This window comes from Bacillus jepli, from assembly GCF_047238305.1.
In the GTDB taxonomy this organism is placed as follows: Bacteria; Bacillota; Bacilli; order Bacillales; family Bacillaceae_L; genus Ferdinandcohnia.
In genome coordinates this window covers 1,614,801-1,730,143 of the sequence record NZ_JBDFMO010000001.1, presented here as the reverse complement: position 1 = coordinate 1,730,143, position 115,343 = coordinate 1,614,801, and the positions used below count along the sequence as shown (strand labels likewise).

Genomic DNA, 115,343 nt, shown 5'->3' with positions numbered 1-115,343 from the left:
AAGTTTTTAGTTGGATTTCCAATCAAATAATCATCGATATCTTTTTTCCAATCTTTATCTTGTTCTGGGGTAACAAAATATCTGTGATGGTCATTAATATCCGTTTTCACATGGGTCCATCCAGAATTATCACATATCAAACGTGTTGGGTCTAATAGCTTTATGTCATCAAACATGTTCACAACATATTCTTGTTTCTCCGTATCATTTGCTAAATCCCACTCAAGACCCCATTCTTCATTATATAGTGACCATATGATGATAGAAGGGTGATTAAAGTCTCTCTTAATCATTGCAACTAATTCATTGTAAAAACGATTTCTACTCTGTTCAGACCATTTTACATAGTTAGGCGGTTCTGCCCAGATAAGCATTCCCATTCGATCTGCCCAATATAAATATTGTGGAATTTCCACTTTAATATGTTTACGCAATAGATTGAATCCCATTTCCATGGCAAGCCTGATTTCATTTTGAATCCATTCATCAGAAGGAGCAGTATAAATTGTTTGTGGATAATACGCTTGATCTAAAGCTCCCCTTACAAATAAAGGTTGATTATTTAATAATAGCTGGCCATTGCTATATTCAATTTTTCTCATACCAAAGTATGTTTGATACTCATCTAGTAATCTTCCATCTGTAGAATCGAAAACTTTTACAATCAAATCATACAAATGTGGATTCTCCGGTGACCATAAAACGATATTTGTAAGGCTTATTTTTTCTGAAGCTTTGCCATGAAGAATGCTACCACTTACTTCAGTAACTACATTTTCTCTATCTAAGTGGTTCGTAATGGTATAACTCACCGTTACACTATCTTGATAATCCCCTGCTAAACTTATATTCGCCACAACAGAGCTGTCTTCAATATTAGGAATCATATGGACATTTTTTATATGGCAGTCTGTTCTAGATTCCAAGAATACCCCCTGCCAAATTCCACTCACCCTTGTATACCAACTACCCTGCTTGCCAATCGGAATTTCTGCGTTATCTTGCGGATCATACACTCGTAGAGTTAGAGTGTTTTTTTTATTCGCTTTAATTGATTCTGTTATATCAAACTCAAAAGGTGTAAATCCTCCCTCATGCTCGCCTACATATATATCATTAATCCAAACCCTTGCTTGGAAATCTACTGCTTCAAAGCAAAGGAAGATTTTTTTTTCGTTTTCAATATTGTCTAAATTAAATTCCGTTTCATACCAAGCAGGCCCACAGTAATTCACATATTCTTTTTCTCTTTGCCAAATATGCGGAACTTCAACTTTAATAGCATCTGGTAATCCAGATGTATGCCAACTTTCTATCTCTCCATGATCTTTTGGGTCAATTTGAAAACCCCAAACACCATTTAAGTTTAACTTCTCTCTCATTTTACTTCCCCCATTATTTTATTCCCGTCATTGATATTCCCTTGATGATATGTCGTTGGAACAATAAGAATACTAACAATGCAGGGATACTCGCTAAGACGTTTGAAGCCATTGGTACAGCTAAGTCAGTAGCAAATATACTTTGGAAGGTAGGTATACCTACTGGCAAAGTCATCATTTTTGTCTCCTGTGCTACCAATAATGGCCATAGTAAATTGTTCCATGATTGAACAAAAATAAAAATACTCACTGCTGCCATTGAACTTTTTGAAAGTGGTATAACAATTTTCCACCAAATTGTGAAAATGCCAGCGCCATCAATTTTTGCTGCTTCAAATAATTCAGTAGGAATACCATCAATAAATTGTTTTAGAATTAAAAATGCTAGAGGAAGCATCATACCAGGCCATATAAGCGCCTTATAACTGTTCACCCACCCAAGGTCAACAATCATATTAAATAATGGAACAACAATCGATTCCATCGGTACCATTAGTCCAGCTAGAATTAATACAAAAACAAATTTTTTCCCTTTAAAAGGGATTCTAGATACGGCAAATGCCGCCCATGAACTTAGCAATACAGTTACAGTTGTTTGAACAATTCCTATAAAAACACTATTAAGCGTCCATCTCACCATCATCGCTGATTCTCCGGGTTCAAGAACTTTTTTGAAACTATCTAATGTGTATGGCGGTGCAAAAAGCTCTTTCAACACAGTTACTGTTGACCCAGGGGCTTTAAATGAAGATATTACCATCCACAAAAGAGGAATGGTCATAATGATCGCTAATGAATAACCTAAAAAGTACGCCCAAAACTTTCCCTTAGTTCTTTTTTCTTTCTTTTTCATTACATAAACCTCCTTGCCTCAGGTTCTAATTTTTACCAGACATCAACTTGTACTGTAATAATGAAACCATTGAAATGATTACAAACAATACGAACGATACCGCTGATGCATATCCCATATCCCATTGGCGAAATGCAATATCATAAATGTAATGTACAAGTGGTGTCGTCGATGTACCAGGTCCACCTTTTGTAATGAGGTATGTTTGACCAAAAAGTTTGAAGGAAGCAATCGTTTGAAGGAGAACAACTAAAGTCATGACTCCCCTTAAAGAAGGTAATGTAATATAGCGAAATTTCGCCCAACCACTGGCACCATCAATTTCTGCAGCCTCGTATATGTCATCTGGTATCTCTTGAAGGCCAGCTAAGAATAATACCATATTAAATCCTACCGTCCACCATAGTGTAGCTATGAGGATGGAAAGCCACCCCATCCCCCAACTACCAAACCAAGAAATTTCGTTCGTAAACCCGATTAAACGTAAAGTTTCTGATAATAATCCAGTCCGAGACTGTAAAATAAATACCCAAACACTACCTACAACAGAGACCGAGAGCATATACGGCATGAAATAAGCACTTCTTATTAACGTCGTACCCTTAAGCTTACTATTGACTAACAACGCCATCCCAAGGCCCAAGATGACAATGGTTGGTGTTGAAATTAAAATAAAAAATAGTGTATTGCCTAAAGCGGTCCAGAAGTTCTCATCTGTTAGCATATAGCGATAGTTTGCAAGCCCCGCAAAACTACCCTCTACTCCATAGGAACCTGTCGTCAAACTTAGGAGAAATCCCTTCACAATTGGATAAATCCAGAACCAGAGATACAAAATCATAAAAGGTGCAAGGAATAGTAATGCAGCTATATGATTTTTATAACTGTTCTTTCGATAATCTCCCTTATTCGTTGTAATTGGACTCCTACCACTGGACGCCGTTGCCGCTTGTTTCAATGCTTTCACTCCCTAAAAAATACAAATCTATTAATATATCAATCTATTTATTTACTAATTTCTCTGCGTTTTCTTGCGCCTTTTTCAATCCTTCTTCTATTGTTAAATTACCATAGTTAATTTCTACGAGGGATTGTTGAACAGCTTCATTTACAGCAGTAAGTACTTTAGAATCAGGCATATATTTTACAATTTCCATTATATTCGCATAGTCAGCACGGAATTTAAGTGCTTTATATTCTTCTGTATCTTGTACAGATGGCTTTGAAGGTACGTGACCTGCCTTCGCCCACATCGCACCGTTTTCAGCTAACCAATCTGCAAATTTAACTCCAGCAATTTGCTTTTCTTTATTGTCTTGCTTAGGAATTATTAATGTATGTGAATCGCCCCATGCAGCTGGCTGATCAAAAAGTTGTGGGAATGATACAGCAGCGAAATCAAGTGATTCATTCAATTCAAAGTTACCTGTTGCCCATACTCCAGTGAAAGTAACAGCAGCTTTTTCGGTTTTGAAAATATCGTAGCTATTAACACCGATATCAGCTGGCATTAGATCTTCATTTAACCAAGTTTGCATTAACTCCATCGCTTTTTTACTTTCAGGTGTATCAATAGTAGGTTTCCCATCCTTAAAGTACGTACCACCTTGTTGTTGAACTAAAGCGTACCAAATCCAAAAAGTAAATACATTATTACTTCCAATTACCATTGGTGATACATCGCTTGGAAGTTCAACCTTCAGTGTTTGGAGCATTTTAGTAAAGCCATCTACACCTGGCTCCATTTTAATTGTTCCATCTTCGTTTAATAGACCAGCATCACCGAGGTATTTTTTGTTGTAGTACATAATAACCGCATGTGAATCAAGTGGCACTGCATAATGTTTTCCATCCCGAATTACAGCTTCTACTTGATTTTCCCCATATGTGGACCAATCAAGTCCAGCTTCGGATGCTAGCTCATCAAGCGCTTCTACTTTTCCTGTCGGTAATAGCTCTGAAAAACGAGAAACATGAGCAATTGCAACATCTGGGGCTGAGTTCGAAACAAGAGCAGTTTTTAGTTTTGTATAATAATTTTCCGATTTATTATTCATAAACTGAACTTTAACTTCGTCTTGTGATTCGTTAAATTTTTTAACCATCGCCTCCATAAATTCTCCATCGGACCCACTGAATGGTACCCAATATGTTAATTCAGTAACACCATTACTTTCTTTTTGCTTATCCCCATTCGTACTTCCACTTGAACATCCCGCAAGTATTACCATTAAAGCAATGCTAAGAACCATAAGCCTTTTTAACATTTTCATCCTTTGTTCCCCCTTTAATTTAAACTTCTACAAATGAGCCTAACACAAAAACGCTTACAAAATTTTAGTAAAATATAACTTATTTTTTACTACATAAACATAGTATAGAATACAAAATGCACAGATTATATTGGCATTACAAACAAAATTCTTAAACGTTTTTCCTTTTATTTTTGTGCAATTTGATTAAATCTTTGGAAATATAATGCAATCCTCAGTATTACAGCATCACTAAATTTTCTAGGGTCATAACCAGTGATTTCTAAAACCTTGTCCAGTCTGTAAGTTAGTGTATTCCGATGTATAAATAGTTGCTTTGCTGTTTCACTAATGTTTAAATCATTTTCAAAAAATAAAGTAATTGTATATAACCATTCTTCCGACAATGAATTAATAATACTATCTAAAAATTTCTTTCTTTTCTCGGGTGCAATACTACTTAAAACAATTTCTGTCTCTAGCTGTTGAACCCAAACAATATTTTTATCTGACACTTTTATAGCAGTTTCAATTTCTTTATATGCGTCATAGACTTGGGATAATTTATTTACTGGATGACCTGTACCCACTTGTACAATTTTAAAATAATTATTAAAAAATGAAAAACAACGCTCTAGTATAGTCTCTTTTCTATGAATCTGACTATTTAATACTATGGCAAATGTTTTCGAATCAATAAATCCGGAAACACTATTCATAGTAGGAATAAAGTCAGATAACCCTTCATAAACGTTTTTTGATATGAGGTTTTTGAAATTTCCATAGATTTTAATAACAATTACTTCAAGAGTATCTTCAAGTTCGATACCTAAAAGCTTCAATTTTTGATTGATTTTTGGAAACTGAGGGGACTCGCTTAAAATTTCTTCAAGTAAAAACTCCCTAGTTCTATATTTCCATTCTACTTCATCCAATATGACAATTTGTTGAATCATCAGCTCTGTCATCATTACCACGAGTTCTCCGAATTCTCCTACCTCCTCGGGCGCCCCCGAGATACCGACTACACCAATAACTTCATTTTGGAACTTGATAGGAAGATTTATTCCTGGGAGTGCTCCCTGATAATTTTCAATATCTTGTTTCGCTAAATAAAGCTTTTCCCCAGTCTCTATTACCTTATGCCCACCTTTATGAAAAGTACCTATTCTTGCTCGCTCACCAGAGCTTAAGATAATACCATTCGTATCTATAATATTGATATTTCGTCCTAACCTTTTTATAGTTTGTTGGACGATTTTATCAGCTATTTCCCGAGTCAGCATTTTTCTTCTTCCTCTCAAAAATTAGCACAATTAGAAGTAAAGTGGCGATTTCGACTAACCAATAATAATGCCAGGAAACCAAGGATAACTATATAATTTCTCTTTAACTTTTTCTGGTTTTATCATTTTCACTGAATGTATGGGATAGTCAATGGTCCAAAAGGTAAAACAGCAATTCGTGCATCATTACCATATTTGTTTAATAGTTCACCAATAGTTTCCTCTATATTTACAACAGGTTTAAACATTGCTTCTTTTATTTCTTTATCACTTAAACTAGAGTAAACATACACGTCTGCCCATATTTGTACCATTGCTTGTTTTTGTGCTTGCCATTGATCGAATAGTGAGAATTCTGGTTTATTTACCTTTTCTAGAAGTTCGTGGGGTGTTTTAAACATTTTTAGTATTTTAGCGTAATTTCCATGATCTGGAATACCATCAATACATTCAGAAGCACAGATAATTGCCCCACCTTTTTTTACGATTTTATGAGCAGCACTTATTCCTTTGACAGCTTGATATAGATTTTGATCTAGTGGATAGCCACTATTTGTTGTAACCACTATGTCAAAAGGCTCCATACAAGGAACCATGGCATGTTCCTCCACATATTCGCAACCCTTCCGATGTGCTTCAATTACGTCTCCGGCGAAATAATTTGTAATTTCCTTATCTCCGTTTAATGTAACATTTAACATAAAATCAGGTTTGCACATGGAAACAACCTCAGTGGCTTCCCCTTGAACTGGATTTCCTTCAATGATGCCCCAAGTGCTTTTGGGATGAGCAATCATTTTTGCACTATGAAAATGCATAATCGTATCGATCCCTGCAATTCCTGGCATGATTCCTTTTGGACCACCACTAAATCCTGCAAAAAAATGAGGTTCAATGAATCCTGTAACAATTTTAAAATCACTTTCACAGTACTCTTTATTCAAGTAGACCTCTGCCCCGTATGAACTTCTTCCTAAATAGGTTTGAGTATCTTTATCAAAGGCATTGTTATTGATCACTTTAACAGAATTAACAATATCTTCCCCAAGCATTTGTATTAATTCCTCTTTCGTATTGTCTCTATGGCTCCCAGTTCCATTAATTATAATAAAATTCTCTCTCGGTACATGGGATAATTCCTCTAATAACCAAGGAACGAGTTTGTGATTAGGTGTAGGTCTTGTACTATCACTAATCACGATGGATACTTTTTCAGAAGCCTTAACCATATCTTTAAGCGGAAGTGTACCAATAGGATTTCGCATTGCGAAAAATGCCTTCTCCTTTTCTTTATCGATTTGAGGAATATATCGTGGTTCTATTATTTTAGAATTATCGGGCACATTAATTTCAAGTCCACTTTTACCATAAGCAATTTTTACTTTCATTTGAAATCACCTCATTTAAATAGTTGGTAAACCTTATTTTCAAATAATGAAAATCGGTATTCCCTATTCCCTTTTTCTCTACCTACACCGCTCATAAAACCTAGTTAGAACTATTGGTAAGTAAATTTTTTCTAACCTTCAATAAACGGTATATTTGTTCTGACTGTTTTTTTATTAGGAAAAAGGAATTCTCAATTGCTTGCTCTAAAGATTTTGGACCATCTAAAATTGAAAAGGCAGCAGTTAATCCTCTTTCATGTAACACTTCTAGACCATCCTCAACAGCTCCAGCAATCGCTATTGTTTCAACATTGTATATTTTTGCAAGTGAAGCGAGACTTGAAATAACTTTACCTGATGCTGTTTGATGATCAATTCTCCCTTCTCCCGTTAAAACTAAATCAAATCTTTCTTTCTCAAATAACATATTAAGTTTTAACGACTTTTTGACAATCTCGAAACCCGGCGCCAACTCTGCATTTAATAATGCATACAATCCGGCGGATGTTCCTCCAGCAGCCCCTCCACCCGGGAGGTTATGAACTCTCCTACCATTGTGTAAGTAAACACGTTCTGCAAAATTAGATAAAGAAACATCTAATTTTTGAGCCATTTCAGGCAAAGCTCCCTTTTGTGGACCAAAGATGAAAGATGCACCTTTTGGACCAATTAAAGGGCTGTCAACATCACAAGCAACTTGAAAGCGTGAATTTCTCACCCGTTCATCAACATTTGATTCATCAATGGTGTGAAGTCGATTTAACGCTAGTCCACCCGGCTCAAGTTCCTTACCCAAACTATCGAGAAAGCGAAAACCCAATGCGCGTAATATTCCAGTTCCACCATCATTTGTTGCACTTCCCCCTAGGCAAATAATAAAAGAGCGAATTCCAATTTCTAAAGCATCTAAAATAAGTTGCCCGCTGCCAAAGGTAGAAGCCTTAGCTGGATCTAGTTCATTTTTAGGTAATGTTTGTAAACCAGAAGCTGATGCCAATTCAATAACTGCTGTTTTCGAATCTCCAGTAATACCATATTGTGCATTTACTTTGTTACCAATTGGATTGTAAACCTCTAAATTACGGAAATAACCGTTTGTTGATTCCATCAGGCTATTCACTGTACCTTCACCACCATCTGCAAGTGGAACTATTACTACTTCTGTTTCCGGAGATACTGAATGAATTCCCTCTCTCATCGCCTCAGCAACTTGATTTGCGGTAAGACTTCCTTTAAAAGAATCAGGTGCAATAAGTATTTTCATGTAAACCTCCATGTAATGCATTTTTATTCTATAAAAAAAGTATAGTATACGTTTTTTACAAAAAATATTGGCATAGCTTACAAAGTTTCTCTTTAATCTATCTCTTTTTTTGTGCGATTATTTTAAAAAAATGATAGACTGCATCCTGGATTGGAAGTTTGAATCAAGAAGTGAAAACCAATTCGTTTTTAACAAAAAGGAGCAGATTTCTGCTCCTTTACATTGCTTTTTTACTTATTTTTTCAAATATTGCCCTTCATTATTTTTCAATCGTTTTTTTCACAAGATTGTTTACTATCTGAGTAGCAATCGGGTGTGACCCGTAGTTGTCGATGAGTTTCCAAGTTGTTGTTGTCAAACTACCTTTTGCGTTTCTTTTTACTAGTAAAGATCCACCCGCTTGACCAATCCATCCTTGAAAGTACCCAGACACAATTTTGCTTGTTTCTGTAATATTTTCATTTCCGAACATATAGACAACACGTCCCATTGTCCCACCTAATTTATTGTAATTGCTGAATGGAATGATATATTCTGGGTATAAATCTTCGAATTCCCATCCCATTTCGTAATTGAGTGGTATGTTCTCAAAAAAGGTTTTATCTACATAATTAAAGGATGATGTCCGATTCCAACTTTCCCCTTGGTCTAACTGACGGAAGGTAAACTGACCCTTTTCTAATAAAGAATCTCCTTCCTCTGCCAGGAATAAAACGTTACCACCTGTTCGGTGATAGTCTAAGACATCCTTATCAAGCAATGAAGTAATAACGACCTCAGCATTTTCAAAGCTGTCCGTTACATGCATTCCATTTGTCTGTAACTTTGATTTAAACTTATCGTTCATTTTATAAGGGAGTACAGAAACAGCTGGCCCTTTCTCGACAGGTGAAATCGTAAATTCCTCATTATTTTTCGCTACAGTTTTACCATCCATTTGAAGGCTGACCTTGATGGTAACAAACTCTGACTTTTCCAGTATTGGGGTTGTAAATTGAATCGCATTCGACAACTTAACAAATGACTTTTTACCTTCATCAATTTCAACTGAACCTGAAAGTTCAGTGTCTGATATCTCCCATTTAAGAACGCCTTTTAATTCTGCTAAATCGTGATTAGAAATAATGATGTCCCATGATTGTTCGCTTCCACACCATTGATTTCGTTCGACTCCATCGACCATGACAACAAGGCTTCCATTGAAATCTGCCGCATGTTCAAAGCCGTCCTTCATTTTTCTCGTGTAGTCTAGCCAACCATTAGTTTCCCATTCTACATCGGTGAATTCTGTTATCACATAGCCGTTAATTTGCGGACGTTTTCGCATTTCCTCAATTATGTTTTTTACCGAACGAAACATTCTACGTTGTGAATAGCGTGCTAAATTTTCAAATTCACCAAATATCTGATTTAGTTGATATTTATCGAACTTTTCAAATGCATTTAGTGGCTTTTTAAAATCTTCTCGATGGGTGTCATCACCTAGATTCTCAAACCAAGATGGTTCACCTTGATAATAATCTAGTAATCTTTGAACACTTGGTAATCCCCATACACCAAACTCCGATACAATAATAGGTTCACCATTTGTTTCAAACCCTTTTACAAAGTTCTCTTCTGGTTGTCCGACCATATAATCATCTATATCAGATTTCCATTCCTTATCTTGTTCAGGTGTTACAAAATATCGATGGTAATCGTTAATATCTGTTTTTACATGAATCCATCCAGAATTATCACAAATCAAACGAGTAGGATCTAGTAACTTTATGTCATGATACATATTGACTACATAATCCTGTTTTTTAGGATCGTTGGCTAAATCCCATTCTAAACCCCATTCTTCATTATAAAGGGACCATATGATAATTGATGGATGATTAAAGTCTCTTTCAATCATTGCGACTAATTCATTGTAAAATCGCTTTCTACTCTGTTCAGACCATTTTACATAGTTAGGCGGTTCTGCCCAGATAAGCATTCCCATTCGATCTGCCCAATATAAATATTGTGGAATTTCCACTTTAATATGTTTACGCAATAGATTGAATCCCATTTCCATGGCAAGCCTGATTTCATTTTGAATCCATTCATCAGAAGGAGCAGTATAAAGTGTATGTGGATAATACGCTTGATCTAAAGCTCCCCTTACAAATAAAGGTTGATTATTTAATAGTAGCTGGCCATTCCTATATTCAATTTTTCTCATACCAAAGTATGTTTGATACTCATCTAGTAAACTTCCATCTGTAGAATCGAAAACTTTTACAATCAAATCATACAAATATGGATTTTCTGGTGACCATAAGATAGGGTTTGGTATCCCAATTTTTTCTGATCCTTTAGTCTCAGAAAGTGTTCCACGAAATTCTACAATTTTTGTTTCATGATTTAAATGATTCGTAATTGCATATTCTACTTCTACCGACTCAAAATTTCCCTCAAGCTGAAGAGTTGCTAAAATCGTACTGTCCTTGATATTAGGGATAACATGGACATTTTTCACATGACAATTTGACCGCGAATCTAAAAATACACCTTGCCAAATGCCACTCACCCTTGTATACCAGCTACCCTGCTTACCTATTGGAATTTCAGCATTATCTTCTGGGTCATATACTCTTACAGTTAATCGGTTTACCTGATTTATTTGGAGTGTTTCTGTTATATCAAACTCAAAAGGTGTAAAACCACCTTCATGTTCACCTATATATCTATCATTAATCCAAACCCTTGCTTGGAAATCTACTGCTTCAAAACAAAGGAAGATTTTTTTACTGTTTTCAATATTGTCTAAAGTAAATTCCTTTTCATACCAGGCAGTTCCACAGTAATTCACATATTCTTCTTCTCTTTGCCATATATGAGGTACAACCACATTTATAGCTTCTGATAATCCAGTTGAATACCATAATTCTGTTTCACCCTGGTCCTTCGGGTCGATACGGAATCTCCAATCCCCACTTAAATTAAGTTTCTCTCGCATGATAAAGCCTCCATTATTTTATTCCCGTCATGGATATCCCTTTAATGATATGTCGTTGGAACAATAAGAACACTAACAATGCTGGGATACTCGCTAAGACGTTTGAAGCCATCGGTACAGCTAAGTCGGTCGCAAAAATACTTTGGAAGGTAGGTATACCTACTGGTAAAGTCATCATTTTTGTTTCCTGTGCTACTAATAATGGCCATAATAAATTGTTCCATGATTGAACAAAAATAAAGATACTCACTGCCGCCATCGAACTTTTTGAAAGAGGTACAACAATTTTCCACCAAATTGTGAAAATGCCAGCCCCATCAATTTTAGCTGCTTCAAATAATTCAGTCGGAATACCATCAATAAATTGTTTTAGAATTAAAAATGCTAACGGAAGCATCATACCAGGCCATATAAGCGCCTTATAGCTGTTCACCCACCCAAGGTCAACAATCATATTAAATAATGGAACAACAATTGATTCCATCGGTACCATTAGTCCAGCTAGAATTAATACAAAAACAATTTTTTTCCCTTTAAAAGGGATTCTAGATACGGCATATGCCGCCCATGAACTTAGTAATACAGTTACAGATGTTTGAACAATCCCTATATAAACACTATTAAACGTCCATCTCACCATCATCGCTGATTCTCCGGGTTCTAGGACCTTTTTGAAGCTTTCTAATGTGTATGGTGGAGCAAAAAGCTCTTTCAACACAGTTACTGTTGAACCAGGAGCTTTAAATGATGATATTATCATCCACAAAAGGGGAATGGTCATAATGATCGCTAATGAATAACCTAAAAAGTACGCCCAAAACTTTCCCTTAGTTCTTTTTTCTTTCTTTTTCATCACATATACCTCCTTACCTTAATTTTTGCTTGACATCAGCTTGTACTGTATGACCGAAACCAATGAGATGATTACAAATAATACGAACGATACCGCTGATGCATACCCCATATCCCATTGCCTAAATGCAATATCATAAATGTAATGTACAAGTGGTGTCGTCGATGTACCAGGTCCACCTTTTGTAATGAGGTATGTTTGACCAAAAAGTTTGAAGGAAGCAATCGTTTGAAGGAGAACAACTAAAGTCATGACTCCCCTTAAAGAAGGTAATGTAATATAGCGGAACTTCGCCCAACCACTAGCACCATCAATTTCTGCCGCTTCATATATGTCATCTGGTATCTCTTGAAGGCCGGCTAAGAATAATACCATATTAAACCCTACAGTCCACCATAGTGTAGCTATGAGGATGGATAGCCATCCCATCCCCCAGCTTCCAAACCATGAAATTTCATTTGTAAAACCAATTAAACGTAAAGTTTCTGATAATAATCCAGTTCGAGACTGTAAAATAAATACCCAAACACTACCTACAACAGAGACCGAGAGCATATACGGCATGAAATAAGCACTTCTTAATAACGTCGTACCCTTAAGCTTACTATTTACTAACAACGCCATTCCAAGTCCTAATATGACGATAGTTGGTGTTGAAATTAGTATGAAAAATAGTGTATTACCTAAGGAAGTCCAAAAGTTCTCATCTGTTAACATATAACGGTAATTTTCTAAACCTGCAAAGTTACCCTCTACTCCATAAGAACCCGTTGTCAAACTTAATAGAAATCCCTTTATGATTGGATAAATCCAGAACCATAGATACAAAACCATAAAAGGAGCAAGGAATAGTAATGCAGCGATATAATTCTTTAAACTATTTTTTCTATTTTCCCTTTTATTTGTATCAAACTGACTCCTTCCACTTGTTACTGTGACCGCTTGTTTCAATGCTCTCACTCCTTAAAAATTGCACATCTAAATATAGTTAGTTGCTTACTTATTTACTAGTTTCTCAGCACTCTCTTGAGCTTTTTTTAATCCTTCTTCAACGGTTAAGTTACCATAGTTAATTTGAACAAGAGATTCTTGAACTGCTTCATTAACTGCTGAAATCACATTAGAATCTGGCATATACTTTACAATATCCATAACACCTGCATAGTCAGCTCGGAAATCAAGTGCTTTGTACTCCTCTGTTTCTTGTACTGCTGGCTTTGAAGGTACGTGACCAGCCTTCGCCCACATTGCACCGTTTTCCGCTAACCAATCTGCAAATTTAACAGCCGCAATTTGCTTTTCTTTATTATCTTGCTTAGGAACGATTAATGTATGTGAATCACCCCATGCAGCTGGTTGATCAAATAGTTGTGGGAATGATACAGCAGCGAAGTCAAGTGATTCATTCGATTCAAAGTTACCTGTTGACCATACCCCAGTGAAAGTAACAGCAGCCTTTTCAGTTTTGAAAATATCGTAGCTGTTATCACCGATATCAGCCGGCATTAAACCTTCATCTAACCAAGTTTTCATTAACTCCATTGCCTTTTTACTTTCTGGTGTATCAATCGTTGGTTGACCATCAGCAAAGTAAGTACCCCCTTGTTGATGCACTAAAGCGTACCAAATCCAAAAAGTAAATACGTTATTGCTTCCGATAATCATTGGTGAAACATCACTAGGAAGCTCAGCTTTTAATGTTTTAAGCATTTCTGTGAAACCTTCAACACCTGTTTCCATTTTAATTGTGCCATCTTCATTTAATAGACCAGCGTCACCAAGATATTTTTTGTTGTAATACATAATAACAGCATGTGTATCAAGTGGTACTGCATAATGCTTTCCATCCCGAATTACAGCCTCTACTTGATTTTCCCCATATGTAGACCAATCAAGTCCAGCCTCAGATGCTAGCTCATCAAGCGCTTCAACCTTTCCTGTCGGTAATAGCTCTGAAAAACGAGAAACGTGAGCAACTGCAATATCAGGAGCTGAATTTGAAACAAGAGCAGTTTTTAATTTTGGATAATAATTATCCCAATTGCTATTCATAAATTGAACTTTCACTTCGTCTTGTGATTCGTTATATTTTTTGACCATAGCTTCCATAAATTCACCATCTGAACCGCTGAATGGAACCCAATAAGATAATTCAGTAACACCATTACTTTCTGATTTCTTATCTCCATTTGAGTTTCCACTTGAACACCCAGCCAAAATTACCATTAAAGCGATACTAACAACTAATAGCTTTCTAAACATTTTCATTTCTAGTTCCCCCTTCAATTTGATCTATCTTTTACAAATCGACTCGTCACAAAAACGCTTACAAAATTTCGATTTTGTTTTAAGTTTCCACTCCCTTTCCTGTCCTCAGCTAAAACATAAATTACATCTATACCAAAAAACATTGAATTACAAAAATAATATAACATATTTTATTGTTTTATTTCAATATTTATTGTAATAATATTTTTTGTAATAAAACAATAATTATGACACTAATAAAAAAGCCTGAATCACTTATAAATAATTCAGGCTTTTAACTTGGCTTATTCACTTTTTGTCTTCTCATTTCTATCTAGATACCGTGCATTCATAATAATGCCCTGTCTGTAGTTTCCAAAGTTAGGTCCAAACAAATTTAGACCTCCCATATTAACAGCGTCTTTTTTTACACCAATACGAAATGAGATAAAAGGCTTTTCACTAAGTCTAAGGTCTTCAATTGTGACATCAGACATCTTCATGCCGTCTATGAAACTACCTTCACCGTTAACTTTCCAATGTTTTAACAATCCATATTGTGTAAAGTGTACCAACCACCACATCGGTGTATTAAACCCTCTCTCGCCCCCAAAATCTCCAGGAGATGTCCATGTTCCAATCTCAACTTCATTAATCCACACCGTTATGTCAGATGGCCAATCTAACTTATGATAGGGTGCTTCTGAACACACCTCTGCGCTAAATTCAAGTTCTGAAGCAATCGCACCATACGGAATTCTGTTAGGATATCGATACTCTACATATCCTGATCGAAAATAAAGTAATTGCGCTTCTCTTCTACCTGGTTCATAAAATGACCTCGGATCGTCTTGGATTCCAATATAGTCCTCATTTCCAACTAACCCACAACTAGGTTCAGCCAAACAATCGATGTATTCCCCAACAGGCATATCTATCGTAATTTTATTTTTTTCAACTTCAATATTATCTTGGAAGAGGTCTATTATAATCCTGTCATAATTTTTAGTGCTTATTTTTTGCGTTCCTCTACCAGGTACTAGCTCAGTTATGATCAAATTTGCATCTTCCAGTTTTTTCACATTAACTGCAGTTGTCGAAAAAGGTAGACCCAATTTCTCGGCTATTTCGTTTACATTATATGGACCAGTACTTAATATTTTTAATATATTCATACGCACTTCACTACTTATCACTTTACAGATTTCTACAGCCTGTTCCATGTTTAGTTGCAAATTTTTTATAATAAACACCCCTTTATAACAAGAATTATTGTTATAATAAAATATACCACGAATACATGTTACTTAAAAGTAAATATTAGATTTACCAAATAAAAGAGGAGTAACCTGTTTTTTTCACAGGCTACTCCTCTTCTATTATGCGCTTTTTTAGTATATCTGCCTTTAGATGGATTTTTACTTTAATTTTTCTTTAAAAATCTCCATCAGTTCTACAGTAGCGTCGTCAGTGTTTTGGAGACGAGGTGCTGCATTTGGCCGTTATGATTTTCCATGGATGCCGTGATTTCCTCAATGATGACCGCAAATTCACTGACAGAGTTTCGGTGAAAAATAAGTGAAACAGACCGACCATTCTGTTTTTTCGGATGAGATCCTCTCGTTTTAGCTTTTCAATTGATAAAACTCTTCATTCATATGGTTGTCCCCTAATTTCTGTATCTGCCACTGTATTACAGTTTTTTCATAGTTTTGAATATAGAATACTGGGAAAACGTGGAGAAACTCAATGAAAAACGCAAACTATTTAAACGCCATTGTTGCTTTTACTGCCTTTTTCCACCCATTATACAACTTATTTCTTTCTTCATCTTCCAATTTTGGTTGGAATGCAGTTTCTTTACTCCATTGTTTAGTAATTTCTTCTTTACTTTCCCAGAATCCTACAGCTAATCCTGCCAAATAGGCAGCTCCTAAAGCTGTAGTTTCTTTTATATTTGGACGTTCAACAGGAACATTAATAATATCGCTTTGAAATTGCATTAAGAAATTATTGCCCACGCTTCCACCGTCAACCCTCAAGGACTTTAGGTTGATACCTGAATCCTTAACCATTGAGTCTAAAACATCTTTTGTTTGATAAGCTAAAGCTTCTAAAGTTGCCCTAATAAGATGTTCCTTTGTCGTACCACGCGTTAATCCAAACACTGCACCTCGGGCATCGCTATCCCAATAAGGTGTTCCCAAACCTACAAATGCAGGGACTACATATACTCCTTCTGATGATTCTACACGGGTCGCATATTCCTCACTATTTGCAGCATTTGGAATCATGCGTAATCCATCACGCAACCATTGGATAGCTGATCCCGCCACAAATATACTTCCTTCAAGTGCATATTCTACTTTCCCATCAATGCCCCAAGCAATTGTTGTTAATAGTCCATGGTCCGATAGAACCACTCGCTTACCGGTATTCATGAGCATAAAGCATCCGGTTCCATACGTGTTTTTCACCATTCCTTCCTCGTAACATGCTTGCCCAAATAAGGCTGCTTGTTGATCTCCAGCAACACCTGCAATTGGTATTTGATGTCCAAAGAAATGGCCTCCATCTGTGGTTCCGTATATTTCCGATGATGATCTGACCTCCGGTAGCATGGACCCAGGAATTTCTAGAATATCTAGTAGTTCTTGGTCCCACTTTAATTCATGGATATTAAACATCAATGTTCGAGATGCGTTTGAATAGTCGGTTACATGAGCCTTCCCACCCGTAAATCTCCAAATTAGCCAAGTATCGATTGTTCCAAATAGAAGGTCACCTTGTTCCGCCTTTTCTCTAGCACCCTCAACATTATCTAAAATCCATCTTATTTTGGTTCCGGAAAAGTATGGGTCAACTAATAGTCCTGTTTTCTCTCTAAAAAGTTGTTCATATCCGTTGTTCCTTAGCTCTTCGCATATACCTTCAGTTTGTCGAGATTGCCAAACGATAGCATGATAGACAGGTTTGCCTGTTACTTTATCCCATACAACAGTTGTTTCACGCTGATTGGTAATACCAATCCCCTCTATTTGCTCTGGTTTTATATTAGTTTCCGCTAATGACGTGGCTATTACTGATAAAATGGAGCCCCAAATCTCATTAGCATCATGTTCTACCCAGCCTTGTTTGGGAAAATATTGGGTAAATTCTCTTTGTGATTGATGAACTATTTCACCCTTTTCATTAAAAATTATGGCACGTGAGCTTGTTGTACCCTGGTCAATCGCTAAAATATAAGTTTCCATGCTTAAACCCTCTCTATTTATTATGCGCTTTCAAACTTTAAGCGTTTTTTATATTACTTTGATTCATAATAATCCCATAATTCCTTACAAGATGTTGTGACCGTAGTTGCCCCAGCCTTAATCGCCTGTTCAACTTCTTCAACTGTTTCTATAAAACCACTAGCAATAATTTTTTTATCGATTTGTTGAGAAAACTGGCTTATAATTTTCGGAACAACTCCAGGTAATAGTTCGATATAATCAGGATCCGTCCGTTCAATAATTTTACTACTTTGAGAAATAGATTTAGAATCTAATAGGAAAATTCGCTGGAAGGTCAGTACACCTTTTTGCTTAGCTTTGATAATCACGCTTGGTTTCGTAGAAATGATCCCAGCTGGTTTAAATTCCTGACAAATGTATTCCGTTGCATACTCATCTGCCTTTAACCCCTTAATTAAATCAATGTCCAGTAATAATTTCTTTTGATGTTGTTCAGCTATTTTAAAAACTGGCTTTAATCTTGAAATATGTGTATTTAATATTGCAAAATATCCGTAATTAAAGTTGGGTAATATATCTACATCTTTTATTTCGCTTATTACTGGTAAAATTGCTTGTCCTAGAAAATTCATTTTTTCACCCGTACCTTTGTTCTCATTTTATGAAGATGTTCTATTTTGTCAATAATGAACAAGCATAACACAAAAGCAGATAACTTTTTACCATTTCAGTTTACAGTAAGAAAACGGAGGAGTGACCAAAACACTCCCATTAGCTTTCGTATTTTGGTCACCTTTTTTCCGTATTATAAAACCCTATAAACAACTCAATTCTCAAAAGACGCTTCGTTTAATGCTGTTTCTAAATCATGCCTAAATGCTTTTCTTGTCTTGGTTTCCCATTGGAAATAATCTTGCATATAGGTAATCACGTTTTCTTTATATTGTCGGACCATTGAAATATCAAATAGGATTGCTCCTGTTCTGCGGTTGAAAAAGTCTACTGGTGTTGCAGCCATTTCATGTTCTAAAGCATATTGAAGTTTTGCAAATAAAGTGATTGGAAGACTATAACTCTTTGCAGTCTCAAATTCGTATTGGATAATCTCAAAGAGTTTTGGAGTATTTGATCCATATTGTAAAGCTAAATATTCAGCTTCTTTTTCCGATAACCCAATTCCTTTACCCAGCTTAATTTGATCCTTTATATAATGTTTAAATTGTTCCGAACCACCTACGTCTCCTCCAGATATTTTAAGATGCTTCGTTGAACAAGGTGAAAATTGTTTTTGGTATTCTGCAGTTAACTTACTTGCTAATAAGTCCACTATATTTTCAGCCATTTTACGATAACCGGTTAATTTACCACCAGCTATTGTAATCAAACCAGATTCAGACTCCCATATTTCATCCTTACGTGAAATCTCAGATGGATCTTTTCCTTCTTCCCAAATTAATGGACGAACACCTGCCCAACTTGATTCTACATCATCTTTTGTTACGTTCACTTCTGGGAACATATAATGAATAGCTTTAAGTATATAATCGCGGTCTTCTTGGGTCATTTTTGGATTAATAGGATCACTATTATAGAACGTATCAGTCGTTCCCACATATGCTTTGCCTTCACGAGGAATAGCAAAAACCATGCGACCATCAGGTGTATCAAAATATACAGCCTGTTTCAACGGGAACTTCGATTGGTCAATAACAATATGTGCCCCCTTTGTAAGCTTGAGCACTTTTCCTTTTTTGGAATTGTCCTTCTCACGAATTGTATCTACCCATGGGCCTGAGGCATTAACAACCTTTTTTGCATAAATCTCGTATTCTTCACCAGTCAATTGGTCTTGTACGACGGCACCATTTACTTTGCCATCCTTATATATTAGTTTTTCAACTTTGGAATAGTTTAGAGCTTTAGCTCCTTTTTCTACAGCTGCCTTCATGACCTCCATTGTAAGACGTGCATCATCGGTTCTGTATTCAACATAGATACCTCCACCTTTGAGGTCTTGTTTTTTAACGAGTGGCGCTTTTTTTATCGTTTGTTCTGCGGTCAACATTGATCTTCTTTCGCTTTTTTTAACCCCAGCTAAAAAATCGTACATTCTTAGTCCTACTGATGTCATAAATCTTCCATAGGTACCACCCTTATGAAAGGGTAAAAGCATCCATTCTGGAGTTGTGACATGAGGGCCGTTTTCATAAACAATTGCTCTTTCTTTTCCGATTTCGGCAACCTGTTTTACATGAAACTGCTTTAAATAACGAAGTCCACCATGTACAAGCTTAGTTGAACGGCTTGATGTCCCGGCTGCAAAATCCTGCATTTCTACAAGTGCAATCTTCATACCACGGGCTGAAGCATCAAACGCAATCCCTGCTCCAGTAATTCCTCCACCAATAACTAGTACATCAAATTGTTCTGTTGTTAATGTTTTTATATATTCTTGACGTTTTTTATTTGAGAAGTTCATCCATAATTCTCCTTATTATTGTTTGATTAGTTAAATCAGGGTAATCAGGAAAATCAACAAATAAAAAAGACCACAGAAAACATTGCCGAACCTATTATTTCGGCTGTTCTGTGGTCTCTCTTAATCTCTACCGTGATTATTAACTTGTTAATAGTATAGCACAGAATTTTTGAAAATGAATTTTTTTACTTTTTCTCATTTTCAAGGGCTAAAGATTCTTGTCTGTTGGCTCTATCATTAATCAGTCTAACCAAATTAACCAACAGGATTATGAGTAAGGAGCTAGTTTCGTTCATGATAACAGTGCCAAGATTGATGTCTGTCCCTATACCCCTCAATAAAAGAACCTTTCGCCTAGTAACGATGTCCTTTGATGACAGGCATTATAATTGTACAATTACTGCATTTTACTTACCTCAATCGGTGAGTGCTCTCTTTTTGAAAAGGCACGGAAGTTTACTGTGAAGTGGAAGTCCTCATTTTTTAATTGATATTGTTCTAGAACTCCCGGCCCACAGCTTGCTGACCCTAAGCCCTGATGCTTGTAATCTACGTTAAAGGTGATAAAATCATCCTTCATTAAATCATAGGTATGGTTCGCATTTTCAAGCGTTTCATATGAATAATAGCTTGCGCTAAAATCAAAGTTAGGTTGACCAACGACTAGTAAACCCACACCTGAAAGGTCTGTTAGTGAAGCCCATCTTACTTCATGTCGATTTCCATTTTCCTGAGGAACGACATATGGAGTATGGAGCTCTTCTACTGTCTGTGACCAAATTCCAAAGCGATTGGCAAGCTTGCTATCAGAATAGGATTCTCCTGGTCCCCTGCCGTACCAATCGACTTGATTCAATTGAGGATTCAATTTCATTTGCAGGCCAATTTTCGGTAATGTAGACGATGATTCGCCTCGTTTCTTTCCATCCACCTCAATCGTCATTGCTCCATTTTTCGTAATGGTGTAGGTCATGGTTGTATCAAAGCCCCAAGCAAGCACTGGAGGAGCCATTCGAGATTTCACGTAAATTTTTACTTGATCCTTCGTTTGCGACTCTTCATACTCAACAGCTATTACACGAGTTTGCATGTGGTCTAGACCGAAATGTTTCCACTCGACTTCTTCTTTTTTAACGCTGAATTCCTCTAAGCCTAACTTGTCATTATCTGTTGGCGCTCTCCAGATGTTGATTTTTGGACCTTGGTCTAACAATTCAATCCCTTGGTGCTTCCAAGACTCGAGTACACCGTATATTTTATTGAAGGTATACGCGCTGGACTCTCCAAGCACCTCAAGCTTATGTTCAGTCTCTTTTATACTTAATGGACGGTACACTCGGCTATCTTTTACTTCAACAACTTCTTTTACTGGTAACTCAAATTGTGCCCATGCCACTTCATGACCCGCTTTTGCCCATTTCGTATCACTTAACTGATTAAATTGGATGTTTAACCAGTAATCGGTATTGGCCTTTATTATGACCGGCAATGTAAATGGAATGGAAACTTCAGCAGACTCACCAGGATAAATAGTTGATATCTCTAAGCTCCCGCCATCTAACACTTTTCCATCTGAAACGAGAGACCATGAAAGCGCAAGGTGATTTAGCGTACTAAAATTGTACAGATTATGAATGCGAACGGTACCATTTGCGAGATCAACTGCATTAACTCTTACAGGTTCAATCACCTTTTTATATTCTAAAAGCGCTGGAGAAGGTGTACGATCTGGCATGACAAGTCCATCAATGACAAATGTGCCATCATGAGGGGTTTCCCCAAAATCTCCGCCATATGCAAAATATTCTTCGCCATCCTCTGTATATTGACGAATACCGTGGTCTAACCATTCCCAGACAAATCCACCTTGAAGGCGCTCATACTTATAAAATAAATCAAAATACTCTTTAAACCCACCTGGTCCATTCCCCATTGCATGGGCAAATTCACATAAAATATGAGGCTGAGCCAAATCTGTTCGACTACCTAATTGCTCCATAATTGCATGTGGGGTATACATGGTTGAGAACATGTCGGCTGCTTCATGCAAACGCGTTGGGTTATTGTTTTCTTGAGTCATAATGAAACGAGTTTCCCCTTCATAATGAACAAGTCGTGTCGGATCCTTTTGCTTAGTCCACTCCGCCATTTCGATATGATTTTGCCCAAATCCAGATTCATTTCCTAACGACCAAATAATAATCGATGGATGGTTTTTATCACGTTCTACCATTCTCTTCATTCGGTCTACATAAGCATCCTTCCAATCCGGATCCTGGCTTAACTGATGTGGTTTTCCAATTCTATCAAATCCGTGACATTCTAGATCTGCCTCATCGATGACAAATAACCCATATTCATCACATAAATCATAAAAACGCGGGTCATTTGGATAATGCGCTGTACGTACTGCATTAATGTTATGCTGCTTCATTAGTTGAATATCTTTTACCATCCAGTCGAGTGGAACAGCACGACCTAAGTCTGGATGATGATCGTGACGGTTGACACCCTTAAAAAGAACCGGCACTCCATTCACCTGAATTAAGCCATTCTTTAATTCTACTTGTCTAAACCCAACCTTTGATGGGATGACCTCTATAATATTCCCTTGATCATCCTTTAACGTCATAACTAAGTAATATAAATATGGAGTTTCTGCCGTCCATTTATAAGGACTGGTTACTAGTATACTAGTGTCTAGTTTTGTTTCGACTGTCCCGCCTAATTGAAATTTTACTTCACGCTGTGCCTCTTTCATTTCTCTAAAGTCTGCATCAAATAACTGGATATCTAACTGGTACTCTTTAGAACTAGGAATATGTGAATGTATAACAGTTTCAAGCTGCAATTCTGCATCCTTATATTCTGGATCCAAGTTCGTTTTTACAAAGAAGTCATGAGTATATACTTTCGGCTTTGCTAGTAAATACACATCCCTAAAAATCCCACTTAACCACCACATGTCCTGATCCTCAATATAACTGCCATCAGACCATTGATAGACCCGTACAGCAATGGTATTATTTCCTTCCTGAACAAAGGATGTCACATCAAACTCAGAGGGTAAGCGACTACCTTGACTATAGCCAACAAACTGACCGTTGATCCACACATGAAATGCACTATCTACTCCTTCAAAGCGTAGAAAAATAAGTTCTTCTAGCATTTCATCAGATATATAAAATTCTCGTCGATAGGAACCGGTTGGATTTTCAGTTGGAACATAGGGAGGATCAACCGGGAATGGATATTGAACATTTGTATAATGTGGCTTTCCATACCCATGCAACTGCCAGCTTGAGGGAACTTGTAAATCATCCCATTCACTAGTATCATAGTTATTTTCATAAAACGAGGCTGGGGCATGTTCGGGAGTTTCCGCATAATGGAATTTCCACATACCATTTAAAAGTGTAAACCCTTGCGCACGACCTCTATCAAAGCTAAGCGCATCCTCCAAGGTCTGATAAGACATAAAATAAGAACGATCCTTTATTCGATTCTTTTGAAGAACATTCTGGTTCTCATAATCTTGTAGCTGCTTCATTTTGACCTCCAAAAGTTGGGACGGAGGGACAGTCCCTCGTCCCAGTTATTTATTTAAATGGGACAGTAAACCTGTCCCCGTGTCCCACATTATTTAATTGCACTTCCCAGCATACCTTGGATAAAATGCTTCTGTAGAGCAAGGAAGAAAATAATAATTGGAATCGTTGCAATCAAAATTCCAACATTGATTTGACCATAATCAATAATCGAAACACCCTTTAGACTTGATAACGCAACCGGAAACGTATACATATCGGTTGATGTCGTTACAACCAACGGCCACAGAAAGTTATTCCACTGTGATAGGAATAAGAAAATCGATGTGGCTGCAAGCGCCGGCTTCATAGATGGAATGACAATCTGAAAGAAAATCTTCATTTCTCCTGCTCCATCCATGCGTGCCGCTTCAATCAATTCAGTTGGAAACGCCATAAAGTTTTGTCTCATCAAAAAGATCGCAAATGGTGTACAAACGGTTGGTAAAATAAGCGCAATATACGTATTTAATAGTCCGTAATCGGCCATCATCCTAAACTGAGGAATAAGAAGGGCTTGATACGGAATCATCATGGATAAGAGAAACGTTGTGAAAATAAGCTTATTGCCTTTAAAATGAAATTTCGCCAAGGCATAGGCAGCCATCGTTGAAACCATCAATGCCAAAATGACATACACACCTGAAACAAATACAGAGTTAAATAATACTCGCCAAATATTGATACTCTCATTTAGATTTGTAAAGTTGGTTAAAAATTGATCTCCAAATGACAAGGTTGGAGGGTTTGAGAACATTTTACTCGTATGATTCGTTGCACCAACTAACATCCAATAAAATGGGAAGATTGAAATCACGATACCGATTAGCAAAAGAAGATAAATACTTGCTTTTCTCGAGAATCTTGATGCTTTATTTTCCTGCATTATTTACCATCTCCCGTTACTTTTGATTGAATTAGTGATAGAATCGCAACGATCACCACAACGACATACGCTATGGCAGATGCATAGCTAAAGTCATAGTACTGGAATCCATTTTTATAAATCATTAATCCTAATGTTGTCGTAGAATCTCCAGGTCCACCTTTTGTAAGGTTGAACGGTTCATCAAATAACTGTAAGGTCGAAATCGTTGAGATAATCGAAGTGAATAAAATTATTGGCTTCAATTGTGGAATGGTAATGGAGAAGAATTGTCGAATCTTCCCTGCACCATCAATGGAAGCTGCTTCATACGTTTCCTCCGAAATGTTCTGCATTGCAGCTAGATAAATCACCATGTTATAGCCAGTCCATCTCCAAGTCATCGCAATAATAATCGAAACTTTCGCCCAGAATGGATCATTTAACCAGGGAATAGCCTCAATTCCAAATAGGGATAAAAATTGATTGAAGATACCTTTATCCATCAAAATGATAGAAAATAAAATAGAGTAGGCAACTAATGAGGTTACAGCTGGTAGAAAGAACCCTGTACGAAACATCCCTTTAAACTTTAATAGTTTGCTATTTAATAGTGCTGCAAGCATAAGTGCTAAAAGAATCATAATTGGCACTTGAACAATGAAGATGATAAATGTATTAAAAAGGGCTTGATGGAATGTTGTGTCATTCAATAATCGGATATAGTTATCAAGTCCAGTAAAAACATAAACGCCACCTTCAGACGTTTGGAAACTCAAAATAAAAGATGAAATGATCGGATACACCGTGAATATTAGAAATAAAATGAGCGCTGGGGCTAAAAATAAATATGGCGTCCATTTTGTTTTATTGATTTGGTTCTTCATGTTGTCTAACCCCCTTATTCATGGGAGAGGTAACGAAAGTTTCTTTCATTACCTCTTTTTTTTGAATAGATTATTTCATTCGATTTTCAATGTTTTTCTTAGCCAATTGCATTGCTTCATCGGCACTTTTTCCATTCAGCGCTTCACCTTGTGCCTTGACAATTTCATCACGTGCGATTGGATCATTTTTTGTATAGATGATCGTCGGAATCTTGTCCATTTCATCTGCTAAGAAACGCCAGATTTTTTGATTTCCGAAGAATGGCTCTTCTGCATCAAACATTTCAGATTCAAACACTGGTGCATAAGTCGGGAATAATCCGCCTTCCATTGCAATTTCCTGTGCTTCAACACTTGTTGTAAACCATGACAAGAAATCATATGTTTCTTGAATTTGATTACCGGTTGACGGAATTACAAATGAACTACCACCTTGGACAGATGAACGTGATCCACCTTCCTCGTGTGCTGGTAATGGCATTAAGCCCCAGTTACCTTCTGTGTCAAGTGCTTGTTGTTTAATTGTTCCAACTAACCATCCACCTGCAATAACTGATGCTGTCTCTGAATTCGCGATTGACGTTACCCATGCATCCCAACCTGTAACACCTAGAAGAGCGTCTTTATCACGTAAACCTTTCAATACTTCAAGAGCATTAACAGAAGCTTCACTACCAACTGTTAAGTTATTCTTCTCGTCAAAATACCCTTCGCCTTGCTGGTTTAGCATGATTGTGTATTGGTTCGCATCTGCTTGGTCGAAACTAAGCATGGCTTTACCAGTAGCTTCTTTTACTTTCCCACCTGCTTCAACAAAGTCATCCCATGTTTTAATGTCATCCGGATTTACTCCAGCTTCTTCAAAGATATCTGTGCGATAAAATACTGCAGCCGGACCTGTATCAAATGGCATTGCATAGATGTTTCCATCTTTAGAACCCGCCTCTAGCTTAAAATCCGGAAAATCCTTTTTAAATTCGTCATAGCCAAGTTCACTTAAATTTGCAAATGCACCCGGGAATGCTTCTAATTTACCTTGAAGCTCATCGTCTGTTTGGAGCATTCCGTCTGGTAAACCTTTTCCACCCGCTTGTAAACCCGTTGTTGTTTTACTCTTAATGTCCTGACCACCTGTTTCAATAATATCTACTTTAAAATCAGGGTGATCCTTTTTATAGATTTCTGCTGCTTTTTCTAATACTGGGACATTAATGTTATTTGCCCAGATTGTGACGACATCATCATCTGCACCACCTTGACTACCTGAACTACCGCAAGCAGTCAATAAGACAGCCAATCCAATTCCAACAATAAAAAAGCTGAACTTATTTTTCATAAAACTCATTCCCCTTTTTAGTAATTTGTTTACTAATCAAATAATAACATCTTGTACTAAAAATGTAAACGTTTAATATTTAACTTTTTAGTAAAATTATTATTTTTGTTTACTATTGATTTACTAGTTTTACCATACTTTAGTAATACCGTTCCCACAACTGTGGGGTTGCGCTATGCACATAACTAGATAAACACGCTAATTTACTCCTTTTAAGGCAAAAAAAATGAGCCTGTGGCTCACTTTTTCCCCTCAAAAGGTGGTGTGCTTTTTCGAAAAATGGGTTTCCCTTGTATATAGACCGTTTTCGCGGTTGTTCTATTTTTTGTTAACCTTTCCTCTACCAGATCCAACCCCGTTTCACAAAGGGTTGGAATATCGATATGGAAGGTTGTTAATGGAGGGGAAACATATTTCGTTACACTAATATTATTGATACTAAAGAACGCAACTCTTTGTGGTATCGGAATTTGCATTTCATTAAATGCTTGGAGCGCCCCAATTGCAAGTGGGTCTGTCGCAACAACAAATGCTCCTGGAAGGTCATCCCCCATTTTCTCTATAACCCTCATTGCCGCTTTGTAACCATTCTTTACTGTACTTGAAGGTACAATGAGGATATCCTCTTCTCTTAATTTATTCCGTTCACGTTGATAGTTTCTGAACGTAATCTCCCGCAATTGGGGGATAGGTTCATTAGTCTCAACATCATAATCATCCGCACCAATAAACCCTATACGCTCGTAGCCCATGTCTTCAAAAAACTGAATCATGTATTCGGTCATAAGCTTCAAATCAGGTAGAACAGAATCTAGATTTTGAGGATCTCTACTTGTATTTAAAAACACGCCATGTGGTGTGATTTCCTCTAAGTATTTGATCTCTTTGTCGGTTAATTTTCCAATTGCAATAAATGCGGTTGTATTCTTCTCAACCTTTTCAATACCTTCATCCTTGTGATAACGAATCAATTCAATTTTCCGGTCCTTCGCTTGCTTTTCAATCTCGGTCCGAATGCCTTTGAAAAAGACATCCTCCAATTCCTCTTCATTGGATATCCAATATAGGAATGCAATATTGTTAAGCTGTGTAATCCCCTGTTTCTTTTTATATCCCAATTCATCAGCAACCGCTTTAATTTTATCTCTCGTTTCTTCACTAACAGATAAATTTATATCATTATTAAGCACCCTTGATACAGTCGCAATTGAAAAGCCAGATTTTTGGGCTATATCACGAATCGTGGCCATATTATACTCATCCCTTCTGTCTTCCCTCTACTTATATAGTATACAGAAATTCCCTCAAAGTAAACATTTTTAGTAAACGTTTTATTTTTTTAGGTGGTACAGGGGTGCCAGGGTGCCACAGGGACGGTTCTCGTGGCCCCGCGCAAAAAAAGAACCAAAGGGACCAATAGAACCGTCCCTGTGGTTCAATGAAAATACATTCGAAATCCTATCACAATCAACAAAAAGGATAGCATTTGCATGATGACTCGGCTTGGTATTTTTTGCGAGAGGATAACGCCTATTTGTGAGCCCATGATAATCCCGGTTCCTCCGAATGCAACGATCATCCAGTCGATGTTCCCGTGCCAGACCTGAAGAATAACACCAACAGATGAATACAGGCATAGGGAAAAGATGGAGGTTGCGGTTGCGATATGGGTTGGAAAACGAAAGATGTACACCAATATCGGGACAAGCATCCAGCCCCCGCCAATTCCAAGATAGCTTGAGAGAATTCCCATAAAAAAGCCGAGCGGAATGAGCCATTTAGCTTGTAATCTTGTGGCTGACTGAGGGTTAAAGGTGATGTTTTCGATTGATTCCCCCGTTGCTGCAGCTTCATTTTTCGCTTCCTTAATCACATTCTTCTTTTTAAGTAGATTCGTATTTTTTATCACTAAAAACAAGCCTAAAAAAACAAGTACACTCGCAAAGAAAAAATAAAAATAGGTAGAAGAGTAGGATTGTAGAAGCTTTACACCGATAAATGTTCCCGGGAACGCTCCTATACCTAATAGGATTCCTGTTCGATAATCAATCCGTTTTTGTTTGGCATATCCAAATACACCGGATAATGAGTTAATTAGTACAATGACTAGTCCTGTTCCTGCGGCAATAATGGGATCGACATGAAAGAGAAGCAAAAGTGCCGGTACAAATAGAAAGCCTCCTCCAGCCCCAACAATTGCGCCATAGCCGCCGGCAAATATCCCGATCGCCACAAGTAAAACGCCTGTTACAATATCCATAATTACGTTCCCCCTATGTATTCTCCCTATTAACCTATCAAACTTTCTAATTTTAGTAAAATAACAATGTATAATAGGTCATAACAAAACGTAATATCGCTGACAATATAGAATAATACGTACTCGTTCTTATATAATGAAATTAAAAACTACTTTTGAAAGGGGTGATACCATGAACATTGAGAATCTTAAACTCTTTTGCCTCGTGGTTGAAGAGGGGAGTATCACAACTGCTGCTAGGATGAGTTATATCTCTCAACCAGCTGTCACAAAAAAAATAAGCCAGCTTGAAAATGAATATGGTACCCTACTTTTTGAGAGAAACGGCGGCAGACTTGAACTAACAAATGCCGGGGAAGTCCTTTATCCATATGCGAAAGAAGTTATTGAAAATGTCAAAAGGTCATTTGATGCGGTTCAAAAAATGACAGGCAATGAGGAAGTAAATTTACATATAGGCGCAAGCTTAACAATCGGTGAATACCTATTACCTCAAATTCTTGGAATGATAAAAAAAGGATATCCACATATAACGTTCAGTCTTACGATTGGAAATACCCCAAATATGATTGCGATGCTAGAAAACAATGAAATTGATATCGCTCTTGTCGAAAGTCATGTAGAAAATCCGATTTTAACCATTGAAAAATTTGCCGAAGATGAACTTATTTTAGTGACTTCGAATGAACACCGTTGGAAGCAGCGCAAAACGATAGAAATAAGTGAATTGGTTGAGGAAAAAATGATTTGGCGAGAGCCTGAATCCGGTTCTCGTTTGATTGTCGAGAATTACCTTCGTGAGTTTGGAATCCTTGACGACATAAAGAGTGAAATGGAACTTGGGAGTATTCAATCTATCAAAAGTGCCGTTGAAGCTGGCCTTGGAATCAGCATTCTCCCAAAAATTACCGTTTTAAAGGAGCTCGAACTAGGAACATTATGTCAGATCAATGTGACCGATTTTTCACTCACGCGTGCACTATGGATGGTGCAAAAACCACATTGCTTCCCAAAAATAGGCTTGCAGCATTTTGTTGATTTTATCCGAAATCAGTAAACCGTCCCTGCGGCCCCAAAATAAAAGAGGAGTAACCTGATCGTTCACAGGTTACTCCCCTTTTATTATGCGCTTTACTAGTATGACTTGTTTTATTTTAAAATATCCTCAATTTTGGTTAATTCTGCTTCGGTGAAATTGAGGTTTTTTAAAGCTGCTACACTGTCCTCTACTTGGCTCACTTTGCTTGCGCCAACCAACGCCGATGTGACACGTCCTTCGCGGAGTACCCATGCTAGCGCCATTTGCGCAAGGCTTTGACCTCTTTCTGTTGCAAGTTCGTTTAGCTGTTGGATTTTTTGTAAGACTTCCTCTGTAATTTGGTCTTTTTGAAGGAATGTGTTTTCCTTCGCGGCCCTTGAATCGTTCGGAATGCCACCAAGATATTTATTTGTTAACAATCCTTGTGCCATCGGTGAAAAAACGATAGAGCCTACGCCATTTTCAGTCAACACATCCTGCAATCCATCCTCAATCCATCGGTCAAACATCGAATATCTTGGTTGATGAATGAGCAGTGGAGTTCCTAATTCTTTTAAAATACGAATCGCTTCTAACGTTTGTGTAGGACTGTAGTTGGAAATTCCTACGTACAACGCTTTACCTTGTCTTACGATATGGTCAAGAGCACCCATTGTTTCCTCAAGTGGTGTGTTGGGATCTGGACGGTGCGAATAAAAAATATCGACATACTCAAGGCCCATTCGTTTTAAACTTTGATCAAGGCTTGAAATCAAGTACTTTCTTGAACCCCAATCCCCATATGGACCTTCCCACATATGGTAGCCCGCCTTCGTGGAAATCACCATCTCATCACGATATGGAGAAAAATCCACCTTCAGCATCTTGCCAAACATTTCTTCCGCACTACCAGGAGGTGGACCATAGTTGTTTGCTAAATCAAAATGAGTAATTCCAAGGTCAAAAGCTCTTCGTAAAATGTTCCGCCCATTTTCAAATGAGTCGACTCCCCCGAAATTATGCCACAATCCTAAGGAAATCGCAGGCAGCAACAAACCAGATTTTCCAACGCGATTATACTTCATTTCACTATACCGATTTTCACTAGCTTGATAGACCATATGTATCTCTCCTTCATTGGAACAATGGGACAGGTCCCTTGAACCAGTATTATTTTGGGACAGTGTACCTGTCCCCGTGTCCCACCAGGACAGGTGGACCGCCTTTATTTTTCTTTGAAAATCTCCATCAATTCTGCAGTGGCCTCGTCTGTGTTTTGGACGTAAGAGACGAGATGCTGCATTTGGCCGTTTTGGTTTTCGATGGATGCAGTGATTTCCTCGAGTGATGCGGTTGTTTCCTCAATGATAGCTGCAAATTCACTGACAGAGGTTTCCATTGAAACCGTTGAATTCCCGATTTCATTCGTAATTTTTTCGAAATGCTTTACAGCTTCGTTCAGCTCGGAAACGGTGTCGTCGATGACTGTGAAGACACCTTTTGTATCCTTTGTTAGCTTCACACTCTCGTCCATTTTTTCAGCATTCTCTGTCATTTGTTTTTGCGTTAAAGTCGTGCTTTCGTTTACTTCTTTTAGATTTTCAGCGATGAGGTTGGCTGTGTTTGAAGTCACCTCAGATAGCTTCCGTATTTCAGACGCCACGACGGCAAAGCCTTTGCCACTTTCACCGGCACGCGCCGCTTCAATTGAGGCATTCAAAGCAAGTAAATTCGTTTGTGATGCGATTTCTTGAATACGGTCTGTAAATCCGTTTGTCTCATTAATTTTTTCAACGAGTAGATTCATTGTTTCAGACATAGAAGTCACCGACACCTGGAAATCTGTGATTTTTGTGAGTAAAAGGTCAATGGTTTCATTTCCATTGTCTGATGCTTGATTGGCATTATCCGTCTGTGTACTCAAGTGGTTTGACCCTTTTACAAGCTCCTGAACCACCCTATTGAGATTCTCAATAGATTCAGTAATTGTTGACGCGGATTCATTTTGAGTATTCATACCAGCAGAAATCTCTGAAACAGCGATGGTCATTTCATTGAAGGTATGCATTTGCTCTTCACCTTGGCGACGAATGTTTGTAATGTTGTCGCTGATTGTTTGTGAGTTTGCCTCAAGTTGTGCCGCATGCTGCTTTCTCATTTCTAGCAGCTGCTCGGTATGCTTATGTGTTGTTTGAATATCCTTAATTAACTCCCCTGTTACAAGACTCTGAAAAAATAATGTCGCAATGATAACCGTAAAGATTAAATAATAGATGATAAGCTCCTTCGGGGTATAGCCAAATTCCTGCCCCTTTGTCACGAAAAATAAAACCGTGATCACAATCGCACAACCCACACCAAAGTATAAGGTTTTACGCTTGTTGTAGATTGCAACCGTTGTCAAAAGGTAGAACGGTAAAAGGACGATTGGTGCTGATTGCGAGCTAAACATAATAACAAACAAAACCACCGATATCCCTATCACCGAAAAATAAGGAGTTTGTGTTAAAAATAGATTCTTATAAATCAGTATGTGTAAGATGGATAGAAAGATCGCCCCGCCAATTCCGATCGTGAGAATCATTTGTAGGGGTTGTCCAATTGCAGCTTCAACAATAATTGCGAGAATGACAGAAATAAGCGAAACAAGACCGACCAATTTGTTTTTTCGAATGAGATCCTCTCGTTTTAGCTCTTCGATTGATAAAATCATTTCATTCATAAGGTTCTCCCCCAATTTAGATATCTCCCTCTATTTTACATTTTTTTCATAGTTTTGAATATAGATTTGTTTTGGGATTTCTTTTCAAACAAACGTTTGATTAAGGATTTGAGTCAAGGAGGTCAAGGGATGGAGGATTCAAACAAGTGTTTGTTTGAATTCATGGTGTAGTTCAAACAAACACTTATTTGAGGCATATGTTCGGTTTTTTTGTAAAAAGAAAAGCAAGCCAAAGAAAACAGATTCTAGCTTGTTGAAAAAGAAGAAGTCCTTTCAAAGATAATTACAAGTTTTTCTTTTATTAAGATAGGTTAACAATTCATTTAAGAGTTGGTAATTCCAGATAAATCAACAATTTTTAAAAGATGGCTTGTCTATAATGACAGGTGTTAAAGGAAAGAAGCAAAGATTAGAGCGGATAAACAAACAAAAATTACACGATTTAGCTTATCCGAAATTGAGGTGATAAAAATGGGTAACCTTTTACGATATGCTGTTCAGTCAAAAAAGAAAGATCTCATTAACAAGCTAATTAAACGAGGCATTTATAAAAAAAATGACAAACATTTGTATGAGTTGACGTTGAGTGAACTGGAAAAAGAGTATGAATTATATAACCTGATGTCTACTTCAAAAGGAAGATACTACCTTTAAAATCAAAGGGACTCGACCGGCTAATAGCACTTCATCTTACAAAAAAAGCACACAAAAGGGGCAGCACCACGGCTGCCCCTCCAAAATATTAATTCAACTTTGATCTCAAATACGCATCAATAAACATATCAATTTCGCCATCCATGACGCTTCCGGTGTTACCAACTTCCACATTCGTGCGGTGGTCTTTGACCATGGAATATGGGTGGAAAACGTAGGAGCGAATTTGGCTGCCCCAACCGATTTCTTTTTGTTCGCCGCGAATTTCGTCTAGTTCTGCTTGTTGTCTTTCAATTTCTAATTGATACAACTTAGATTTCAACATTTTCATCGCTTGTTCACGGTTTTTGATTTGCGAACGCTCGGTTTGACAGGTTACAACGGTGTTCGTTGGAATGTGTGTGATACGAACGGCGGAGTCAGTGGTGTTGATGTGCTGTCCACCTGCTCCACTGGCACGGTACGTATCAATTTTTAAATCTTCACTACGAATGTCAATTTCGATTTCATCGTTAAACTCTGGCATAACCTCACAAGACACGAATGAAGTGTGACGACGGCCAGATGAATCGAACGGCGAAATCCTTACCAAACGGTGTACTCCTTTTTCAGCTTTCAAATAGCCGTAGGCATTATGACCTTTGATTAGAAGGGTCACACTCTTAATCCCCGCTTCATCTCCAGGGAGATAGTCCAATGTTTCAACCTTGAAGCCTTTTTTCTCTCCCCAACGCGTGTACATACGAAGAAGCATGGAGCCCCAGTCCTGTGATTCCGTTCCTCCTGCACCTGGGTGAAGCTCTAAGATTGCGTTATTTTTATCATAAGGCTCGCTCAAAAGAAGCTGTAGCTCAAATTCACTTAAGTTCTTAGACAATTCCTGAATTTCCTCATCAAGCTCTGCCTGTAAATCTTCGTCTGGCTCTTCCTTCACAAGCTGATAGGTAAGCTCTAAATTTTCATAGGCATCATGTAGATTTGTAAATTCAACGACTTGGTCTTTTAATGCATTTGATTCGTTGATGATTGTTTGCGCCGCATTCTGGTCATTCCAAAAGTCCGGCATTGACATGATTTCGTCAAGCTCGGTGATGCGCGCTTGTTTGGCCTCTAAGTCAAAGAGACCCCCTGAAGCCCGCTAATTTCTTAGCCATTTTGTCAAGTTCGTGCTTAATATCTACTAATTCCATAAACATATCCTCCAAGATGTAGTCTTCATCTAATATCTTAATCCTTCTTCATTATCTTACTCATTTTTCAGCAAGAAGTCCCGGTTTATTTCGAATGAAAAGGTGAGAGCCGCCTCTCACCCTTTCCAAATTTATTTATAGATGGGAAGTCCCATTATTTACCGTGACAGTTTTTGTATTTTAAGCCACTTCCGCAGTAGCATGGGTCGTTACGGCCGATGTTAACGGCTTTTTGAACGGGGCGTTTCTTTGGCTTTTCTGCTTCGCCGCCTTCTTTTGGTTGAACGGCATGGCCCTTCGCCACCTCTTCACGTTGAAGATTGCTGCGGATTTGCGCCTTCATCACAAATTTCGCTACGTCGTCTTCAATTGAAGCGACCATGTTTTCAAACATCGCGAAGCCCTCAAAATTGTATTCGCGAAGTGGATCATTCTGACCGTATGCACGTAAATGAATACCCTGACGAAGCTGATCCATTTGGTCGATGTGGTCCATCCACTTGCTGTCAACGGCACGAAGCACAACAACACGCTCGAACTCACGCATTTGTTCTGGCTCGATTTGTGCTTCTTTTTCATCATAGCGCACTTTCACCTTATCAAAAATGAGCTCGGACATTTCTTCTGGCTCTTTACCACGAAGGTCATTCTCCGTCACGTCGCCTTCATTTAGAAGGTTCGCATTGACATAATCAATGATTCCTTTGTAGTTCCAGTCTTCCTCTACCTCATCCTTTGGAGTATGAGCTTGAACTACGCGGTCAAGAGAAGACTTAATCATATTCTCTACAACTTCACGAAGATTCTCAGAATCCAGAACCTCGAAACGTTGTTTGTAAATAACCTCACGTTGTTGACGAAGCACATCGTCATATTGTAAAAGCTGTTTACGAGCATCAAAGTTATTGCCCTCAACACGTTTTTGCGCAGATTCAACCGCTCTTGAAACCATTTTACTTTGGATTGGCTGGGAATCATCCATGCCAAGACGCTCCATCATATTTTTCATATTGTCAGAACCGAAACGGCGCATGAGCTCATCTTCCATTGATAGATAGAACTGAGTCACACCAGGATCCCCTTGACGACCTGAACGTCCACGAAGCTGGTTGTCGATACGACGGCTCTCATGTCGCTCTGTACCAATAACGGCAAGACCGCCAAGCTCCTTGACACCTTCACCAAGCTTGATGTCGGTACCACGACCAGCCATGTTAGTCGCGATCGTAACCGCACCCTTTTGACCAGCCTGCTCAATGATTTCCGCCTCGCGCGCATGGTTTTTCGCGTTCAAGACATTATGTTTTACGCCTTTTTTTAATAAAAACTTCGAAATAATTTCAGACGTTTCAATCGCAACCGTACCAACTAGAACAGGTTGTCCCTTTGCATGGCGCTCCGCAATATCCTCAGCAACCGCGCGGAACTTTCCTTCAATCGACTTATAAATTAAATCAGGACGGTCATCACGGGCAATCGGACGATTCGTTGGAATTACGACAACATTCATATTATAAATATTACGGAATTCCTCTTCCTCAGTCTTCGCCGTACCGGTCATACCTGAAAGCTTTTCATACATACGGAAATAGTTCTGGAACGTAATCGTCGCAAGCGTCATACTTTCATTTTGAATTTCAACGCCTTCCTTCGCCTCAATTGCTTGGTGAAGGCCTTCACTATAACGACGTCCCTTCATTAAACGACCTGTGAATTGGTCAACAATCACAATTTGTCCATCATCAACGACATAGTCAATATCGCGGTGCATACTTGCATTCGCTTTTAAAGCTTGGTTGATATGGTGAATCAAAGCCACATTTTGAATATCAAACAAGTTCTCAACGCCAAACACTCGTTCAGCTTTTGAAATCCCTTCTTCAGTTAGCTGAACACCTTTTGTTTTTTCATCGTAAGTGTAGTCATCTTCTTTTTTAAGCGTCGTCACAAATCCATTCGCCTGCACATAGAGGGAAGTCGATTTTTGAGCTGAACCGGAAATGATCAGCGGTGTACGCGCCTCATCAATTAAAATCGAGTCAACCTCGTCAATCACGGCAAAATAAAGCGGACGCTGTACCATTTGTTCCTTATAAAGGACCATGTTATCACGAAGATAGTCGAAACCGAACTCATTGTTCGTTCCGTACGTAATATCAGCGCGGTACGCTTCAATTTTTTCCTCACGTGACATGGAATTTAGGTTTAACCCAACTGACAATCCTAAAAACTCATAAAGCCGGCCCATCTCGTGCGCATCACGGCTCGCAAGGTATTCGTTGACGGTAACAACGTGAACCCCTTTACCAGTGATCGCATTCAAATAAACAGGCATCGTGGAAGTTAACGTTTTACCTTCCCCTGTCTTCATCTCAGAAATATTTCCTTCATGCAGGGAAATACCCCCCATGAGCTGTACGCGGTATGGGTGCAGACCCAATACACGCTTTGCTCCCTCACGAACAACAGCGAAAGCTTCAACTAGTAAATCATCGAGTTTTTCACCTTTTTGATATCGTTCCTTGAACTCTTCGGTTTTGCTGCGAAGGGCCTCATCTGAAAGCTTCTCCATCTCAGGATGAAGGGCCTCAATTTTATCGGCAAGTGATTCCAAGCGCTTGATTGTGCGTTTGTTTGGATCAAAAACTTTGTTTAAAATTCCAAGCATCATGTACGCTCCTCTATCGTAAAAATTCACACCAGCTGTGAGCTGAATGATTTTGTAGAAAACTTTAATGAAATAAATATCTTCTATTTTACCACTAAAAAGGACAAGGGTAAAATATTATCGGGTTTCGTGATTTGAGGGGATTCGACAAAAACATAAGAAAAAGGCATCCCGTCACCAACAACAAGATACCTCATCAACTCAAACCAACTGACTTCTATCCGTCTTTTCACGTTGCATGTCTAAAAACTCGTCCCACATCGAAAGAAATAAATCCGTTAATTCAGGGTCAAAATGCGATCCCTTACCTTCCACGATGATTTCCTTCACTTTTTCCGGAGAGAATGGTTCTTTATAAGCACGTTTTGATAACAACGCATCAAATACATCCACAATCGAAACAATTCGACCTTCTAACGGAATCTCTTTTTCCTTTAATTGATTCGGGTATCCCGTACCATCCCAGCGCTCATGATGCGTTTTTGCGATACTGGCAGCCATTTGAATCACAGGCAATTCAAGCTTTGATAAAATTTGATGACCAATCTGGACATGCTTTTTCATCGATTCCCATTCTTCACTCGATAATTTTCCAGGCTTATTCAAAATCGAATCAGGAATCCCCACTTTCCCGATATCATGAAATTTCGCTGCTACTCCAATATCCTGAATAAACTTCTCATCGCATCCTACCAATTCCGCAAGCTTTGCCGCTAGCACACCAATTCGGTCGACATGCTGGCTAGTGTCGTCATCACGGTATTCAGCAAGATCAAGTAAACTTTCAACCGTATCAAATATCACCTTTGCATCCTCCGTTATATCTTGACTAACAAGCAAGAAATGATCGAGTTCGGCAAGCCGAGACTGTTTAAAACGCCATGTTTTATAATAAGAGGATTCTCCCCCTTTTTCACGGGTCGTTAACACAGATTCATTAATATTGGTGACCTTTGCCGGGCATCCAATACATGGTAGAACACGATCATAAAACACTTCATAACAACGCTTCCCTATACTATCTGAAGCATTAACTCCTCTATTCTCAAGCAACTTACTACCTTTTTCATCAATCCACGTCAACTTACCAAAATCGAACGTACTAATTTCATAGGAATATATATTAAGAAAGCTATATGTATGTAAAAAGCGATACGGTTTAAGGAACTCTTTTATAATCGAAAGAATAAACCGTGAATACCTTTCAAAGGAAGTTAAAAATAAGGATACTCCTTTTTCATTCCGTTGCATTTTTTCCAGAAAAACGTCCCTTAACACCTCATTCATGGTGTCCACAAGCGAGGTTAATAGATGGTCATTGACATGATGTTCATTTATGCTTCGCGTCCAATCCCGAATGATCCGATAACATGCCGCTTCATCCCGATACATTTTTTCATAGAAAAATTGTTTCAGAAAGTTTTTGATGTATGGAATAAACGATTCCATAAATTTTATACTATCCTGCGGAACCCTTTTTAGTAGTACTTTTTTATAACCTTCAATCATTTCATTTAGTCGAAATGTCAGTAACCCACTATAGGAATCCAAAATGTCGAAATCCTCGTCGGTCAATCCCGACTTTTTTTCGAGATTACGAAATTCATAGCGTAACGGATATAAGGCTTTATCTAACTCCACTTCATTGTATGCATCCACTGTTATTTGCATATCAAAATTAAGAGTCGCCTCAATGGCATTTAACAACCGAAGCGCTTCGTCCCCTGAAAGCAAATTGCCCAGCAACTTCGAGATGATTTGACAATAACGCCGATTTGTTGAAATATACCACGGCAAGTCCAATCCAATTTTTGAGTGAGCTTTTCCAATTAAAAAACGATTATGTGTGTAGGTATCATCAATAACTGGAGAAAAAACCTGTTTTAAGTAGTGTCGCTGTGCATCCTTTAGCCGTTCAAGACTCGAGTTGTCATCGATAATTTTCTTCAAATGATCAACTCGGTAAATTTCGTCATACAATTCCTCTACAATTTCATCAACCAAAGAAAGTAGTAATTCCTTATGTCGGTGGATTAATGCTAGCGACTCTTCCGTCAATCCCGTTAGAGAGATTTGCGCTAGCTGCTTAGGGTCCTTAATACGTAAATATGCCATCCATTACACTCCTTGGTGGAACACGAAATTAGAATATTATTATAATTGTATTTTCCTATAAAAATGGTAACAAAAACAGCTGGAAAAAGGAATCTAATTATTGTTAAATCGCATAACTAATTTGATTCCGGCCATTTCGCTTCGACGCATACAAAGAGTTGTCTGCTTTTTCAATAGCTTGATAGAGTTCTTCGGGACCCTTGAGCTCAGAAACGCCAATCGAAACCGTGACTTCAAGCTTCTGGTCCTCCACATAAAACGGCGTATGTTCAATCCCGCTATGAATCCCAGAAACGATGTTCATCAAACTTTCCTTGGAATCAGCCTCTAAAAATAAAATAAACTCCTCACCACCATAGCGCCCGAGTAAAGAATGTTGTGGCGGAATAAGTCTCGATAAGGTGCCCGCTACATTTTTTAACACCGCATCACCATGAAGATGACCAAACGTATCATTAATTTTCTTAAAATGATCCACATCAATCATCACAATATACGTTTGACGAGAGCTTGTCCTATTTTTAATATAATTTTCAACATAACGCATATTATAAAGACCGGTCAGAGGATCACGTTCCGCATAAAACCGTAGTCTTCTCTTTAACATCACTTCTCGATCCAGCTGATAAATGAAAAAATAAAGTATAAACGCGGACACTTGGAGTCCCAATATCCGAATTAGGTAGATTTCCCCAAACACTTCCGAACCATTTGGAACAAAAAACAGAATCGGCAAGTCCGATACAAGCCAGCATGCCGTCATTAACAAAAACAACGAAATTAGGCTAGGCATCGCTCGATCCTTTTTATGAAAAAGAAGAGCCAGTGTAACAGGCAGAATCATGCCAAATACCACGCCGGGCAAAGTTCCCACTCCACCCATGCCAAGCCTCCAGCTAACCGCAATAATAAGGGCAGGAATCGCATGCTTCCATCCGAATAAGATAGAGAAGATCACCAAAGGAACAAGACGAAGATCAAACCCGTAGTCCTCATAGCGGACTGGCAAATAAAAAAGAGAAATCACGCATGCTGAGATAAGAATCAGAACGCCCGCAGAAAACAAATACTTGTTTATCGATTTCCGATTCGTCACCAGGATGCTGATGCATAAATACATGAACAAAATGACTGCAATATTGGAAAGGGTTGGTTGTAAAATAGTGATCATAGATATCCCTGCTTTATTTATAAAGTGTTACTTCAATTTATGGGTTTTTGAGCACAGGAAATAGTAACATCGCCCATCCCCTTTATGTGGGACAACAACGCCAACTGACGTTTCAGTTCCTGCCGCCTAGGAAATCGGGAGGCTTACGAGTTACCTGTGCATTTGTATTATCTACGATGTGAATCATTTTGGCTATGGGGGATTCCCCCTATTTTTCAAGAAAAAACAAGATGCCCGTCTACCGGCGACAAGCATAGGACGAGCAGAAATCGGCTTGTCCAAGGAGTGAATGGCCGGTGTGTATATTCTCAAAAAAGAGGCAGCCTGGATTCAGACTGCACTCTTGGACATTCGTTATTTAGTTAGGTTCAATGATGCCGTATTTGCCATCCTTACGGCGATACACGACATTGGTTGTATTCGTCTCAGCGTTTGTAAAGACGAAGAAGTTGTGACCTAGCATATTCATTTGCAGAATCGCTTCCTCACTATCCATCGGTTTCAAATTAAAACGCTTCGTACGAACTAATTCGTAATCCTCATCCTCAGTTTCTTGAACGGCTGTCGCAGTTCCAGCCCCACCATTAAACATGGTCTTGGTAGAACCTTTTTCACGAAGCTTGCGGTTGACTTTTGTTTTATACTTGCGAATTTGACGCTCAAGCTTGTCAGTCACAAGGTCAATCGCTGCGTACATATCCTCATGAGATTCCTCTCCGCGAAGCACAAGCTGCGGCATCGGAACCGTTACCTCTATTCTATGATCCTTTGCATTATTCACTTTTAAGTTAACATGTACATTGGCATCCGGAGTGTTTTCAAAATACCGTTCAAGCTTTCCAAGTTTCTTCTCAACATACTCTCGCAATGCTGGAGTTACCTCAATGTTTTCACCACGAACGTTGTAATTCATACAAGAACTCCTCCTTTTAACTCGGGCTAACTTACGCTAGTCCTTATAATGCATTGGACACAGCCAAGACCCTTTTTAGGGTATCCAACCTGTGTAACAATATAACCCTAGTTGATTTAAGGTTATAATAACTAATTCAACACACACCTCCCCAATTCCTGCTTTTTTGTAAAGGAAATATGAAGAAATTGTGAAAATATTAACTTGATCGAATGTGGAAATGGGCACGTTGTTCCACGGGACATGGGGACAGGTCCCTCGCCCCACTTTACTTATTATGTTGTGAATGTAAATTTGTAAACAATATGTGTAGGTGTAAAAATATATGCATGTCTATGGTGAATTATGAATGGTAACTGTGTGGATTCTAGGGTGAAAATTGCTTGAAGAATTCTTCAGTAGTAGTATACCCAAAATGTGGGAGGAATATCGGGGGTTTATAAAGAAAATGGAACTGCCTACCTTACAGTTCATATTCTTTTCCTCTTTTTCTTTTTAACCTGTTTCACCGGCTGCTTTTCTGCTTGTTTCCATTTTGGGATTTCTTCCTTTCGTTTACCTAAATAAAACTCGGCAACTGAATAAAACGATGAAAAATCACCAGATAAAACGTCAAAGTCCATGTCTTCTCAGTCCAAATGGAGACAGGTCTTTTCCAGCTTGGACCATTTCCTCTAAGGTTGGGATAAATGGAATTTCCCCTTCTGAATCAAGGTGAATCAAAAAGGATAACCTGAGGCCGGCTGCGCTTATATGGGCAAACAAACGTAAATCCCTCAAAGTGATAGTAGCAAATTTTGAGGGACTTTTCTTTATTTTTATGAATTTAATTAAAGTAAGGGGTGAATTGTCGAAAAAAGATTCTTACTAGTTAACTAAAAGCAAATAATATACGATTATTGTCTCGTTAACCGCTCAATTTCAGTCTCAACTTTGAAGATTCGTTTATTTAAAGCCGAGGTCTGGTTATCAACATATTCTGCAATTTTCTCAGTGAAATTGCCGAGACTTTCAATACTATTTTTTTGTAGTTTTTCTTGACCCACTTTAAGCTCATTTTGGTTTGTCTCTAGTCGATCCAAACGATGATCTATACCGTTTAAACGCACGTCTATACCATCTAACCGTTTGTCTATGCCATCAAATCGCTTGTCCATTCCTTCTAAACGAGTATGAATCGGCTTTAATTCTTCTTTTAAGACTGTGCGTAATAGTTCTTCCATCTCATTCATAACAATTCCTCCTACTTTCAGTATAGCATGAATTTTTACCCTTAATAGATTCGATAGGATCATAATTTGGTGCAAATTCAAACAATTTCTTACTGATGAGAGTGACTCCATCTCTTTTTAAATGAGAGCAAACTTCCATTGGTGTTATTCATCTTGTGGGAATATTGATGACATAAAAAAGTGCGCTTATCTTTAGGTGAAATTGGGAGATTATTCTTAGGAAGCTAAAAGATCTTTATACTTTTATTTTAACACAAACGAAACGTATGTTCTACAAAAAATCTTATCTTTTAAAGTTTTTGATAGGTTTGCAGTAGAAGATGGATTAATTTTATTTAGAAAGAATGCCACCATTTTCAGATGGCATTTTCTACTTTTTCTTATCAAAAAAACATCCCGGCAGCAGGGAGTGATGTATTTAGTGGTGGATGTTACAGAAAGATTTGTATCATAATAGATTTTGGAACATGATATAAAAAGGAATTTATTACGATTTTTTATTTGCTGTGGTGAAAATCTTTTAGCCGACTCAGGCAGGGTCACTAAAGACCCCAATTTTTCGTATAGGTATAATTACCTATTTTAGTCTGATTATACAATATTTTGTCAACTTTTGTTGAAAAAGTACTACTTTCGTTTTATCATTAAAGTAGTGAATTTAAACTATTGACAAAATTGAAAAAGGCAAACTTATTGAAAGGTAAGGACGCAAAGCTTCGGGTCTAAGGTTCTATGAACTAAGATAGCCGAGTTGCCAAAAAAGTCGTGAATAAATATATCGGTTATAGAAATAACCAATTGTTTAATTTATCCACCATTTTTTTGGTGGATTTTTTTTATATTTAATTCAAAGAGACTTTTATAAATGGTTATTACATCAATTTTGATTAATCCGAAAGAAGGTTGAAATAAGGTGAAGACCATTAGTAAAGAACAAGTTTGTTTTAAGTGTAAAGAAGTAAAATCCGTTAATGACTTTTATGAAAAAGGAAATCGCTTTATGAATTGTTCAGAATGTCGTAAGGCTAGATACAATAGAAAAAAATCAATTGAATTTTTATTAAATAAACAGAAGCAAACAAGACAATATGTTTAAGAGTCATCTAAAAATCATATGCAACGTCTGTAAATATAAACTAGTAAGATAGTTAGCTTAGATGTAGGCTATTCTAGCCATAACTTCTATAAAAAAGGGGATGTTTATCTTGACCGTATTATTTGGAACTGTTGAATATTTTGAAAAAGAAATAGAGATTCAAATGTCTAATGGACAATTGCAAAATTTGACTACTAGTAAAAGTTTAGAATTTGCCTATTCATCGGTAAAAAGTGAAATTACGGATGTTTTTATATGTAGTGATAAATTACGGAAGGATTTATTGGTGAATCTTGAAAAAGCATTAGAAATGGTAAGTGGATCTATGGTGGGTGTTGATTAAAGATTAAATATATTCTGTTGAAGCGGAATTAAACGTTCTTATGATATGTCTCCAGGTGAAAAAATTACCCCTACCCGTAAATATTACTATTCCTCTTCTCAAATAGAAACACCTGAGCTTAGCCCGGGTGTTTCCCTTATTGTATGACATATATTGATAATTGATCTTGAATGCTTTCTTTCACGCTAGGAAAGCGGGATAAATATTGGATTTGATTAACTGTTGTTTTTGGGGTTCATTTTCATATAAGTCTTCTAGTTTTGATATTTCCGTAATAACGCCATTAAAGGAAAGGATAGAAGTAACAACCTCTTTTTGATCTTTAAACAAAGAAAGTAACTGGTCACTTGTTTGATAAATACTAGATAAAGCTGCAAAAATATCAACTAATACCTGGTCCGCATTACTACGAGATATATCTTCAAAACTACTTACTACATATTCAAATCCCTCTTCTACCGTACCAAGCAACTCATAATATCTTTGAAGGACATCGTATTGTTCTAAACTAAGTTGTAACATATTTCACCTATTTTCTTTTATCAAAAAACATCCCGTCAGCTGGAGCTGATTGATAGGGATTGATGTATTTAGTGGTGGATGTCTTCCGTGTTTTTTGATTCGCGATGTCCTGTTGGATTTCTTTTTTTAGTGTATCTAACTTGCCATCAATGAAGACATTCATTTGGACAATTTCAGCACCGAGTTTACGCTGTTCCTCTGTATAAGGAGGTTTGACGTCCGACATAAGTTGCTCCCGCTCGTCAAGAAACTTCGTAATAGATTCAATGAGTTCATCACGTTTTTCCTGCTCGACAGGCTGAGTCAACAAACTGTGTAGTTCCTTCGTGATGCGATAGAGCTCTACTACCGGATTCACTAAATCTGTCCACCTTGTGCATGCTGGCGCTGACGGTTCACCTGAATAACTTCTTTCCAAGTGTCTCGGAATTCAGTCACAAGTCCTTCAACCTCTGCTATAATGTCAAGGTCATTATTAAGATTGGCTTCCATCAAACGACGGTTCATGTAATCATACATCGCCAACATGTTTTTAGACACTTCCACATCCATGTTTAACGTAACCATGAACTCACGGATAATGTTTTGCGCCTTTTGAAGATTTGTATTTTTTTCTTGTATATTGTTTTCCTCAATTGCTTTACGACTAAGCTTTATAAATTTCAAGCAACCATTGTAGAGCATTAACGTAAGCTCACCTGGTGTTGCAGTCGTAACTGAATTTGATTGATATGCTTGATATGGATTTCCGATTGCCATTTACGTTACACTCCTTTTATTAACCACTAAAGAAATTCTGCATGAGGTATGCAGATTGTTGATTCGCACGTTGGATTGCTTTTTCCATTGCTGTGAATTGGCGCCAGTAGCGATCTTCGATTTGAACCAGTCGGTCTTCGAAACGGTCGATACTGTCTTTCAAACTATCAAGGTTTTTACCAATCGTGTACTTCTGTGTGGTCCAAGTGGATTTACCTGCACGTTCACTCACCTTGTCCATCGTTGCAGTTAAACTATCATATAAGCGATTAATGAGACCTTTTTCAGCATAAGTACTCCCATCTGCTGTGAACAGCTTTTCTACTGCTTCTGGATCTTTTTCAATCGCTTCTTTTAGCTTCGCTTTATCAATCTCCAGCTTTCCACGATCTAAATAATTTGCAGTGGTTTTTATCCCAATACTAGCTAATTGATTGAAAGCAGTATCCATTGACAGATTCGTAACTGGCGTATACAAATCCATTCGAAATTGATTTAATCCACTAGATAAAATTGAATCACGTCGAATCAACCCACTTTTAGCCTTTTCCTCCCAAAGCTCAGCTTCTTTATCTGATAAAGCTTCACGTTCTTCACTTGAAAGAGGTTGATAGCTACGGTACCGCTCCTCATTCAACTTTTCATTAATTTTTTGAATGGTTTCATTATATTTTTCGACAAAATTAACAATATTGTCCAAAACGGTCTCTGAATTAGTTGTGACCCCAATCGTGACTGGAGAATCATTAGCCGGATCAATTGAATCAAAGGTATCCTTTAATGTAAAGTTAACCCCATTTATCGTAAAATTGTTAGAATATCGTTGAGTTTCTAATCCATTAATGGTAAACACCGCATTGTTTCCACCCGTTTCGGTAGAAGTACTAAACTGCAGAACATTATTCAGAAAATCTCCTGTGAATTTGATTTCCTCGCCATTTTTATTAAAATCACCGGTTTGTGAGCGTGTTAACGTAACTTGTCCAGTAAAATCATCATAAAAAGCATATACACCAGCAGCGGAACTGCTAATTCGGTTGATAATACTTGAAAAAGAGCTTGAGCCCTCCACTGAAAATTTTTCTTTAACCGATTCTCCTTTTTCATTGAAGGTTTCAAGCCCAAAGGAAAAATAGTTTTGTTTATAATCTGCTTTGATTACATCGCCTTCTTCTAATTTCTTAGAAAAGGTCAACTTCCCTGTTTCAAGATCCACAAGTACACTACTTGCTCTGTCAGCTTCACTTAGAGCATCCCAATCACTAATGAAATAAACAGGAGTATACACTGTTTCTCCACCAGCTTTAGCCGCAACCTTAATCGACATTCCCTCTGTTGAAAGGGAACTCTTTGAAAGCTGAAAAGTAACATTTGTATCCGGTTTTGCATTCTTTTCAGGTGATTTTGGTACTGTTATTTCTTGTGAATAGTTTTCGATAAAATAGTCAACTGCCACTTTACTGCCTTTTTCTAACGGTGCTGAAAAAGTCAGAGTACCATCCGAGGCTAAATGAACCCTGTTTTTTACAGACGGATCACTAATTGGTACATCATCCGTAAACACTGTATATGATGTTCCGTTTACCTTTACTTGCATATTTTCAATCGATTCAGAATCTGTTTTAAAATTATTTTTACTAAGTTTTACTGATTCAGTAGGATCTGTAATCGTCATCGTATCCTTAGCAAGTCCGCCCTTTTCCCATTTAAAACCAGTATTATTGAAATTAGCCTCTTGGCTCCAAATGCTTGCACTTGCATCAAAATCTTTATTTTTTCGAATATCCCCAGCATTGACCTTTGTTGCTGCCGTCGCAAGCTTGTCTACCTTTGATAGTGTGTAGGACACATTTCCCGCAGCTGCGCTAGCTGTTGCCGTAACTTTACTTTCATTTGAGGAAGTTGTATTCTTCGCACGAAAAGTAGAAGAAAGCTTCATATTAAACGATAGGTCACGTAACGAAAGAAGGAGAGAATTCATGCTACGATAATCATCACGTTGCCATTCAAGAACCTGCTTTTGTTGATTCATCTTATTAAGTGGGATCCGTTCAGCCTTCATTAAATCCTTCACAAGCTGATCAATATCCATTCCACTTGCCAATCCACCAATTCGCATATTCATTGGTGATCACCGCCTTTAAATCTTTTTATCTACGACAAAACCTAGAAACTCCGTCATAGCTGCATAGATATCTAATATTTTCTTAGAAGGAATTTCCCGTACAACCTCATGTGTATCATTGTTTACGATTGTTACGTAATATTCGTTGAGCTCCTCGTGGAGTTCAAATTTTAATGATGTATTATTTGGTTCTAAAAATTTATTCAGGCTATCAATCACCTGTTTGACGTTTTCTTTTGAGTCTTTTTTATCACTTTGGTTCAAATTTTCTAGAGGAATAGAAACACTTTCCCCTTTGTTTTCAGTTTCATATGATTTTTTGTGTTGAAGGAAATCTGTGTTGAAGTTCATCGTTGTACTAGAAGAGATTTTATCAATAGACATATCAATTCCTCCTAAATGAACGAACCTTTATTAGTTATATCGGAAGTTACGGAAAAATATTAAGCTTTCATTCTTATCAATTGAATTAATTTCATAATAGAATTTCCCTAACGGGACATATTTACTTTTTAAAAATTATGCTGCTTGTTTTTGCTGATTTTCTAACACTTTTCTAATGCGGTCTGCTGCTAATTTTGAAGCGTTATAGACAAGTGTGATTAAATCAAAATGTAGTTTTGCTTTTTTCCCTTTTCTATGACGAACATTGTTTAATTGGAAGAACTCTTTTAAATAGGCATTAACACGTTCAACAGCTGTTCTTTCAGCGAATAGACTTTTCCATTTTTCTGATCCTCTTGCCGGAGCCGTATATTTTCTTAAATCTGTTTCAATCTTTACTTTATAGATTTTTTGACATAAGGAATCAGAGGCCAGTGGTCAGTCTTTACACTCTTTTGGCCGACAATATTTTATTGTTTTATATTTCTTGTCATAGCTTTCGTATCGATATGAATGTTCTCTAACGCATGTAGGAGCGAAATATTTATCAAATCCTTCAATTTCTCCTTCCCTGCGTTTGTTATAGGCAATAATTGAGTGTGCATCCATACGAAAAAGTTGTTGATAAATAGGCGTATAGTCATAACCCGCATCCATCGTCCCATACTTAATGGATAAAGGAAGTTGTTCAATTCCTTTTAATAATGGAATTGCAGCTTTACCATCATTAAGATTGCCAGAACTCATAATGGATTGAAGGATGTATTGACTTTTTGTACCAACTGCTAAATGAGCTTTGAATCCATACCAGAAAACATTTTTTCCTTCACTATTTTTCTTGATACCCCATGCTGGCTCCAAAGGGATTTCAGAACGTAGTTCTTCTAATGAAACATCAAGTTGTTCGGTGATGGTTTTTTCGTAAAGAGTTTTATTTAGCTCTTCTTCTAGCTTTTGTTGGTCGTATTGCTCTTTTTCTTCTTTCTTTTTACGACCACGCTTTTTGGGTTCAGGTTTAGTCTTTTTTTCTTGAGTAGGTGCTTGATCTCTTGCTTCAAAATGACTGGCATCAAATGCCACATTTTCATCTTGAACAAATCCTTCTTGAATGGCTAGAAGAAGGGTGGAGTTATTAACGCTTTCCATGACTTCTGCATCTGCTAATTTTGTAATTAGTCGGGAATATGAGGCTTCAGATGGAACGTTATCTGAAGCAAGAAACCCACAATCAAGACGGAAAATGAAATCATTTTCTAAGCGTTTAATAAGGTCTTTTATTGTCGGAATACGTTCAGCGATTCTAGCGACCAAAGAATAGATCATTGCAGCGTAATTCAACTCACTTGGTGCACCACGCCAAGATTTTTTCGAAACTACCAAAACGGCAGATTCTATGTCAATAGTAGAAAAAATGGCATCAAAACGTTGGGTAGGTTCTAAATCATATAAATCTTGGATGTCAAATAGGCTTCCTTGTCTTATAATAGGCATAGGAGTCTTCCTCCAGTCTTAGAGTTAGTGTAGTTACTTACTCATTTCGACATTTTGGGGAGGTACTCCTTTTTTTATTCATTATAAGCCTTGAGCCCGTAGGGCTCAGAATTATGAAATTCATTCAATTATTAATTATATTATATTAAAAGTATTTCTTTTAAACAGAACAAACGTTCATTAAAATGCAAATAAGGAGGAGGAGAGCTTATTGGAGAATAATAACCTTACACATATTCAACTTAACTTTCTGTTTGGAAGCATTATTAGTGATGGGTAAGTAACAAAATTACCTAAGGGAACAAGAAGCAAAAATAATAGTTATCGTAAACATTTTGGGTAGTTGCATTCATGGCTCTCACATTTTCACTATATCGGTAATATTCTTAATCGCACATATTGGACATTAACAATAGCAATCACAAGGAAATACCTTCACTAGATTTCACTCCCTTCTATTTTTTGGTATTATTATTTGTCATTAGTTAATTCTCTTAGTACTTCGGTAGCTACTGTGACCAACACTGGAACAATGATTTTCTCCAACATCTTTTTCACCTCCTACAAATCAACTCCCGACAGTTATATAATAATGGCGTGAGATTTTCATACTCTAAACAGGAAGCTTTACATGATATTACTGAACTTTACATTACTTTACTTTTTCTTATTTAGTTTTGTTGTAAGATTACGGGAATTTTTCCCGATCTGAATCTACTAGAAAATCCTTTAAAAGCTTGTAAGCACCATCTGGAGAGGTAATCCTCCTTTATTTGTACAAAATGCTGGATTCCTTTACTAGCTTTAAGCTTACAATTTTCACTCGTTTAGCGGGCTGTTTCTTCATGATTTCAATTTCTCCTTCTAACAGTTCCAATTGCTTTGATTCTGATGCTTTGTAATAGTTCATACTAAATTCCTAAAATAGAAATAGCCCCTACTCCGATGATCGAAGTAGAGGCTTGGATTACTTTTTCCATAAACATCTCACGTTCATGGAACAAATGTAAATTCTATGATTATAATATATATATCTGAACATTCAGTTATTACTAGTTACACATTTTTGCGATTTTTCTCATTACCTTATCATTTCTAAGTACATTAGCTCCTAACAGGGGGACTTTAGGGGCACAATCAGTTTTCCCCATTTGCCCCAAAGATCGTACCCTAACTCAACCGTTTCACGTATTACAAATTTTTCAGTTCCAATCTATCTAATTATCTTGCTTTAGCTTTATTTCGAGCAATTCAATTACTACTGTTACTTCTTTACCCTCTAATTCATTAATTGTTCCATTTTCCAACTTAACTTTTACTTGATCACGCAATATGGCTATCAAGCCTTTAGGAGCATAACTGCGAGGAAGGTTGTTATAATTATCGTAAGAATAATTTAATGCTTTTGAGATTGATTCTAATAACTCCTTCTGTTCATGGCTTAATTCTGTAAGCCCTTCTGTATAATCACTTTGACCAATGTAACTTTTTTAGCCTTTTTCACATCTAAAATTAACGAAGAAGTGGAACTACGCACTCCGGAGAGACTTGCATCTACAGATTTGATAGCATACCACCGTCCCCACTGAATCAGTGAGAGTTTGCTTCAGCAAGTCACATTAGCAAGTAATATTTTCTACAATTTATATCAACGGTACGTTTAAAAAACTTTACGCATTATACAATCGCATGTTGTTAAATCTTTCAATGTAGTCCACCTTTCAAAAGCCTACATTTTCACTAAGCCTTCGGCCTCATATTCAGCGATCTGTTGCTCACACAGCTCCTTTATATCTCTGCCTTCTAAGTAATGAGTAACCCATTGTATAGTAGCACCCAAGGCCTTTTCCAAAGACCACCTCGGTGTCCAACTTAGCTTTTTCATCGCTTTCGAACAATCCAATTTAAGCACATTCGCTTCATGCATATCATTCTGTTTTATTACTCGATAACCAGGATGCTTATAAGGCCATTTGATAAGCATCTGGTTGACAATCCATTCAACCGACTTTACATCACTATCTCGCGGCCCAAAATTCCAAGCTTGTGCATATTCCTCGCCTTTCAAATATAGAAGTTGACAAAGCAAAAGATATCCTGATAAAGGCTCCAGTACATGTTGCCAAGGACGAACAGCTTCGGGATTCCGAATTTGAATATGCTCTTCTTTCGTCAATGCTCTGATTAAATCAGGAATTAGCCGATCTTCTGCCCAGTCACCACCTCCAATCACATTTCCTGCTCGGGCCGTTGCTACTTTAATCTTAGTCGATTTTAAAAAAGAACGACGATAAGCTGATGTAATCAGTTCTGAGCACGCTTTACTACTCGAATAGGGATCATATCCACCCAAATGATCACTCTCACGGTATCCCCAATGCCACTCTTGATTTTCATAACATTTATCAGTTGTTACATTCAAGATTACACGTACTGAACTACATGTACGCGCAGCTTCCATTATATTTACCGTTCCCATCACATTCGTTTTATAAGTGTAAACTGGATCCTCATACGATTTCCGAACCAAAGGCTGCGCTGCCATGTGAATGATGATCTCCGGATTTGCCTTTTGCAAAGAGTATCTCAGCATCTCCAAATCGGTCACATCACCATTAATCGACTCCACTAAAACATCCTCAACATTTCCTAACTCAAAAAGAGATGGGGTAGTGGGAGCATGTAACGAATAGCCTGTCACTTTTGCTCCCATACTATGAAGCCATATGCTAAGCCAACTTCCTTTAAATCCTGTATGTCCTGTGAGGAATACCTTCTTACCTTCCCAAAACGAGCAATCCACCATGCCTGATTTCCACATAAAGAGCTCCCGACTTTCATAAAAATTTAATTATATTTATCTTGCACTTACTTGATATAGTTCATTTGATACATTGCAAAATTAGAAAGAAATAATGACTCCAAATATTTCATTTGTAATTCTTCCCCATTGGATAATAGCTTGGCCAATTCCCCCACAATTTGATTACTCGCAGGGCTACGTTCTTGGATAAAATTCGTAATTGAAATTTGTTCAAACCCATACTTTCTTGCCTGCAAGCAAACCATGTCTCGTATGTAGATTTTTTGATTATGTATAGAGTGTGAAGAATTAAGTTGTTCATATAATGCTTCTATACTTATGCTATTGTTAACCATGAAAATTAATTTTCCATTTGTATTCATAACCTTAGATAGACTATTGAAAATGATATTCAAATCATCAGAGTAACAATCTAGAGGCTTTTCAATATAGACCAAATCTATCTTACCGATAAGTTCTTTGGGGAACTGATAAAAGTTATTAAACAAGAATGTATTTTCTGAAATAGAATTCACATCTATTTCATATTTCTGTTCTGTTGTACAAACAGACAAATCTGGTTTTATTTCATAATTTGACCATATTCGATTTTTTATTTGCAATAAGGTTGCTCCACATTTGACATCTACCCCCAAAATAGACCTTACATTAGACAAATGACTATAATCTATATTTAGATAAGCTGAAGTCATTCGTGCATCCAACCAAGCATCCAAACAATATTTATCTACAAAGGTTTTTCTTCCCTCTTCCAGGGAATTAGTTTGGTGGTCATTAGCGGTAGTTAAGCTGCCATAATGATACGTTACTGTATCTGCACAATAAATGAGTTTGTACCCAGCACGTCTAATCCTAAAGCTGATGTCATCGTCTGCAAATTCTCCACGGAAAAAACGAGTATCATAATAACCAATTCTATCTAAAAGAGCTGTGGGGCAACACAAAACATTTGGCAACAACACGACTCGTTCTTCCCATTTTGCAGGGTCACTTACATTGTATTCTCTTGCCTTTTCTTGAAATTCTTCTTTAGAACTGAAAGGAATAGATATTTGTTGCATATTGGAGATAGAGGTCGCCCCTGGAGACACATAACCAATATCTCGATCCGATTCTATACAGATAATTAAATTTTTTAACCAGTTTGGGGTAAAAATAAAATCGTTACATACAGCTGCACAATATTTACCCTCTGCTGCCATCAAGCCAATGTTGAAGCCTTTTACAACATGCATGTTATACTTCAAATGGATAACCTTTGCACCTAAAATAGAGTCAAAATACTCTTTTGTTCCATCCGTTGATCCATTATCGACTAGAATCAGTTCATATTCCACATCATCCGTATTCTTTAAAATGCTTTCCACACAATCACGTGTATAACTTAGATTATTATATGCAAGTAAAACAACACTTACTTTACAGTGAGCTTTTTCTCCCCGTAAAGCAATATCCGCATGGTCAACTGTTCCTACATCTGGATAAAAATGCGGATAATCTGCCTTGTTAACGAAGTTCTCCACGATATAGGCAATTTCGAATTCCAAAATCCGAAACAACGAGCGAAAATGAAAGCGAAAATCGTATACAAATTTCTCCACATTTTCGTTAATTGCACTCTGTTTAAGCTGCTCAATATAGAATCTTATATTAGCATTAATCTCATTTACACGGTTAGGTATAAGCACTTGCGCTGTAACATTTTCAATAGCTTCTAACAATTCAACCATGGTATCTAATACCGTTAAGTCGGACAGACTTAGCTCACCACGCTGGATGCAATCTTCTAAATAATGAATACCCTCATGACCAACTTGTAAAATGCCTAGTATCTGTGCTGCTGTTTGATTATCCATGTTCGTCTCCCTTAGATAAAAGTATTCCATCAGTATTTATATTGAAATTTCTCCACTTTTTGTCCTTTTCTGAAATAATAAGATCATCTAGAATAGGCCATTCAATTCCAAATGCTTTATCATCCCAACGTATCCCATACTCACTTGAAGGTGTATAATACTCACTAACCATATAATAGATACTTGTGTTATTTGTCAGGGTCTGATACCCATGAGCAAAACCTTTTGGGACGTATAAAGACAAATGGTTTTCCTCAGATAGTGTTACTCCAAACCATTTGCCAAAAGTAGGGCTTTCACGGTTAATATCAATAATAACATCGTAGATAGCCCCTTGAATGCACGAAACAATCTTGTCCTCACAATAAGGTGGCAATTGAAAATGCATCCCTCTGAGCGTACCGTGAATATGGTTAAATGCGATATTAGATTGAACCATATCAAAGGATATTCCATGATTCGCTAACGTTTCTTTGCAAAAACTTCTGGCAAAATAACCACGGCTATCCTTGATGGGCTCCATTTCAATCAATGCTGCCTGATGCAAAGGCACCGGATGAATTAACATATATAATCTCCTTTGACTAAAAAAACATTTTAATATATAGCTGTATAACCTTTAGAAATTAACTTGAATAGACTACCCCTAACTTGCATCAAATATCATAGTCTATCAGTATATAAAAGCTTCATAAGTTTATGTTGATTTTGTTCCTTTTGTGTAAATTTACAATAAAGAACAATAGAATCGAACTGTAAAACATCTCCTGATAGACTAACTATAATTAACTTCTAATGAATGAATTAATCATATATAACCGCAAATCCTTCCTCACTCTTTTTCATCGTGCCGGTAACAAATAGATCTATTCTAAAATTTCATTAAAAATATCTGAGTCAATTTAATAAAGTTCCAGACACTGCAACCATATAACTGATTTGAAGTTTCGACCTTGAACATTTTAAATCATTAGCTTATTAATTCAGGCCAATACAAAAGAAATTCATTTTGGCATCTGTTGTTAAGGTTGAAACTCTTAGTCATTTCCATATAGCAACAAAAACAAAAAACTCTTTTATATTGAAACCACCCAGCATTCTCTAACGTTTAAGCTGTTGTTCTAGAACACATTTGAAACTGTTCTATTTAATAGAATCTACAGAAATGCCTTGTTAAACTCTTCACTAATAAGGTTGGGAATCTGAGTATTGCCGCATGAAGGGCATAATCATACATCTTCACAGAAGAACTGTTTAACCGCAAATATACAACTGCTTGTTAGTTCTTTCTATTATTTAACGAGAAGTGCTTTCAACATTTCCGCTACAAAAGGCTCGAGAGTATCACTCGGTATAAGATTAGAATTATCATAAAGACTAGTAAATTTAAAATTCACTACATGATCATTCCCTTTAGGACGAATGATTTTTACTGGTAAATGGAAAACTTCTAGTGCGACCTTTTGCACTAAAAGAGCATATTCTAAAACACTCATCGTCTCATTTCCATATGCATGAAAAATACGCTCAGTCGGGCTTTGTTCCAAAATCCAGAGCACCTTCTTGCATACATCAGATACACCGACAAAATTGCGGAGTTGATTTCCCGGAGTTAAAAGAGTTATCGTATTTCGCTCTACTGCTTCTCTACAAAAAGAAAATGGGATTAAATTCCAACGCTTGAACTTTTCAAGGTTTATAGGAACGCCATAAAGATTAGAAGGTCTAACTATCCATGCATTCACCCGATTAGTACTATCAAACATCTGAATAGTTTGTTCTGCAACACAATGCGCTAATCCATAGTCGTTGCTAGGAGAAACAGGGGTATGTTCTATCAGCCTTCCTTCCCTTGTACCAAAGACATGAAAACTGGAGATGTATATAAAATCTCTAATATTGTTTTCAGTGCAAAAGTCCAGAGCTGAATGAATGCCCACTGCATTTTCTGACAAAGCACGGTAAGGATCTGTCTTATAAAGCATTTCATTAGGGGAAACCAAATGTATCATCGCGTCGATTCCACTGCTTTTGAGGGACGCCACCTCATACGGATTAGAGAAATCCATCTTAAGATTCCCACACGCGTGTCTTGTAGCAGTAATGACATTGTAGTTGTGCTTTCTTAATATTTGAGCCATGTGAAGAGCTATATAACCATTAGCGCCGCTAATCAGTACCTTCTTTGATCTCATTATTCTTCTCCTTCATTACACGGAATTGGAACATTGAAAAATGACTGTGCCCAGGGCTTATCTTTTTGTTGTACCATATGTTGCCCAGTATCAGTATGACGATAATATAGTGATCCGCTGTTCAAGTTAGTATTTCGCAAAAGGGCTTGATTTCCGATGGTCACATGATTGCCAACATTACAATTACCAACTATCGCTGATTGTGGGGCCATAGCCACCCCTTTACCTAATACAGGGTATACTCCATGAACAGCTCCTACTGTGCTTCCTTGACAGCACACAAAAAAATCACTGTAAGACGCCTTTCCCAATACCACTCCACCTCCATGTAAAACAAGAAAAATGTTGGGCATTTTCGCATCATACATACATATAAATCCGTTCAAAGTTTTGTTTAAGTAAAAGAACTTAGAAGCAAGCTCAGTGTCCTCAAATTCCGTCCAAACCGAATTAGATAAAAACCATAAAAACAACGTGTATTGATCGGAATGGAGATGAGAGAAAAAGGTAGTTTCCTCGTGATGATACGATTTTAATGCTACATGTTGAAAACAATATTCAGAACGTTCTAGTGCCTGATGAAAAGACTGACTAAAACGTTGTTCCTTGAGTGTCAATCGATTGTCTGGAAAAAAGTGATTTAACTGATGGAAGACATAAGCCTTCAATTCATCGATTGATAAGGTCAGTTTAAACATAATCAGCCTCCATATAAAAACTGTATTCTTGTACACCAATCAAAGATTAATTATTTGTTAGTCCCTCCAAATCTTCCATGGAGCCTTCTGGTTTTCCCAAAGTTGATCAAAAATTATCTTTTCACGAAGAGTGTCCATTGGTTGCCAAAAATTATTGTGCCGATAAACATTTAGTTCTCCGTCCCGAGCTATGTCTTGCATAGGGCCCTGCTCAAAAATGGTTGTTTCTGTATCGTAAATGTAGTTAAAAACTTGAGGCTCACAAACCATAAAACCACCATTAACCCAACCACTAGCTCCTTTAACTTTTTCGGTAAAACCTATAACTTTATCACCATCTAATTCTAACCGTCCAAATCTTCCATCTGGCTGTACGGCGGTAATAGTTGCAAGCTTATTGCTTTTCTTATGGAAGTCAACGAGTTCATCAATATTGATATTAGCCAAACCATCACCATAAGTAAGCATAAAAGAACTATTTCCTATATAAGGCTCAATCTGCTTAATACGACCACCAGTCATTGTATTTAGACCCGTCTCCACCAAAGTAACTTTCCACGGCTCTAACTGATTATGATGGACTTCAAGAGCATTGCCAGAAGTAAAGTCGTATGTAATCGCTTCTGATCTATGTAGAAAATAATTTGCAAAATACTCTTTAATAGCGTAACCTTTGTAACCTAAACAAATAATAAATTCATGAAATCCGTAGTAGGAATAGATTTTCATAATATGCCACAATATTGGTGCACCACCAATTTCAATCATAGGTTTGGGCTTTAAATGAGACTCCTCGTTAATTCGTGTCCCCCTACCTCCTGCCAAAATGACAACTTTCATATTTTTCCACTTCCTATGCTTACTATTAATATGTCATTCATCCTTATTTTTTATATTTACTTTTCCCCATCTTGTTTCTGTCTATTAGAAAATTAATATTCTTCATAATTTTCCATAACGGAAAAAATATTTTAATAAATCATTCCACAGGCATTTCTACTCACTCAATTTATAAATTAGAATGATGAACTAGTTCTACCTCTCTTAATCAGTCCTGAAACTTACAACGTTAATCCCAACTCACACATTTTTTGTCTGATGAAATTAGAATCACTATGGTAACTGTAGGCTTTTTTTAACACTTTAGCTAACATTTCACGATTATCTGCCTTCTCACATAGAATAATCCAAAGTTGAAAAATATAATAACTTCTCTCATTTTGAAAATAAGCATCTTCTATATAAATTAATGCAAGCTGAATATTCCCTACATTTTTTAAACATTCCGCAATACGAACGTTCGTTTTGGATGATTCACTAGACGAAATATGTTCTATTCCTTGTTGAAGAAAGAGCTTATAAAAATGCAATGCCATATTATAATCTTCACACAAGTGAAGACACTCTGCTATTTCAAATAAAACATAAATATCTAATGGTTTTTCAAATAAATCCACTAATAAAGACTGCTCTGAAAGTTGACAAAAGTCTTTAATAATCGAAGTCACAGTAGAGACATCATCAGAAAGTAAAGAAACATGTTCATTAGTATAAAAATAATTAATAATTGTTGCATCTTCAAAAGGTAGATCAAAACGTTGTTCTCCTGGATTGTAGTTACGATAAGTAGCTATCAAATGGATCAGCAGTAGTTTGTTACGATATTTTATATCATTCGTTTGGTTAAATAATTCTTTATACATTTCAAAAGCTGAAGCGTAATTATGCTGCAGTAGCATAAAATAAGCGAAATCCGACTTTAGTTTAGTAAAGATATCTTTACTAAACCGTTCTTTAGCAAGATCATAAGTGCTCTTAGCAATAACCGTGTTCTTGCTATAAAGAGCACCCTTAAATAAATATAAAATATCTTTATCCGAAGCAAAATCATAAATTCTTGATAAAAACTTTACTACAGCTTCATTTTGCTCATGCTTAGACAGTATCGATATCATATTAATTAAAGCATTTAAGTTATAAGGGTTAAATTTCAATGCTTCAGCATATGACTTAACACAAAGATTGAACTCTTCTATCGTATAATATAAGGTTCCGAGTTTCTCAAGAATTTTATCTATATTTAAATGTGCTCTTGCTTGTGATATAACAATATTTTGCATATTTTCTATGGCTAAGTTATATGTTTCGATTGCATCATAATACTGATTATCATTACGATAAATGTCTCCTAAAAACACATAAAAGTCTGGATAGTTCGGATATTTAAGAATGGCTTCTAAGCATGTTTTCTTAATAATTTCCTTTGAATATCGAAGAGCAATCATCATATCTATCATATTAGAGTAGTTTTTTTGATAAACTCCTCTATTTTTTGCATTGTTATATTGGATTGTCTTATAAGCATAATTAAGTGATTCCTCATAATTCCCGTTTAGAGCAAATGCCTCTGAAACATAAAAACATAAGTCGCTATCTTTAGGACGATGTTCTAGCTCAGCTAACAATAATTCTAAGTTTCTTTGTCCTTTATTTTTATTTTTCACCTCACTAACCGAATATCCTGTATGAATAATCTTGAGAACTTCTACTGCGTCCAAAACCTTCAATTCACGCTCAGTATGATATATAGCTTCATGGATAGAGCCTCTATACATAATATTTGGGTCTTTTCTAAAAATCCTCACGGAAACAAATGAGTTTATTGTTTTGTTATTCGAATTTTTTTCTACATTATTCATAAAACTAGCTATGGCGTCGAATTTCTGAGTATCTGCAAGTTTAATCATATTTAGTATATTATCCCTACAAGACTGATCAAAATACTCATCCGCATCCAAAAAAATAATCCAGTTACCAGCGGCTTTAGAAAGGGCAAAGTTCCTTGCAGCCGCAAAATCTTGCTTCCATTCGTATTGGTGTAATTTTGCACCATATGCCTTAGCTATTTCGATAGTTTGATCGCAAGAGCCAGTATCAACAACGATTATTTCATCAACAATTCTTTTCACGCTATCTAGGCAACTTTTGATGTTATTTTCTTCATTTTTTGTAATTAAACAAGCAGTAATCTTCATATATAGCAACCTTTCTAACGATTTTATGAAAGAAAAAAATACGTATAATAAAGGCTCTAGCATTCCTAGAGCCTTTATTATTAAATATTTTTATTAACGAAGAAGTTGAAGTACACCTTGTGGTTGCTGATTAGCTTGGGCTAACATTGCTTGAGCAGCTTGAGAAAGAATAGAGTTCTTAGTTTGGTCCATCATTTCTTTCGCCATCGTGCGAACATTTGCTTTCACAACTGACTAGACTATATCTTCATCCTCTAGCAATCTAGTAGGAGTCGGGCACTTCGGATTCACAATGCTGATGGTCATTGTTTCACCTATGGATTTCATCATCATAGCATTTACCTTAGATGGTTTATCCTAGTCGTTGAACCTTCTCCAGAGTTTCCTCAAAGGAGCTTGGCTGCTGATTGCCCAATCTTTTCTTTTTTCAAACCTTCACGTTTGTCGTTTCCAACTACGTTGTGGTAAGAAAAGCTCTAAGGGTTTTCCAGCAATTCACCCGATAATAATCGCTAGCCGTTACCAGCTAGGACGACTGTGCTTGTTACTGCTTAGGCAGCTAAAGCATAATCTACGTCACGGATACGAGATTCCGCAGCAGTTAAGTTTTCAGAAGATGTACCTAAATTATTTATTGTATGGTCTAAACGATTTTGGTAAGCACCTAATTTCGAACGTTCTGCTGATACTTTTTCAATTGCACTATTAATAGCTGTTATTGCAGCAGTTGCCTTTCCAGAAGTTTCAATGTTGATTGCATCTCCAGAAGAATCCCTTAATCCTAAATCAGTTGCCTTCATACTGCTAATTCCAACAAGCATATTTTGACCGGAATTTGCACCAATTTGTAAATTAACGGCTTTACTCACGTCAGTTGAAGCTGCTTCCATCTTACCAACAGAAATTGTAATATTTTCACCAGTCTTCATACCAGTTAAATCTGTTAAAGTTATATTGGAACCAAATCCTGTTAATGTCGTTGTATTTGTTAGTGTTGCAGTAGTACCAGTTGGATCAGAGATAATAAAGTCTGCACCCGTTCCTGCTGTATCAGTTACACGAGTAATTGTGATTGTACCCGTTTTAGTTAATGCATCCGTTGAAGTTGCTGTTGCACTAAATGTTGTCATAGAACTATTATTTTGAGCTGTTACTGAACCATCTATCTTATCTTTTAATCCAACTTTACTTCCATCAAGAAGTTTTTGAGTATTGAATTCTGTAGTATTAGCAATACGATCAATCTCTGTTGTTAATTGGTTAATTTCCTTTTGTATTTCTTCTCGATCAGATGCTGTATTTGTATCATTTGAAGATTGCACAGCCAATTCACGCATACGTTGAAGGATAGAATGTGATTCATTTAAAGCACCTTCAGCTGTTTGGATTAGAGAAATCAATTATGTTATCGCAGTGGTTTTTTATCCTCTGCTTCTTTATGTTTCCATAAAGTTCAGGTCATATCTTCATCCCAATAGGATGCCCCGCGCTCTTGGGTGGGTTATTGGTACGGTTCCTCACCACCTGACCGTCACACCTTCCTAATTACTATTCTACCGATTCATTAGGCTTGGCTCGGTATTGCCCTCCATCCATCTATAGAAGACTGGTTTGGGGTTCCACCGAATTCACGGAGTGTTCATCTAAACATTACTGTTTAGAGCGGCATTTCTAGTTTACCGTCTTGAGCGTTTTTAGACGCCATATCTAATCCACGAATTTGCCCACGCATTTTTTCAGAAATTGCTAGACCTGCTGCGTCATCTCCCGCACGGTTAATACGAAGGCCTGAAGATAGTTTTTCCATTGAACCTTGTTGGCCAGCATTAGCTGCACCCAACTGACGATATGTGTTAAGCGCTGCAATATTGTGATTAATTCTCATTTCTTATTTCCTCCTTGAATGGTTGTAATCCCACATCCTTGTGGAATTTGATTATAATTACAAACAGTACCAAAGTCGGCCGCCTTTTGTACTTATTTGTTTTACATACTATATATCGACATGTTTTGTAATTGTTTAATAGACTTTAAGATTTTTTTCTACAAATTTTCGCAAATAAAAACACCCGGAATTTTGATTAACGGGTATTTTTAAAGTTTATGTTTAATTGTCTAAGTAGATCAATTGAAGCATGGGAGGCTTGGCTATTTTCGTTTTGAATATCAAGGTAAACTTCTTTTCGAAGTATTTCAACATGTCGTGGTGCATCTATTCCAATCTTAATTTGTTCACCACTAACTGATAGGATGGTAATTTCTATGTTATCACCGATTTTAATTGATTCATTAATTTTCCTAGTTAATACAAGCATTCTCCCACCTCCTATTTCGTTGACACTTTTTCAAAAATGGAATGTTTTGTTTGATATGAAGTATTTGTTAAAATAACCTGTTTACCAACTTGTTTTTTAGTATTTATAACCACAGGTGCTTGGAGATTTGCCGTTGTTTTTTCAAATGGATCCTGAACTGTTAAAATCACATAAATAGTTACATCTTTTTCTGAATCTAACTGAAGTTGTTCAACCACCTGGTCATCAATCATAAAATCATATTCTTTATAAAAGAAAAAGGGATTGGTTACAACAAAGGCTAGCTGCGAATTAACTACAGATTGCATAACAGAGATTCCTGTGTCCTGTCCAAACGGAAGAATCACGAAACTTTTTTCTTCTAAAAAACCAGGTATTCCGTTTGCAAACTTAATGATTTCACTTTCCTCTATATGTACTTCACCATGATATTTCGTATCAATTTTCATTTTTTCACAACCTTATTATTAGATCTCTTGCTTGTAGTTTACACCTACATATTTTAAATTAGCAAAATCAATCTTAAGAGATTGTCTCTGCTCTAGACGAATATACGCCTTTCCAGGGATATATTCGTGAATTGGCTTATTAATGCTTGAATTAATAATTGGCTTGTTCACTTTCACCTGGATATCAACTGCTGCAGGAACATAATTAGTCTTGACACTAAAATGGGAAGGTATCCAACCTATATTAAATTGGAACTCAGGTCCTTCACTATTTCGTTTTGCTATTTGAGCAATTGGATTTCCACCGTTCTCTATTTTCATTAGTTCATTGCCTTCTTGCGCTCGTCTTGCAATTCCTTCAAGCGAATTTTGATAACCCTTATCAGCAGCTTCAGCTATCCGCCTTGAGATATGCTTCAAATCCATATCAGCCCAAGCCTCTGTTTGATCAATTGTTAGCTTTCCAGGGGTAGTTCGGATTTCCAAGTCGGCTTTTGGCTGTTGAATTGACAAGTCTGCCTTTGGCTGTTGAATTTCTTGGATTGGCTTTGTAGTCCTAATTCCTGTTTTAGCATTTTGAGATTCTAAGCGAATTTGAGCTAATCCCATAGCTTCACTCCTATCAAAAAAGCTATCCCATAAAAAGATAGCTTACCGTAAAAAGTCCATAAGTGATGGTTGAATAATTCTAGTTCCTACTCCAAGTGCTGCACGGTGCACTGCTTCTGCGGTTGTTAAACCAATGATAACTTTTTCCATTTCGGCATCTTCGTTTTCGGAGATAATCTTATTTGCAATTACCTCTTGTGAACCAAGTCTATCATCTATCAGTTCAATACGATTATATCTTGCCCCAAGGTCCGCTCGGTTTGCAACTACATTGGTTAGGTGAGAATCTAAAGTATCAAGATATTTTCCAATATCCCCACTGTCATCGTTAAGATCATTGATTAGATTATCAAGCTCTGTAAAAATGTCATTCGTATTACCACCTTTTAAAAGGTCAGTAGTCTTCACGTTGACATTAATATGAACACCTTTGGAAACCTCAAGTAAAACATCATTAGTCGATGAGGAGATTTGATTTGCATCTAAATCTACTGGTGCTTCGGTTGTATTTGTTCCATTAAAAATAAACTTATTTCCAACCTTTGTGTTGGCAATGGTTGCGATATGCTCTTTTAGTTGTTCAATTTCGACTGCTATGTTTGCTTTTTCATCAGGACCATTTGTCCCAGTGCTAGCCTGGACTGTCAACTCACGCACCCTCTGAAGTGCCTGTGTCATCTTGTCCATCGCATCATCTGCCGACTCCATCCACGTATAGGCTTCTGTTAGATTGCGTTGGTATTGTTCAATTTCAGCAAGATCTGTACGATATCGCATTCCTTTAATTGCCACAACTGGGTCATCGGATGGTTTCGTAATCTTCTTTTGCGTATTTAATTGATCTTGATATTTTCCTAATCTTTCGTAACTACTACTTAGGTTTCGCAGCATATTATTTGTGAGCATTGATTGTGTTACGCGCATAATTTACACCTACCTTCCACCAGTGCCTAGGCCATTTATAATTCTATCTAGCATTTCATCAAGTACTGTAATCATTCTCGCTGAACCATTGTAAGCATGTTGAAACTTAATCATATTTGTCATTTCTTCGTCTAAAGAAACTCCACTAACTGATTGACGTCTGTTTTCTACTGAATCCTTTAACACCGCTGAGTTTTCTGACATACGAATTGCTTCCTGCGAGTCTACACCCATAGATCCAATGAGGGATTCATAATATGACTGGATACTTCCAGCAGTAATCGGGAAGCCAGGTAATGTACCGAAGTCTGCATTTTTCACGTTCGCAAGATTAGTAGCATTGTAGCCATTTCCAGATTCACCTTGAATGGTCGAAACTGCAATATGGCTGAGATTATCAATGTTTGAAGATACTTTGATAGTTGCAGCTGCCCCTTTATATGCATTTGCACCAGTTCCAGTAAACGGTTCGAAAAAGTCGCCGCCCTGTACACTCGCCTCAGTTGAAGTTTTCAATGTAAATCCTTGGCTGTGTACAGCATTGAACTGTGTAGCAAACGAATACGCCATTTTATCCAAATCATCTAGCATTTTTGGGTAAATGCCTTTTTCCGCACCATTCTCAACATATCCGTATGTTTCAACTAGTGCCTTCATTTCTCCACTACGAATAAATGATATATCTTGCCCATCTAATTGAAAGCCAGTAACAGCACCTGTTGGCTGGTCATTTACCCCATCACCATCAGAATCAGTTGCAGGAACAACTGAAAGCTTTTTAAAGGTATTTCCATCAATCAATTTGGTTTCTGTCCCGTTGTCACCAACTATTGATATATCTAAAATACCTTCTGCAACAGGTAAAGAATCGCCGCCACTGCTTCTTGGAGGATGAACCTTAATCTCTACATATTTTGATAGTTCATCAATTAACCGATCTCGCTCATCATATAAATCATTTGGAAGATATCCAACTGGTTCGATTTCGGAGATTTGCTTATTGATTCTGCTAATTTGATCAGAAAGCGAGTTTACTGATTTCACAGTTACACTGATTTGTTTGCCGAAGTCGTCTTTTATGGCAGTTAATGAGTTTGATAGATAAGTAAAGGTGTTTGCTACCATTTCACCACGTTGGCGCACTACCGAACGCGCACCTTGATCCTCTGGGTTTGCTGCTAAATCCTGAAGTGACTGCCAAAACTGATTCAAAGTATTTGCAAGTCCAGTTTCGGACGGTTCGTTCATGATTTCTTCCATTTTTCCTAAGGCGTTTGCGCGTGTTTCCCAGTAACTTGTCTTTGTCTGCTCACCACGGAACTGAACATCCAAAAAGCTCTCGCGCACACGTTGAATCGTTCCGGCTTCAACACCTGTTCCAACCTGTCCAGGAATTTTTGCCGTATTTAGACCAGGAGAAGGGTATGGATTTGTCTGTGAAAAATTAACACGTTGCCTTGTGTAGCCAGGTGTACTCGCATTCGCAATATTATGTCCAGTTGTATATAGCGCACTTTGCTGGGTCACCATTCCGCGACGTGCTGTTTCTAATCCATGAAAAGTTGATACCATTTTCCCATCCTCCGTTGTTTAAGCTTTTGAATCAAACATTGAGCGTGTTTGCTTTTTTTCTTTAGTTCCTGCTGGGTTGCCATAGCCCGCTATTTGCTCCTGTGGAAGAAGCATGTCCAACGACATATTCACGTATTGCAAGGATTGATAAGTGAGCTGCTGATTTAAGTCGTTCGCAGTCTTTAAATCGTGAGTCACTTTAACCAATTCCTCTTGTAGTCCCGTTAGCTCCGATCGAACTGACTCACTCGCCATCTCAATACACTTAGATAATGTTTTATCCTGAACAAGAGGTCCAAGCCATTTGTCAACAATTACAATCCGTTCATTTTCCAATTGTTTGATCGCTAAAATGTATTTCTGTTCTTCCTTCATTTGATCGTTGAGGGCATCGATGTTGCCTTTTTTCAAAATGTCTGTTTTTTGCTCAGATAGCTTAAGTAAATTTTGGTGTAAAGTAAGTATTTTTTTGAGCAGCACGACTAAGTTTTCAGCTGACATAATGACCCTCCGTTAATTATTTTTTAAAATAAAAATCGTAGACGCTTTTCGCAACGTCTTCTACGTTCACCTTATAGGTCCCGTTTTGAACCTGTTGTTTGAGCGCTTCTACCTTCTGCTGGCGCGCAACAGTAATCGGTGAAATTTCCTGTAGTTGTTTAGCCGCTGAAGAAATTTCAACTTTATCTGTCTGAGTTGACTTTTCTGTTGCTGCAATCTTGTTCATCTGCTTTTTATATGGATTCATTCCAACGGGTCCGAACTGGTTAATTTTCATGTTAAAGCCTCGCTTTCTATCCGAACTTCATGTCTTTTCCTTTATATCGGCAGCGACATGAAAATGTTTAGAAATTTTTCTCTACAAAATACGTTCCTTTATTACGTTCTTTTAATTCTTTTTTACGTTCTTCTTCTTGTTCAAAAATCGATAATTCACTGCGTAGTTCCCTTGAACAGGTGTCACATAATATCCCTTCGCGTATTATGGTACGACATTTTTGGCATGGATATCCAAGGTTTGGGAATTGAGCCAGTTTCAGACGCCCTGTTCGTATGAATTTGATGATTAATTCTTCATCAACGCCTGTTCCTTCAGAGGCCTCAAAAATAGTTGCTGTACGATTTTCTTTTTTTCGAATAAATTTATAAACGGTTTCGAACGCGACTTCCTCTGCCTTATAGCATTTTTCACAAACATCACGAAGATTTGTTTTTACAAATAAAGCCCCGCAATTTGGGCAATTCATTAGTTCTCCCATGTTAATTCTCTCCTCAAACACCTTATTTCCTTCTATTATATCGGTGTTTTTGGGAGAGTTTATAGTGACAGATTTTTGAAATCCTATCCTCTCATCAACGTCAGAGAAGATACCGACTTAGCCCCAGCTTCTATCAGCACCTTACCGGCATGCCTTAACGTCGAACCCGTCGTATAAATATCATCTACTAATAAAATGTCCTTATCCTGAACAACATCTTTCACTCGGAACACATTTTCTCCAGAAATCCGTTCATCTCGGCTCTTTTTCGACTGTTTCTCCAAGTGGGTTCGCGCTAATACTTCATGAACATGAACACCCAATAATTCTGCTAACGCCTTAGCTTGGTTGAATCCGCGCTCATACAAACGCTCCTCACTTAATGGAATTGGGACAACTGAATAGGAAGAATTAAATTGAGTTTTGAAGGCTTTTTTCAGAGGTGTTTTAAAAATAGAAGAAACGGCGTAGTCACCGCGGAATTTGTAGAGGGAAAGTACATCTTTTGCAAAGTCATTATAGAGGTAAATCGAACGGTTCTTTGTAAGTACGCTCTGCCATTCCGGTTCATTTTCCCAGCGGATACAGTCATAACAGAGGTTTCCTTCACGATACTCATCGGGCAGTCCAGTAAATGATCGACCGCAAATTTCACAAAGACCACCGTCCACTTTTTCAAATTTTTCGCTGCAGGTAGAACAAAGTGGATCCGGTTCGGTTAACGAAAACAATGTTGACCAGGAATCCACTTCTTCAAAATAAGTGTGGCAAAGTAAGCATGTAGACATACTTCAGCTCCTTTTGAAATGATGGCATTGAGGATTTTTCGCGACGATGTTTACGGCCTCCGCAATTTTCACATAAATATTGGCCATCATTTGTTTATTAAAATATTGGGCTCGGACATACGCCACTCCATTTTCCTTCGATACATAGCGCGGTGGTAGATTATTTAGCGTGAGGGCAAATACATCGTTTTTGCATTGTTCACATTTGCAAGGCAAGTTGTATTCAGACCAGTTTTCATTGATTGCTTCAGCCACAAGCGGCTCCATTGCATTAAAAACCTTCACACGAACCTCTCCATTCTCTCTTTCTTCTATTATTATCACACAATAAACATAATTTGGAAATATATTTTTATTTATCCCATCATTAACATTAATAGATTTAAGACAATTGTAAATTCCCCTTTCATCCTATGGCCAATAATACTTTTGCACTATATAAAAACCCCTAAGCGGATTTTTTTATCCAACCTAGGAGTTCTGAGTCAATCTATCTTTTTCCCATAAAAAATGTATCGATATGGCGCGTCACCCAAGTATCCAAATGGATAACAGGTGGTCACAACAAGCTCCTCGTTTGGCGCGGTTGATTTAATGACGGTTCGATCATCTGCATCCACAATTTTCGTATCGACAATTTCATAGGTAAAGTCGCCGTATTCTAATTGCACAACAAAGGTGTCGCCAATCTCCAACTCATCAAATTGTTTAAACAGTGTATCGCGGTGACCAGATAATACGATTTGATCGTTTTGAGTGGGTAGTGCGGTGCCGAGGTAATGTCCTACACCAACTCTGAGTTCTTCTTCATCCGTCCCTTCAACAATTGGCATTTTTTCACCAAGCTTTGGTACCTCTAAAACACCCATTGTTTCACCTTTTTCAAAAGTTGGAATGACAATTTCCTTTTCAGCTTTTTCCACGGTTGGAGGTGTGGAAATGAGTTCTTCCGCTTGAACCAACGCTTCTTTTTGTGCCTGATTTGAATCCCAAATTTGAAAAATCGAGTAACCTGTCAATGAAATACCGCCGATGATGAATAATAGTGCAATTGTATAAACAACCTTTTTCACTGGAATCACCGCCTTAATCCGTTCTTTCTTCGTTACCTTTAATCATAATAAAAATGGGTTGTGAAATCAATCTATGAAGCCGTGTTGGACGGCTTCTTTGTTCATATTTTCTATATGTTTTTTTGCCTTAATCATTTCTCTTGTTCTGCCGTAATGGAAAAATAAAATCTCTCCGGTTGGAAATTGGGCACTGCGACCAACACGACCTGAAATTTGGACTAATGCACTCTCTGAAAAAATTTTATCCTCCGCACCTAAGACAGCGACATCAATATTTGGGACGGTTACGCCTCTTTCTAAAATGGTTGTGGTCACAAGAATAGGGATTTCACCAGAGCGAAAACGTGCAACCTTTTCTTTTCTGTCTGGGTCCTCCGCATGAACGCCTTCAATTCTAGTGTCTAGTGTTTGCAAAATTTCTACGATATTTTCTAAATAAGTAATCCGCGGGACAAATAGGAATGCTTGCTTGCCAATCGCCAGAAGGTTCTTAACCCACGCCACCACATTTCCTGGAAGCCTCTTCTTTTTCATTAATCTCTCCCAGTTCCCACACCATATAAACTCAGGTACTGGTAATGCACGACGGTGGTATCTTGCAGGAATCGTTACAGCTGTTCTTTTACCCGTTTGAATTTCCTTTTTCCAGGTTTGATTAGGTGTTGCGGTAAGGTAGATCGTCGAGGAGATATCCTTCTTCGCTTGATTAACAGCATACTGAAGCATCGGCTCAACTGAATACGGAAAAGCGTCGACTTCATCGATGATGATCATGTCGAAGGCTTTGTAAAAACGAAGTAGCTGGTGGGTAGTGGCAAGTGTAATCAGGGCTGTTTTGTTGTGGTCCTCGCTTCCACCATACAAAGCGATGACATCAATTCCAGGGAATGCAGATTTGATCCTCGGTGCAAGCTCAATTACGACATCAGTTCGGGGCGTAGCGAGGCAAATCTTTTTACTGGACTGAAGTGCCGTCTCGATTCCTTCAAATAGAATCTCAGTTTTTCCTGCACCACAAACAGCCCAGATAAGCAACTGGTCATCAGTTCGAACTGCCTTAATTAGCTCTGTTGAAGCCCTTTGTTGTCCTGGAGAAAGTGTTCCTTCCCACAAAAGTGGCTTTTCTGGAATCTCAACAATTGGACTTGGTCCAGTCCAACTAACCAAAACCGAACATTCACTCATCCGCCCCATATTGATACACTTTCGGCAATATGCACATTCACTTTTACACCTTGCACATCCAAACGAAGCGAAAAGTCTTTGATCAGAATTTCCACATCGAACACAATTATAACCTTCTTTCGTTTTCGCAATACAATTTCGATATTGCAAATAACCATTCAAATAGTGTTGATGTATGTCTTCAAGGGAAAATGGAATTTCTTCGAGTAGGAGTTGTTTGCCGTAGAGTAGATGTTGGAGTTCAGTGAAGTACTCAAATGTGGGATTCAGTGGCTGTTGGTAGCATGATTCAAAATCGGTAATGCGCTTGGTGTCTGGCTTGTCCGATAATGGTTCGGGGGTTAATATTTTGTTTTTAAGTAAAAATCGCATGGGAGGACCTCCTTAATCATTTTCTTATAATATTTCAAAGACTATTAAAAACATGTTTAAGAATCCAATTATTGGGGAGATTAGATAATGAAAGGTTGGGATTGACATGATGAAATGGGTTATAAAGCACGGGTTATTGCTTTGCATCGGTTCGATTCTACTCATTGGAGCATTGGCGGTATTATTTCAGGAGAAAATTCAAATTACGTCCTCAACGTGGACTGTTCTGTTATTACTCTATTTTGTGGTGCTTAGTCTGTATAGCAGCTATGAGTACAGAAAAGCGCCTGTAGAAGAAAAGAAAGAAGAAACCCCTCAAAATGAACAATTACTAAAAAATTAGGAGCCCATCCTAATTTCTTTTTTGCCATAAACAGCGCCGCACACCCGCACGGCGCCACTTCATTTTTATTTCTTATACCACCCTAATCCAATCGCGCCTTCCCCAAGATGGGTCCCAATAACAGGTCCGAAATAGCTTAGTAAAAATTCTACATGGGGGTATTTCTTTTCTAATTCTGCTTTTAGTTCCAAAGCTTCTTCTTCGATATTGGCATGAATCAACGCTGCACGCATTGGTACACCTTTGCTTGCATCTTCATCAAACAATTCAAATACTCGATTCATCGCTTTTTTACGTGTGCGGATTTTTTCAAAAGGCACAATCACTTTGTCCTCAAAGTTTAGGATTGGTTTCACCTGTAACAAACTGCCGACAAATGCAGCTGCCCCGCTCAGGCGACCACCTCGCTGAAGATTTGTGAGATCATCAACCATAAAATAAGCCCGAACGGATTTCTTAATCTCATGAAGCCGCTCCATAATCTCATCAACAGGCTTTCCTTCTTTCGCCATTTCCGCTGCCTCCAGCGCATAAAAACCCTGCACGATACAACTAATTTCAGAGTCGAACGGATAAACCTTCACACCCTCAACCATTTCACCAGCCGAAACTGAACCCTGATAGGTCCCGCTAATTCCACTCGATAAGTGAATACTAATGACAGCATCGTAATCTTGACCTAGTTTTTCAAAAAGCTCAACAAACTCACCAATCGGAGGCTGAGATGTTGTCGGCAATTCCTTACGAGCCTTAAGCTCGTCATAGAATGCCTCTGCCGTAATATCGACTTCCTCACGATAGGTTTCTTCGCCAAATACAACACTTAGCGGAATCATATGTATATTAAGTTTTTCACGAAGTTCCTTTGGTATGTAAGCTGTACTATCAGTTACAATCGCCGTTTTCATAATTTTTACCTTCCTGTCCTGGTTCTTTATAATTTCCATTTTAAATGAAAATGGTGGGGATGTCACTTACTGAAAGCATAAAAAACGGGAACCCGATGTCGTTTTCCCGTTTTTCTTTACTTCACTCACTTTATTCTATTCGGGTTAGCCCTACCTATAGGCGATAACTTCTTACAGCCTAAACTTCCTAACCGCATCTTGTAACTCTTCCGCCATAAAGGATAACGATGCAGCCGAAGACGCAATTTCTTGCATGGAAGCTAATTGTTCTTCTGTAGCTGCGGATACCTCTTGGCCCTGTCCAGTTGTTTTCTTCGCAATTTCATCGATTTCACTTACCGCTTCAACCACTTGTTGCGCACCTTGTGTCATTTGTGCGATTGATGCTGAAACTTCTTGTATTTGAGAAGATACATCATCTACAAATTGTTGAATTTGCTTAAAGGATGAACCTGCATTGTTTACCACATTTATTCCCTTTTCGGTCTCTTCTGTTCCATGATTCATGGACTCTACCGCTTGTTTTGTGTCTTCTTGGATCGACGTGATCAGTCGGCGAATGCTTTCGGTCGATTTTGCTGACTGCTCCGCTAATTTCCTCACTTCGTCTGCTACAACCGCAAAGCCTTTTCCATGCTCTCCCGCTCTAGCTGCTTCAATCGCTGCGTTCAAAGCTAATAAATTCGTCTGACTCGCGATATCAGAGATCACATTTACAATTTGGTTAATTTCTTCGGAACGTTCTCCTAATGAATAAATGATTTTTCCTAAATCAGATACTGACGTATTGATGTTTTGCATTTGTTGAATGGATTCCTTGATTGCCTGTTCACCATTCTCTACAATAGCCAGCGCTTCAACTGAAGTGCGAGAAACAGTTTGAGCATTCACTTCAATTTGTTGAATGCCAATATTCATTTCTGTTACGACCCCAGTCGTTTTTCTAACCATTTCTGTCTGTTTTTCAGTGCCAACCGCAACCTCTTGGATTGTATTTGCCACCTGTTCAGTTGCCTTCGTATTTTGTTCTGAGCTTGCAGTCAATTGCTCTGAGGATGCTGCTAATGTCTGTGATTTTTCATCTACATGTGTTAAAAGTTCTCTCAATGATCCCAACATTTTATTAAAACTATTCCCTAATTGTCCAACCTCATCATTGTTTTTCACTTTTATAGATTGAATAAGGTCTCCATTACTTACTTTATCTGTAACCTGCACTAATGTATTCAGAGGTTTCGTAATACTTCTAACTATTAAAATGGCAATGACCATCCCAATCACTATAAAAATGGCTACTACCCAAAATGTTGATAGAAGAATTCCTTGAGTTGCTTCATTAATTTCATTTTGTTCCATTACACCTGCAATTTTCCACCCTGTAAGTTCATTCGTTACAAAAGCAGTTTCATATTTATTACCTTGAAATTCATCAGAAAGAATTCCGCTTTGCTTTTCAAATATTAGTTTGCTATACGTTTCCCCTTGTGGGACAGAACCAGTTTCTTGAACTGGATCGACTAAATATTTTTTCTCTGCAGTAAGGATAAACGCATAACCCTTCTCACCGATTTTCACACTCGAAGTGATTTCTTTCAAAGATTCTAAATTAATGTCCAGACCGACTACCCCAGAACCATCATTTATCGTTTGCGCTACGGTCACTAAGATACTACCAGTAGCCAAATCCTCGTATGGCTCTGTAATAATCGCTTTACCCGGGTTAGCAATGGCCTGTTTATACCATTCCCGCTCTCTTGGATCAAAATCTTCTGGTAGATTTGCTTGAGGATATAAAAACATGTTCCCATCTTTGGTTCCTGAAAAAACCGTCACAATGTCAGGATGTAAAAGCGAATATTGTGTAAATGTCTCAATTGTGTTTGATGTTTCTGATTCAGCAAAAGACCTGCCATTCAGCTTGGATGCGAAATACTCAACATCATTATATTTTGAAGATAAGTTATCTGTAATATAACCATCTAAAAGATGTACACTTGCTGTTGAACTTGCAAGTATCTGGCTTTTAATTTCCTTCTGTGCATTATTGTAAGACATAAAACCAATCATAAAACTTGGTAATAGGATAATTAAGATAAAGGTTATGTACAACCTCTTGCCAATCGTAAAATTAAATAAATGCTTTCGTTTACGTTTTTCTTGGTTGTTTTTCATAGATGAATTTCCTTTCTACGTTTTCACGCTCTTCGTTATACCAACACAATACTTTTATTTTATCGACCAGTTAAATGAATTTTTTAGTTTTGATTGCAAGTAAATATACTCAAATCAAAAAGCCAACTTCAATAAAAAGTTAGCTCTAGGAAATTATTTAATCATATTATAGTTGCAAATTTGTTGCAATCATTGCAACAAAACCTTTAGTTCACTTTACATCCTCATTTGATTCATCTTTTGTTCCAAGTTCTTTCGATTGCTCAATTTGGATCTTTTCTACTTGTTCAAGAGTCGTTTGTAGCTGTATGTTATCCTGCTTGAGTTTTTCAATTTCCTTAAGCAACTCTACTTTTTCGGTATTTTTTTCATCAAGTTGTTTCTGTTGGACCTCAAGCTTCTCTATTAAATGTGGAGCAATTGTTTGAATAATAGCCTTGCTAGATTCGTCCTCCCAAACAACACCTTCAGCTAAAAAGGTCATAAGATTTGCAATGTTTTCAGTGGCTTTTGGGTCATCAATCTGTTCTATTTTAGGTTTAGCTCTTACAATATCATCATCAATCCGTCTTAATAAATATTCAATATCGAGTTCAATATTTTTTGCAGCAATTACCTGACCATCGTAGTTTTTTGCCGTAAGCTTTCCTTTGACAGTTGATTCTTTATTAGAAAACTTAATTGTCAAAAGCTCTAAAAATTGATGGGCGTTGATATTTGCTTCAATGGGAATATGATATGTACCGTTTTTATCCAGTTTCAACGGATTGACATGAAGTATGTATTCAGCTAAATCCCCTTCAATTGAGAACCCAACATCTGGTCGATAGCCATATTCACTATCTCGGACAACCTCGATAACCAAACTTCCATCTTTTTTCTTAATAACTTCTAGGTGTTTAATGAGGTTTTCTGCTGAAGCCGTTGAGACATTAATCATATTTTGATATTGATTTGTAAAGTAGGAAAAGGTAGGAGTATTTGCTAGTAAAGCTGCGGAAATTAAGAGACCTGCTGATAAAAAACCAGTCGCCCTGAGAATTGTTTTTTTCAATTTAGTCACCCCTGTAATTTGGAGAAGTCTAGACTGGCGACTTCTGGCCAGCCTAGGCTTGTTATTAATTATTAAAGTCAAGCAAATATATAGTGCTTCGTTAGCCTAAAAGGAATTATCCAAGTTCTATTCAATTTTTCGTTCCTTCTCGTTATGCTACATTATTGTTGTCATAATCCCTCATAAAGAACCTTGATTTCTCAATAAAGAACAAAACAAACAAAAAAATTTACTTATTTGTAATTGTAACTTTTACATCCTTATCAGCAGCAGCACTCTTTGCTGTAAATACTACATCTGATGTTCCTTGTTGATTTGTTACATTCCAACCTGCTAAATCCGCAAGGGATGTTGCCACTTTAGAAGCAACAACTGATGTAGAATCATTTTTAGAAACCTGGACTGTTTTCTCTAGCTGTTCAGTTCCATCGTTAAAAGTAACTAGTAATTGTCCAGATTTTGCAATTTCCCCATTAATCGTTAATGTATTAACTTGTTTTACACCTTCATTACCTTCTCTACCATCTTGTTTACGAATGAATTCACCTTCGATTTCTGCTCTGTTATCTTTTTCAGGAACATCAATGTTAAAGTTTTCATAGTTTTTATCCGCCTTTGATGTGAACACTAATGCACTTCCTTCAGCAGTGATGTCCCATTTACTAGTTAAAGGTAGAAAGGATTTTTTTCTAGATACATAGAAATCCTCTATAAAAGCTTCAGCAACCTCAACACCTGTTCTTGGCAATACTTTTCCACCAACAACTTTTTGTGTGGCACCAAAAAGCCAATCGATCGAATATCCATCACCATCGTTAATAATAAATTTAAAATTACTCATCTTAGGTGCATAACCCTCATCAAACTTATAGCTTACAACTGTTTTCGTACCCTCAACCGCAGCTTTACCAGCCGTATTTTTCACAAGATTTCCTTCAACTGAATTCACAAAATCCACCTGTGTCGCAATAACCTCTAAATGAATGTTCCCTGTTTTACCCTCAAAGTCGATGTCGTTTTTACTATGTGGCCAATCAACTAGAATACGATAGTTTTCTTTATCAGCCTCTGGTTTAAATGAAGATGTATGATCGAGCGGTACCCACTTACCATCAAGTTGACGCTGTACTGTTAATGTAACAGGGGACTCCACACCTTGTGGGAAAAGATCCCCACTTGGAGTTAGCTTCACAGTATATTCTACTGGCACACTAGTTCCATTCTTATCCACCTCAAAGCTATAAGCTTCAACTGTATCCATCCCAGGGTACAACGCATCCTCTATTTCGAATTGTTCATCACCAATTTCATGTCCATCATGTGTTGCATTTACCTTAAAACTTGCTGATTTTGCAACATTATTGCCACTTGAAAAACTGAGTGAATAGTAAGCTATCGTTCCTACTATTGCAATAGACACAACAAATAAAGCAACTAATCCGATAATACTCTTTTTCTTCATGATATCCTCCCCGTTTCTACTTAACTTTTAATCTAATAATGTTTTCATGCCTCCTTTATAGAATAATTATGAGTAATAACGGTGAAATGCTTTATGTATGGCTACTTTCTCCTCGCTGTATGTTTAGCATCTTCTTAATCATTCCAATCGTTATTATCAACAGAATAAAAAGAGAGAGTAAGATCATACCAGTTGGGGTTTGCAAAGCTTGGGCCAACTGACCAAACTTTGGAATCGTAAAGACTAAAACTCCAACAATTTGGTCATGAGACACTAATCCATCGTCAACTACATTGTTTGCATCACCTTTTGTTTGAAAAAAGGTTTCCCCGTTTTTTTCTTCTAAATCGACAATTCGGTGAGTAACAAGAGTCTGTTCGTTCAATTGGTAGGTTATGACATCCTTTACCCGAAGCTCACCAGGTTTTTTTTCCCTGACAATAATCATGTCTCCTGGTTGTAATTCAGGCTCCATGCTTCCCGTCATTACGGTCATAATCTTAAATCCAAGAATGGTGGGAACTTGTCCAACCTGATTTTTCAATTGAAAGATCGAGACCAACGTCAAAATGCTCAACAGAACCAATAATGCAAATAATACATTTCCACTCCATCTAATAGTCTTCTTAAGCATTATTCCACTCCTTTTTGAAAAAGGATTTTCATTAATTGTTCTTAAAAGAGAACAACTCTTATATAACATAACGCATAAATTAATAAACTTCAAGCTTTCGCTAACAAAAAATTCTTTACAAAGAACGACACAAAATTAAAAAATCAAAATTTTGGAAGGATCCTGAAAAAAAAGCCAAGCCCCCAAACGAGCGCTCAGCTTTCCACCAATCTATTCTATTACCTAACCTCAACCCAGCCCATTTAGTAAAAAGGCTCAATAACACTAGTTACGGCTCCTTACTTATCACTCTACATGCTTATCTGTATCAGTTGTAACGTGTTTTATTATGCTTGCCGCAATTAGGCCCATTGGTAAAAGGCCAATTCTTGTTCCAGCTACAATACTTGCTCCTATTTTTGCACCCGTCGGAGTTTCCCCCTTAATAATGACGTCTTCTGTATACCCATTTTCTTTATTTATCTTATCCAATCCACGGCAGTTTCGAATAGAAATGGCTTCCACTTCAATTTCTTTATTAAATAACCCGAAATAAGAGGAATACTGTTTAATAATTTTTCCACTTTCCCGGTTTGTCACACAATTTTGGAACGTACAATCTTCAATAAAAGCTGTGGGACCTTTTATTTTTTCAAATACATTTCCTAGAATTAAGAAGCCACTTTCCGTTTTGAAACCATTGAAAACACATTTTTTTACTGTGCTAAATGTCGAACTTTTATTTTTGGTTCGTTGAAAATATAAACTTCCTTCGCTTACAAAAGATGAACCATTTGTATAAGTTAAATTATCAAACTCACAATATTCAATCGTGACCCCGCCATCAAAGTCAGTTTTAATAATATTATTCGTACAATCAATAAATTGACAGTTTGAAATGATAGAAGAATGGCTAGCTTCTACAACGGACTCACATTTAATGAACAAACTGTTCGTTAGTTTTATTTCTTCCATCGATAATAGGCCACCAAGTGTCAAAACAGATCCGCAATTCGTAAATACCGATTGAACAACTTCTTTCGCATTCCTAATGCAATTATTTAAATACTCAAAGCTACAGTTTTGATAGACACCTTTTTCGATATCAAAAATAACGAGTGCAGGCGTTGTACTTGAATTGGTTAATGCGTCCCCATTCACTACACACTCTTGTATAACAAATTGGGGATCCTCCCAATACGTATTCACATTAAAAATAGGATTCCAAGAATACTCATTTCCCTTTGTTGAAGACTTAGGTATCGTTGTAAAGGTAAAAACACAGTTTCGAATAGTCCCCCTTTTGTACTGTCCAGATAAAAAGTTTTCGGAGGGATTAATGAATTTCGATTTTTCGATTGTGATTGAACCGTTATATTCCAGTTTTGCAAAATAACTACACCCGTAAAATTCGCAGTTTCTGAACAATAATTCACTATTCTCTTTTGTCTGTATGAAAAAGTTATCCACTTCGCCTTTACAAAAGATGTCACAGTTTAGAAACTCCAGCTCTGCTCCTTCTTCTACAATTATTTCGTTCGTTTCTTCCGATTCATTATAGTAGACTGTACAGTTTTCAAAGCGCAATGTTCCTTCACAACGAATATACGTGTTAATATAAATGTTTTTATTATGAAACTCCTGTACCGTTCCAGATGGAATGTGAAGGATAGTAGAGATTACTTCATCCTCTTTCTCTATCATTTCATATTGTATTTCATCATCCTTTAGTTCTGCATAAAACGTTTCGTCGGGCTCTAAAAAATCATATCCACCATATTTGTCAATAAAGCCTTCTTCGCCACGTAACTTGTATAAATTTTCAACTTTAGAAACCAGCTCTTTAATCGTCTTATTTCCAAAATCGAATTCTTCTAGCAGCTCCTCATTCCCTTCTAAGAAATCAAAATTAAAATGTTGAAGGAATCCATATTCTATACAGCATTGAAGTAGAATTTTTTTTGAATCAATATTGTTTAAAGAATTAATGGCAAGATGAATGTCAATTGGTTGTGGCTCTACCTCGATATAGTTTAATACTGCATTGGCATATGCTTGCTGTTGTTCCGATACACGCTCAAATTGACCCATAAGATGGAGAAGTAAGCCACCTGCTATTTGTTTTTCCTTCAATGTTAAATCAGCTATGTCCGTTTGCTTTGTAAGACCTAGAACACAGTAATTCTCTAACTCTTTTACTTTATTAGCTAAAAGTAAATCTTGTTGAGAGAGACGCTTTATTTTATCCATTGAGTTTGTCACGAGTTCTGCAATTCTACGGTCACTAGTAGAAAGGCGCACGAGAATTTCCATAAAAATGGTTTGTGCTTGGGATAGTTCTCCAATTTGAGATGCCATACGTTGGTCTTTTTTCGTGGAATGAGTGACCATGTCAAATACTCTCGTAAACCAATTCTCGTTTTTGATTTCGTCGAACTGTTCCTGTGCAGCAATGCTCAACTTGTTTGCTGCTTCTTTTAAGTCATCTAATGATGTTTCTTGTTGATAGTAGTCATAGTCAATATGTAACTCATGTAGACTCATTTCAATCCTTACCCCTTCATTATCAAATCAAATTCATCGAAATATTCATCGACAGATGCTGCTGTTTTCTTGGCTTTACGTATATTACCTGCTAAATGCTTCTCATTTTGTTCGATCTTTTGTAGAGCACTCTCTAAATTCACTGTCATTCCGCAAACATAGCCAGAGGCATCTAAGATTTTCCCGTAAGCCCCTTCCCCGAAAATTTCATCGAGAACATTAGATGAGATTGCATTTATATAAATACCAACAGCCATTCCTGCTGCAAAACCTAATGCACCACCTGGAAGAAATAGTGTTAACGCCCCCATCGCTCCACCAACAACGCCACCTTTTAACGTTTCTTTTCCAATTGAAACGAAAGCCTCTTCCTCTGTGATATCCCCATTTTTAAACTTCATATAATTCGAGATACTGGAAACAGTTAAAGAAACCGCAGCACCGACAATTGCTCCTTGACAAGCTTTTTTAGCCACATCATTTACCGTTACTTGTACCGCTGCCTGTCCAGACTTTATTTTGTTTTCTAATCTAGCTGTCGAATGCTTTACACGATCGTAATTGTTTAGTTCTTTCACTTTCATATACTCTTTAGCCTGTTGTAATCGTTTAGCGTATTCCGTATTACCAGCATCTAATGCCTTTTTTAGATTGTGATCCAATGCCTTTGCCAGTGCTTCAGAGGATCCTTCAATTCCTAAAAATGTATCTTTAGGGTCTAACGTTCCTTTTTCTAATGCTTTTAAGACACCCTTTATATTCGTCCCAAGACCCTTGTCACTTACAGACGCTTTAATCGTAACTTTTTCAATTCTGTTTTTTACAAACCGATTAACAGACGTTCCATCTATTCCTGGTGCGTTCGAAGTTTCCTCCCCTAGCAGCTTAGACTTTTCTAATAAACTACTAAGCTTCCCTTTTTTCCATCTCAACCAATCAATTTCCTGTGCTGTACCATTTAGTTTCCTTAACACATTCTGCTGTTGATTTTCTGTTCCATTTAGAAAATAACTTTGTGCGCTTTTTGCATTTGAAAAGTATCCACTTCTTGAAAAGGAATCAACATTTAACTGGCGAAACACCTGAATATCACGGGTAAACTGATGCGTCCCTTCATAAGCAAGGTTTAACCCAGCAAGCTTATTCACACCTTGAGAAAGAGTATCTAGCGTTTGAGAAGTAACTAAATGATATTGTCCTGCCACTACCGTGAAATTAGCCGCTTCCGCAAGCAATGATGGATTTTCTTTCAATTGCTTAACGTAATGAGGACATATTTCGTTGTTATTATGGATGACTTTGCACCTCGTACAATATTGAACCATCATTAACCCCCTCTTCTTTAGATAAATAATGTAAGACTGACGATTATTCCGCAAATAAAACTTTCGACCTACGAAATGATTATAAGTTGATCATACACCAAATGGAAGGATGGAAGATAGTTCTTTTTATTCATGAAAAGTTAATCCTCAATCAATAAAAAAAGCCAAGCCCTCACCAGAGAACTCAGCTTCCTATCAATCTATTAATTTATCTAACTTCAACCCAACCATTCTTAATAGCTACAACAACAGCCTGGGTACGATCGTTTACGTTCATTTTTTGTAAGATATTACTTACGTGGTTTTTAACCGTTTTTTCACTGATATATAGGTCATCACCAATGCCACGGTTGCTTCTTCCGTCCGTTAACAGTTGAAGAACTTCACATTCTCTTCTCGTTAACAAATGGAGTGGACGACGAACTTCCGTAGCAAGGTGTGAATGCGCTGCTCCAGATTGTCCACTTGCGACAGCAAGACGACGGAATTCCTTCACTAAATTATGTGTGACTCTTGGATGCAAGTACGATCCACCTTCTGCAACGACTTTAACCGCTTCGACTAGAGAATCCGCATCCATTTCTTTTAATAAATAACCAGTTGCTCCAGTTTTAAGGGCATGCGTCACATAGCTTTCATCATCGTGAATCGATAAAATAATAACCTTCGTATCCGGGTAAGTGTCAATTAATTGTTTCGTTGCTTCAATTCCGTTCAAGTTAGGCATATTAATGTCCATGATGACAACATCAGGCTTATGCTGCTCAATTAGAGCTACCGCCTGTTCCCCATCGTCACCCTCTGCTACCACTTGAAAGGTTGGTTCAAAATCTAGTATTCGTTTTACACCCTCGCGAAATAATTGGTGATCATCAATTATAACTATGCTTGTTTTCATGAATAACGCCTCCCCCTTTCATTTTGACAATCGAGGCAATTTCGGTCAATACTCCATAAGCAGTATTAACAGAACATGTTAGTAAGTTTATTCTTATTTTTCCTATATAAATAAGCAGCATATAGTAGTTTAACCATTTCTTGTAACGTATCATCAAATAACCGAAATATTCCCACATATAGAAAAGGGAAATAAAATCATATACGTCTTAGCACATTTGCACCCAATTAGTTACACCTCAAACGGCACCTGTATCATCACAATCGTTCCTGCGCCCACACTTGAATCAATCGTTAAATTGCCATCAAGTAAATCCACTCGCTCGCGCATTCCGATTAACCCAAACGAGTCTTTTTTCTTCTCTCGGATATCAAAGCCTTTTCCATTGTCTTTTATGATAACTGTTACATGATTTCTACTTATCTCAAGCTTAACCACAATTTCACGAGCTTCCGCATGCTTCAGGGCATTTTGGACGGCTTCTTGTACCATTCGGAATAAAGCCACCTCAAATTTTGATGGGATTCTTTGCTCGGATCCTATAAATGTAAATGAAATCATAGTGTCGCCATTATATTCTTCGATCGTGGATAGGTACTTTTTGAGGGTAGGTACTAATCCAAGATCATCCAGTGCCATTGGACGCAAGTCATAAATGATTCGACGGACCTCATATAGCGCGGAACGAACCATTTTTCGTAAATCATGAATTTCTTTCACACCCTGATCAGGACTCTCTCGGTAGACCTTATCAATAATTTGCGAGCGCAGCATCACATTCGCAAGCATCTGGGCAGGTCCATCATGAATTTCACGAGAAAGCTTCCGGCGCTCCTCTTCCTGTGCCTCAATAATTTTCAGACCAAATTCCTGCTTTTGCTTCGCGTCCTCAATCATTTCTCCAACCATCCTAAAATCACTCGTTAAATAATTAAGAACCACGGAAATTTGTCCGACAAGATGGTCTGCACGTTCAATTGTCTCATTTAGACCGACTAATCGTCTTTCAAGCTCATCCCGACGTTCGCGCAGCTGCTTCTCTTCCTGCCTAATTACAGTTAACTGCATCTGCAAATCATGAGCCTTCTCATACGCATTCCGAATTTCTTCTTCTGAATACTTATTAAAATGACTGCTCACCTCGGAAAGACGTTTTCTTGCAAATCGAGAATGATTTTCTAAGCGATCCACCTCATCAATAATCACTCCAACGCGTTCCTTAATATCCTTTAGCTCATCCGTTAACGTTAAAAATTCGTTACGAGATTGCTCACCAATTCGAAAAATTTCTTCCTTGCTATGATCAACGGTGTGCACCATTTTTTCCAATATTGAATCAAGAACTTTAATATCAAGCCCTTTGGTGGCCATGCTTCCACCTCCATCTAAATTATATACTGATTTGTTTTTTACAGCATTTCATATCATTTACATTTGTATTACATTTGACCTATGCCAAAAACAAACCATTGATGTAAAAATTATGTCGTTTTATAATAGAAGAATGGGCAAAAAATTTCCAAAAACTCGGTCAGTGCCGAATTTTGTCGCACTACAGTTTTCTTGAAGCCCCGATAGGAGGTATTACGCGTAATGCTTCATTCCTATTATACAGTAAAAGGGTATGGCGAGCATGAAATAAATATTCAAAAATCACGCTTTATCGCATATATTGACCGCGCAACAACAGAAGCGGAAGCACAGGAATTCATTCAGAAAATAAAAAAGCAGAACTGGGATGCAACCCATAATTGTTCCGCATATCTCATTGGGGAAAACGATCAAATTCAAAAAGCAAACGATGATGGTGAACCAAGTGGGACTGCTGGTGTGCCAATCCTTGAAGTCTTGAAGAAAAAACATTTAAAAGATACGGTTGTTGTCATAACTAGGTATTTTGGTGGAATAAAATTAGGTGCAGGGGGACTAATCCGTGCATACGGAAAGTCAACCTCAGAAGGCCTCCAAGCAACCGGCATCGTTGAACGTAAACTCATGAGAGTGATGCATACAAAAATTGATTACACATGGCTTGGTAAGGTTGAAAATGAACTCCGCTCTTCTATTTACCAAATTAAAGAAATCAAGTATATTGAGGCTGTGGAAATCGAAACCTATGTAGAAGAAAGCCAGACACCACAATTCACTGAATGGATGACCGAGCTTACAAATGGACAAGCGGAAATTTCGGAGGGTGTTGTGGAGTATTTAGAAACAGATGTAACTAAATAAATGAAGTCAGGACATTCCTAATTCATAAGGAATGTCCTTTTATATGCCTAAATTGATTATATTTGTCATATTTATTGTCAATAATATGATAGCAATAAAAAATAAATTGTAGGTGTTCCTTTTGAAAGTCTTAATTTCGTTCCTTATCAGTTTCATTTCCACTGTTATTCTAACTCCAATAATAATAAAACTTGCCTATAAAATCGGCGCAATTGATTTGCCAAACGAAAGAAAAGTTCACCAAAAAGGAATTCCAAGAATTGGAGGATTAGCTATCATTATTGGCTTTTCAATAGGTGCCTCTTTTTTGAGTTTATATGAATATGATAATTTTCATATCATTTTTCTTAGTATTATTATCATGCTTCTCACTGGTCTTTTAGACGATATTTATAATTTAAAGCCAATCTATAAATTCAGCGGTCAATTGATTGCAGCACTGTTAGTCGTCGCTGTAGCCCAATTAAAAATTGAGTATGTAGTATTACCGAGTAATTTTAATCTTGATTTCGGATTTTATAGTTACCTCATTTCACTATTCTGGATTCTCGCTTTAACAAATTCAATTAATTTTATCGATGGACTTGATGGTTTAGCTGCTGGTGTTTCCATAATCGCTCTTGGCTCCATGCTATATTTATCAATTATCGATAATCACGTTCTAGTTGTTGCGTTAGCCGCAATTGTAATTGGGAGTACACTTGGCTTTTTACTTTTTAATTTCCATCCTGCTAAAATATTCATGGGAGACACCGGTTCTCAGTTTTTAGGTTTTATAATTGCCATAATATCGATAATGGGCTTTTATAAGAGCGTTACGATTTTCAGCCTATTTATACCGATCATCATTTTAGGGGTACCTCTCTTTGATACCTTCTTCGCGATCATGCGAAGATTATTAAGTAAACAGAGTATTAGTAAGGCTGATCGTTCACATATTCACCATAGGCTGCTTGATTTCGGATTTAGCCACCGTGAGTCCGTATCCATCATCTATTGTCTTTGTATTGTATTTAGCGCGATCGCTATCTCGTCTTCAAGAGTTACTTTATGGCAATCGTTTATTATATTTATTATATTCACTATTATTTTACAATTCCTTGCAGAGCTTATAGGTTTATTAGGAAAAAAACAAATATTTTTAGCTTTATTTAAAAAATTATTGTTTAGAAATAAATAAAAGCACTTCAAGCGAAGTGCTTCTTACATTTTATTACGTACATTTAACGGCTTTAAGCCATTTATAAAATTAATAAGTGGTTTGTAGTCTTCACGTACTAATCCAACTTTCTCTACGATTAATTCAATCGCAATAATTAACGTAAAGAGAATGATTAAAGATCCCCATATCGTTGCTTGCGAAAATAAGAATGCTGCAATCCCGAAAAGTGCACTCATTAAATAAATTAGTAAAACACTTTTTCGATGTGAATATCCGAGCTTAATTAAGCAATGATGTAAATGGGATTTATCTGGTGCAGATAATGGCTGTTTATTAACGATTCTTCGAACAATCGCAAAAAGTGTATCAGATATCGGCACACCAAGGATAATTACAGGAATAATTAATGAAATAAAAGTTACATTTTTAAAACCTAAAAGAGATAAAACTGCAATCATATAACCAAGGAATAGGGCTCCAGTATCACCCATAAAAATTTTCGCTGGGTGGAAATTGAAAACCAAAAATCCTAAAGTTGAAACAGCTAGAATAAGCGCCATTATCATGACATAAGTCTGGTTCCCCATAAGTAAGGCCATTCCGCCAATTGCGAATAATGCAATCGAGGAAACCCCACCAGCTAATCCATCTAAACCATCTATTAAATTAATGGCATTTGTAATACCAATAATCCATATCATGGTAATTGGTATACTTAAGATACCAAAGTTTAACTGTCCACCAAAAGGTAAATTGATAAAGGTTACCTGTAGGTCGCCAAATACGACAACCACTAATGTAGCTAAAATTTGACCAAATAACTTTACTTTTGGAGAAATCTCTTTAATATCATCGAAAATTCCGGTTAGGATGATGATTACACTACCGATCAAGATAGGTATATGTACTTCATCAGATGGCTGAAGAACTAAAACACCTACAATAAAGCTTAAATATATTGCTAAACCACCGAGACGTGGCATGATTGTTTGATGAACTTTTCGTTTATTCGGTTTATCAGTAGCACCCAATTTAAAGGCAAGCTTTTTTACAACAGGAGTAAGTATAATCGTTGTAACAAAAACAATGAACAAAGTTAAATACAACATAAATTGACCTCCACGTTGGCCCGTCTGAACTATGACGTTTAGTTTTTATTATCCAATCATACTTGGACATCATTCAAATAGACTCTTTAAAAATTATAGCACAAGTAATTTGTAAGTAAACAAGATTATTTACCTATTTTGGCAGCTTAATATTACTTAATACATTAGTTCGGGATATATTCAATTTATTTGACGTTAAATAGCTAAAAAAAGTTTCACAATTAGGTTACAAAAATATTACCCTAGAAATTAAGAACATAAAAAGGGAATGTCTAGTAATCTAAGACATTCCCTTAAAATCTATAATTCTCTATTTTCCTTCATTAAAAAGTTAATCCCCCACCATACACCCAACCTTCTTGGCCGTTATATAGTATACGGTACCAACGTTTGTCGTATGGATAAGCATCTGGATTATCTACAACCTTCACATCTTCATTGTAACCTAAAACCCTTACCACTGTCCCCGAATTCAATCTGCCATAAAGAACAGCATCAACACCGCCCACATAAGGGATACTCCTAAATGCTAATCCATTTGTATTAACAGTAGCGTATGTTTCGGTGGTGTACGTAATAATAATATCGGTTGGATATGGCTGTCCATCTGGAATCTCTCTTCCAAATGAAGGTGCTGGTTGTGATGATGCAGGAAGTATACCTACGCTATTATAGTGACCAAAATCAAACGACTTCATGGACTGCATTAAATTTGCTATACCGTTTTTCCAATTTTGGTCTGTGGCATATTTTACATTCATGCCGGTCAAATGAGATCCATTATAGTGTTTTCCAGTTTCATCTAAATATTCCGTTCTTACAGTATACGCATTAAAATTGATACTGTCTAAACCTGAAGGGAAGTAAAATCCGCAAGTAAATGGACACGGATCATAAGCACTATAACCGTAGTAGTTATTTTTATAATTTCTTAGATTAGATCCATCCCAACCTGTTTCCCAAATAGCATGTGCTACAAGATATTGGGCGTTCACACCATATCTATTTTGAGCATCAATAAAACTTTGCGCATTGGCTTTTAATGGACTATTGGGCCTATTCTTTTGATTAAAGAAATTCACAATATCGGTTGCAGTAATATTCGAAGGCTTCCTTAAGTCAAGATAGAGATAAGGGTTACCATTCATCACGTTCAATGTGTGACTAATTGAAGATGTTGAACCGTTATTGCCTGTCTCTTTTACCATTATGATATGTTGACCGTCAGGAATTTGCTTCGTGTCAAGTTCAAAAGTATAGCCAGAGTTAGAATTTCCGTATTCCGGGAATGCCTTTATTACATCAAGACGTTCTCCTCCATATGAAGCCAACCCCATATAGTTTCCATCAACTAACACTTCAACCTTAGAAACCCCACTTATGTCTAAGAACCATCCCTTTACAGTAAGATTCCCATTAACGGTAGCACCGTTTATTGGTCCTTCAAGATAGCCGATGGTCCGCAGGTTTTCTATCTGAATTACCTGGTTCAATTCTGTTTTTTTTCCGTCATTACCAGTTGCTCTAACCGTTAATGTTTGATGGCCATTCTTTAGTCTTGTAGTATCTAATGATAATCTATATCCGGAATTCGAATTCTGATAGTCAGGATAGGCTTTGGCTACATCTGTTCGTAACTCGCCGTAATTGGCCTGTCCTACTAGTTTACCATCTACTAAGACTTCGACTTTAGATACTCCACCCATATTCAAGAACCAGCCTCTGACATCAACTTTCCCCTTAACTATATTGTTATTTAATGGTGCATCAACATATAGTTTTGGTGGAGGATTTTGGACATTTATTACTTGACTAAGTTCCGTTTTTTCTCCGTTTTTTCCAATTCCTCTAATTGTAAGAGTATGATTACCGTTACCCAGAGTCGTTGTGTCTAACGAATAGGTGTAGCCGGAATTTGAATTCTGATATTCCGGAAAGGCCTTGGCTACATCTGAGCGCAAACCACCGTAATCAGCATGTCCTAATAGTTTACCATCTACCAAGACTTCAACTTTAGATACTCCACTCGGATTTAAGAACCACCCTCTACCATTAATAGTACCCTTGACTGTACTGTTATTTAGTGGTGCATCCACATAAAGTTTTGCTGGTAGAGTTTGAGAATTTTGGACATTTATTACCTGACTATGTTCCGTTTTTTCTCCGTTTTTTCCAACACCTCTAATCGTTAGAGTATGTTTACCGTTACCTAGAGTCGTTGTGTCTAACAAATAGGTGTAGCCAGAATTTGAATTCTGATATACCGGAAAGGCCTCGGCTACATCTGATCGCAATCCGCCGTAATCAGCCTGTCCTAATAGTTTACCATCTACCAAGACTTCAACTTTAGATACTCCACTCGGATTTAAGAACCACCCTCTACCATTAATAGTACCCTTGACTGTACTGTTATTTAGTGGTGCATCCACATAAAGTTTTGCTGGTAGAGTTTGAGAATTTTGGACATTTATTACCTGACTATGTTCCGTTTTTTCTCCGTTTTTTCCAACACCTCTAATCGTTAGAGTATGTTTACCGTTACCTAGAGTCGTTGTGTCTAACAAATAGGTGTAGCCAGAATTTGAATTCTGATATACCGGAAAGGCCTCGGCTACATCTGATCGCAATCTGCCGTAATCAGCCTGTCCTAATAGTTTACCATCTACCAAGACTTCAACTTTAGATACTCCACTCGGATTTAAGAACCAGCCCCTACCACCAATAGTACCCTTGACTGTACTGTTATTTAATGGTGCATCAATATATAGTTTTGCTGGTAGAGTTTGAGGATTTTGAACATATATTGCTTGGCTAAGTTCAGTTTGTTCGCCATTAACTCCAATTCTCCTAATTGTTAAAGTATGTTTACCATTACTAAAACTTTTTGTGTTCAAGAGGAAATTGTATCCTGAATTATTATTCTGATATTCAGGGAAAGCTTTGCCCACATCTAAGCGTTCATCACCATATTGAGCTTCCCCCATACTTTTTCCATCTACCATTACTTCTATTTTGGGAATACCTATTGGGTCTAAAAACCAACCTTTTATAAGTGTTTCCCCTTCGACAGTAGAATTGTTGATTGGCAAGTCAATATAACCTCTAGGAACAAGATCTCCATCATTCGCTAAAACTCTACTACTATTAAAGGCTATTAGTAAAGTAAATAAGGCTACTACTAATAATATTCGATTTTTAATAATTCTATTAATTTTTTTCACCCCTCGAAAATATTTCTACTATACTCATAGACTAATAATAACAAACTATATTTTCCTAGACAATTTAAATTACGACAAATTTCACTATATTATTTTTCCTAATCTACTAATCTTTGATATAAATAGACCAAATCATGATATTTCGAAAAAAAAACACTCCAAAAGCACTTTGCTTTTGGAGTGTTTTTTTAATTTTTGATTTCTTTTAAAAAAGCTGCCAACGCTTCTTTCCAATCACGCAACGGTGTAAAGCTTTTTTCCCCAATTTTCTTCGTACTCATGACTGAATATTTCGGTCTCGCCGCAGGTCTTGGAAATTGTTCAGTTGTTAAAGGATTAACCTTAACATCTAATCCAGCCTGTTTGAAGATTTCAACAGCAAATTCATACCATGAGCAAATTCCTGAATTGGAAGCATGATAAACGCCATATTCTTCAGATTCGGCTAGTTCAACGAGGAAACTAGCTAAATCAACCGTATAGGTAGGAGAACCAACTTGATCATAAACAACCCCTACTTCACCACGTTCTTTTCCTAACCGAAGCATGGTTTTCACAAAATTATTGCCATTTATACCAAAGACCCAGGAAGTACGAACAATAAAATATTCGGCTAGATTCTCAATTAAAAACTTTTCACCAGCAAGCTTTGTTTCCCCGTAAACACCTATTGGGTTTGTTGGATGATCAACCTCGTATGGCTCGGTTCCATTGCCCTCAAATACATAATTGGTACTTACGAAAACCATTTTGGCGCCGATCTTTTTCGCAGTATGAGCTAGATATTTCGTTCCTAGCCCGTTTACACGGTATGCAGTGTCTTTATCTGTTTCTGCACCATCTACATTTGTAAATGCTGCACAATGAATGATAGCATCTGGTTGTACTTCATTGATAAAAGTCACGACATTTTCTTCATTAGAAATATCTAATTGCTCCCTACCGGCAGGAACAACATCATGTCCCTTTTCTTCTAGCTTTTTAACAACATCATATCCGAGTTGTCCGTTAATCCCTGTAACTAAAACCTTCATTACTCTACCTCTAATCGGTCACCGTACTGTGATTTAAAATACTCCTGATATTCACCAGAGATAATATTTTCCCACCACTCACGGTTATTTAAATACCAATCAATAGTTTGTTCAATTCCCGTATCAAATGTATATTTTGGCCTCCAGCCTAGTTCATCACGAAGTTTTGTAGCATCAATTGCATAACGACGATCATGTCCTGGACGATCCTTTACGAACTTAATAAGGGATTCTGGCTTATCTAATTGATTTAAAATCGTTTTAACGATTTCAACATTTGTACGTTCATTATTACCCCCAACATTATATACTTCACCATTTTTACCGTTGTGAAGAACTAGATCGATTGCCTGGCAATGGTCTTCTACATGTAACCAGTCACGCACATTTTTTCCATCTCCATATATAGGTAGCTCTTTATCGTGTAAAGCATTAATAATCATTAATGGTATGAGCTTCTCTGGGAAGTGGAATGGACCATAATTGTTTGAGCAACGAGTTATATTAACAGGTAAATCAAACGTCTCATGGTAAGCACGGACAAGCATGTCTGCTCCCGCTTTACTTGCACTATATGGGCTATTCGGCGCTAAAGGTGTTTCCTCTGTAAAATAACCTGTTTCACCTAATGTCCCGTAAACCTCATCTGTTGAAACCTGTAAGTATTTTTTTACATTAATGCTCTTAGCAGCATCGAGAAGGATTTGTGTACCTTGAATATTTGTTTTAATAAATATATCCGGGTTTGTAATACTTCTGTCCACATGGGACTCCGCAGCAAAGTTCAAAACATAATCAAATTTTTCAGTTTCAAAAAGATTGTTAATGAAATCTCGGTCGGCGATATCACCCTTTACAAATCTATAATTTGGTTTATCCTCAATATCTTTTAGGTTTTCTAAATTACCTGCATACGTTAGAACATCTAAATTAACAACATGATAATTAGGATATTTATTGACCATATAGCGGACAAAGTTACTTCCGATAAAACCTGCCCCACCAGTTACTAAAATCTTCATTTGTAAATCCTCCTATTTTTCAAACACAAAGTTTAATTTTGCTTGTTTTAAAGTAGGATGCTTTGTATCCTTTTCAGAAAGAATGGGATTGTTTGTTGGCCAATCAATCGCTAAATCTGTATCATTCCACAAGATTCCTCCATCATGTTCTGGAGAATAGTATTCATCCACTTTATATGCAACTGTTGTATCAGGTACAATTGTACAAAAACCATGAGCAAAGCCTTTAGGTACAACAAGTTGACGTTTGTTATGTTCACTTAAGATTACACCGACCCACTGTCCGTATGTTGGTGAACCTTCACGAATATCGACTGCAACATCATAGATGGCACCTGTAATACAACGAACCACTTTGGTTTGGGCTTTTGGATTTAATTGAAAGTGAAGTCCACGTAAAGTTCCAACTGGAGCAGATAAAGATTGATTATCTTGGATAAAATCATAGGTTAGTCCTAGTTTTTCGTAAACACTTTTATTATAGCTTTCCATAAAATAGCCGCGGTTATCACCGAATACCTTTGGCTCTAAGATAGAAACTCCAGGTAACTTAGTTTTAATTATATTCATGTATATACCTCCTAAAAGGGGTTATTAGCTTTGTTTGGCAATTTTTATTAAATACTGACCATATTGATTTTTCTTAAGTGGTTCAGCAAGTTCGATTAATTTTTCCTTTGTAATGTAGCCCATGCGATAAGCAATCTCTTCAATACATGCAATTTTTAAGGTTTGTCGTTTTTCTACTGTTTCTATAAATTGAGAAGCCTCTAAAAGTGATTCATGTGTACCTGTATCAAGCCATGCATAACCGCGACCTAACAACTCAACGTTAAGTTCACCCATTTCAAGGTAAGTCTGGTTAACATCGGTGATCTCTAGCTCTCCACGAGCGGATGGTGAAATACTTTTCGCGATATTAACAACACGGTTGTCAAAGAAATATAATCCAGTAACAGCAAAATTTGACTTAGGTATTTCTGGCTTTTCTTCAATTGAAACTGCTTTTCCACCTTCATCGAACTCAACTACACCGAAGCGTTCAGGATCATTCACATAATAGCCGAATACGGTTGCACCCTTCTCTCGTGCTGCTGCTTTTCTCAACAATTCAGTTAAACCGTGGCCGTAAAAAATATTATCTCCCAATACTAAAGCTACACTATCATCACCGATAAACTCTTCACCTATGATAAAAGCTTGTGCAAGACCACCTGGTTCTGGTTGAACTGCATATGTAAAAGAAATACCAAGGTCTGAGCCATCTCCCAAAATTTGTTCAAATCTACCAATATCCTGTGGAGTAGAGATTATCAAAATATCCTTAATTCCTGCTAACATTAAAACAGAAAGAGGATAATAAATCATGGGTTTATCGTAGACAGGTAATAACTGCTTCGAAACCACCTTAGTCAATGGGTATAGTCTAGTACCACTACCACCCGCTAATATTATGCCTTTCATTCCGACCACTCCTTAAATAAAAATAGTTCCTATCAATTATAATGAATAATGTTCTATTAAAACAAGATAACTTCAATTTGTAAATCAAATATAACATTTTTAACTTACTTACGGTACCCTAAGACAGCCTTAATTGTCCCTAATCTCCCATTTAACTGTTCCATAGGACTTCGTCTTTTCATCCCGGTAACATTTTTCCCGTGGCGTACATATTGCATGAGGGGCTCTTTGATATAAGCCACTTTTCCTTTATTCAACTTACAAACCAGTACAATCCATTGGTCATGCATTTCAATTGAATCTGGAAAGGGTAGAATCTTGTTTTTTATTTCCTTACGAAACGCCATCATACAGCCTGTAAATGCGTTCTTTACAATATTTCCAATAATTCCTTGACTTACATTATTTTGATTATAAGCATTCCAAGAAGAATTAATTGTGTTACCGTCCCCATCAACTACAATAGAATCGTGAACAGCAAGCATCACATTTGGATCTTTAAATTCGGCCAATACTTTCTCCACTTTATGCTCTAGCCAGATATCATCCTGATCACAAAGAAAAATAATATCCCTTGCTGCTAGTGAAATAGCTTTTTCAAAACTCTTAATGGGTCCCAAGTTTTGCTCATTCACATAGACCTCTATTTGGTCTCCATATGTGTCCTTTAGGTACTGAACCGTACCATCATTTGATCGATCATCCACAACAATAACCTGATCATCATCACGTAGCTGGATAAGCACTGAATCTAATTGTTTCTTGACAAACTGTATACCATTATAGGTCGCTAGACAAACAGATATTTTCATTTTCCATGCACCTTCTATAACGAAAAGAGTCGACTTAGTGTATATGCGGCTATTTTCTTATTCCTTACTACTAGAAATTGTTTTATCAATCGTTTCACAAGTTGTTTCTTATATGACGGAAACAAATCCGTTTTATAGTTTTTATAAAAAAGAATTTCTGAGTCAAGAATGCTCCTATATCTTCCCAAAGAAATATTACTATAATCCATAATAGATAAATCGTGTTCAAGACTTTCATCAATCAGCAATACCTTATATCCATTCGCATAAACCATATAAAATAACCAATGGTCAAGATAATCCAATGGAAATTGTTTATTGAACCCACCAATATCAGTCAAGAAGGATATTCTTAATAATGCCCCAGAATTTATAGCCATAACGGGCTTATTCTGAACCCCCTCTTTTGGCTGTTCCACCTGTAAAGGACGTACTGAATCGCTAAAAACGGGTGAAATCAGCTTGTTTTTTGAGTATATTTTTGGCACAACTGCAACAATATCTTCTTCTACCTTATTGATGTTCATAACCTTTTCTATATATTCATCAGTAATTTCTGTGTCATGGTCAAATAACAATAACCATTCACAACCACTTTCCTTTGCACGATTAAAGGCAAAGTTATAGGCTGTTGAAATCCCCAGATTGCGCGAATCATGAATATACGATAGTGATAGCCCTTCATACACTTTCTCATTAAACTCTTGTTTTTCAGGGCTATTATCGTAAATTGTGATTTGCACATTTTTCAATTTATCACGGTGACTCATTAATGTCTTAAATGTTTTGCATTCTTCTATCAACTGTTTATAGACCACAATCACAATCGAAACATTCATTTCGATACCTCTTTTAAGTATTGTTCTTTTTTATTTTGAGAAATGATTAAAAGAACCACAAAAAAGCTTATTCCGATTGGATTATTTATAAATGGATTAATATTGGTTAACAATAATAAGCCCATAAAACTTGCCATCAGTGATATATCTGTCGGTGTTAATTGATAACCTCGCTTAAAAATATAATAATAGTTGTAATAAACGAGGAAAAATAGGAAAAACCAGATCAACAACCCTATTATTCCTTGTTCCACCAATATATCAAGAAAACTCATTTCAATCCCCGTTACTCTCCCTGCAATTTCCTTACCATATCCAGTACCAAGAACTAGGTTTGTAGGATTATCAGTAAAGATTGTTTTTGAATCCAAAATAAACTCTATTCTTTTATTTACGCTTATATCATTAACTTCATTTTCAGCTTCGTTCGCGACATTGTTTTCGTCTTGTTCTGCTGGAGTCGCCACGTCTTGTTGGAATCTTTCCAAAGTCATATGATTATAAAGGAATGGAGTCGCCACAAGTACAAATATCAGGATAACAAACTTAGCTAAGAATTGTTTTTCTTCAAATAGCTTTTGACATTTAGATACAAACCCTTTAATTGGATCTACAATTACTTTTGTATCTAAAATAATAATCATCAAAATACTAATCATAAACGCAAGCAAAAATCCTCTTGTTTCAGACCATATTGCAGATATTGAGCATAGGATAATATTTGCAATATCTAGTTTAGAATAGTTCTTTGTAAGAACGGCATTTAATGAAATAATTAAGGCAATGACAACAAATAAATGGCTCTTATAAAACACACTATTACTTGGTCTAAAGAATAAATCATCGTTCATAATCCAATTCATAAAGTTATAAAAAGGTGCGAAGTTACTGCTAAATATTGTTTTCCCTAGTAAGGAAACAACAATTGTAAAGATCGCAACAGCTAAAGCAGAGTATTTTAATATCGTAACAATTCGCTGCTTAGAAAACCTAGTATCGGCAATGTAATAAGCTAATGGAAAATAAACGACAAAAAACACTACCCGAAAGAAATCCGTAATTATTAATGACAACGAATGCCCATTTATGTAACCTATTCCAGCACTTGCAACAAATGAAGCTAGCAATAAATAAATACCTATTGATACTGGATTAAATCGGACTAATGTATTGATATCTTTGTTTAGGTAGGCATTTTCTCGGATAATCCGAACAAAGAACACACCAATAACAAGAATGAATAAAACTTGCCTAATGGAGAGGATTCCAAAATCAATTAGTCTTCCGCCACCTCCAACAAATAACTCAATAAAGAAAATAGTAAGCAGTATTTTCTCAAATTTATTCATACACTATATTCTCCCCCGATGTTTTTTTAAAAAAATTATTTTGGTGCGTTTAGGGATGATTAATATAATCGCCAGCCCCATTTGTTAAAAAACTTGACCATTGAGTTCATAAATATCTTAAATAGTTTTGAGTTTTTATGAGATCCTCTTTCATAAAAATGAATCACTTTTGAGAATGGAGTATATACGACTCTCTTATGGCGCTTACCTAGTTCCAAACATAAATCATAATCCTCAAAATACATAAAATAACGATCATCAAAGCCATTAATTTCTATATAATCAGTTGCCCTTAGGAACATAAAACATCCAGACCCTATCCTTATGTCCACATCTCGATCATCTGGGAGATCTCTACATTCATATGTAGAAAGACGCTTTGCAAACATCTTCTTAACGAACGCAAAAGGAATAAATCGTAACGCATAATCAAATACACTAACACGGTTTCTAATTAAATGCTGAGTAGTACCGTCAGAGTTCAGCACTTTAGGAACTAACAATGAAATTGTTGGGTCGTTTTCTAATTTTGCAAACATTTTTAATAAATCATCCTTTTTCAAGATGATATCTGGATTAAAAACAAGGAAATAGGGCTCATTCGCTTGTAATAAATTATAGTTATGACCAAATCCAAAACCTTTGTTTTCTTTAAAAAAGGTAATATCCGCAAAATTAGTATATTCTTTTAGTTTTTCTTTATATTCCTCATTTGAGTTATTATCAAAAATAACGACACGAAATCGATCATCATGACCAATTTCTTCTTTAATATTTTCGAGAACTTTAAAGATATGTTTACTGTTGTAAGTAACAATACTTATAGCAACCTTAGCAGAAGTCATTGTTTCACACTCTTTCATACTTGGCGATTTATTACATACATTTAACCAAGAAAGTTTTTTGTTTGATTACAAAAGTTTATTATAGCATCTAATTGTTGAATTTTGTAGAGACTGTAGAATCATATTATTATTCAATTTAAATATATTCTTTATCTTTATCCCATGATTTATGAAAGGTTACACAATTTAACAAAAATAGATTTAATGATATTGGTTGCAATTTTTGTCGATTCAAAGATATAATTTTCTGTAGGCTAGATAAATCTTTTTTAAGATAGAAAGGGATTTACAATATGAATACTAGAGTAAAAAGAAAAGTGAAACGTAAACGCAGAAAACTTCGATTGTTTTTATTCGTTTTTTTACTATTAATAATTGGAGCAGGTACCTATACTTATATGGTGTATAACGATGTGGCAAATGCTGTCGATAAAATGCATAACCCATTAGACCGTGTCGTTTCAGAAAAACGTGAGGTCCAAGCTCAATTTGCTAATCAAGATCCTCTTTCTATTTTATTGGTAGGCGTAGACGAAAGAGAGGACGATAGAGGTCGAACAGACTCCATGCTCGTTCTAACCATCAATCCAAAACTTGGGTCAACAAAAATTCTAAGTATACCACGTGATACTCGTGCAGAACTCATTGATAATGATGACCCTGACAATAACTGGATAAGTAAAATCAACCACGCATATAATGGCGGTATTGAAATGTCAATTGACACAGTCGAACATTTCTTAAATGTACCCATTGACTACTATGTACAGGTAAGCATGGAAGGGTTTCAGGATATTGTTGATGCTGTCGGAGGAATTGATGTATATAATGAGCGTTCTTTTGAGTTAGATGGTGTCTATTTAGAAGAAGGCCAACACCATTTAAATGGCGAAGAAGCCCTAGCATATGCAAGAATGAGGAAGGAAGACCCTAGAGGAGATTTCGGTCGTCAAGAAAGACAACGTGAGGTAATTTCTAAAGTAATTGATAAGGGAGTTTCATTATCATCATTAGCTAATTATGGCGATATTCTAAAAGCACTTGAAAAAAATATCAAAACAAACTTTACATTGGATGATATGATTGATATTCAATTGAAATATAAGGATGCTGCTAAACAATTAGATAAAATGGAGATTGAAGGTGAAGGCGAAATCTTGAATGACGGTGGATGGTATTTCTTAGTTTCTGATGAGACTAGACAAAATCTATCCGATGATTTAAGAACACATTTAGAATTACCACATGATGAAGTGGATCCTTCAAAAGCTTCTCTTAGATAATTCATCACACAAGGACTCATTCTTGAGTCTTTTTTTATTTCCTCATTAATTTTTCTTTAATTTGTATGAAATCAACTCCACTATAAATAAAAATCCAAGTTTAACGATTCTAAAGACCCTAAGGAAAATACTTTTTTCTTTTACCATATACCTACCTAACCTCCACAGCTCAATTTAAATAAAGAGCCGGTGATATACTTTAAACAAGTCATTACCGGCTCCTTTCCATTTATTAATAAATATCGTTATTTTTCGTTCTCTTTTGCTTTTTTCAGTAATTCATAATAATCATTCTGTAAAATAGTTTGGTTGTAAAATCTTGAATTCTTACCTAACTCATCATTTACATATTGTAATCCAAATTCTTCTACTAACGTTTTTCGATCTGAAAAGAGGTTTGTCCCTAATCCTAAACGATCTCCCTCAATTTCTACTCCTATACTACCCAAAATAGTTGGATACATGTCTAAAGATGTAAAAATTCTATTCTTTGAATCAACAGGCTCAGCAGCAGGATTAATAATTGCATTATAAATAGTTCGTTCATACCCCTCATAGATGTGGTTTTTGAAAAAATCACCAGGCTGCATGCTAAGGTGATCACCCAAAATCACAAGTGTGGTGTCCTCATAAAAATTCTGTTGTTGCAACCAGTTCACAAAGTCATCTACTTGTTTTGATGAGTACGCATGTACATTTTCATACTGGGTATCATACTCCTCATCCGCTCTACTTTCCAAATATCCATCCGGAAAATGTGTGTTAGCGGTTAAAAGCGTCATACTGAAAGGTTCGTTTCCGTTTGCTAATGATTTAATTTCCTCTTTCGCCCATTCAAACAGAAGAGTATCATCAAATCCCCACCAAACCTTCTCACTTACTAGCATTTTCCTTTGTTCAATAGCGGTATTTACATCAAATATTTCATAGTTACCATGACTGGTATAATAATTGTCACGTCCTCCGAAGCTCGCATCTGATCCGAACATGAGCATCTGTTTATAGCCCTCCTTTTCCAAAACATCCCCAAGGGTATAGGCACCTGCCAAAAAGTTTGTAGAAGAGGTATACTCATTCCCATTTACTGGGATCTTTAAAGGGATTCCCGCTGTTGTTCCAACCATTCCACCTACAGTCCATGTAGTACCAATGATTGAGTAAGGGCCGCCAATTTTATCTGTATTAGAAAAATTCAAATGATCAATGGCTATTTTTTCTAGTTCAGGAATTACTGTATAATTCCAGCCGCCGCCATTTTCTTTATCAATCATTGAGTTTTCCATAGACTCTAAAAATAAAATAATGAGGTTTCTTTTTACTTCAGGAAAAGTGATTGATACATCATTTCCACCAACATAGTGATCATCAATAAATGTAGAGTAGTTAGTTAAACTTTTTATATAATCATGTACTCCTAGCATATGATAACTAGTGATCAAAGATATGAATAAAACAACCAAGGCATATGGGAATTTAAACTTATAAGTATTAGGAAAAATTCGGAAAGAAAACTCTCTTTTACCCATCCTCACCTCACCCATATTTTTCCTTCTTTTCGATGTTATTAAGGGAATACAAACTATGATAAAAGTAATAAAAAACGAAAGTAAACTTCCACGAATGGCTGATATATATACATCACTTGAAGTGCCTTCCGTACCACTTGTTAGATAAAATAACATTTCCTCGATGCCTTGATCGGCAAACTTCTCACTTACATAGCCAATAAGTGAAAAAATAGCTGCGCTAGTGAATAACAGTAAATAAACGAAGAAACCGATAATGGATTTAGTCAGTTTCTTTTCCATTTTCTTCAACCCTAATGTTCATTTGTACATTCAACTCAAGAAGTCTATATAAAACGGCTATCACTAACGCAATAAAAACAGCTAATAAGGAATATTTAATTGTAAATGCCATCGTAAATAGGACTGGATCTACCTTTAAATAAAGTAGAATCGCATAACATAGCAAGTTTGTGCACAACATAATAAGAACTAAACAACAAATTCCTTGAAATACATTTATGCTACGTTTATTTACTTTTATATAAAAAAGCATCGCTATAAAAGAAGGCATAATTAATGCCATAATCTCATTAAACGTCATAGTTGCCCTCCAAAAATTTTTAATAGTAGTGGTCAGTCTCTCCCACTTACTTTAGGATTATAACACTTATCCTCCTTCAATTAAAGGTTGCCGACTTGGTAGGTAATAGTACGTGTATGGTTTTTAGTGGGATCGTGATTCTGAATTAAAGAACAACATTTAGCAAATTTCTTGGAATATAAACAATAATGTTTGAAAGGTTAATAACATGATTACGATAATAAACTCCCTTATTTTAACGATAGGTTCATTACTGTTTGTTCCTTCTACGTTTTGTTCCATTGCATTACAGAACAAATCTATTGGGGATAAGGCAATAATTACACATGCTATGGGAGAAATAGATGGGCATTTCTATACAAATAGTTTAGAGGCCTTTGAATATTCTTATCATCATCGAAAAAACAGGGTATTCGAAGTGGATCTTGAATTAACAAAAGAAGAAGTATTAGTTGCCAGACATGACTGGAGATTAATATATGCCGAGCAATTGGAGCAAACTCCCGAAACAACAATTGATAACGAACCTTGGACATATGAATATTTTATGAATCAAAATATTAATAAGAAATACACGCCATTAGATATCAATCGAGTCATTGAATTATTAAAGAAACACACAGATGTGTATATCGTAACGGATACGAAACATTTTGACCCAATGATGATCGAGAAACAATTTTCAAAAATTGTTCAAGCGGCTAATTACGATGAAGCAATCTTAGCAAGAATCATTCCCCAAATCTACACTGAAGAGATGCTGACAATTATTAATCAAATTTATCATTTTAATAAGGTCATTTACACACTTTATCACGCACCAAATAATGACGAGCAGGTTGTTAAATTTGTACAAGATAATGTACATCAAATAACAGCTGTCACAATGCCTACTTCAAGAATAAATGAAAACTTCCTTGATAATTTGCACGATTTAAATATAAATGTCTATACACATCCGATATGGAGCATGGAAGAAGCTTTACACTATCATGAACTAGGAGTAGATGGCTTTTATAGTGCAACGATTAGTAGAAAGGAATTGAAAAGAGTCAATATAGATTGATAATGGGGTATTGGCGGGGTTAATTGTCCGACTCTATTTACATAATTATAGCTTTGAATTTCAAAAAAAAATAAAAGGGACTGTCTAAAAGGTCTCAAAAATAGTAAAGCAGCAGAGAAAAATGTTATGTTTTTCTCTCGCTGCTTTTTTGATGGATTTTGATTATTGAAAGTAGCCAGGCGGATACCTTCTACTTTCAATAGATTGTGTGCTAATGCCACAATCCCAAACTCGACATGAACCTTATCAAGCCCACGCAGTGAAAATCTGCGGAACGACTGATTGCCCTTGATGTGACCGAACACACTTTCCACCTCAATTTTACGTTGAGAATAGATAGTTACTTTCTCCTCACATTCAAGGGCTGTTTTTGCCTTCGCTTTCATTTCTTCAAATATTGTGTTCCAATGAACCGGCGATTACCTTTTGCTTTTGTACATTGTTGTCTTAATGGGCAATCTGTACAATCTTCGCATTCAAATAATTTGTAACTTTGTTCATAATCCGATGAGTTCTTTTTTGTTAGATACTTTTTAAACATACTTTCGGTTATTCGGGCAAATTAACATGTCATCCTGTTCGTTGTAACCCCAGTTCTTCGCGACTAATATCATTTTAGTATTTACGAGATTGTTCCTTCATATAGGTTCCGTAAGGAATGAGGAACTCAAAACGTGGTTCTTTACCTTCCCCAATCGCATATAAATAGTTTTCTTCACTTCCATAACCCGCATCGGCATTAACTACTTTAGGCATTGGTAAAGACGAGGATGCAAGTCTCTCCAAATGTTCCTTAAAGCAACGAGTATCTGTTGGGCGCTGATGGATGGAATAGTACAAAGTAATTTGATTCTCTGTTGCCATTTGAACATTAAAACAGGGTTTTAGTTGACCATTTTTCATATGATCATCTTTGGTTCTCATGAATGTTGCATCTTTGTCCGTTTTAGAATAGCTATTACGATTACCAAACGTTCTGTTCTGTTCTTTGTATTTTGCTAGACGTAGTATGAAATCCTTACGGATTAACTTTAAAGGCTTTGTAAATTACTTCTGCATTTGTTTCGTTCTTGAGTTCCTCAGACAATTTTTCGACTTTTTCTTCAAGAGTCTCTGCTATTTCTTCAAGATCAGAAGAAAGATTTTCTGAGTTCTGAGTATTGTTTTGTACATCATCAGGAGCCTCTAACTCAGTCATCACTTCTATGTGGCGTAGGGTTTCTTGAATTTTTCCTCTTAATTTCTCCTCAAATTTAGTTGTAGCTTTTTTCCATACGAAAGAATACTTATTTGCATTGGCTTCGATCTTTGTCCCATCCAAAAAGTAGTTTTCCATTGTTATGTATCCATCCTTTTATAAGCTTTAAAATCACTGCTTCGAAAAGCTCGTCCATTAATGATTTCATTCGTTGTCCGCGAAAATCATTTAATGTACGGAAATCTGGTTTTTGCATCGAGGCTTATACATAGCTGGAATATTTTCTTCTAACATTTTTTCTATTCCACAACATGAATATGTTTTCTGGGAATATCCATACAAGATATCTTTAAGCATCATTTTTGAATGAAATGAACTTCTGCCCCCTCCCTTATAATGGGAGAACAACTTTTCATCAGGTATAGCTTCAACCATTTCGTCAATTACTCGTGCAACGTGATGATCTGGAATCAGTTCTTGAATATCAGGAATGAAGGTAATTTGTTGATTATTGTTATGAATGTAGGACGGAATTCTCTCTTAGGTAAAACGCAAGTCTTATTGGATATTTAGTGGAAGGGAACTTCCGCGGTAACCTGAAAATAATATAAAAGAAGGAGGCTGTCCTCAAAAGTCACTTTTCAATGACTTTTCGGACAGCCCCACCATCTTTTGTATCAAACAATAAATCAGTTTTAATTCTTTTTTGTGGGCACTAAATATCTCTCAGCAATATCTTTAATGTAAGTTAAAACATCATCCTTTAATTCCTCACGCTGTAATGCCATATCAATTGTTGTTTTAATAAAACCTAGTTTTTCACCAACATCATATCTGATACCTTCAAAGTCATAAGCAAAAACCTTTTGACTTTTATTTAACTTTTGAATTGCATCCGTTAACTGAATTTCTCCACCTGATCCTATTTCCTGTTCCTCCAAATAAACAAAAATTTCTGGGGTTAAGATATAACGCCCCATAATTGCCACATTGGATGGGGCCTCGCCTAAGTTTGGCTTCTCAACAAAGTTATTGACTTGATATAACCGGTCGTTTTGATTTAATGGATCGATAATGCCATACCGATTTGTCTCGTTTTCAGGAACTGTCTGAACACCCAAAACCGAAGAATTTACTTCATCAAATACATTTATTAATTGTTTAAGACAAGGGGTCTCAGCTTGGACGATATCATCACCCAGAAGAATAGCAAATGGCTCATTACCTATAAATTTTCTAGCACACCAGATAGCGTGCCCTAATCCTTTTGGTTCTTTTTGTCTTATATAATGAATATCAAAACTTGAAGACTGTCGTACTTCATCAAGTAATTCAAACTTTTCTTTTTGAATTAAATTTTCTTCAAGTTCAAACGCGTGATCAAAATGATCTTCAATCGATCTTTTTCCTTTACCTGTTACAATAATTATATCTTCTATTCCTGAAGCAATTGCTTCTTCTACAATATATTGTATTGTTGGTTTATCTACAATTGGTAACATTTCTTTCGGCATCGCTTTAGTTGCGGGGAGAAATCTAGTACCAAGTCCAGCAGCTGGAATTATAGCTTTTTTTACTCTTTGCATTGTAATCCCCCTTATAATCTTCTTTTGAAATTTAGTATATCAAATATTGATTAATTAATGTAAATTATCATTGTTTTTTTGCCATTCTAAATATAAGAAATCTGGATATTCGGGAGACGTAATTCAGCCTTGTTAACAGTAATATTAAGATCCATACATTTCTGGACAGAAGGATTTGCAATTATACCAATCATGTTGTAGACAACTCTCGCTGTCTGTTAGCTAATACTTAACAGGGCTGCACCTGGGAATTTCACCCATACATTTAAGAACGTACGTACGAGCAAAAGGGACTACTCCTGAAGTAGTCCCTTTTTATTTTGTTTCCAACCAAACCCCTTACTAAAGAAAAAACTTCAAAAGTTCTATTAGATACAATTAATTATTGGTCACTTCATAATCATTAATCAATTTTTCCCAGGAAGTTTCTAAACGGACGGTATCTTCTGAACTAAGGTTTTTCCCCCTTCTAATTTCAAGAATTTCTAAATCAGTAGATGCCTTTATAGTATGCTTAGAACTAGCTGGTATCTCAATAATATCACCCTGAGTCACATTTATAATTTTATCATTAAGAATAACAATTCCTGTACCTCTTAGAATCGTCCAAACTTCGCTTCTATTATCGTGTAAATGGTAGCTTAAATTTTGTCCGGAATGGATGGTAACCCTTTGAGTTAATACTTCACTTCCATCATCATATTGTCGGTAATCTAATACAGTATACCAGCCCCATCTCCGTTCCTCAAACATTGGTCGAAGGTCGGAAAAGTCTGAAATTACTTCTTTTAATCTTGGACTTGCTGACTTATCAGTTACTAATATCCCATCAGGTGAAGCTGCAACAAGTAAATTAGATACCCCTAACACAGTAACAGGGATATTTAACTCATTTACAAGATGTGTATTTTTAGAATCATTGCTTATAACGCCTTTTCCAATGATATCAGTCTTCATTTCCTCGGTTAAGGTATTCCAGGTACCAAGATCTTTCCAGTATCCATCATACTCTACCATAACAATTTTATTTGCCTTTTCAACAACTTCATAATCAAAACTATTTTTAGGTAATCTTGTATAGTTTATTAATAAGGTCTCATAATTCAAAGGCATGTTTAATTTCTGTAACATTTCGATTATATAACCAAGCTTAAAAGCGAAAACCCCACAGTTCCATAGTGCACCACTCTTTATTAAATCTGCTGCAACCTCTTCTGTTGGTTTTTCTTTAAAATGACTAACTGGGATAATATTTTTATGAGGAATAGAATCATCTGGTATAATGTACCCGTATTTTTCTGATGGATAGGTTGGTTTTACTCCGATTAATGCTAAATCTGCTTCGGCATCCTTGACTACCTTGTCTAATTGTGCAACAACCTCAAAAAATGCATCATCAACAAATGGGTCAACTGGCAGTACGCCTACAACTTCGTCAAGGCCAACATTCTTTTCTGAATACAAATAAACAGCTGATAGAGCAATTGCTGCAAAAGTATCTCTTCTTTCTGGCTCAATTACAATTGGAACATGATTTCCAACCTGACTTTGAATCATATCAACCTGTGATTTACTAGTTGCAATTAAAACTCTCTCGGAGAGATTAACCGATTCAACCTGACCATAGACCCGTTGAACCATTGAGACCTTTTCGCCATTATTGTTATCGAGAATTCGTAAAAATTGTTTTGATCTAGCGTCATTGGATAAAGGCCAAAGGCGTTTACCTGATCCACCAGATAATAGTACTAATTCCAATTAAACAACCTCCTCACATTTTTAAATAGATTGAATAGATATTTTCAGCTACTTTCATCCATGAAAAGAGTTTTCTTCTTTCTAGACCTTTTTTTCTATACTCCTCATGGATTTCTTCATTATTACTTATCTTAATAAAAATCTCTTTTAATTCATTTTCATTAGTTGGGTCAAAATAAATAGCTGCATCACCTGCTACTTCAGGTAAAGAAGAAGAATTTGAACTTATTACAGGCGTACCACTTGCCATTGCTTCAAGGACTGGTAGACCAAATCCCTCGTATATAGATGGAAAAACAAAATAAGTAGCTATGTTATAAAGGATTATTAAATCATTGTCAGAAACATAACCTGTTAGTATGATATCCTCTTCAGCTTTATTATCAGAAATAATTTTTTTTATTTCTTCAGAACCCCAAGCACTTCTACCAGTTATTACTAATTTAAAGTCAGAAGCATGCTCTTTCTTAAATTTCAAATATGTATTAATAAGAAAAAGTAGATTTTTACGAGGTTCTAAACTACCAACAGTTAAAAAAAACCTATTTGGCAGTTTATACTTTTCCTTTACTGATTTAAGTATAGAACTATCTGTAATAACTCTGTAGTCATCTGAAATTGAGTTACCGCAGTTAAAAAGTTTATTTTCTATCCCAGGAAACACATCCAAAAGATTCTCTTTTGAAGACTCTGAAATTGTAATAAGCTTTGAAGAAACTTTTATTCCTTTAGTTGATAAAGGCTTCATATACAATTTATTTTTTAAAGAAATTGTTTCTTTATATTTCCACATTGTAGCATCGTGAATTGTAAAAATAACATTATTTTTTACAAGCAATCCAGGAGGAAAAGCCGGGAAATGAATTATATCTGGTTTATATTTTGATTTAACATAGGGAATCCAAATTTGCTCACACAGCAGTTGGGATTCAAATGGACATACTAATGGTTTATATCCTGTTTTTTGTTTTAGGTAATCAGGTATTTCTCTCCTAAATAGGACAGTTAACTCATTTGATGTATTTTTATTTAGTTCAATTAAGTTCACAATTAAATTTTTTGTATAGTTCTCAATTCCCGTAATTTGTCTGGCTAAACTTGTGCCGTCAATCATTATTTTCATTAAACATACCTACCTATTTAGTAAAAGTTTTTCTGTATTTAGCATAACCTCATTGGCATTATATCTATCAATCAGTGTATGATCGAAAGCTAGCAGTCCAGAAAAAACTTCATCAATCTTCTCACTAACTTCTTGTACTATAAGCTCATCCCCATCTCCTGAAACAACAAATCCATTTATTCCATTTAGTAAGTACTCGCTTATACTACCGACATCTGTAGCTACTACTGGGATTCCGCAACTTAAACTCTCTAATGCTGACATACATATCCCCTCAAAAGAAGATGTTATTATTGAGACCTCTGCACAATTTATTAGCTCTACTAAATCATTTCCGTGTTCTAAGTACTCATAAAAGATAACATTATTCTTTAATCCTAGATTATCAAATTCTCTAATTAACTCATCCTTATCATTACCGGTTCCTATAATTAACATTTTGGTATTGCTAGTTACCTGTTTAACATTTAATAAAATTTGGGGAAATAGCAAAACTCGCTTTGGATTATGGTCTATTCTCCCTAAATATAAAATAATTTTATCGTCAAAGCCTATGTTATGTTTCTTTCTTACAGTTGCCTTATCCAAGGGTTTAAAAACATCACGATTAACTGGTACGGGCATATAAAAAATTTTATCCTTTTGTTTATAAAACTTTGACTTGTAATATGGTGTTCCAAATTTCTTATTGTTATTTAGTACGAATACTTTATTAGACCTGACAATAGAAATTCTCTCTAAAAAAGAATAAATTGATGCGACTGTTTTACCCCAAAACATTGTGGCATATCTACCGGATCCATGAATTGCCATTACCACTTGCTTATTAAATAAAAGAAAAGGGATTACATATTCCATTCTTTGGGCATAGAATACGCTAATTTTTTTGAGAAATCTTGGATTTAAAATAAAAAAAACGATCAAATTTATAAAATAAAAAACTGAAAGTGGTCTTAAGGTTGTGTAGTTTATTGGAATAAAAGTATAACTTGAATGATCGGTTTGTATTTTATATTTTTTAAATAATTTTAAGTTATTCTGTTTGTTATCGGTTCCCAGCACAAAGACCTCTGAAGTAGAATGCTCAATAAATTGTTTGACATATTCGGAAACCCCTCCAGGAGATACATCTTTTAGGTTTCCAGAATGAAGAATAGCTATTCGTTGCATGACTTTCCCCTCCCAAGTATCAGCCTATGACTGTCTATTTGCTATCTTTACTTCCTCTTTTACGGGAAAGTAAATTACTAATCCACAAATCATAGCAAAATAAGAACCAGATATACCACTAGGAAAAACATGCCCACCGAGTGATGAATACAATACCCCAATCCAAAAAGAGATTCCGATTGCTTTATTGTATATATCACCTTTAAAAAGTTTGAAACTTTTTTTGAACAAGTATAAAAAGAGTATTAGTATTAAAGAAAATACAATTATACCGTTGTAAAACAATACCGAAAGAGGATCAAATTCAACAAAAGCAGGAAATCCTAATTTCTGACTTAAAAGATTTTGTCCTTCTTGAAATGTACTTCCTATAAGTATAAAAATAGGATTTTCAATTAAAATTTCAAACATAGGTTGTATAGATTTATTACGCCCACTCAGAAGGTACGTTAGAAAATTATTGCTATGATTTAGAAAATATAATTGATAAGATAGCCAGTCTAAAAGAGATGATTTAAATACAAGAACAAAAATGATCAGAGCAGATAGAATCAGCGTGATAATAGTAATAATCTGTTTCTTTTTCCGTTTAATATCCTTAAATATACCCTCGTGAAAATTTTTTTCTTTAAAGTGAAAGGCTAATACCAAGATAGCACCTAATAAAATAAAAGCCATTCCACTTTTGGTGCCCAGTAAAATAGTAGCAAAAATGACCAAAGTTAAGTTAACTATACGAAGAATTCTATTAGTTCTAATAGTAATAAATTGCACCAATAGAATTGGGAATATCATTGAAAATATAGAAGTTACGTCATTTTGACCTATAAAAAAACCTTTGTTTCCCACGCCGTTATTAGCTGTATAGGTATTGAATCCTATATTCAAAATACTGGAAATTACAATCACAGCTGCAATAAAGGCAATAGTACATTCAACATAAAGAAGAACTTTTTTCACAAACTTCTTCTTTTGGATTCTTAAAAAATTTACATAGACAAGAACTATTGTTAATGTAAATAAAAGTCTAAAGTCCCATACCAAGTTACTAAAAGTAGACCCACCAAAGAGCAAAGTGTATATACTTAAACTAAGAACCATAAAAAATGCAACAATAGAAAAGTAAATAAAACTTTTTTTTCGAAACATTAAAAGTATGTATAGACCCACTAACATAAATAGGGGTCTTATGATTTGTCCTGGAGATATAGGGACCTTATCCAAAAGTAATCCATTAAATAGGTCTATTATTGGGGAAATGAGTATTACAAGGATAATGAACTTTCCAGATAAACTTCTACTATCTTTTGTTTTAATAACATCTCTAATCGAAAATTTTTTAAACTGTTTCTTCTGTGTATCTATCATGTAAAACTCCAACCTTGATTTATTTAAACATTTTTTTTATAAGTTCATTAATAAACAGGATAATAAATTTACTATCGTTAACAAGGTATCTTTTCCAAAGCCGCTTCGGTTCCTGTATTAATCTCCAAAACCATTCCAAACCACTTTTTTGCATAAATAAAGGTGCTCTCTTTACATTTCCTGCAAGAAAGTCAAAAGTTGCACCCACACCAATTGAAACAGGAACCTGTAAATCCTGATAGTATTTATAAATCCATTTTTCTTGTTTAGGACTTCCTACCCCCACAAAAAGTAGGTCAGGCTTCGAATTATTTATCATTTCAATAATTCTCTTTATTTCCCCCTCGTTTTTCTCAAAGCCATAAGAAGGAGAATATGTCCCTACAACCTTTATTTTCGGGTAATTTTCTTTAAGGTTCTCAGCCGCCTTCGCAGCAACACCCTCGTCAGCTCCTAAGAAGAAAAGGGAGTAATTCTTTTCTACTAATTTGTTTGCCAATTTAGGTATAATATCTGAGCCAGATATTTTTTCTTTTAATGGGTTACCCAATAATTTAGATGCCCAAACTACTGGTACACCGTCAGCAACAATCAAGTCTGCATTATTGTAAATTTCTCTGAATTTAGAATCCTTTTGTACGTTCATAATATGATCTACGTTACACGTTACCAGATAGGTTTTTTTTTCATTTACTATTGCATCCTCAAAAAAGGAGAAAAGACCATCAAAATCAATATTATCGAATTCAATATTAAACATCTCTACTTTACGCATACTTCAATACCTTTCTGTCTCCTTCTTAATATGCATCATCTGAACCAAAAAATACTTTAAATGTACCAAAAATTATTTTAACATCGAATAAAAAGTTCATTCTAGAAATATAATTCAAATCCAACTCAACCATTTGCTTAAACCCAATTTTGCTTCTTCCACTTATCTGCCATAAGCCTGTACATCCTGGAGTTACTAATAATCGTTGCATTTCATATTTATTGTATTGTGCTACTTCTCTAACCAATGGGGGACGTGGACCCACTAAACTCATATCACCTTTTAAGACATTCCATAACTGAGGTAATTCATCAATACTTGTCTTTCTAATGAATTTACCGATTTTAGTAACTCGTGGATCGTCTTTCATTTTAAACATTGCCCCAGTTGTTTCGTTTCTATGCATTAAAGAGTCAAGCAATGCCTCGGCATTTGTTACCATTGATCGGAATTTAAACATCTCGAATTGTCTTCCATTCTTACCAACTCTTTTTTGTTTAAAGAAAACGGAACCCTTAGGGTCTTCGATTTTTATTAAGAGACTTATAATTAAAAATAATGGAGATAACATCAATATTCCAATTAACGATCCAATTATATCAATTAATCTTTTAGGTAAAAGATAAGATTTATTAATAGCTATATTGGAATACTGCAAAATATCTACGTTCACATTACCATTTTCAGGTCTATCTATATACTTAATATTTTCTTGGTTTGCTAGTTTCATATAAAAATTCCCCCTCTTCTTTCTTTAACTAGGAACGCATTATCTATGAAATTAATAAATATGTCGAAGTGTGTAAATCCTTGTATAACTATATCATTAATATTTCACAATGTGTATTGTAACATATTTACCACTCTTTTGACTTGTAAATTTTAGGAATGACATACTTTAGACCCATAATTTTTCAAATAATATGTTGTATAAGTTAAATTCACTCACAAAAAGCACCCTTGAGAGAGTGCTCTTGTAATTTTGTATGTCATTTTTATGTAATTGTTCAATTATGCTAGAAATCACTTTTCCCCAATCTACCCCTTAGGCCATCTACCGTTGCTTTAAAAAGAGTTTTTGTATAACCTTTCTTATTATCCTTTAGTATTTTTAGCATTTTTTTAGGTATCGAAAGTAAAAATAAATATAGTAAAAAGAAAAAAAATTTGCCCCGAAAGTGTTTTTTCATAAATACTATTTTATTTCTGTGTGAATAATACAAAGAATATATCTTCTCTTCAATATCGCTACTTGTTTCGTGCCAAATTTTGGAATCATTCACTGTCACAATTTTATTTAAAGGATCATGATCACGTAGAGTAAAGCAATAATCTGTTTCTTCAAAATAGAGGAAGAAACTTTCATCAATAAATCCATGTTTTTTTATAATATCAGCTCTTAGCATTAAGGCTGCTCCCGATATAAATGGGTGTTCACTAAAACGACTAGAATCAAAATGTATATCCGAAGTAGTGACTCCTGACAACGAGCTTATTTTTAATCCCGCTGATTGAAGGTTTTCAGTTAATTTGATTGTTCTATCACTTCCATATACTAAATCGTAGATAACTGGTCCAGCAACACATATCGACTTATCCTGCTCCATCACTTCAATAATGTTAGTAATACAATTTTCTTCTAAATATGTATCATTATTTAAAATAAATACATAATCACTATTTAATCCCAATGCTATTTCAACGCCAACTCTATTTCCAGCTGCATACCCCATGTTTTCATGAATTCTTTTAAAGATAAACGAATGTTCTCTGGATATTTCCTCCACTTTTTTCGCAGATTCACTGTTGGTAGAATTATCAACTATTATTATTTCTAATGGCTCATATCTTAGTTTAGTTATACTTTCAATACATATTTTTGTTTTCTGATCAGAGTTGAAATTTAGTATTACTATTGAAACTAAAGGACTTTCCACTTCTTTCACTTCCTTTCCAACATAATTTTTTGAAGATTTCATAATTAGGTGTATTTAATATTACTTAACATTATTTTGCTAAATAAACACAAATGAGAAACGAACCCAATACATCCTTGGATTCGCTTAATATAAAGCAGTATTAAATAAGTTGTTTATTTTTATCTCTATTAAAAACAATGTCTGAGAAAATAAAAATGATTACGATAAGATAAACAAAATAATTTGTTGCATAAGCAATAGTAACACCAATCAACCCAAATAGCTTTGTAAAATACACAGTTAATAGATAAAATGATGCTGAGAACACTACTTCCGTTATAATAAACGTTTTAGTCATTGCTTTAGCTAGCATTAAAAATGATAAAGTCCAACTACACATTTTTAAGAAATCACCAATTAATTGAAATAGGAAAAGTGATCTCATCTCTAAAAAATCAGGTGTAAACAATAACCAAATAATAAAATCCCTAAGAAAATAAATAGCTAAAGTACTAATTAACACAAATGGAATTATTATTTTATAACCAGAGAAAATTTCTTTTCTCAATTCTAATCTTGTTTGTAATTCTGATAACCTTGGTAGATAGTAAGTTGAAAAAGCTGTAGTTAACACCATCAAATACATTTCGGATATTTTCCAGACTGATTGCCAATAACCTGCTTGTTCGATGGAAAATTGATTAATCAAGTGACTTCGGATAGCGATCTGCACAACTGGAACTGTTAACACTGTAACTATTGCCATTAAGGAAAAGGCAAAAAGGCTTTTGTATACCTTATGATTCACTATCCTATGAAAGGTAAAATTAAAATCATGTAATTTTATTACACTAGGTAAAGATACACATAAGACGATAGCTTGTATTAAAATTGATGATAATAATGCACCGAATAATAGATACTTTATTGTAAGAATGGATGTAATAATAAGGGAAATTACACTACTTGTAATATTTACAAAAATAAATAACTTAATCTTCTTCAAACCATTTAATAATGATAGTAAAAAGGTATTTAAGCTCGTTAAGATTAGTGTTATACCTAAAGTTTTGAATATTAAATGATAATTCTCTGATTGTAAGAATTCTATTGAGAAAAATCTACTGAAAAGAAAAATAATTGCACCAATAATTACTGAAAATGTAATAGTAATTATTAGTCCTGCACTAATAACTTCATCTCTTTTAGCTTTATCCTCATTGTATTCTGCTACATACTTTGTTACACCAGAATTGATTGCACCATTTCCTAATGTTGTGACTATGTTTAGAACACTTTGAAATTGACCGATTAATGCAATTCCTGCTGGTCCAATATAGACTGAAATTACTTTATTTATGACTAAACCCGATAAAATTTTTATTATTGTCGATATTCCAGTCAATATACTTGTTTTTAGAAAATTCATTTTATACGTATCCTAACTAATAGTTATTAATTACTTCCACTACTTGTTTTGCTTGTTCCATTGTTAAGATTGGAGATATCGGTATACTTAAAACCTCATTATGTATTGTTTCAGAAATTGGATAACTAAGTGAATTCCACTCTGAATAAGCCTTTTGCTTATGAGGAGGAATTGGATAGTGTATTAATGTTTGTATACCGTTTTCTTCTAGATAGCTTTGGAGATGCTCTCTTTCTTTAGTCCTAATAACATATAAATGCCAAACATGTGATAATCTATCTCCATTTTCAACATGCGGTAGAACTATCTTGTGATTGGAGATGTTGCTATTATAATATTCAGCAATTTTTCTTCTGTTTTCATTATCTTTGTCTAGGTATTTAAGTTTAACGTTTAGTATTCCTGCTTGAATCTCATCTAAACGACTATTTACACCTTTAAAGATATTCTTATACTTCTCATGTGACCCATAATTACGTAGAGCCTTTAATTGTTCTGCTAGTTCGGCATCATTTGTCGTGATTGCTCCGCCATCACCAAGGGCACCAAGATTTTTTCCAGGGTAGAAACTAAAGCCGGCAGCATCGCCTAGATTACCAGTCCTCTTACCTGAGTAAATAGCCCCGTGAGCTTGAGCCGCATCCTCAATTACCTTCAGGTTATATTTTTGTGCAATCCGATTAATTGGATCCATATTTGCAGTTTGACCATATAAATGAACAGCTAATATAGCTTTAGTATTTGTAGTTATTTTTTCTTCTATTAATTCTGGTTCTATGTTATAACTCGAAACAGTAGGTTCAACTAATACAGGAGTTGCACCATTCGTAGTTATTGCTAAAATAGATGCAATGTAAGTATTAGATGGGACTATCACTTCGTCTCCTTCACCAATACCATATGCTTTTATAATTAAGGTTAATGCTTCAAGTCCATTTGCAACCCCTATACAATGTTTGACTCCACAATATTTTGCAAAGGCTTCTTCGAACGCTTGAACCTCTTTCCCTAGAATATACCATCCACTAGATATGACCCTTTCTGCTACTTCATTTATTTCCTTTTGATAAGACGCATTTATTTCTTTTAAATCTAAAAATGGTATCAAAATACTTTACTCCCATCTAAAGTTATTGATTTTTCTGTTTAATAACACTATTTATTAATTCATACTCCCTATTACATTTGGGGCAGATATAGTCCTGGTTCAGCTTATTCCCACAATTGCAAATATAAGAACTAAAACGGCACGGATTTCCATACCATAATGTATTATTAGGAATATTTTTAGTAACAACTGATCCAGCGCCAATCATAGCATACCTACCTATTGTATTTCCAGCTATTATTGTAGCGTTTGCTCCAATAGAAGCACCATGTTCTACTACTGTTTCTAAAAATTTTTCTGGATATTGTTTGGATCTAGGAGCAAA

100 protein-coding genes, 6 pseudogenes and 1 riboswitch (2 of these 107 cut by a window edge) are annotated in these 115,343 nt (G+C 36.3%); of the genes and pseudogenes, 8 read left to right on the top strand and 98 right to left on the bottom strand.

Annotated elements, in window-relative coordinates; all coding sequences use genetic code 11:
- From ABC371_RS08500 to ABC371_RS08400, 21 genes are all read right to left on the bottom strand, one after another.
- Nucleotides 1-1,382, bottom strand: the 5' portion of a protein-coding gene (locus tag ABC371_RS08500; protein WP_412896400.1) for a glycoside hydrolase family 2 protein. Its footprint begins 1,345 nt before the window's first position; only the first 1,382 of its 2,727 coding nucleotides appear in the window; the start codon lies at nt 1,380-1,382; its stop codon lies beyond the left edge, outside the window.
- A 13-nt stretch (nt 1,383-1,395) separates the two neighbouring features.
- Entirely contained in the window at nt 1,396-2,235 is an 840-nt protein-coding gene (locus ABC371_RS08495) for a carbohydrate ABC transporter permease (protein ID WP_412896399.1), read from the bottom strand.
- 25 nt (nt 2,236-2,260) lie between these two features.
- The gene (locus ABC371_RS08490) at nt 2,261-3,193 is read right to left on the bottom strand and encodes a carbohydrate ABC transporter permease (protein ID WP_412896398.1); all 933 of its coding nucleotides are present in this window, start codon (nt 3,191-3,193) and stop codon (nt 2,261-2,263) included.
- A gap of 43 nt (nt 3,194-3,236) precedes the next feature.
- Nucleotides 3,237-4,508 carry an ABC transporter substrate-binding protein gene (locus ABC371_RS08485; RefSeq protein WP_412896397.1) on the bottom strand — a complete coding sequence of 424 codons (1,272 nt, stop codon included), beginning with the start codon at nt 4,506-4,508 and terminating at the stop codon, nt 3,237-3,239.
- A 167-nt stretch (nt 4,509-4,675) separates the two neighbouring features.
- Nucleotides 4,676-5,773, bottom strand: a complete 1,098-nt coding sequence (locus tag ABC371_RS08480) for a CdaR family transcriptional regulator (protein WP_412896396.1) — start codon at nt 5,771-5,773, stop codon at nt 4,676-4,678.
- Nucleotides 5,774-5,901: 128 nt separating this feature from the next.
- The gene (gene larA, locus ABC371_RS08475; RefSeq protein ID WP_412896395.1) at nt 5,902-7,161 is read right to left on the bottom strand and encodes a nickel-dependent lactate racemase; all 1,260 of its coding nucleotides are present in this window, start codon (nt 7,159-7,161) and stop codon (nt 5,902-5,904) included.
- A 100-nt stretch (nt 7,162-7,261) separates the two neighbouring features.
- Entirely contained in the window at nt 7,262-8,425 is a 1,164-nt protein-coding gene (locus ABC371_RS08470) for a glycerate kinase (RefSeq protein ID WP_412896394.1), read from the bottom strand.
- 259 nt (nt 8,426-8,684) lie between these two features.
- Nucleotides 8,685-11,411 (bottom strand): glycoside hydrolase family 2 protein, encoded by a 2,727-nt coding sequence (locus ABC371_RS08465; RefSeq protein ID WP_412896393.1) that lies wholly within the window; start codon nt 11,409-11,411, stop codon nt 8,685-8,687.
- A 13-nt stretch (nt 11,412-11,424) separates the two neighbouring features.
- Entirely contained in the window at nt 11,425-12,264 is an 840-nt protein-coding gene (locus ABC371_RS08460; RefSeq protein ID WP_412896392.1) for a carbohydrate ABC transporter permease, read from the bottom strand.
- 18 nt (nt 12,265-12,282) lie between these two features.
- Entirely contained in the window at nt 12,283-13,215 is a 933-nt protein-coding gene (locus tag ABC371_RS08455) for a carbohydrate ABC transporter permease (RefSeq protein WP_412896391.1), read from the bottom strand.
- A 45-nt stretch (nt 13,216-13,260) separates the two neighbouring features.
- The gene (locus tag ABC371_RS08450; RefSeq protein WP_412896390.1) at nt 13,261-14,532 is read right to left on the bottom strand and encodes an ABC transporter substrate-binding protein; all 1,272 of its coding nucleotides are present in this window, start codon (nt 14,530-14,532) and stop codon (nt 13,261-13,263) included.
- Between the two features lie 284 nt (nt 14,533-14,816).
- Entirely contained in the window at nt 14,817-15,686 is an 870-nt protein-coding gene (locus ABC371_RS08445; protein ID WP_488192742.1) for an ArsR/SmtB family transcription factor, read from the bottom strand.
- Between the two features lie 588 nt (nt 15,687-16,274).
- A complete protein-coding gene (gene glpK, locus ABC371_RS08440) occupies nt 16,275-17,765 on the bottom strand; it encodes a glycerol kinase GlpK (RefSeq protein WP_412896389.1) in 1,491 nt (496 codons plus the stop codon).
- 53 nt (nt 17,766-17,818) lie between these two features.
- Nucleotides 17,819-18,379: a glycerol-3-phosphate responsive antiterminator gene (locus ABC371_RS08435; RefSeq protein ID WP_412896388.1), complete on the bottom strand. Its 561-nt coding sequence runs from the start codon at nt 18,377-18,379 to the stop codon at nt 17,819-17,821.
- Between the two features lie 194 nt (nt 18,380-18,573).
- The gene (locus tag ABC371_RS08430) at nt 18,574-20,226 is read right to left on the bottom strand and encodes a glycerol-3-phosphate dehydrogenase/oxidase (RefSeq protein ID WP_412896387.1); all 1,653 of its coding nucleotides are present in this window, start codon (nt 20,224-20,226) and stop codon (nt 18,574-18,576) included.
- 397 nt (nt 20,227-20,623) lie between these two features.
- The gene (gene lacZ, locus ABC371_RS08425; RefSeq protein WP_412896386.1) at nt 20,624-23,776 is read right to left on the bottom strand and encodes a beta-galactosidase, LacZ type; all 3,153 of its coding nucleotides are present in this window, start codon (nt 23,774-23,776) and stop codon (nt 20,624-20,626) included.
- 89 nt (nt 23,777-23,865) lie between these two features.
- Nucleotides 23,866-24,699 carry a carbohydrate ABC transporter permease gene (locus ABC371_RS08420; RefSeq protein WP_412896385.1) on the bottom strand — a complete coding sequence of 278 codons (834 nt, stop codon included), beginning with the start codon at nt 24,697-24,699 and terminating at the stop codon, nt 23,866-23,868.
- Nucleotides 24,699-25,565, bottom strand: a complete 867-nt coding sequence (locus ABC371_RS08415) for a carbohydrate ABC transporter permease (protein ID WP_412896384.1) — start codon at nt 25,563-25,565, stop codon at nt 24,699-24,701. Before ABC371_RS08415 ends, ABC371_RS08420 begins: the two co-directional genes overlap by 1 nt.
- 70 nt (nt 25,566-25,635) lie before the next feature.
- On the bottom strand, nt 25,636-26,901 hold the full coding sequence (locus ABC371_RS08410; protein WP_412896383.1) for an ABC transporter substrate-binding protein: 1,266 nt from the start codon (nt 26,899-26,901) through the stop codon (nt 25,636-25,638).
- 239 nt (nt 26,902-27,140) lie between these two features.
- The gene (locus tag ABC371_RS08405) at nt 27,141-28,151 is read right to left on the bottom strand and encodes a LacI family DNA-binding transcriptional regulator (protein WP_412896382.1); all 1,011 of its coding nucleotides are present in this window, start codon (nt 28,149-28,151) and stop codon (nt 27,141-27,143) included.
- A gap of 185 nt (nt 28,152-28,336) precedes the next feature.
- A complete protein-coding gene (locus tag ABC371_RS08400; protein ID WP_412896381.1) occupies nt 28,337-29,161 on the bottom strand; it encodes a sulfite exporter TauE/SafE family protein in 825 nt (274 codons plus the stop codon).
- A 172-nt stretch (nt 29,162-29,333) separates the two neighbouring features.
- Between ABC371_RS08400 and ABC371_RS08395 the strand changes: the two genes are divergently transcribed.
- A complete protein-coding gene (locus ABC371_RS08395; protein WP_412896380.1) occupies nt 29,334-30,218 on the top strand; it encodes a LysR family transcriptional regulator in 885 nt (294 codons plus the stop codon).
- A 92-nt stretch (nt 30,219-30,310) separates the two neighbouring features.
- Here the strand turns inward: ABC371_RS08395 and mgrA are convergent, their stop codons facing one another.
- Together mgrA and ABC371_RS08385 are read right to left on the bottom strand one after the other, a co-directional pair.
- The gene (gene mgrA, locus ABC371_RS08390; protein ID WP_412896379.1) at nt 30,311-31,300 is read right to left on the bottom strand and encodes an L-glyceraldehyde 3-phosphate reductase; all 990 of its coding nucleotides are present in this window, start codon (nt 31,298-31,300) and stop codon (nt 30,311-30,313) included.
- 104 nt (nt 31,301-31,404) lie between these two features.
- A complete protein-coding gene (locus tag ABC371_RS08385) occupies nt 31,405-31,986 on the bottom strand; it encodes a methyl-accepting chemotaxis protein (protein WP_412899301.1) in 582 nt (193 codons plus the stop codon).
- A gap of 1,386 nt (nt 31,987-33,372) precedes the next feature.
- Between ABC371_RS08385 and ABC371_RS08380 the strand changes: the two genes are divergently transcribed.
- The gene (locus tag ABC371_RS08380) at nt 33,373-33,555 is read left to right on the top strand and encodes a Fur-regulated basic protein FbpA (protein ID WP_412896378.1); all 183 of its coding nucleotides are present in this window, start codon (nt 33,373-33,375) and stop codon (nt 33,553-33,555) included.
- An 88-nt stretch (nt 33,556-33,643) separates the two neighbouring features.
- On the opposite strand, the gene prfB is transcribed toward ABC371_RS08380, so the two are convergent.
- From prfB to ABC371_RS08345, 7 genes are all read right to left on the bottom strand, one after another.
- A protein-coding gene (gene prfB, locus ABC371_RS08375) for a peptide chain release factor 2 (protein ID WP_136380971.1) occupies nt 33,644-34,745 on the bottom strand; the annotation gives its coding sequence in 2 pieces (ribosomal slippage) (nt 33,644-34,672 and nt 34,674-34,745; 1,101 coding nt in all).
- Nucleotides 34,746-34,899: 154 nt separating this feature from the next.
- A complete protein-coding gene (gene secA, locus ABC371_RS08370; RefSeq protein WP_412899300.1) occupies nt 34,900-37,413 on the bottom strand; it encodes a preprotein translocase subunit SecA in 2,514 nt (837 codons plus the stop codon).
- 201 nt (nt 37,414-37,614) lie between these two features.
- Nucleotides 37,615-39,528, bottom strand: coding sequence for an HD domain-containing phosphohydrolase (locus tag ABC371_RS08365; protein ID WP_412896377.1), 1,914 nt, complete (start codon nt 39,526-39,528; stop codon nt 37,615-37,617).
- A gap of 103 nt (nt 39,529-39,631) precedes the next feature.
- Complete coding sequence (locus tag ABC371_RS08360; RefSeq protein ID WP_412896376.1) at nt 39,632-40,699, bottom strand: GGDEF domain-containing protein; 1,068 nt, start codon at nt 40,697-40,699, stop codon at nt 39,632-39,634.
- Nucleotides 40,700-41,057: 358 nt separating this feature from the next.
- Entirely contained in the window at nt 41,058-41,612 is a 555-nt protein-coding gene (gene hpf, locus ABC371_RS08355; RefSeq protein WP_412896375.1) for a ribosome hibernation-promoting factor, HPF/YfiA family, read from the bottom strand.
- A 470-nt stretch (nt 41,613-42,082) separates the two neighbouring features.
- Nucleotides 42,083-42,235, bottom strand: coding sequence for a hypothetical protein (locus tag ABC371_RS08350; protein ID WP_412896374.1), 153 nt, complete (start codon nt 42,233-42,235; stop codon nt 42,083-42,085).
- 273 nt (nt 42,236-42,508) lie between these two features.
- Nucleotides 42,509-42,844, bottom strand: a complete 336-nt coding sequence (locus tag ABC371_RS08345) for a hypothetical protein (RefSeq protein ID WP_412896373.1) — start codon at nt 42,842-42,844, stop codon at nt 42,509-42,511.
- Nucleotides 42,845-43,517: 673 nt separating this feature from the next.
- Nucleotides 43,518-43,603: riboswitch (cyclic di-GMP riboswitch) on the top strand.
- A gap of 446 nt (nt 43,604-44,049) precedes the next feature.
- Here ABC371_RS08345 and ABC371_RS08340 point away from each other — a divergent pair.
- A complete protein-coding gene (locus ABC371_RS08340; RefSeq protein WP_412896372.1) occupies nt 44,050-44,283 on the top strand; it encodes a hypothetical protein in 234 nt (77 codons plus the stop codon).
- A 180-nt stretch (nt 44,284-44,463) separates the two neighbouring features.
- Here ABC371_RS08340 and ABC371_RS08335 read toward each other — a convergent pair whose 3' ends face one another.
- The 30 genes and pseudogenes from ABC371_RS08335 to ABC371_RS08190 all read right to left on the bottom strand — a co-directional run bounded on the left by ABC371_RS08335 (nt 44,464) and on the right by ABC371_RS08190 (nt 70,718).
- On the bottom strand, nt 44,464-44,805 hold the full coding sequence (locus tag ABC371_RS08335; RefSeq protein ID WP_412896371.1) for a DUF8042 domain-containing protein: 342 nt from the start codon (nt 44,803-44,805) through the stop codon (nt 44,464-44,466).
- A 7-nt stretch (nt 44,806-44,812) separates the two neighbouring features.
- Nucleotides 44,813-45,163, bottom strand: coding sequence for a flagellar protein FliT (gene fliT, locus ABC371_RS08330; protein ID WP_412896370.1), 351 nt, complete (start codon nt 45,161-45,163; stop codon nt 44,813-44,815).
- The gene (gene fliS, locus ABC371_RS08325; protein ID WP_412896369.1) at nt 45,163-45,564 is read right to left on the bottom strand and encodes a flagellar export chaperone FliS; all 402 of its coding nucleotides are present in this window, start codon (nt 45,562-45,564) and stop codon (nt 45,163-45,165) included. The genes fliT and fliS overlap by 1 nt, the downstream gene beginning before the upstream one ends.
- Before the next feature lie 19 nt (nt 45,565-45,583).
- Entirely contained in the window at nt 45,584-47,689 is a 2,106-nt protein-coding gene (gene fliD / locus ABC371_RS08320; RefSeq protein ID WP_412896368.1) for a flagellar filament capping protein FliD, read from the bottom strand.
- A 15-nt stretch (nt 47,690-47,704) separates the two neighbouring features.
- Nucleotides 47,705-48,073: a flagellar protein FlaG gene (gene flaG, locus ABC371_RS08315; RefSeq protein ID WP_412896367.1), complete on the bottom strand. Its 369-nt coding sequence runs from the start codon at nt 48,071-48,073 to the stop codon at nt 47,705-47,707.
- 135 nt (nt 48,074-48,208) lie between these two features.
- Nucleotides 48,209-49,564, bottom strand: a pseudogene (locus ABC371_RS08310) (transposase).
- 769 nt (nt 49,565-50,333) lie between these two features.
- Complete coding sequence (locus ABC371_RS08305) at nt 50,334-50,474, bottom strand: hypothetical protein (RefSeq protein ID WP_412896366.1); 141 nt, start codon at nt 50,472-50,474, stop codon at nt 50,334-50,336.
- Nucleotides 50,475-51,293: 819 nt separating this feature from the next.
- Complete coding sequence (gene rfbG, locus ABC371_RS08300) at nt 51,294-52,385, bottom strand: CDP-glucose 4,6-dehydratase (protein ID WP_412896365.1); 1,092 nt, start codon at nt 52,383-52,385, stop codon at nt 51,294-51,296.
- A 47-nt stretch (nt 52,386-52,432) separates the two neighbouring features.
- The gene (locus ABC371_RS08295) at nt 52,433-54,244 is read right to left on the bottom strand and encodes a glycosyltransferase family 2 protein (protein WP_412896364.1); all 1,812 of its coding nucleotides are present in this window, start codon (nt 54,242-54,244) and stop codon (nt 52,433-52,435) included.
- Nucleotides 54,237-54,812, bottom strand: coding sequence for a dTDP-4-dehydrorhamnose 3,5-epimerase (gene rfbC / locus ABC371_RS08290; RefSeq protein WP_412896363.1), 576 nt, complete (start codon nt 54,810-54,812; stop codon nt 54,237-54,239). The genes ABC371_RS08295 and rfbC (ABC371_RS08290) overlap by 8 nt, the downstream gene beginning before the upstream one ends.
- 724 nt (nt 54,813-55,536) lie before the next feature.
- Nucleotides 55,537-56,439, bottom strand: a complete 903-nt coding sequence (locus tag ABC371_RS08285; RefSeq protein WP_412896362.1) for an NAD-dependent epimerase/dehydratase family protein — start codon at nt 56,437-56,439, stop codon at nt 55,537-55,539.
- Complete coding sequence (locus ABC371_RS08280) at nt 56,439-57,137, bottom strand: LbetaH domain-containing protein (RefSeq protein WP_412896361.1); 699 nt, start codon at nt 57,135-57,137, stop codon at nt 56,439-56,441. Before ABC371_RS08280 ends, ABC371_RS08285 begins: the two co-directional genes overlap by 1 nt.
- 57 nt (nt 57,138-57,194) lie before the next feature.
- Nucleotides 57,195-57,977, bottom strand: a complete 783-nt coding sequence (rfbF, locus tag ABC371_RS08275) for a glucose-1-phosphate cytidylyltransferase (RefSeq protein WP_412896360.1) — start codon at nt 57,975-57,977, stop codon at nt 57,195-57,197.
- Nucleotides 57,978-58,198: 221 nt separating this feature from the next.
- Nucleotides 58,199-60,172: a glycosyltransferase gene (locus ABC371_RS08270; RefSeq protein ID WP_412896359.1), complete on the bottom strand. Its 1,974-nt coding sequence runs from the start codon at nt 60,170-60,172 to the stop codon at nt 58,199-58,201.
- Between the two features lie 93 nt (nt 60,173-60,265).
- Nucleotides 60,266-60,379 (bottom strand): annotated as a pseudogene (locus ABC371_RS08265) (flagellin); the annotation flags it as partial.
- Nucleotides 60,380-60,723: 344 nt separating this feature from the next.
- Nucleotides 60,724-60,882: pseudogene (locus ABC371_RS08260) on the bottom strand (flagellin); the annotation flags it as partial.
- Nucleotides 60,883-61,358: 476 nt separating this feature from the next.
- Nucleotides 61,359-61,569 (bottom strand): annotated as a pseudogene (locus tag ABC371_RS08255) (flagellin N-terminal helical domain-containing protein); the annotation flags it as partial.
- Nucleotides 61,570-61,850: 281 nt separating this feature from the next.
- Nucleotides 61,851-62,057 (bottom strand): annotated as a pseudogene (locus tag ABC371_RS08250) (flagellin N-terminal helical domain-containing protein); the annotation flags it as partial.
- A 196-nt stretch (nt 62,058-62,253) separates the two neighbouring features.
- The gene (gene csrA, locus ABC371_RS08245; RefSeq protein WP_412896358.1) at nt 62,254-62,487 is read right to left on the bottom strand and encodes a carbon storage regulator CsrA; all 234 of its coding nucleotides are present in this window, start codon (nt 62,485-62,487) and stop codon (nt 62,254-62,256) included.
- A gap of 11 nt (nt 62,488-62,498) precedes the next feature.
- On the bottom strand, nt 62,499-62,936 hold the full coding sequence (gene fliW / locus ABC371_RS08240) for a flagellar assembly protein FliW (protein WP_412896357.1): 438 nt from the start codon (nt 62,934-62,936) through the stop codon (nt 62,499-62,501).
- An 18-nt stretch (nt 62,937-62,954) separates the two neighbouring features.
- Nucleotides 62,955-63,545 carry a DUF6470 family protein gene (locus ABC371_RS08235; RefSeq protein ID WP_412896356.1) on the bottom strand — a complete coding sequence of 197 codons (591 nt, stop codon included), beginning with the start codon at nt 63,543-63,545 and terminating at the stop codon, nt 62,955-62,957.
- A 42-nt stretch (nt 63,546-63,587) separates the two neighbouring features.
- The gene (gene flgL / locus ABC371_RS08230) at nt 63,588-64,469 is read right to left on the bottom strand and encodes a flagellar hook-associated protein FlgL (protein WP_412896355.1); all 882 of its coding nucleotides are present in this window, start codon (nt 64,467-64,469) and stop codon (nt 63,588-63,590) included.
- Between the two features lie 9 nt (nt 64,470-64,478).
- Complete coding sequence (gene flgK, locus ABC371_RS08225) at nt 64,479-66,041, bottom strand: flagellar hook-associated protein FlgK (protein WP_412896354.1); 1,563 nt, start codon at nt 66,039-66,041, stop codon at nt 64,479-64,481.
- Between the two features lie 18 nt (nt 66,042-66,059).
- Nucleotides 66,060-66,542, bottom strand: coding sequence for a flagellar protein FlgN (locus tag ABC371_RS08220; RefSeq protein WP_412896353.1), 483 nt, complete (start codon nt 66,540-66,542; stop codon nt 66,060-66,062).
- 16 nt (nt 66,543-66,558) lie between these two features.
- On the bottom strand, nt 66,559-66,819 hold the full coding sequence (gene flgM / locus ABC371_RS08215) for a flagellar biosynthesis anti-sigma factor FlgM (RefSeq protein WP_412896352.1): 261 nt from the start codon (nt 66,817-66,819) through the stop codon (nt 66,559-66,561).
- Between the two features lie 67 nt (nt 66,820-66,886).
- Nucleotides 66,887-67,300: a TIGR03826 family flagellar region protein gene (locus ABC371_RS08210; RefSeq protein WP_412896351.1), complete on the bottom strand. Its 414-nt coding sequence runs from the start codon at nt 67,298-67,300 to the stop codon at nt 66,887-66,889.
- A gap of 83 nt (nt 67,301-67,383) precedes the next feature.
- The gene (locus ABC371_RS08205) at nt 67,384-68,088 is read right to left on the bottom strand and encodes a ComFC family protein (protein WP_412896350.1); all 705 of its coding nucleotides are present in this window, start codon (nt 68,086-68,088) and stop codon (nt 67,384-67,386) included.
- A 3-nt stretch (nt 68,089-68,091) separates the two neighbouring features.
- Nucleotides 68,092-68,373 carry a late competence development ComFB family protein gene (locus ABC371_RS08200; protein WP_412896349.1) on the bottom strand — a complete coding sequence of 94 codons (282 nt, stop codon included), beginning with the start codon at nt 68,371-68,373 and terminating at the stop codon, nt 68,092-68,094.
- A gap of 200 nt (nt 68,374-68,573) precedes the next feature.
- On the bottom strand, nt 68,574-69,161 hold the full coding sequence (locus ABC371_RS08195) for a class D sortase (RefSeq protein WP_412896348.1): 588 nt from the start codon (nt 69,159-69,161) through the stop codon (nt 68,574-68,576).
- A gap of 66 nt (nt 69,162-69,227) precedes the next feature.
- Complete coding sequence (locus tag ABC371_RS08190) at nt 69,228-70,718, bottom strand: ATP-dependent helicase ComFA (RefSeq protein WP_412896347.1); 1,491 nt, start codon at nt 70,716-70,718, stop codon at nt 69,228-69,230.
- Between the two features lie 106 nt (nt 70,719-70,824).
- Between ABC371_RS08190 and ABC371_RS08185 the strand changes: the two genes are divergently transcribed.
- The gene (locus tag ABC371_RS08185; protein ID WP_412896346.1) at nt 70,825-71,061 is read left to right on the top strand and encodes a hypothetical protein; all 237 of its coding nucleotides are present in this window, start codon (nt 70,825-70,827) and stop codon (nt 71,059-71,061) included.
- Nucleotides 71,062-71,126: 65 nt separating this feature from the next.
- On the opposite strand, the gene ABC371_RS08180 is transcribed toward ABC371_RS08185, so the two are convergent.
- From ABC371_RS08180 to ABC371_RS08135, 10 genes and pseudogenes are all read right to left on the bottom strand, one after another.
- Nucleotides 71,127-71,969, bottom strand: a complete 843-nt coding sequence (locus ABC371_RS08180) for a DegV family protein (RefSeq protein WP_412896345.1) — start codon at nt 71,967-71,969, stop codon at nt 71,127-71,129.
- Nucleotides 71,970-72,140: 171 nt separating this feature from the next.
- Nucleotides 72,141-73,088 (bottom strand): methyl-accepting chemotaxis protein, encoded by a 948-nt coding sequence (locus tag ABC371_RS08175; RefSeq protein WP_412899299.1) that lies wholly within the window; start codon nt 73,086-73,088, stop codon nt 72,141-72,143.
- Nucleotides 73,080-74,024, bottom strand: a pseudogene (locus ABC371_RS08170) (cache domain-containing sensor histidine kinase); the annotation flags it as partial. The pseudogene ABC371_RS08170 and the gene ABC371_RS08175, both read right to left, overlap by 9 nt.
- A gap of 328 nt (nt 74,025-74,352) precedes the next feature.
- Nucleotides 74,353-75,195 carry a hypothetical protein gene (locus tag ABC371_RS08165; protein ID WP_412896344.1) on the bottom strand — a complete coding sequence of 281 codons (843 nt, stop codon included), beginning with the start codon at nt 75,193-75,195 and terminating at the stop codon, nt 74,353-74,355.
- A gap of 229 nt (nt 75,196-75,424) precedes the next feature.
- Nucleotides 75,425-76,657 (bottom strand): hypothetical protein, encoded by a 1,233-nt coding sequence (locus tag ABC371_RS08160; RefSeq protein ID WP_412896343.1) that lies wholly within the window; start codon nt 76,655-76,657, stop codon nt 75,425-75,427.
- Between the two features lie 91 nt (nt 76,658-76,748).
- Complete coding sequence (locus tag ABC371_RS08155) at nt 76,749-77,291, bottom strand: signal peptidase I (RefSeq protein ID WP_412896342.1); 543 nt, start codon at nt 77,289-77,291, stop codon at nt 76,749-76,751.
- A gap of 285 nt (nt 77,292-77,576) precedes the next feature.
- Nucleotides 77,577-79,814 carry a hypothetical protein gene (locus ABC371_RS08150; protein ID WP_412896341.1) on the bottom strand — a complete coding sequence of 746 codons (2,238 nt, stop codon included), beginning with the start codon at nt 79,812-79,814 and terminating at the stop codon, nt 77,577-77,579.
- 8 nt (nt 79,815-79,822) lie between these two features.
- Nucleotides 79,823-81,142, bottom strand: coding sequence for a magnetosome protein MamC family protein (locus tag ABC371_RS08145; protein WP_412896340.1), 1,320 nt, complete (start codon nt 81,140-81,142; stop codon nt 79,823-79,825).
- Between the two features lie 205 nt (nt 81,143-81,347).
- Entirely contained in the window at nt 81,348-82,037 is a 690-nt protein-coding gene (locus tag ABC371_RS08140) for a response regulator (RefSeq protein WP_136379753.1), read from the bottom strand.
- A 231-nt stretch (nt 82,038-82,268) separates the two neighbouring features.
- Nucleotides 82,269-83,408 (bottom strand): sensor histidine kinase, encoded by a 1,140-nt coding sequence (locus ABC371_RS08135; RefSeq protein ID WP_412896339.1) that lies wholly within the window; start codon nt 83,406-83,408, stop codon nt 82,269-82,271.
- 222 nt (nt 83,409-83,630) lie between these two features.
- Here ABC371_RS08135 and ABC371_RS08130 point away from each other — a divergent pair, with 222 nt between their 5' ends.
- Both ABC371_RS08130 and ABC371_RS08125 read left to right on the top strand, forming a co-directional pair.
- Complete coding sequence (locus ABC371_RS08130; protein WP_412896338.1) at nt 83,631-84,269, top strand: YigZ family protein; 639 nt, start codon at nt 83,631-83,633, stop codon at nt 84,267-84,269.
- Nucleotides 84,270-84,390: 121 nt separating this feature from the next.
- Nucleotides 84,391-85,449 (top strand): glycosyltransferase family 4 protein, encoded by a 1,059-nt coding sequence (locus ABC371_RS08125; protein ID WP_412896337.1) that lies wholly within the window; start codon nt 84,391-84,393, stop codon nt 85,447-85,449.
- A gap of 23 nt (nt 85,450-85,472) precedes the next feature.
- Here ABC371_RS08125 and ABC371_RS08120 read toward each other — a convergent pair whose 3' ends face one another.
- The 10 genes from ABC371_RS08120 to ABC371_RS08075 form a co-directional block, all read right to left on the bottom strand.
- Nucleotides 85,473-86,540 (bottom strand): glycosyltransferase family 4 protein, encoded by a 1,068-nt coding sequence (locus ABC371_RS08120; RefSeq protein WP_412896336.1) that lies wholly within the window; start codon nt 86,538-86,540, stop codon nt 85,473-85,475.
- Nucleotides 86,541-86,863: 323 nt separating this feature from the next.
- Nucleotides 86,864-89,761, bottom strand: a complete 2,898-nt coding sequence (locus ABC371_RS08115; RefSeq protein WP_412896335.1) for an Ig-like domain-containing protein — start codon at nt 89,759-89,761, stop codon at nt 86,864-86,866.
- Between the two features lie 188 nt (nt 89,762-89,949).
- On the bottom strand, nt 89,950-90,795 hold the full coding sequence (gene rfbD, locus ABC371_RS08110) for a dTDP-4-dehydrorhamnose reductase (protein WP_412896334.1): 846 nt from the start codon (nt 90,793-90,795) through the stop codon (nt 89,950-89,952).
- Complete coding sequence (gene rfbB / locus ABC371_RS08105) at nt 90,795-91,817, bottom strand: dTDP-glucose 4,6-dehydratase (RefSeq protein ID WP_412896333.1); 1,023 nt, start codon at nt 91,815-91,817, stop codon at nt 90,795-90,797. The genes rfbD and rfbB overlap by 1 nt, the downstream gene beginning before the upstream one ends.
- A 12-nt stretch (nt 91,818-91,829) precedes the next feature.
- Nucleotides 91,830-92,387 carry a dTDP-4-dehydrorhamnose 3,5-epimerase gene (gene rfbC, locus ABC371_RS08100; RefSeq protein ID WP_412896332.1) on the bottom strand — a complete coding sequence of 186 codons (558 nt, stop codon included), beginning with the start codon at nt 92,385-92,387 and terminating at the stop codon, nt 91,830-91,832.
- Nucleotides 92,388-92,411: 24 nt separating this feature from the next.
- Complete coding sequence (gene rfbA, locus ABC371_RS08095; protein WP_412896331.1) at nt 92,412-93,281, bottom strand: glucose-1-phosphate thymidylyltransferase RfbA; 870 nt, start codon at nt 93,279-93,281, stop codon at nt 92,412-92,414.
- A 104-nt stretch (nt 93,282-93,385) separates the two neighbouring features.
- Nucleotides 93,386-94,093 carry a glycosyltransferase gene (locus tag ABC371_RS08090; protein ID WP_412896330.1) on the bottom strand — a complete coding sequence of 236 codons (708 nt, stop codon included), beginning with the start codon at nt 94,091-94,093 and terminating at the stop codon, nt 93,386-93,388.
- A 14-nt stretch (nt 94,094-94,107) separates the two neighbouring features.
- Nucleotides 94,108-94,932 carry a glycosyltransferase gene (locus ABC371_RS08085; protein WP_412896329.1) on the bottom strand — a complete coding sequence of 275 codons (825 nt, stop codon included), beginning with the start codon at nt 94,930-94,932 and terminating at the stop codon, nt 94,108-94,110.
- Entirely contained in the window at nt 94,929-96,281 is a 1,353-nt protein-coding gene (locus ABC371_RS08080; protein WP_412896328.1) for an O-antigen ligase family protein, read from the bottom strand. The genes ABC371_RS08085 and ABC371_RS08080 overlap by 4 nt, the downstream gene beginning before the upstream one ends.
- A gap of 59 nt (nt 96,282-96,340) precedes the next feature.
- Complete coding sequence (locus ABC371_RS08075) at nt 96,341-97,126, bottom strand: glycosyltransferase (RefSeq protein ID WP_412896327.1); 786 nt, start codon at nt 97,124-97,126, stop codon at nt 96,341-96,343.
- A gap of 293 nt (nt 97,127-97,419) precedes the next feature.
- Here ABC371_RS08075 and ABC371_RS08070 point away from each other — a divergent pair, with 293 nt between their 5' ends.
- Entirely contained in the window at nt 97,420-98,409 is a 990-nt protein-coding gene (locus ABC371_RS08070) for an LCP family glycopolymer transferase (RefSeq protein ID WP_412896326.1), read from the top strand.
- Nucleotides 98,410-98,654: 245 nt separating this feature from the next.
- Here ABC371_RS08070 and ABC371_RS08065 read toward each other — a convergent pair whose 3' ends face one another.
- Together ABC371_RS08065 and ABC371_RS08060 are read right to left on the bottom strand one after the other, a co-directional pair.
- Nucleotides 98,655-100,217: an LTA synthase family protein gene (locus tag ABC371_RS08065; protein WP_412896325.1), complete on the bottom strand. Its 1,563-nt coding sequence runs from the start codon at nt 100,215-100,217 to the stop codon at nt 98,655-98,657.
- Nucleotides 100,198-100,518, bottom strand: a complete 321-nt coding sequence (locus ABC371_RS08060; RefSeq protein ID WP_412896324.1) for a hypothetical protein — start codon at nt 100,516-100,518, stop codon at nt 100,198-100,200. The genes ABC371_RS08065 and ABC371_RS08060 overlap by 20 nt, the downstream gene beginning before the upstream one ends.
- Nucleotides 100,519-100,726: 208 nt before the next feature.
- Between ABC371_RS08060 and ABC371_RS08055 the strand changes: the two genes are divergently transcribed.
- A complete protein-coding gene (locus ABC371_RS08055) occupies nt 100,727-101,584 on the top strand; it encodes a phosphatidylinositol-specific phospholipase C/glycerophosphodiester phosphodiesterase family protein (RefSeq protein ID WP_412896323.1) in 858 nt (285 codons plus the stop codon).
- Here ABC371_RS08055 and ABC371_RS08050 read toward each other — a convergent pair.
- The 16 genes from ABC371_RS08050 to ABC371_RS07980 all read right to left on the bottom strand — a co-directional run.
- Complete coding sequence (locus ABC371_RS08050; protein WP_488192748.1) at nt 101,533-101,982, bottom strand: transposase; 450 nt, start codon at nt 101,980-101,982, stop codon at nt 101,533-101,535. The two genes, ABC371_RS08055 and ABC371_RS08050, sit on opposite strands and share 52 nt — an antisense overlap.
- Nucleotides 101,967-102,125, bottom strand: a complete 159-nt coding sequence (locus tag ABC371_RS24725; RefSeq protein WP_488192741.1) for a transposase — start codon at nt 102,123-102,125, stop codon at nt 101,967-101,969. The genes ABC371_RS08050 and ABC371_RS24725 overlap by 16 nt, the downstream gene beginning before the upstream one ends.
- A gap of 74 nt (nt 102,126-102,199) precedes the next feature.
- Entirely contained in the window at nt 102,200-102,595 is a 396-nt protein-coding gene (locus ABC371_RS08045) for a transposase (RefSeq protein ID WP_412899298.1), read from the bottom strand.
- 7 nt (nt 102,596-102,602) lie between these two features.
- Nucleotides 102,603-102,920 carry a hypothetical protein gene (locus ABC371_RS08040; protein WP_412896322.1) on the bottom strand — a complete coding sequence of 106 codons (318 nt, stop codon included), beginning with the start codon at nt 102,918-102,920 and terminating at the stop codon, nt 102,603-102,605.
- A 90-nt stretch (nt 102,921-103,010) separates the two neighbouring features.
- Nucleotides 103,011-103,256 carry a transposase gene (locus ABC371_RS08035; RefSeq protein WP_488192747.1) on the bottom strand — a complete coding sequence of 82 codons (246 nt, stop codon included), beginning with the start codon at nt 103,254-103,256 and terminating at the stop codon, nt 103,011-103,013.
- Nucleotides 103,257-103,477: 221 nt separating this feature from the next.
- On the bottom strand, nt 103,478-104,368 hold the full coding sequence (gene galU, locus ABC371_RS08030; RefSeq protein ID WP_412896320.1) for a UTP--glucose-1-phosphate uridylyltransferase GalU: 891 nt from the start codon (nt 104,366-104,368) through the stop codon (nt 103,478-103,480).
- A gap of 378 nt (nt 104,369-104,746) precedes the next feature.
- Nucleotides 104,747-106,126, bottom strand: a complete 1,380-nt coding sequence (locus ABC371_RS08025) for a sugar phosphate nucleotidyltransferase (RefSeq protein WP_412896319.1) — start codon at nt 106,124-106,126, stop codon at nt 104,747-104,749.
- A 13-nt stretch (nt 106,127-106,139) separates the two neighbouring features.
- The gene (locus tag ABC371_RS08020) at nt 106,140-107,249 is read right to left on the bottom strand and encodes a glycosyltransferase family 4 protein (RefSeq protein ID WP_412896318.1); all 1,110 of its coding nucleotides are present in this window, start codon (nt 107,247-107,249) and stop codon (nt 106,140-106,142) included.
- A gap of 9 nt (nt 107,250-107,258) precedes the next feature.
- The gene (locus ABC371_RS08015) at nt 107,259-108,419 is read right to left on the bottom strand and encodes a glycosyltransferase family 4 protein (RefSeq protein ID WP_412896317.1); all 1,161 of its coding nucleotides are present in this window, start codon (nt 108,417-108,419) and stop codon (nt 107,259-107,261) included.
- Nucleotides 108,420-108,443: 24 nt separating this feature from the next.
- On the bottom strand, nt 108,444-109,787 hold the full coding sequence (locus ABC371_RS08010) for an O-antigen ligase family protein (protein WP_412896316.1): 1,344 nt from the start codon (nt 109,785-109,787) through the stop codon (nt 108,444-108,446).
- A 19-nt stretch (nt 109,788-109,806) separates the two neighbouring features.
- Nucleotides 109,807-110,562: a WecB/TagA/CpsF family glycosyltransferase gene (locus tag ABC371_RS08005; RefSeq protein ID WP_412896315.1), complete on the bottom strand. Its 756-nt coding sequence runs from the start codon at nt 110,560-110,562 to the stop codon at nt 109,807-109,809.
- A 25-nt stretch (nt 110,563-110,587) separates the two neighbouring features.
- On the bottom strand, nt 110,588-111,292 hold the full coding sequence (locus tag ABC371_RS08000; protein WP_412896314.1) for a sugar transferase: 705 nt from the start codon (nt 111,290-111,292) through the stop codon (nt 110,588-110,590).
- Between the two features lie 286 nt (nt 111,293-111,578).
- Entirely contained in the window at nt 111,579-112,499 is a 921-nt protein-coding gene (locus tag ABC371_RS07995) for a glycosyltransferase family 2 protein (RefSeq protein WP_412896313.1), read from the bottom strand.
- A 142-nt stretch (nt 112,500-112,641) separates the two neighbouring features.
- Nucleotides 112,642-113,910: an O-antigen translocase gene (locus tag ABC371_RS07990; RefSeq protein WP_412896312.1), complete on the bottom strand. Its 1,269-nt coding sequence runs from the start codon at nt 113,908-113,910 to the stop codon at nt 112,642-112,644.
- Between the two features lie 16 nt (nt 113,911-113,926).
- Complete coding sequence (locus ABC371_RS07985) at nt 113,927-115,018, bottom strand: DegT/DnrJ/EryC1/StrS family aminotransferase (protein WP_412896311.1); 1,092 nt, start codon at nt 115,016-115,018, stop codon at nt 113,927-113,929.
- 22 nt (nt 115,019-115,040) lie between these two features.
- Nucleotides 115,041-115,343 carry the 3' portion of an acyltransferase gene (locus ABC371_RS07980; protein ID WP_412896310.1) on the bottom strand. Its footprint extends 258 nt past the window's final position, so only the last 303 of its 561 coding nucleotides appear in the window; the start codon falls outside the window, past its right edge; the stop codon is at nt 115,041-115,043.

Bases quoted from the DNA above. Each gene is read 5' to 3' on its own strand.
- ABC371_RS08495 (WP_412896399.1), bottom strand. From the start codon at position 2,235: ATGAAAAAGAAAGAAAAAAGAACTAAGGGAAAGTTTTGGGCGTACTTT.
- ABC371_RS08485 (WP_412896397.1), bottom strand. From the start codon at position 4,508: ATGAAAATGTTAAAAAGGCTTATGGTTCTTAGCATTGCTTTAATGGTA.
- ABC371_RS08480 (WP_412896396.1), bottom strand. From the start codon at position 5,773: ATGCTGACTCGGGAAATAGCTGATAAAATCGTCCAACAAACTATAAAA.
- larA (WP_412896395.1), bottom strand. From the start codon at position 7,161: ATGAAAGTAAAAATTGCTTATGGTAAAAGTGGACTTGAAATTAATGTG.
- ABC371_RS08470 (WP_412896394.1), bottom strand. From the start codon at position 8,425: ATGAAAATACTTATTGCACCTGATTCTTTTAAAGGAAGTCTTACCGCA.
- ABC371_RS08465 (WP_412896393.1), bottom strand. From the start codon at position 11,411: ATGCGAGAGAAACTTAATTTAAGTGGGGATTGGAGATTCCGTATCGAC.
- ABC371_RS08460 (WP_412896392.1), bottom strand. From the start codon at position 12,264: ATGAAAAAGAAAGAAAAAAGAACTAAGGGAAAGTTTTGGGCGTACTTT.
- ABC371_RS08450 (WP_412896390.1), bottom strand. From the start codon at position 14,532: ATGAAAATGTTTAGAAAGCTATTAGTTGTTAGTATCGCTTTAATGGTA.
- ABC371_RS08445 (WP_488192742.1), bottom strand. From the start codon at position 15,686: ATGAATATATTAAAAATATTAAGTACTGGTCCATATAATGTAAACGAA.
- glpK (WP_412896389.1), bottom strand. From the start codon at position 17,765: ATGGAAACTTATATTTTAGCGATTGACCAGGGTACAACAAGCTCACGT.
- ABC371_RS08435 (WP_412896388.1), bottom strand. From the start codon at position 18,379: ATGAATTTTCTAGGACAAGCAATTTTACCAGTAATAAGCGAAATAAAA.
- ABC371_RS08430 (WP_412896387.1), bottom strand. From the start codon at position 20,226: ATGAACTTCTCAAATAAAAAACGTCAAGAATATATAAAAACATTAACA.
- lacZ (WP_412896386.1), bottom strand. From the start codon at position 23,776: ATGAAGCAGCTACAAGATTATGAGAACCAGAATGTTCTTCAAAAGAAT.
- ABC371_RS08420 (WP_412896385.1), bottom strand. From the start codon at position 24,699: ATGCAGGAAAATAAAGCATCAAGATTCTCGAGAAAAGCAAGTATTTAT.
- ABC371_RS08415 (WP_412896384.1), bottom strand. From the start codon at position 25,565: ATGAAGAACCAAATCAATAAAACAAAATGGACGCCATATTTATTTTTA.
- ABC371_RS08410 (WP_412896383.1), bottom strand. From the start codon at position 26,901: ATGAAAAATAAGTTCAGCTTTTTTATTGTTGGAATTGGATTGGCTGTC.
- ABC371_RS08405 (WP_412896382.1), bottom strand. From the start codon at position 28,151: ATGGCCACGATTCGTGATATAGCCCAAAAATCTGGCTTTTCAATTGCG.
- ABC371_RS08400 (WP_412896381.1), bottom strand. From the start codon at position 29,161: ATGGATATTGTAACAGGCGTTTTACTTGTGGCGATCGGGATATTTGCC.
- ABC371_RS08395 (WP_412896380.1), top strand. From the start codon at position 29,334: ATGAACATTGAGAATCTTAAACTCTTTTGCCTCGTGGTTGAAGAGGGG.
- mgrA (WP_412896379.1), bottom strand. From the start codon at position 31,300: ATGGTCTATCAAGCTAGTGAAAATCGGTATAGTGAAATGAAGTATAAT.
- ABC371_RS08385 (WP_412899301.1), bottom strand. From the start codon at position 31,986: ATGAATCTACTCGTTGAAAAAATTAATGAGACAAACGGATTTACAGAC.
- ABC371_RS08380 (WP_412896378.1), top strand. From the start codon at position 33,373: ATGGGTAACCTTTTACGATATGCTGTTCAGTCAAAAAAGAAAGATCTC.
- secA (WP_412899300.1), bottom strand. From the start codon at position 37,413: ATGCTTGGAATTTTAAACAAAGTTTTTGATCCAAACAAACGCACAATC.
- ABC371_RS08365 (WP_412896377.1), bottom strand. From the start codon at position 39,528: ATGGCATATTTACGTATTAAGGACCCTAAGCAGCTAGCGCAAATCTCT.
- ABC371_RS08360 (WP_412896376.1), bottom strand. From the start codon at position 40,699: ATGATCACTATTTTACAACCAACCCTTTCCAATATTGCAGTCATTTTG.
- hpf (WP_412896375.1), bottom strand. From the start codon at position 41,612: ATGAATTACAACGTTCGTGGTGAAAACATTGAGGTAACTCCAGCATTG.
- ABC371_RS08350 (WP_412896374.1), bottom strand. From the start codon at position 42,235: ATGGACTTTGACGTTTTATCTGGTGATTTTTCATCGTTTTATTCAGTT.
- ABC371_RS08345 (WP_412896373.1), bottom strand. From the start codon at position 42,844: ATGAATGAGATGGAAGAACTATTACGCACAGTCTTAAAAGAAGAATTA.
- ABC371_RS08335 (WP_412896371.1), bottom strand. From the start codon at position 44,805: ATGTTACAACTTAGTTTAGAACAATACGATGTCCTTCAAAGATATTAT.
- fliS (WP_412896369.1), bottom strand. From the start codon at position 45,564: ATGGCAATCGGAAATCCATATCAAGCATATCAATCAAATTCAGTTACG.
- fliD (WP_412896368.1), bottom strand. From the start codon at position 47,689: ATGAATATGCGAATTGGTGGATTGGCAAGTGGAATGGATATTGATCAG.
- flaG (WP_412896367.1), bottom strand. From the start codon at position 48,073: ATGTCTATTGATAAAATCTCTTCTAGTACAACGATGAACTTCAACACA.
- ABC371_RS08305 (WP_412896366.1), bottom strand. From the start codon at position 50,474: ATGAACTATTACAAAGCATCAGAATCAAAGCAATTGGAACTGTTAGAA.
- rfbG (WP_412896365.1), bottom strand. From the start codon at position 52,385: ATGTGGAAATCAGGCATGGTGGATTGCTCGTTTTGGGAAGGTAAGAAG.
- ABC371_RS08295 (WP_412896364.1), bottom strand. From the start codon at position 54,244: ATGGATAATCAAACAGCAGCACAGATACTAGGCATTTTACAAGTTGGT.
- rfbC (WP_412896363.1), bottom strand. From the start codon at position 54,812: ATGTTAATTCATCCGGTGCCTTTGCATCAGGCAGCATTGATTGAAATG.
- ABC371_RS08285 (WP_412896362.1), bottom strand. From the start codon at position 56,439: ATGAGATCAAAGAAGGTACTGATTAGCGGCGCTAATGGTTATATAGCT.
- ABC371_RS08280 (WP_412896361.1), bottom strand. From the start codon at position 57,137: ATGTTTAAACTGACCTTATCAATCGATGAATTGAAGGCTTATGTCTTC.
- rfbF (WP_412896360.1), bottom strand. From the start codon at position 57,977: ATGAAAGTTGTCATTTTGGCAGGAGGTAGGGGGACACGAATTAACGAG.
- ABC371_RS08270 (WP_412896359.1), bottom strand. From the start codon at position 60,172: ATGAAGATTACTGCTTGTTTAATTACAAAAAATGAAGAAAATAACATC.
- csrA (WP_412896358.1), bottom strand. From the start codon at position 62,487: ATGCTTGTATTAACTAGGAAAATTAATGAATCAATTAAAATCGGTGAT.
- fliW (WP_412896357.1), bottom strand. From the start codon at position 62,936: ATGAAAATTGATACGAAATATCATGGTGAAGTACATATAGAGGAAAGT.
- ABC371_RS08235 (WP_412896356.1), bottom strand. From the start codon at position 63,545: ATGGGATTAGCTCAAATTCGCTTAGAATCTCAAAATGCTAAAACAGGA.
- flgL (WP_412896355.1), bottom strand. From the start codon at position 64,469: ATGCGCGTAACACAATCAATGCTCACAAATAATATGCTGCGAAACCTA.
- flgK (WP_412896354.1), bottom strand. From the start codon at position 66,041: ATGGTATCAACTTTTCATGGATTAGAAACAGCACGTCGCGGAATGGTG.
- ABC371_RS08220 (WP_412896353.1), bottom strand. From the start codon at position 66,542: ATGTCAGCTGAAAACTTAGTCGTGCTGCTCAAAAAAATACTTACTTTA.
- flgM (WP_412896352.1), bottom strand. From the start codon at position 66,819: ATGAAAATTAACCAGTTCGGACCCGTTGGAATGAATCCATATAAAAAG.
- ABC371_RS08210 (WP_412896351.1), bottom strand. From the start codon at position 67,300: ATGGGAGAACTAATGAATTGCCCAAATTGCGGGGCTTTATTTGTAAAA.
- ABC371_RS08205 (WP_412896350.1), bottom strand. From the start codon at position 68,088: ATGTCTACATGCTTACTTTGCCACACTTATTTTGAAGAAGTGGATTCC.
- ABC371_RS08190 (WP_412896347.1), bottom strand. From the start codon at position 70,718: ATGCGATTTTTACTTAAAAACAAAATATTAACCCCCGAACCATTATCG.
- ABC371_RS08185 (WP_412896346.1), top strand. From the start codon at position 70,825: ATGATGAAATGGGTTATAAAGCACGGGTTATTGCTTTGCATCGGTTCG.
- ABC371_RS08180 (WP_412896345.1), bottom strand. From the start codon at position 71,969: ATGAAAACGGCGATTGTAACTGATAGTACAGCTTACATACCAAAGGAA.
- ABC371_RS08175 (WP_412899299.1), bottom strand. From the start codon at position 73,088: ATGTTGGGATCATTGAGAGAACTTTTAACACATGTAGATGAAAAATCA.
- ABC371_RS08160 (WP_412896343.1), bottom strand. From the start codon at position 76,657: ATGAAGAAAAAGAGTATTATCGGATTAGTTGCTTTATTTGTTGTGTCT.
- ABC371_RS08155 (WP_412896342.1), bottom strand. From the start codon at position 77,291: ATGCTTAAGAAGACTATTAGATGGAGTGGAAATGTATTATTTGCATTA.
- ABC371_RS08150 (WP_412896341.1), bottom strand. From the start codon at position 79,814: ATGAGTCTACATGAGTTACATATTGACTATGACTACTATCAACAAGAA.
- ABC371_RS08145 (WP_412896340.1), bottom strand. From the start codon at position 81,142: ATGATGGTTCAATATTGTACGAGGTGCAAAGTCATCCATAATAACAAC.
- ABC371_RS08140 (WP_136379753.1), bottom strand. From the start codon at position 82,037: ATGAAAACAAGCATAGTTATAATTGATGATCACCAATTATTTCGCGAG.
- ABC371_RS08135 (WP_412896339.1), bottom strand. From the start codon at position 83,408: ATGGCCACCAAAGGGCTTGATATTAAAGTTCTTGATTCAATATTGGAA.
- ABC371_RS08130 (WP_412896338.1), top strand. From the start codon at position 83,631: ATGCTTCATTCCTATTATACAGTAAAAGGGTATGGCGAGCATGAAATA.
- ABC371_RS08120 (WP_412896336.1), bottom strand. From the start codon at position 86,540: ATGTTGTATTTAACTTTGTTCATTGTTTTTGTTACAACGATTATACTT.
- rfbD (WP_412896334.1), bottom strand. From the start codon at position 90,795: ATGAAGGTTTTAGTTACAGGGATTAACGGACAACTCGGATATGATGTT.
- rfbB (WP_412896333.1), bottom strand. From the start codon at position 91,817: ATGAAGATTTTAGTAACTGGTGGGGCAGGTTTTATCGGAAGTAACTTT.
- rfbC (WP_412896332.1), bottom strand. From the start codon at position 92,387: ATGAATATAATTAAAACTAAGTTACCTGGAGTTTCTATCTTAGAGCCA.
- rfbA (WP_412896331.1), bottom strand. From the start codon at position 93,281: ATGAAAGGCATAATATTAGCGGGTGGTAGTGGTACTAGACTATACCCA.
- ABC371_RS08090 (WP_412896330.1), bottom strand. From the start codon at position 94,093: ATGAAAATATCTGTTTGTCTAGCGACCTATAATGGTATACAGTTTGTC.
- ABC371_RS08085 (WP_412896329.1), bottom strand. From the start codon at position 94,932: ATGAATGTTTCGATTGTGATTGTGGTCTATAAACAGTTGATAGAAGAA.
- ABC371_RS08080 (WP_412896328.1), bottom strand. From the start codon at position 96,281: ATGAATAAATTTGAGAAAATACTGCTTACTATTTTCTTTATTGAGTTA.
- ABC371_RS08075 (WP_412896327.1), bottom strand. From the start codon at position 97,126: ATGACTTCTGCTAAGGTTGCTATAAGTATTGTTACTTACAACAGTAAA.
- ABC371_RS08070 (WP_412896326.1), top strand. From the start codon at position 97,420: ATGAATACTAGAGTAAAAAGAAAAGTGAAACGTAAACGCAGAAAACTT.
- ABC371_RS08065 (WP_412896325.1), bottom strand. From the start codon at position 100,217: ATGGAAAAGAAACTGACTAAATCCATTATCGGTTTCTTCGTTTATTTA.
- ABC371_RS08060 (WP_412896324.1), bottom strand. From the start codon at position 100,518: ATGACGTTTAATGAGATTATGGCATTAATTATGCCTTCTTTTATAGCG.
- ABC371_RS08055 (WP_412896323.1), top strand. From the start codon at position 100,727: ATGATTACGATAATAAACTCCCTTATTTTAACGATAGGTTCATTACTG.
- ABC371_RS24725 (WP_488192741.1), bottom strand. From the start codon at position 102,125: ATGTTTAAAAAGTATCTAACAAAAAAGAACTCATCGGATTATGAACAA.
- ABC371_RS08040 (WP_412896322.1), bottom strand. From the start codon at position 102,920: ATGGAAAACTACTTTTTGGATGGGACAAAGATCGAAGCCAATGCAAAT.
- galU (WP_412896320.1), bottom strand. From the start codon at position 104,368: ATGCAAAGAGTAAAAAAAGCTATAATTCCAGCTGCTGGACTTGGTACT.
- ABC371_RS08020 (WP_412896318.1), bottom strand. From the start codon at position 107,249: ATGAAAATAATGATTGACGGCACAAGTTTAGCCAGACAAATTACGGGA.
- ABC371_RS08015 (WP_412896317.1), bottom strand. From the start codon at position 108,419: ATGCAACGAATAGCTATTCTTCATTCTGGAAACCTAAAAGATGTATCT.
- ABC371_RS08010 (WP_412896316.1), bottom strand. From the start codon at position 109,787: ATGATAGATACACAGAAGAAACAGTTTAAAAAATTTTCGATTAGAGAT.
- ABC371_RS08005 (WP_412896315.1), bottom strand. From the start codon at position 110,562: ATGCGTAAAGTAGAGATGTTTAATATTGAATTCGATAATATTGATTTT.
- ABC371_RS08000 (WP_412896314.1), bottom strand. From the start codon at position 111,292: ATGAAACTAGCAAACCAAGAAAATATTAAGTATATAGATAGACCTGAA.
- ABC371_RS07990 (WP_412896312.1), bottom strand. From the start codon at position 113,910: ATGAATTTTCTAAAAACAAGTATATTGACTGGAATATCGACAATAATA.